The 115,343-nt window shown below is 58.8% G+C and carries 96 protein-coding genes and 1 tRNA gene (2 of these 97 cut by a window edge); 39 read left to right on the top strand and 58 right to left on the bottom strand.

The annotated features are described in order from the left end of the window. On the top strand, window positions 1-951 hold the 3' portion of the coding sequence (locus GTU67_RS03475) for an NAD(P)/FAD-dependent oxidoreductase (protein ID WP_172684665.1). 264 nt of this gene lie to the left of the window's left edge; 951 of the gene's 1,215 nt are visible here — the last part of the coding sequence; its start codon lies off the left edge, out of view; the stop codon is at window positions 949-951. Here the strand turns inward: GTU67_RS03475 and GTU67_RS03470 are convergent. Beyond that, window positions 929-2,158, bottom strand: a complete 1,230-nt coding sequence (locus GTU67_RS03470) for a CynX/NimT family MFS transporter (protein ID WP_185778785.1) — start codon at window positions 2,156-2,158, stop codon at window positions 929-931. The genes GTU67_RS03475 and GTU67_RS03470 overlap by 23 nt on opposite strands. 172 nt (window positions 2,159-2,330) lie before the next feature. Here GTU67_RS03470 and GTU67_RS03465 point away from each other — a divergent pair, with 172 nt between their 5' ends. Beyond that, a complete protein-coding gene (locus GTU67_RS03465) occupies window positions 2,331-3,566 on the top strand; it encodes an MFS transporter (RefSeq protein ID WP_185778784.1) in 1,236 nt (411 codons plus the stop codon). Here the strand turns inward: GTU67_RS03465 and GTU67_RS03460 are convergent. Beyond that, on the bottom strand, window positions 3,563-4,447 hold the full coding sequence (locus GTU67_RS03460) for a DMT family transporter (protein ID WP_185778783.1): 885 nt from the start codon (window positions 4,445-4,447) through the stop codon (window positions 3,563-3,565). The genes GTU67_RS03465 and GTU67_RS03460 overlap by 4 nt on opposite strands. A 71-nt stretch (window positions 4,448-4,518) precedes the next feature. On the opposite strand from GTU67_RS03460, the gene rfbC reads away from it, so the two are divergent. Next, window positions 4,519-5,070, top strand: coding sequence for a dTDP-4-dehydrorhamnose 3,5-epimerase (rfbC, locus tag GTU67_RS03455; RefSeq protein WP_185778782.1), 552 nt, complete (start codon window positions 4,519-4,521; stop codon window positions 5,068-5,070). Continuing rightward, window positions 5,067-5,960, top strand: coding sequence for a dTDP-4-dehydrorhamnose reductase (gene rfbD / locus GTU67_RS03450; protein WP_185778781.1), 894 nt, complete (start codon window positions 5,067-5,069; stop codon window positions 5,958-5,960). Before rfbC ends, rfbD begins: the two co-directional genes overlap by 4 nt. Here rfbD and GTU67_RS03445 read toward each other — a convergent pair. The 9 genes from GTU67_RS03445 to GTU67_RS03405 all read right to left on the bottom strand — a co-directional run bounded on the left by GTU67_RS03445 (window position 5,901) and on the right by GTU67_RS03405 (window position 15,056). Further along, complete coding sequence (locus GTU67_RS03445; RefSeq protein WP_185778780.1) at window positions 5,901-6,503, bottom strand: TetR/AcrR family transcriptional regulator; 603 nt, start codon at window positions 6,501-6,503, stop codon at window positions 5,901-5,903. The genes rfbD and GTU67_RS03445 overlap by 60 nt on opposite strands. Before the next feature lie 12 nt (window positions 6,504-6,515). Next, window positions 6,516-7,184, bottom strand: coding sequence for a glutathione S-transferase family protein (locus tag GTU67_RS03440; protein ID WP_185778779.1), 669 nt, complete (start codon window positions 7,182-7,184; stop codon window positions 6,516-6,518). A 20-nt stretch (window positions 7,185-7,204) separates the two neighbouring features. Continuing rightward, window positions 7,205-9,103, bottom strand: a complete 1,899-nt coding sequence (locus tag GTU67_RS03435) for an AMP-binding protein (RefSeq protein ID WP_185778778.1) — start codon at window positions 9,101-9,103, stop codon at window positions 7,205-7,207. Window positions 9,104-9,119: 16 nt separating this feature from the next. Beyond that, on the bottom strand, window positions 9,120-10,118 hold the full coding sequence (locus tag GTU67_RS03430; protein ID WP_185778777.1) for an NADPH:quinone oxidoreductase family protein: 999 nt from the start codon (window positions 10,116-10,118) through the stop codon (window positions 9,120-9,122). Window positions 10,119-10,224: 106 nt separating this feature from the next. Further along, window positions 10,225-11,370, bottom strand: coding sequence for an ABC transporter substrate-binding protein (locus GTU67_RS03425; RefSeq protein WP_185778776.1), 1,146 nt, complete (start codon window positions 11,368-11,370; stop codon window positions 10,225-10,227). Window positions 11,371-11,463: 93 nt separating this feature from the next. Beyond that, a complete protein-coding gene (locus GTU67_RS03420) occupies window positions 11,464-11,949 on the bottom strand; it encodes a flavin reductase family protein (RefSeq protein WP_185778775.1) in 486 nt (161 codons plus the stop codon). Next, window positions 11,939-13,201, bottom strand: a complete 1,263-nt coding sequence (locus GTU67_RS03415) for an acyl-CoA dehydrogenase family protein (protein WP_185778774.1) — start codon at window positions 13,199-13,201, stop codon at window positions 11,939-11,941. Before GTU67_RS03415 ends, GTU67_RS03420 begins: the two co-directional genes overlap by 11 nt. Window positions 13,202-13,242: 41 nt before the next feature. Further along, a complete protein-coding gene (locus GTU67_RS03410) occupies window positions 13,243-14,019 on the bottom strand; it encodes an alpha/beta fold hydrolase (protein WP_185778773.1) in 777 nt (258 codons plus the stop codon). Beyond that, window positions 14,016-15,056: a 2,5-dihydroxypyridine 5,6-dioxygenase NicX family protein gene (locus GTU67_RS03405; RefSeq protein ID WP_185778772.1), complete on the bottom strand. Its 1,041-nt coding sequence runs from the start codon at window positions 15,054-15,056 to the stop codon at window positions 14,016-14,018. The genes GTU67_RS03410 and GTU67_RS03405 overlap by 4 nt, the downstream gene beginning before the upstream one ends. Window positions 15,057-15,350: 294 nt before the next feature. Between GTU67_RS03405 and GTU67_RS03400 the strand changes: the two genes are divergently transcribed. Further along, on the top strand, window positions 15,351-16,115 hold the full coding sequence (locus GTU67_RS03400) for a thioesterase II family protein (RefSeq protein WP_185778771.1): 765 nt from the start codon (window positions 15,351-15,353) through the stop codon (window positions 16,113-16,115). Further along, the gene (locus tag GTU67_RS03395; RefSeq protein WP_185778770.1) at window positions 16,091-16,831 is read left to right on the top strand and encodes a 4'-phosphopantetheinyl transferase family protein; all 741 of its coding nucleotides are present in this window, start codon (window positions 16,091-16,093) and stop codon (window positions 16,829-16,831) included. The genes GTU67_RS03400 and GTU67_RS03395 overlap by 25 nt, the downstream gene beginning before the upstream one ends. On the opposite strand, the gene GTU67_RS03390 is transcribed toward GTU67_RS03395, so the two are convergent. The 7 genes from GTU67_RS03390 to GTU67_RS03360 are packed head-to-tail and all read right to left on the bottom strand — an operon-like array spanning window position 16,818 to window position 42,695. Continuing rightward, window positions 16,818-28,814: a non-ribosomal peptide synthetase/type I polyketide synthase gene (locus GTU67_RS03390; protein WP_185778769.1), complete on the bottom strand. Its 11,997-nt coding sequence runs from the start codon at window positions 28,812-28,814 to the stop codon at window positions 16,818-16,820. The genes GTU67_RS03395 and GTU67_RS03390 overlap by 14 nt on opposite strands. Beyond that, window positions 28,811-35,224, bottom strand: a complete 6,414-nt coding sequence (locus GTU67_RS03385) for an AMP-binding protein (protein ID WP_185778768.1) — start codon at window positions 35,222-35,224, stop codon at window positions 28,811-28,813. Before GTU67_RS03385 ends, GTU67_RS03390 begins: the two co-directional genes overlap by 4 nt. Then, window positions 35,221-39,114 (bottom strand): SDR family NAD(P)-dependent oxidoreductase, encoded by a 3,894-nt coding sequence (locus GTU67_RS03380; RefSeq protein WP_185778767.1) that lies wholly within the window; start codon window positions 39,112-39,114, stop codon window positions 35,221-35,223. Before GTU67_RS03380 ends, GTU67_RS03385 begins: the two co-directional genes overlap by 4 nt. A gap of 17 nt (window positions 39,115-39,131) precedes the next feature. After that, entirely contained in the window at window positions 39,132-40,256 is a 1,125-nt protein-coding gene (locus GTU67_RS03375; RefSeq protein ID WP_185778766.1) for a prohibitin family protein, read from the bottom strand. Next, entirely contained in the window at window positions 40,253-41,968 is a 1,716-nt protein-coding gene (locus tag GTU67_RS03370; protein ID WP_185778765.1) for a cyclic peptide export ABC transporter, read from the bottom strand. Before GTU67_RS03370 ends, GTU67_RS03375 begins: the two co-directional genes overlap by 4 nt. 30 nt (window positions 41,969-41,998) lie before the next feature. After that, window positions 41,999-42,163: a hypothetical protein gene (locus GTU67_RS03365; protein WP_185778764.1), complete on the bottom strand. Its 165-nt coding sequence runs from the start codon at window positions 42,161-42,163 to the stop codon at window positions 41,999-42,001. A 7-nt stretch (window positions 42,164-42,170) separates the two neighbouring features. Further along, complete coding sequence (locus GTU67_RS03360; RefSeq protein WP_185778763.1) at window positions 42,171-42,695, bottom strand: YcjF family protein; 525 nt, start codon at window positions 42,693-42,695, stop codon at window positions 42,171-42,173. Between the two features lie 271 nt (window positions 42,696-42,966). Here GTU67_RS03360 and GTU67_RS03355 point away from each other — a divergent pair, with 271 nt between their 5' ends. The 4 genes from GTU67_RS03355 to GTU67_RS03340 are packed head-to-tail and all read left to right on the top strand — an operon-like array spanning window position 42,967 to window position 47,486. Further along, window positions 42,967-43,977 (top strand): glycosyltransferase family 2 protein, encoded by a 1,011-nt coding sequence (locus GTU67_RS03355; RefSeq protein ID WP_249417533.1) that lies wholly within the window; start codon window positions 42,967-42,969, stop codon window positions 43,975-43,977. Continuing rightward, window positions 43,967-45,457 (top strand): ArnT family glycosyltransferase, encoded by a 1,491-nt coding sequence (locus GTU67_RS03350; protein WP_185778761.1) that lies wholly within the window; start codon window positions 43,967-43,969, stop codon window positions 45,455-45,457. The genes GTU67_RS03355 and GTU67_RS03350 overlap by 11 nt, the downstream gene beginning before the upstream one ends. After that, complete coding sequence (locus GTU67_RS03345; RefSeq protein ID WP_185778760.1) at window positions 45,454-46,161, top strand: response regulator transcription factor; 708 nt, start codon at window positions 45,454-45,456, stop codon at window positions 46,159-46,161. Before GTU67_RS03350 ends, GTU67_RS03345 begins: the two co-directional genes overlap by 4 nt. Beyond that, on the top strand, window positions 46,158-47,486 hold the full coding sequence (locus tag GTU67_RS03340; RefSeq protein WP_185778759.1) for a HAMP domain-containing sensor histidine kinase: 1,329 nt from the start codon (window positions 46,158-46,160) through the stop codon (window positions 47,484-47,486). The genes GTU67_RS03345 and GTU67_RS03340 overlap by 4 nt, the downstream gene beginning before the upstream one ends. On the opposite strand, the gene GTU67_RS03335 is transcribed toward GTU67_RS03340, so the two are convergent. Both GTU67_RS03335 and GTU67_RS03330 read right to left on the bottom strand, forming a co-directional pair. Beyond that, a complete protein-coding gene (locus GTU67_RS03335) occupies window positions 47,427-47,675 on the bottom strand; it encodes a GlsB/YeaQ/YmgE family stress response membrane protein (protein ID WP_185778758.1) in 249 nt (82 codons plus the stop codon). The genes GTU67_RS03340 and GTU67_RS03335 overlap by 60 nt on opposite strands. A gap of 80 nt (window positions 47,676-47,755) precedes the next feature. Then, window positions 47,756-48,094, bottom strand: coding sequence for a PepSY domain-containing protein (locus GTU67_RS03330; RefSeq protein ID WP_185778757.1), 339 nt, complete (start codon window positions 48,092-48,094; stop codon window positions 47,756-47,758). Window positions 48,095-48,272: 178 nt separating this feature from the next. On the opposite strand from GTU67_RS03330, the gene GTU67_RS03325 reads away from it, so the two are divergent. From GTU67_RS03325 to GTU67_RS03315, 3 genes are read left to right on the top strand one after another with little or no spacing between them, the layout of a single operon-like run. Next, window positions 48,273-48,659 (top strand): PepSY domain-containing protein, encoded by a 387-nt coding sequence (locus GTU67_RS03325; protein WP_185778756.1) that lies wholly within the window; start codon window positions 48,273-48,275, stop codon window positions 48,657-48,659. Next, a complete protein-coding gene (locus tag GTU67_RS03320) occupies window positions 48,659-49,321 on the top strand; it encodes a response regulator transcription factor (protein ID WP_185778755.1) in 663 nt (220 codons plus the stop codon). Before GTU67_RS03325 ends, GTU67_RS03320 begins: the two co-directional genes overlap by 1 nt. Further along, window positions 49,321-50,739 (top strand): ATP-binding protein, encoded by a 1,419-nt coding sequence (locus GTU67_RS03315; protein WP_249417525.1) that lies wholly within the window; start codon window positions 49,321-49,323, stop codon window positions 50,737-50,739. Before GTU67_RS03320 ends, GTU67_RS03315 begins: the two co-directional genes overlap by 1 nt. Window positions 50,740-50,743: 4 nt before the next feature. Here GTU67_RS03315 and GTU67_RS03310 read toward each other — a convergent pair whose 3' ends face one another. The 19 genes from GTU67_RS03310 to GTU67_RS03220 form a co-directional block, all read right to left on the bottom strand. Next, entirely contained in the window at window positions 50,744-51,751 is a 1,008-nt protein-coding gene (locus GTU67_RS03310; protein WP_185778754.1) for a branched-chain amino acid ABC transporter permease, read from the bottom strand. Window positions 51,752-51,775: 24 nt separating this feature from the next. Then, window positions 51,776-52,654 (bottom strand): branched-chain amino acid ABC transporter permease, encoded by an 879-nt coding sequence (locus GTU67_RS03305; protein ID WP_185778753.1) that lies wholly within the window; start codon window positions 52,652-52,654, stop codon window positions 51,776-51,778. Between the two features lie 14 nt (window positions 52,655-52,668). Beyond that, a complete protein-coding gene (locus GTU67_RS03300) occupies window positions 52,669-53,370 on the bottom strand; it encodes an ABC transporter ATP-binding protein (RefSeq protein ID WP_185778752.1) in 702 nt (233 codons plus the stop codon). Then, window positions 53,367-54,089, bottom strand: coding sequence for an ABC transporter ATP-binding protein (locus tag GTU67_RS03295; RefSeq protein ID WP_185778751.1), 723 nt, complete (start codon window positions 54,087-54,089; stop codon window positions 53,367-53,369). The genes GTU67_RS03300 and GTU67_RS03295 overlap by 4 nt, the downstream gene beginning before the upstream one ends. A gap of 48 nt (window positions 54,090-54,137) precedes the next feature. Next, complete coding sequence (locus GTU67_RS03290) at window positions 54,138-55,403, bottom strand: ABC transporter substrate-binding protein (protein WP_185778750.1); 1,266 nt, start codon at window positions 55,401-55,403, stop codon at window positions 54,138-54,140. A 102-nt stretch (window positions 55,404-55,505) separates the two neighbouring features. Continuing rightward, window positions 55,506-56,969, bottom strand: a complete 1,464-nt coding sequence (locus tag GTU67_RS03285; protein WP_185778749.1) for an aldehyde dehydrogenase family protein — start codon at window positions 56,967-56,969, stop codon at window positions 55,506-55,508. A gap of 88 nt (window positions 56,970-57,057) precedes the next feature. Beyond that, the gene (locus GTU67_RS03280) at window positions 57,058-58,062 is read right to left on the bottom strand and encodes a hydroxyquinol 1,2-dioxygenase (RefSeq protein WP_185778748.1); all 1,005 of its coding nucleotides are present in this window, start codon (window positions 58,060-58,062) and stop codon (window positions 57,058-57,060) included. A gap of 20 nt (window positions 58,063-58,082) precedes the next feature. Beyond that, window positions 58,083-58,583, bottom strand: coding sequence for a cupin domain-containing protein (locus GTU67_RS03275; protein WP_185778747.1), 501 nt, complete (start codon window positions 58,581-58,583; stop codon window positions 58,083-58,085). A gap of 168 nt (window positions 58,584-58,751) precedes the next feature. Then, complete coding sequence (locus GTU67_RS03270; protein WP_185778746.1) at window positions 58,752-59,696, bottom strand: LysR family transcriptional regulator; 945 nt, start codon at window positions 59,694-59,696, stop codon at window positions 58,752-58,754. 449 nt (window positions 59,697-60,145) lie between these two features. After that, complete coding sequence (locus GTU67_RS03265) at window positions 60,146-60,394, bottom strand: hypothetical protein (RefSeq protein WP_185778745.1); 249 nt, start codon at window positions 60,392-60,394, stop codon at window positions 60,146-60,148. A 16-nt stretch (window positions 60,395-60,410) separates the two neighbouring features. Continuing rightward, the gene (locus tag GTU67_RS03260; RefSeq protein ID WP_185778744.1) at window positions 60,411-61,619 is read right to left on the bottom strand and encodes an XRE family transcriptional regulator; all 1,209 of its coding nucleotides are present in this window, start codon (window positions 61,617-61,619) and stop codon (window positions 60,411-60,413) included. Next, on the bottom strand, window positions 61,616-62,344 hold the full coding sequence (locus GTU67_RS03255) for an alpha/beta hydrolase (RefSeq protein ID WP_249417521.1): 729 nt from the start codon (window positions 62,342-62,344) through the stop codon (window positions 61,616-61,618). The genes GTU67_RS03260 and GTU67_RS03255 overlap by 4 nt, the downstream gene beginning before the upstream one ends. A 35-nt stretch (window positions 62,345-62,379) precedes the next feature. Further along, on the bottom strand, window positions 62,380-63,942 hold the full coding sequence (locus GTU67_RS03250; RefSeq protein ID WP_185778743.1) for an RNA/DNA-binding domain-containing protein: 1,563 nt from the start codon (window positions 63,940-63,942) through the stop codon (window positions 62,380-62,382). A 1-nt stretch (window position 63,943) separates the two neighbouring features. After that, window positions 63,944-64,777, bottom strand: a complete 834-nt coding sequence (locus GTU67_RS03245) for a hypothetical protein (RefSeq protein ID WP_221893254.1) — start codon at window positions 64,775-64,777, stop codon at window positions 63,944-63,946. Then, a complete protein-coding gene (locus GTU67_RS03240; protein ID WP_185778741.1) occupies window positions 64,774-66,567 on the bottom strand; it encodes an ATP-dependent nuclease in 1,794 nt (597 codons plus the stop codon). Before GTU67_RS03240 ends, GTU67_RS03245 begins: the two co-directional genes overlap by 4 nt. Next, window positions 66,564-68,177: a restriction endonuclease subunit S gene (locus GTU67_RS03235; RefSeq protein WP_221893253.1), complete on the bottom strand. Its 1,614-nt coding sequence runs from the start codon at window positions 68,175-68,177 to the stop codon at window positions 66,564-66,566. The genes GTU67_RS03240 and GTU67_RS03235 overlap by 4 nt, the downstream gene beginning before the upstream one ends. Continuing rightward, a complete protein-coding gene (locus tag GTU67_RS03230; RefSeq protein WP_185778740.1) occupies window positions 68,177-69,955 on the bottom strand; it encodes a class I SAM-dependent DNA methyltransferase in 1,779 nt (592 codons plus the stop codon). The genes GTU67_RS03235 and GTU67_RS03230 overlap by 1 nt, the downstream gene beginning before the upstream one ends. Before the next feature lie 35 nt (window positions 69,956-69,990). Then, a complete protein-coding gene (hsdR, locus tag GTU67_RS03225) occupies window positions 69,991-72,432 on the bottom strand; it encodes an EcoAI/FtnUII family type I restriction enzme subunit R (protein WP_185778739.1) in 2,442 nt (813 codons plus the stop codon). Further along, the gene (locus GTU67_RS03220; protein WP_185778738.1) at window positions 72,433-72,660 is read right to left on the bottom strand and encodes a helix-turn-helix domain-containing protein; all 228 of its coding nucleotides are present in this window, start codon (window positions 72,658-72,660) and stop codon (window positions 72,433-72,435) included. It lies immediately after the preceding gene. Window positions 72,661-73,405: 745 nt separating this feature from the next. On the opposite strand from GTU67_RS03220, the gene GTU67_RS03215 reads away from it, so the two are divergent. Together GTU67_RS03215 and GTU67_RS03210 are read left to right on the top strand one after the other, a co-directional pair. Beyond that, the gene (locus tag GTU67_RS03215) at window positions 73,406-74,215 is read left to right on the top strand and encodes a hypothetical protein (RefSeq protein WP_185778737.1); all 810 of its coding nucleotides are present in this window, start codon (window positions 73,406-73,408) and stop codon (window positions 74,213-74,215) included. Further along, window positions 74,158-74,838, top strand: coding sequence for a transposase (locus tag GTU67_RS03210; protein WP_346726965.1), 681 nt, complete (start codon window positions 74,158-74,160; stop codon window positions 74,836-74,838). Before GTU67_RS03215 ends, GTU67_RS03210 begins: the two co-directional genes overlap by 58 nt. Before the next feature lie 69 nt (window positions 74,839-74,907). Here GTU67_RS03210 and GTU67_RS03205 read toward each other — a convergent pair. After that, window positions 74,908-74,983, bottom strand: a tRNA-Thr gene (locus GTU67_RS03205). Window positions 74,984-75,218: 235 nt separating this feature from the next. Here GTU67_RS03205 and cysP point away from each other — a divergent pair. Genes cysP through cysW form a run of 3 tightly spaced genes read left to right on the top strand, consistent with a single transcriptional unit; the run spans window position 75,219 to window position 77,961 of the window. Next, a complete protein-coding gene (gene cysP / locus GTU67_RS03200; RefSeq protein ID WP_283245240.1) occupies window positions 75,219-76,232 on the top strand; it encodes a thiosulfate ABC transporter substrate-binding protein CysP in 1,014 nt (337 codons plus the stop codon). A 2-nt stretch (window positions 76,233-76,234) separates the two neighbouring features. After that, a complete protein-coding gene (gene cysT / locus GTU67_RS03195; RefSeq protein WP_185778734.1) occupies window positions 76,235-77,107 on the top strand; it encodes a sulfate ABC transporter permease subunit CysT in 873 nt (290 codons plus the stop codon). Next, on the top strand, window positions 77,107-77,961 hold the full coding sequence (gene cysW, locus GTU67_RS03190) for a sulfate ABC transporter permease subunit CysW (RefSeq protein WP_185778733.1): 855 nt from the start codon (window positions 77,107-77,109) through the stop codon (window positions 77,959-77,961). The genes cysT and cysW overlap by 1 nt, the downstream gene beginning before the upstream one ends. 109 nt (window positions 77,962-78,070) lie before the next feature. Here the strand turns inward: cysW and GTU67_RS03185 are convergent, their stop codons facing one another. From GTU67_RS03185 to petA, 6 genes are all read right to left on the bottom strand, one after another. Continuing rightward, window positions 78,071-78,685, bottom strand: coding sequence for a nuclear transport factor 2 family protein (locus GTU67_RS03185; protein WP_185778732.1), 615 nt, complete (start codon window positions 78,683-78,685; stop codon window positions 78,071-78,073). 10 nt (window positions 78,686-78,695) lie between these two features. After that, window positions 78,696-79,139 (bottom strand): ClpXP protease specificity-enhancing factor, encoded by a 444-nt coding sequence (locus GTU67_RS03180; protein ID WP_185778731.1) that lies wholly within the window; start codon window positions 79,137-79,139, stop codon window positions 78,696-78,698. A gap of 5 nt (window positions 79,140-79,144) precedes the next feature. Then, the gene (locus tag GTU67_RS03175) at window positions 79,145-79,753 is read right to left on the bottom strand and encodes a glutathione S-transferase N-terminal domain-containing protein (protein WP_093970934.1); all 609 of its coding nucleotides are present in this window, start codon (window positions 79,751-79,753) and stop codon (window positions 79,145-79,147) included. Between the two features lie 140 nt (window positions 79,754-79,893). Beyond that, window positions 79,894-80,739, bottom strand: a complete 846-nt coding sequence (locus GTU67_RS03170; protein WP_185778730.1) for a cytochrome c1 — start codon at window positions 80,737-80,739, stop codon at window positions 79,894-79,896. A gap of 21 nt (window positions 80,740-80,760) precedes the next feature. Beyond that, window positions 80,761-82,149, bottom strand: coding sequence for a cytochrome b (locus tag GTU67_RS03165; protein WP_185778729.1), 1,389 nt, complete (start codon window positions 82,147-82,149; stop codon window positions 80,761-80,763). Between the two features lie 52 nt (window positions 82,150-82,201). Continuing rightward, window positions 82,202-82,846, bottom strand: coding sequence for a ubiquinol-cytochrome c reductase iron-sulfur subunit (petA, locus tag GTU67_RS03160; RefSeq protein ID WP_185778728.1), 645 nt, complete (start codon window positions 82,844-82,846; stop codon window positions 82,202-82,204). A gap of 126 nt (window positions 82,847-82,972) precedes the next feature. Between petA and mscL the strand changes: the two genes are divergently transcribed. Then, window positions 82,973-83,431 carry a large conductance mechanosensitive channel protein MscL gene (gene mscL, locus GTU67_RS03155; RefSeq protein ID WP_185778727.1) on the top strand — a complete coding sequence of 153 codons (459 nt, stop codon included), beginning with the start codon at window positions 82,973-82,975 and terminating at the stop codon, window positions 83,429-83,431. Between the two features lie 78 nt (window positions 83,432-83,509). Here mscL and GTU67_RS03150 read toward each other — a convergent pair whose 3' ends face one another. After that, window positions 83,510-84,286, bottom strand: coding sequence for a Nif3-like dinuclear metal center hexameric protein (locus GTU67_RS03150; RefSeq protein ID WP_185778726.1), 777 nt, complete (start codon window positions 84,284-84,286; stop codon window positions 83,510-83,512). Between the two features lie 14 nt (window positions 84,287-84,300). On the opposite strand from GTU67_RS03150, the gene GTU67_RS03145 reads away from it, so the two are divergent. Next, on the top strand, window positions 84,301-85,455 hold the full coding sequence (locus GTU67_RS03145) for a S1C family serine protease (protein ID WP_185778725.1): 1,155 nt from the start codon (window positions 84,301-84,303) through the stop codon (window positions 85,453-85,455). A gap of 36 nt (window positions 85,456-85,491) precedes the next feature. On the opposite strand, the gene GTU67_RS03140 is transcribed toward GTU67_RS03145, so the two are convergent. Next, window positions 85,492-87,174, bottom strand: a complete 1,683-nt coding sequence (locus tag GTU67_RS03140; RefSeq protein ID WP_185778724.1) for a sensor domain-containing diguanylate cyclase — start codon at window positions 87,172-87,174, stop codon at window positions 85,492-85,494. 188 nt (window positions 87,175-87,362) lie between these two features. Here GTU67_RS03140 and GTU67_RS03135 point away from each other — a divergent pair, with 188 nt between their 5' ends. Next, window positions 87,363-88,853 carry a mannitol dehydrogenase family protein gene (locus GTU67_RS03135; RefSeq protein ID WP_185778723.1) on the top strand — a complete coding sequence of 497 codons (1,491 nt, stop codon included), beginning with the start codon at window positions 87,363-87,365 and terminating at the stop codon, window positions 88,851-88,853. On the opposite strand, the gene galE is transcribed toward GTU67_RS03135, so the two are convergent. Then, the gene (gene galE / locus GTU67_RS03130; protein ID WP_185778722.1) at window positions 88,786-89,811 is read right to left on the bottom strand and encodes a UDP-glucose 4-epimerase GalE; all 1,026 of its coding nucleotides are present in this window, start codon (window positions 89,809-89,811) and stop codon (window positions 88,786-88,788) included. The genes GTU67_RS03135 and galE overlap by 68 nt on opposite strands. A gap of 74 nt (window positions 89,812-89,885) precedes the next feature. Here galE and waaC point away from each other — a divergent pair, with 74 nt between their 5' ends. Both waaC and GTU67_RS03120 read left to right on the top strand, forming a co-directional pair. Continuing rightward, window positions 89,886-90,848 carry a lipopolysaccharide heptosyltransferase I gene (gene waaC, locus GTU67_RS03125; protein ID WP_185778721.1) on the top strand — a complete coding sequence of 321 codons (963 nt, stop codon included), beginning with the start codon at window positions 89,886-89,888 and terminating at the stop codon, window positions 90,846-90,848. Next, window positions 90,845-92,200, top strand: a complete 1,356-nt coding sequence (locus tag GTU67_RS03120) for a 3-deoxy-D-manno-octulosonic acid transferase (protein ID WP_185778720.1) — start codon at window positions 90,845-90,847, stop codon at window positions 92,198-92,200. The genes waaC and GTU67_RS03120 overlap by 4 nt, the downstream gene beginning before the upstream one ends. On the opposite strand, the gene galU is transcribed toward GTU67_RS03120, so the two are convergent. From galU to GTU67_RS03105, 3 genes are read right to left on the bottom strand one after another with little or no spacing between them, the layout of a single operon-like run. After that, entirely contained in the window at window positions 92,163-92,996 is an 834-nt protein-coding gene (galU, locus tag GTU67_RS03115; protein ID WP_185778719.1) for a UTP--glucose-1-phosphate uridylyltransferase GalU, read from the bottom strand. The genes GTU67_RS03120 and galU overlap by 38 nt on opposite strands. 25 nt (window positions 92,997-93,021) lie before the next feature. Then, window positions 93,022-93,891, bottom strand: coding sequence for a type III pantothenate kinase (locus tag GTU67_RS03110; RefSeq protein ID WP_185778718.1), 870 nt, complete (start codon window positions 93,889-93,891; stop codon window positions 93,022-93,024). A gap of 14 nt (window positions 93,892-93,905) precedes the next feature. Next, window positions 93,906-94,796 (bottom strand): biotin--[acetyl-CoA-carboxylase] ligase, encoded by an 891-nt coding sequence (locus GTU67_RS03105; RefSeq protein WP_185778717.1) that lies wholly within the window; start codon window positions 94,794-94,796, stop codon window positions 93,906-93,908. Between the two features lie 125 nt (window positions 94,797-94,921). Between GTU67_RS03105 and GTU67_RS03100 the strand changes: the two genes are divergently transcribed. The 6 genes from GTU67_RS03100 (at window position 94,922) to lipA (ending at window position 99,854) form a co-directional block, all read left to right on the top strand. Next, window positions 94,922-95,560 (top strand): alpha/beta hydrolase, encoded by a 639-nt coding sequence (locus GTU67_RS03100; protein WP_185778716.1) that lies wholly within the window; start codon window positions 94,922-94,924, stop codon window positions 95,558-95,560. Window positions 95,561-95,686: 126 nt separating this feature from the next. After that, window positions 95,687-96,883: a D-alanyl-D-alanine carboxypeptidase family protein gene (locus GTU67_RS03095; protein ID WP_249417519.1), complete on the top strand. Its 1,197-nt coding sequence runs from the start codon at window positions 95,687-95,689 to the stop codon at window positions 96,881-96,883. 41 nt (window positions 96,884-96,924) lie between these two features. After that, a complete protein-coding gene (locus GTU67_RS03090) occupies window positions 96,925-97,806 on the top strand; it encodes a D-amino acid aminotransferase (protein WP_185778714.1) in 882 nt (293 codons plus the stop codon). A 5-nt stretch (window positions 97,807-97,811) separates the two neighbouring features. Continuing rightward, a complete protein-coding gene (locus GTU67_RS03085) occupies window positions 97,812-98,087 on the top strand; it encodes a DUF493 family protein (RefSeq protein WP_185778713.1) in 276 nt (91 codons plus the stop codon). Next, window positions 98,084-98,767, top strand: coding sequence for a lipoyl(octanoyl) transferase LipB (gene lipB, locus GTU67_RS03080; RefSeq protein WP_185778712.1), 684 nt, complete (start codon window positions 98,084-98,086; stop codon window positions 98,765-98,767). The genes GTU67_RS03085 and lipB overlap by 4 nt, the downstream gene beginning before the upstream one ends. 103 nt (window positions 98,768-98,870) lie before the next feature. After that, entirely contained in the window at window positions 98,871-99,854 is a 984-nt protein-coding gene (gene lipA / locus GTU67_RS03075) for a lipoyl synthase (RefSeq protein WP_185778711.1), read from the top strand. 125 nt (window positions 99,855-99,979) lie between these two features. Here the strand turns inward: lipA and GTU67_RS03070 are convergent, their stop codons facing one another. After that, window positions 99,980-100,879 (bottom strand): LysR substrate-binding domain-containing protein, encoded by a 900-nt coding sequence (locus tag GTU67_RS03070; RefSeq protein ID WP_185778710.1) that lies wholly within the window; start codon window positions 100,877-100,879, stop codon window positions 99,980-99,982. A 286-nt stretch (window positions 100,880-101,165) separates the two neighbouring features. On the opposite strand from GTU67_RS03070, the gene GTU67_RS03065 reads away from it, so the two are divergent. The 5 genes from GTU67_RS03065 to GTU67_RS03045 all read left to right on the top strand — a co-directional run bounded on the left by GTU67_RS03065 (window position 101,166) and on the right by GTU67_RS03045 (window position 105,768). Continuing rightward, window positions 101,166-102,434 (top strand): amino acid ABC transporter substrate-binding protein, encoded by a 1,269-nt coding sequence (locus tag GTU67_RS03065; RefSeq protein ID WP_185778709.1) that lies wholly within the window; start codon window positions 101,166-101,168, stop codon window positions 102,432-102,434. A 74-nt stretch (window positions 102,435-102,508) separates the two neighbouring features. After that, window positions 102,509-103,390 (top strand): branched-chain amino acid ABC transporter permease, encoded by an 882-nt coding sequence (locus tag GTU67_RS03060; protein WP_185778708.1) that lies wholly within the window; start codon window positions 102,509-102,511, stop codon window positions 103,388-103,390. Further along, window positions 103,387-104,334 (top strand): branched-chain amino acid ABC transporter permease, encoded by a 948-nt coding sequence (locus tag GTU67_RS03055; protein ID WP_185778707.1) that lies wholly within the window; start codon window positions 103,387-103,389, stop codon window positions 104,332-104,334. Before GTU67_RS03060 ends, GTU67_RS03055 begins: the two co-directional genes overlap by 4 nt. Next, on the top strand, window positions 104,331-105,056 hold the full coding sequence (locus GTU67_RS03050; RefSeq protein ID WP_185778706.1) for an ABC transporter ATP-binding protein: 726 nt from the start codon (window positions 104,331-104,333) through the stop codon (window positions 105,054-105,056). Before GTU67_RS03055 ends, GTU67_RS03050 begins: the two co-directional genes overlap by 4 nt. Further along, complete coding sequence (locus GTU67_RS03045; RefSeq protein ID WP_185778705.1) at window positions 105,037-105,768, top strand: ATP-binding cassette domain-containing protein; 732 nt, start codon at window positions 105,037-105,039, stop codon at window positions 105,766-105,768. The genes GTU67_RS03050 and GTU67_RS03045 overlap by 20 nt, the downstream gene beginning before the upstream one ends. Before the next feature lie 219 nt (window positions 105,769-105,987). Here the strand turns inward: GTU67_RS03045 and GTU67_RS03040 are convergent, their stop codons facing one another. The 4 genes from GTU67_RS03040 to GTU67_RS03025 all read right to left on the bottom strand — a co-directional run bounded on the left by GTU67_RS03040 (window position 105,988) and on the right by GTU67_RS03025 (window position 109,744). Then, window positions 105,988-107,166 carry a CaiB/BaiF CoA transferase family protein gene (locus GTU67_RS03040; RefSeq protein WP_185778704.1) on the bottom strand — a complete coding sequence of 393 codons (1,179 nt, stop codon included), beginning with the start codon at window positions 107,164-107,166 and terminating at the stop codon, window positions 105,988-105,990. A 112-nt stretch (window positions 107,167-107,278) separates the two neighbouring features. Beyond that, window positions 107,279-108,091 carry a citryl-CoA lyase gene (locus tag GTU67_RS03035; RefSeq protein WP_185778703.1) on the bottom strand — a complete coding sequence of 271 codons (813 nt, stop codon included), beginning with the start codon at window positions 108,089-108,091 and terminating at the stop codon, window positions 107,279-107,281. A gap of 30 nt (window positions 108,092-108,121) precedes the next feature. After that, window positions 108,122-109,000 carry a dioxygenase gene (locus GTU67_RS03030; protein WP_185778702.1) on the bottom strand — a complete coding sequence of 293 codons (879 nt, stop codon included), beginning with the start codon at window positions 108,998-109,000 and terminating at the stop codon, window positions 108,122-108,124. A gap of 204 nt (window positions 109,001-109,204) precedes the next feature. Beyond that, on the bottom strand, window positions 109,205-109,744 hold the full coding sequence (locus GTU67_RS03025; RefSeq protein ID WP_185778701.1) for a cob(I)yrinic acid a,c-diamide adenosyltransferase: 540 nt from the start codon (window positions 109,742-109,744) through the stop codon (window positions 109,205-109,207). Window positions 109,745-109,800: 56 nt separating this feature from the next. Between GTU67_RS03025 and GTU67_RS03020 the strand changes: the two genes are divergently transcribed. After that, window positions 109,801-110,106, top strand: a complete 306-nt coding sequence (locus GTU67_RS03020; protein WP_185778700.1) for a copper-binding protein — start codon at window positions 109,801-109,803, stop codon at window positions 110,104-110,106. A gap of 5 nt (window positions 110,107-110,111) precedes the next feature. Here the strand turns inward: GTU67_RS03020 and GTU67_RS03015 are convergent, their stop codons facing one another. Next, entirely contained in the window at window positions 110,112-111,038 is a 927-nt protein-coding gene (locus GTU67_RS03015) for a LysR family transcriptional regulator (protein WP_185778699.1), read from the bottom strand. A gap of 108 nt (window positions 111,039-111,146) precedes the next feature. Between GTU67_RS03015 and GTU67_RS03010 the strand changes: the two genes are divergently transcribed. The 4 genes from GTU67_RS03010 to GTU67_RS02995 form a co-directional block, all read left to right on the top strand. Beyond that, window positions 111,147-112,307 (top strand): FAD-dependent monooxygenase, encoded by a 1,161-nt coding sequence (locus GTU67_RS03010; RefSeq protein ID WP_185778698.1) that lies wholly within the window; start codon window positions 111,147-111,149, stop codon window positions 112,305-112,307. Between the two features lie 72 nt (window positions 112,308-112,379). Next, the gene (locus tag GTU67_RS03005) at window positions 112,380-113,342 is read left to right on the top strand and encodes a 3-hydroxyacyl-CoA dehydrogenase NAD-binding domain-containing protein (protein WP_185778697.1); all 963 of its coding nucleotides are present in this window, start codon (window positions 112,380-112,382) and stop codon (window positions 113,340-113,342) included. A gap of 78 nt (window positions 113,343-113,420) precedes the next feature. Then, a complete protein-coding gene (locus GTU67_RS03000) occupies window positions 113,421-114,233 on the top strand; it encodes a crotonase/enoyl-CoA hydratase family protein (protein ID WP_185778696.1) in 813 nt (270 codons plus the stop codon). Between the two features lie 53 nt (window positions 114,234-114,286). After that, on the top strand, window positions 114,287-115,343 hold the 5' portion of the coding sequence (locus tag GTU67_RS02995; RefSeq protein ID WP_185778695.1) for an acyl-CoA dehydrogenase family protein. Its footprint extends 122 nt past the window's final position; only the first 1,057 of its 1,179 coding nucleotides appear in the window; the start codon lies at window positions 114,287-114,289; its stop codon lies off the right edge, out of view.

The following is a 115,343-nucleotide window of genomic DNA, read 5'->3' as shown; positions in this document are numbered from 1 at the left end:
GTCACGGTCAATTCGGGCGATACGTTCCCGTATGATGTTCTGGTGTTGGCCACGGGTACGCGTGCACGGATGCTGCCCCTGTTCGAGGGCGAATTCAGTAATGTCTTCACCTTACGCACCATCGACGACGCACAGCGACTGCGCGACCAGATTGGAGCGGCCAATAACGTGCTGGTGTTTGGTGGCGGGTTTATCGGGCTCGAGCTGGCCGCTACTGCGTCGGCGTTGGGCAAGCAGGTAACCGTGCTTGAAGCGGCCGATCGTTTGCTGGGCCGCTCTGCCTCACCTGAAATTTCCGATTATCTGTTGCGTACCCATCGTGCCAATGGCATTGCCATCGAGCTGGAGTGTCGGGCTGACCGCCTTGAAACAGCCGACGGCGTGGTCAAGGGCGCCTGGGTCGGCGATCGCTTTTTTGCGGCCGATGTTGTTGTGGTTGGTGTGGGTGCCGTGCCTAATGTTGAACTTGCCCAAGACGCCGGGCTCGATTGCGACAACGGCATTGTGGTCAACGAATTCATGCAAACCAGCGACCCTGCGGTATACGCGATTGGCGACTGCACCGTGTTTCCGTCGGCCATGCTGGGGCGTCGGGTGCGTCTGGAGTCTGTCCAAAATGCCAACGATCAGGCGCGCTGCGCTGCGCGCAGTATTTTGGGTGACCCGTCGGCGTATTCGGCCATGCCGTGGTTCTGGTCAGACCAGGGGGCAACGCGTATCCAGATCGCGGGTGTACCCGATGCGCATCACGAACGCGCGGTGCGCGGCAACCCGGCCGATGGCAAGTTTTCGGTACTGTATTTTGATGGCGACCGCCTGACCTGCGCCGAATCGATCAATTCGCCGGCAGATCACCTGGCCTCGCGTCGCCTGATTGCCGACAAGGTGGTGGTTGATCGGGCTCAGGCTTTGGATACCTCGGTGGCGCTCAAGACTTTGGGTCTGGCTTGATATAAAGATTGCGCCCGGCACCCATGCCAAATGTGAACGAACCCGTCGCCAGTACAAGGTAGAACACGGCAACTGCGTGCCAGTTGCCGGTGAGCTCGTGCAGCACACCCACAATAATGGGGCCGGTTGCGGCTACGGTGTAGCCTACCCCCTGGGCCATGCCCGATAGCGATGCGGCTACTTGAGGACTGGGGGCGCGCAACACCAGCAGGGCCAACGCCATACTAAAGACCCCGCCTAACCCCAAGCCTAAAATGGTTGACCATAGCCACATGGTTTCAAGCGGGGCGTATATGGTGGTCATCAGTCCCACAACCGAGAGCGCCAGCATGAGCGCGATCGTGCTGCGCTGGTCTTTGCTTCGGGTGGCCATCCAGGGCGCCGATAACGATGTAATGACCTGAACGCCCATACAAATAGACAACATGAAGCCGGCGGCCAGGGGGGTAAGGCCGCGATCGACCAAAATTACGGGCAACCAGCCAAATACGCAATAGGCAATGGACGATTGGATGCCCATGAACAAAGACACCTGCCAGGCCAGTGCGTTGTGACGCAATTTTGGTAGCTTGGCTGTGGCCGCGAGCGGATTGGCTTTACCGGCCTTTGAATAAGGTAGCCACAACGCAATGGCAATAAACAGGGGCAGGTTCCAGAATGCCAGGGCCCAGCGCCAATCGCTGCCGGGAATGGATTCGACCGGCACCGTAAACGCCGCAGCTACTGTAGCCCCCAGGCACAGCGCGGTTGAATAAAGCCCCATCATGGCGCCGGCCTGTGTGGCAAAGTTCTTTTTGATTAAGCTGGGTAGCATGACCATGACGACGCTTATGGCCGCACCGGAGACCAGCGTACCCGCAAACAACCCGAAGGTGCCGAACAGGCTTCGTAGTGCGACGCCCACACACAGCACGAGCAGCGCCAGCGTGACCAGTTGTTCGGGGGAGCGATAGCGTTGCAGCCGCGGCGCAAAGGGAGCGAAGGCGCCAAAGCACAGAATGGGTAATGTCAGGAGCAACCCCACCATGGTGCCGGACAGCGACAGGTTTTGCCGTATGGATTCGACCACGGGGCCGACGCTGATGAGCGCGGAACGCAGGTTGATGGAGATGAAGCAGATGGCAAATACAAGCAGCAACTTCGAGCGGATGGTGCCTTCGGTTTGCGTGGTTGAAGGCGGTTGTGCAGCATCTGGGTGTGTTGACATGGCAACCTGAAATACAAAGCCTGTTGGTGCAGTACAAGCGGTTAGCGGGCGTGTTTAAAGGCAGTGTGCCACAATATTTGTAGCGGTGGCATACCATAGCATTGATGTGCTTACAGTGTGCTTTAATGCGGTCACTTAACGCTTGTCTTTTCAAATTCGCGGGTTGTTTTTTATGTCTTCAGTCGCTTCCCGGGGGCCGGTCACCTCTAATACTTTTGCCTACATTGTGTTTGTAGCCGGGGTGTGTGCGGCACTGCACGTCTGGAAGTTGCCGCCGGCCCTGCCCGAGCTTCAGCGTCAGTTGGGCATGACGCTGGTCGAGTCGGGCTTTCTGCTGTCGCTGGTGCAAATGGGCGGCATGAGCCTGGGGTTGATGATCGGGCTGGTGGCCGAAAAAGTTGGTTTGCGCCGATGTATTTTGCTGGGCCTGTCGTTGCTGACGGCCAGCTCCGCGCTGGGCCCTTTGTTCGAAAGCAAAACGGCCCTGTTGTTGTTCCGGGCCCTCGAGGGCCTTGGGTTCCTCATGGTGGTCATGCCTGCGCCTGGGCTAATACGGCGCCTGGTCGAACCGGCCTATTTAAGTCGCCTGCTTGGGCTTTGGGGCTGTTATGTACCCTTTGCCACCATTATTGTCTTGATCTTTGGCTCGTGGTTGCTCAGCTTCTCGCATTGGCAGGTGTTGTGGTGGGTGCTGGCAGTGCTTACCGGCGCCATCTGGTGGCTGGTGTTGTCACGGGTGCCCTCCGATGCGGTGTACCGTAGCGCAGCGGCAACCGACGCGGCTGCCGCTGCGCCGCCGCGTGCCTGGAGTATTGTCTGCCAAACGCTGTCTTCCCGAAATGTCTGGCTGGTGGCGTTAAGCTTTTTGGCGTACTCGTCGCAATGGATGGCTGTGGTCGGTTTTTTGCCGTCTATCTACGTTGTCGAGGGCTTCTCCGGCACAACAGCCGGCTTCATGACAGCCATTGTGGGCGGCAGCAATGCGTTGGGTAATTTTTGGGGCGGCCGTTTGTTGCACAAAGGCTGGCAGCCGCAAACGCTTATTGCCACAGGCTTCATCACCATGGGGTTGTGCTCGTTTGTGGCATTTGCGTTAAATATTTCAACCCCGGTCCAACTGGTCATGGTGTTTTTGTTCTCGGCCGTTGGCGGGCTGATTCCGGCGACGCTGTTTTACCTGGTGATTCAGTTGGCGCCGTCGCGCCAGACAACCTCTACATCAGTAGGCTGGATGCAGCAATGCACCGCGTTGGGCCAGTTTATCGGCCCGCCCATTGTGGCCTGGGTGGCCACATTGGCCGGTGGCTGGCAAATGACATGGGTGGTGACGGGGCTGTTTTCGTTGGCCGGCATTACCATGGCCTGGATGCTGGGCAAAGCGCTGCAGGCGCGCGGCACGCCGGTTTAGTTTTTTGGGGTGCGGCGAAACCGTACGCCGGTTGCCAAAAAAGTGCCCGCCAGCACCACGCAAGCGCCCACCACAATGGCGGGCGTTAGTGGCTCACCTAAAAATATCACACCCCACATTACGCCCATGGGCGGCACCAAAAAGGTGACGGTAATGGTTTTGGTTGGGCCGACACTGGCCAACAGCCTGAATAGCAGCACGTAAGCCAGGCCGGTACACAGCACACCCAGGGCAATCGCAGCCGACCAGGCCGTTACCGACACCTGGGCCGAATCGGGCCAGGTAAGCAGGGCGAGCGGCATGAAAATTATGGCCGTGGTGCCAACGCTGCCCGCGGCACTGGCCATTGGGTCGACGGTTTTAAGATACAGCCCCGAATAGCAAGCGGCAATGGCGTAGCACAACGGGGCGCCCAGGCCGGCAATAACCGGCAGCAAATGGGTGGCGCCGGAGCTGGACTGCAGGTCGTCTGACACCAGGATAAGAATGCCCGCGAAGCCCAGTACAAGCCCCCCGATGCGAGGCGCGGTCATGCGTTCTTTTAGCCAAACCCTGGCGATCAGCCCGCCAAAAAGGGGTGTCATGGCATTAAGAATAGCCAGCAGGCCCGATGTGAGGTGTTGTGCGGCATAAGCCAGCATTAAAAACGGGAAGGCCGAATTGAACAGCCCCGCCACGCTGATGACGCGCCAATTCTGGATAAGGCTGGGCATTTTGCCTAGTGCGATCACCAGCGCCATCAGGAACACCCCGCCCGCAAAAGCGCGGATCTCGATGAGGGGCATGGGCCCGACTTCGTGAATGGACAGCAACATGAACAGAAATGATCCGCTCCAGATGATGCTGAGAATAATGAGATTGCGCAGATCTTTTAAAGGCATGTGCGTGAGTGCAGGCAAAATTTGATGGTAGATTGTAGGAGCAATTGCATAACGATGGGGGCCGCAGGCCAATGAAGGTTACCGACACCGCACTTCAAGACGTCAAGCTCATGACGCTTGATGTGCATCGCGATAATCGGGGGTATTTTCTCGAAACCTTCCAGGCGCGCCGCTATGAAGCGCAGTTGCCGGGGTACCAGCCGTTTGTGCAAGATAACTGCAGCTACTCTGCGCGAAATGTGGTGCGCGGTTTGCACTATCAGCTCAAGCACCCGCAGGGTAAGCTGGTGCGTGTGGCGCGGGGCGAAATCATCGACGTCACCGTTGACGTACGGCGCGACTCCCCGCAGTTCGGCCAGGCGCAAATGGTGGCGATGTCGGCACAACACTTTACGCAACTATGGGTGCCGCCCGGCTATGCGCACGGTTTTGTCGTGGTGTCAGATGACGCCTTGGTCGAATACAAATGTACTGATTTTTATCAGCCTGGCGATGAAGTCTGTCTGCGTTGGGATGATCCTGCACTGGGTATTGATTGGCCGGTATCCGAGCCGGTAGTTTCCGAGAAAGACAGGCAAGGTTTGTCGTTGTCTGCGCTGTGCGAGTTACGGAGCGTTTTTTGAAAGTATTGATTTTCGGTGGTGCCGGGCAATTGGGCCGGTGTTTGCAGGATCGTGCGCCGGCGTCTTGGCAGGTGCATGCGCCCACGTCGGCACAGGTCGATATTACGCAGCCCGCCCAGGTTGCCGGTGCGGTGGCTTCGTTTGTACCAGATGTGCTGATCAATGCCTCGTCGTATAACGCTGTAGACGCCGCCGAGTCTGACATTGATCGTGCGTATGCCGTTAACGCCCACGGCCCCGAGCATATGGCGCGGGCGGCTCGTGGTTGCGGCGCCCGCTTCTTTCATGTTTCGACAGACTATGTGTTCGACGGCACGCGTCAGTCGCCTTATACCGAAGACGACACGCCTGCTCCCCTGAGCGTGTATGGGCAGTCGAAGCGGGCAGGTGAACTGGCGGTGCTTGCCGCCAACCCCGACGCGATCGTGGCGCGAACCGCCTGGCTGTTCAGCGAGTATGGCAAGAATTTCGTCAAGACCATCTTGGCGTTGGCAGCACAAAACAAACTACTCACGGTGGTTAACGACCAGGTGGGGTCTCCCACCTATGCCGGCGATCTGGCCGATGTCCTTATTGGGCTCGCCGGTCGCGATGCGATAACTGGCGGCATTTACCACTTTGCCGGTCGCGAGGTGGTGACGTGGTTTGAATTTGCCGGCGCTATTTTGGCGGGCGTGCCGCACCAGTTGCAGCCCATTACCACCGACGACTACCCGGCGCGGGCGCGGCGTCCGCAGTACTCGGCCCTGGCGTGCCGGAAGTTGCAGGCGCTGGGCTTTAAGCCGCACGCGCTGTCTGAGAATCTGGACTATGTCCGCAGCAGGCTGGCTTTAATCGATGGCAAGCTGGCGCACGCCGTTCAGGAAGGTGTCGGCAATCATCGCAGATAAGTCGGCGGGCTTGATGGAGCCGGACGGTTTGTACCAGACAGGGATCCAGTTGGTCATGCCGAAATACAGCATGGCCATGGCAGTGACTTTTTTGCGGGTGATCTCAACGTCGGGCCGCAGCGACTGTATCAGCAGCACCGCCCGGTTGATGATGCGTTCTTGAATGACAATGACCGACCGCATGGCGGTCTTGTTCAAGTAGCGCATCTGGGTGATGAGTACCGTCATTTCTTCGGGGACCCGAATGTACTCGTTGACCAGCGTTGTGGTCAGGGCCCGAAACTTCGCCTCGGGGGTGTGTTCGGCCTCGATGGCCGCGTCGACTTTCCAGGCCAGGTCTTCGATTTTCCAGGTAATCAGGCCATACAAAATGGCGTGCTTCGAGCGGTGGTAATGGTAAAGCGAAGACTTTTTCACGCCGCATTGGGTGGCAATGTCTTCAAGCAGGGTTTCGCTGTAGCCTTGGCGGGCGAACAAAACTGCCGCTGCCTTAAGGATATCTTTTTTTCGGTCTTCGTAATCCAGTGCGCGTGTGCGTGCCATGTTGGTGTCCGTTCAAGCGGGTGAGGCTTTGCCAAATCGTTGGCGAAATTCTACCCGCAGGTCGGCTTGCGTGCGCTGTATGCTGGGCCGCGTGACCAGCTTTTCAAGGTAGCCGGCCAGTGGTGGCAGCGCGTCGTGCAACAGGCTGGCCGCGCCGACAAACTGCAGGGCGCGTTGCATGGTGGCAAAGTGCGCCCAGGCGGCGGCATCGGCGTGGGTAAAGTCATTGCCGCACAGCCATGGCAAAAAGTCGGCCCGGCGAGCCAAAAAAACAAGCCCGTGTGATACATCGGCGATGACTTCTTCGGCCAGGCCCGGGGCCAGTTTTGCACCCCAGAAGGCGGCGCCATAAAGCCTTCTTGCGGGCAACTCAAGGTAGAGCTCAAGGTAGCTGGTCAGTTCGCGACAGCGCGCCCGCTCGATAGTGTTGACGGGGTACAGGCTTGGGGCTTGTTCACGTGTTTCTTCGAGGTATTCGACGATGGCTTGCGATTCGAAAACCAGGTGCCCGTCCGGCGTTTCCAGATAGGGGACTTTGCCGGTGGGGCTGCCGTCGGGCCAGCGGTCGGCGGGCCGGATAAGGACTTCTTCAAAAGGCCGGTTTTGCTCCAGCAGGGCAATTTTGACCTTGTTGTAGTAGTTGCTTAAAGGTGTGCCGTAAAGGCGAATCGGTTGGGTCATAAGGGCTTCGTGCGGGGTTGTCAGGTGTCGATGATCAGGCAATCGCTGTCTAAAGTCTGGCCATCGTACAGGCGTTTAACCGCCTCGGCGCGCCTCTTGAGGACGCCGGACTGGTTGATATAGCCTTTATCGGTGATTTCGTTGTCGTCGATGCTGGGCGGGCTGTCCAGCAGCAGGGCGCGCGCAATTCGGGTGCTGCTGCCAGGAAAGTTGCGGTTATGGCGTTCTATTCCCTCACGAATGATGTCTTGCAGCGGTGCAAATTGCGTCAGGGCGGCATCATCCAGGTCGGCGGCTCCGGCAAGGCGCTTGCGAATTTGTGAGGTGTTCAGAAAGAACAGTGCGCCCAATTCGTTGCGGTCGTGACCGGTAAGAACGGCATCGGTGACAAACGGGTGCAACTGGGGCAAAAGGTTGCCGCGCACCGTGGCAACAGATACCCAGGTGCCGGTAGCCAGCTTGAAGTTTTCAGACAGGCGCCCGGCATAAAAAAGCCCTTCTTCCGGGTGTTCATCGTCGGCAAAAACCACGGCATCGCCTGTCAACATAAAGCCTTCTTCGTCGTAGCTTTTCTGGTTGGCGGCATCATCGTTGTAGTAGCCCCGTGTAATGTTGGGGCCGCGAAACCGGATTTCGTACCGGTCTCCCAAGGGGACGAGCTTTGCCTCGACGCCGGGCGCAGGCAAACCCAGTGTGCCCAGTACTTTGGGTGGCCACCAGATCAGGGTGGCGGGCATGGTAGTTTCGGTTGAACCCAGCGATGACGAGATAGGGATGCGCCGCCCGGTAGCCTGGGCGCTCAGCTGCTCGAGCTTGAGCAGTGTATTTGGCGCCAGCGACGCGCCACCATAAACAATAGCGTTCAGGCGGGCGAAGATGTCTTTGGCGATAGCCGGGTCGTCTTCCATGGCGGCGACCAGCATATCCAGGCCGCGGGGCACATTGGTCATGACATTGGGTTTGATGTCGCGCAGGTGTTGTACTGTGCGGCCAATCAAATGTGGCACGGGCTTGCCATCGTCAAGGTAAAGCGTGCCGCCGTGGCGCAGCACCATGGCCAACGCACCATGGGCGCCCGCCGTGTGGTTCCAAGGCAGCCAGTCGACCATGACCAGCGGCTCTTTGGCCAGAAAAGGCCAGACCTGATCCCACAGCACACCCGAGGCAATGATGTTGCGTTGGGTCATGATGACGGCTTTGGGGCTGCCGGTGGAGCCGGACGTAAGGAGCAGGCGGGCAATGGTGTCGTGCCCCACGCGCCCGAAGGCCTCTTCAACAGCATGGGTCGGGGAGGTTGCTGCCGCGCGGTCAAAGGGTATCGCGTCAGCATTTACGTTGTCGTCGCAAAGCCAGAGCGCGTCGGGGCTGTGGGCTCGTGCCACAGCCAGGGCTTTGGCAAACCGCCGGCTATTGCCGGCATAGATTAGCGCGGGCAAGAATCGTTGTGACAGGTCGGCAATTTTCCCGCAGGCCTCTGACATGAGACTGTAGGCGGGCGAAACCGGCATGACTGGCACGCCGATTTGCATGGCGGCAAATTGCAGTAGGGCCTGGTTAATGCTGTTTTCGCTCAGAATCAATACAGGTCGCCCGGCGGGCAATTGCTGGTCAAGCAGCCACTGTGACACCGCGTTGGCTTTGGTCAGGGCCTGGGCGTAGGTCAGGCGTTGCCATTGGCCGTCCGCTCCTGGTTCGGCCAGAAAGGTCTGGTGGGGACGTTGGGCGGCATGATGACGCAGATACTCGCCAATTTGCGTCACGGGCAGTGCAGCCAGGGGTTGACGGTTCGACAAAATCAGCGATCCGTCTGGCTGCGGTGTCAGCAGAACGTCGACCGGCGCAAAGTCCACTTCTCGAAAGGGGGCGTCGGGTCGCAGTGGCTCGATGGCCTGGATAGTTTCTGGAATATGACGGCTCATGCTGCAGTATCCGTAATCAGGGGGTGTTGAATCCCAGTAAAACTTTGGTGCCGCGTGGTGCGGAAGAAAAGCGTTCCCAGATGTCGGTAAACGATTGGGCCGGCCAGGTTTCGTGGGGTGATGGTGTAAGTGTGCCTTGAGCCATGAGCCCGAACATTTGCGCCATTTGCTGCGTAAATGCCGATGTTTCCTGGACAAGCAGCCCGCCGCAATAAACACCGACGACCGATGCGCCCTTGAGCAGCAGCAAATTGGTGGGCACTTTTGGGATGTCGCCGGCAGCAAAGCCGATGACCAGCAGGCGGCCGCGCCAAGCCAGGTTACGCACGCCGGCCTCGGTGTAAAAGTCGCCAACCGGGTCTACCACAATGTCTGCGCCTGCCTTGTCCAGCAGCTCGCGCAGTCCTTCTTTTAGCGTGTCTGGCGTGACGGTGATTTGCCTTTGACGGGTGGTGTCTTCCAACTGCAGGCCATCGGCGACGCGCATCACGGTATAGACCTGGGCGCCGGCGTGATGGGCAATTTGCACGCACGCTTTGCCGACCGCGCCGTTGGCGCCAAACACGACCACGCGGTCGCCGGCGGTCAGGCTGGCGCGGTCGATCAGGCCATGGTAGGCCGTAAGATGGGAATTGATGGAGGCGACGGCATCGGCGGGCGCCAGGCCGGCCGGGATATGAACCAGACGATGGGCTGGGGCGACCAGGCGTGCCGCCCAGGCCCCTACAACGCCGCTGGAAACCACCGCGTCGCCGGGTTTGAAACCGCGAACTTCGCTGCCGATTTCGATGATTTTGCCGGCGGCATCCAGACCGGGAGTAAAGGGCAGGTCGGGTTTGTCTTGGTAGCGCCCCTGCACCAGCAAATGATCGGTAAAGTTGAACGCCGCGCAGTCGACGGCAATACGTACGTCGGTTGGGCCCAACGGTGGGTTCTTTGCAGCAACCATGCCGATGGCGGGCGGGTTGCCGTAGGCGGTGCAATGCAAGGCAAAGTCTGAGGTGGTTTGGGTCATTCTGAAACCTGCAAGATACGACCAGCCCCGGTCGGCCATGGGTTGGCCGACCGATAAGCTGAAAGCTAAAGGAAGGGCGGGCGACCGAACAGTCGCCCGTAAGGCCTTATTTGGCCAGTGCCCAGGTGCCGTCTTTGACCGTCACCAGCTCGACGCCGCGATGGTCAAAGCCGCTGTGGTCCTGGGGCGTCATGTTGTAAATGCCCTGGGTGCCGGGAACTTCTTTGATGTTTTCAAGGGCATCGCGCAGGGCGACCCGGAAGGCCTCGGTACCGGGTTTTGCAGTTTTTAGGGCTTCGGGTACGGCTTTTTCCAGCAAAATGCCGGCATCCATCATGTTCCCGCCAAATGTGGCAGGTTCGTTACCGTGCATGGCTTTGTAGGCATTGATGTAGTCAAGGGCCACTTTCTTGGCGGGGTTGCTGTCGGGCACGTCGTTGGGGACAAGCATGACGCTGCCGCCCAGGATGGTGCCTTCGATTTTTTTACCCCCCAGCTTGATGAATTCGTTCAGTGCCGCGCCGTGGGTTTGGTAGAACTGCCCTTTGTAGTTCATGTCGGTGAGTGTGACTTGGGGCAGTACGGCTGGCCCGCCCGGGGCTGCGACCAGCACGGCGTCGGGCTTGGCCGACAAAATACGTAATGCTTGGCCGGTGACCGAGGTGTCGGGCCGCTTGAAGCGCTCGTTGGCAATGATTTCGATGCCGCGCGCCTTGGCCGCATCTGAGGCCACCTTGAACCAGGTTTCGCCGAACGTATCGCCGGTGCCAATGAAGCCGATTGTTTTCACGCCGTTGGCTTTCATGTGGTCGAACAGTTTGTCGGCGACCAGGCCGTCGTTTTGTGTGGTTTTAAATACCCAGCGGCGCTTGTCGTCCATGGGCAGGACGATGGCGATGGTGCCGACGGGGGCCAGTGTGGGCAGTTTGGCTTCGGCGACGAAGTCAAGAATGGCCATGGCATTGGGTGAGCTAGATGGCCCGACCAGCACATCGATTTTCTCTTCCGAGATCAGCTTCTTGACCACCGTGACGGTGTTGGATGGGTCGCTGCCATCATCGAACGTGATGTATTCGACTTTCTGGCCGGCGATTTCTTTGGGCATTAGGGGGACGGTGTTCTTTTGCGGAATACCGATGAGGGATACCGGGCCGGTGGCCGACGAAACGACGCCGACTTTAAGTTGGGCATGCGCCGATGCGGCAAACGCCAGACCGGCAATCAGGGCAAACAGTGTCTTCTTAAGTTGCATGAGGTGTCTCCGGGTTGTTGTACTACGTTGATCGGGTTGAATCAGCGCCAGACGTCTGTGGTCTGTCAGGATGTGGTGGGTGAGCCTGTTGTCTTATTGTTCGTGCATGGCGGTGGCGTATCGCCCTTGCCAGTACACCAGCGGCGGGCCGTCGCGGTGACTGAAGTGCTCGACAAGGCCCAGAATAATGTCGTGGTCGCCGGCCTGGACCAACGTGTGGGTGTCGCACTCGAAAGTCGCCAGTGCGCCGTCAATGACAGGGAGGCCATATGCCGACGGTGTGAACGCAATGCCCTGGAAGCGCCCTTCGATGGGGCCCGTCATTTGCTGGGCCACATGACGCTGGTCGCGCGCCAGAATGTTCACGACGAAGCGGCCCTGGCGGCTGATGACCTGGTGTGCCGTTGTGCCGCGTACAACGTTCCAGCTGATCATTGGCGGCGACATCGACACACTCGAGAATGAATTGATTGTCAGGCCATAGGGCTGGCCGTCTTCAGCCAGCATCGTAATGACCGCGATGCCGGTGGCAAACCGGCCAAATGCCTGACGCAGTTCTGGTTTCTGGTTAGTCGTCATCACGTTCGCCTTCCTTGTATAAAAGTCCGTAGCCCAGGCGGTCAATACAGATTTCAGCCGTCCATGGGAGCATAAGCGCCCCACACCGGCTGTCGCGGTACAAGCGTTCCAGCGGGAATGTCTTCAGCATGGCCTGGCCGCCACAAACGCGGACGGCCATGGCGCATATCTCGGCACAGTATTCCATAACTGTGTACTGGCAGGCATAGGCGCGTGAGCGTTCTTCGCGGCTGGGTCGGCGCTTGAATTCCGACGTGACACGATGGAACAAGGCCCAGGCCTGTTGCAGCTTGATATACATCTCGGCGATGGCGTGTTGTTTGGTGGGATACATGCGGCGTTTGACGTTGACGCCGGCGACATCGCCCCGCAGATAGGCCACAGAAAAGTCGAAAGCGGCCTGAGCAACACCCATATAAGTGGGGGTGAGCGTCATGAACATGTGCGGATACTGCGATGCCGCTTTGATGTAGATGCCTCGGGGCATCAGTTGGGCTGTGTCGGGTACATGCACATCTTTGAAAATAAGCGTGCGCGAGACAGTGCCTCGCATGCCCAGAGGATCCCAGTCGCCGACCACCGAAACACCAGGCGCATCGGCCGGGATGGCGATGAACAGCGTGTCGGCCAAGGTGGCATTGGGCACGTCTTCGGTACACAAGACGCCGTAGTAATTGGCATGGCCCGACAATGACGCGAAAATTTTCTTGCCGTTGAGCACCCAGCCGCTGTCGCTGCGGGTGGCCGTAGTGCCAAAGGGGTGCTTGCCGGCGGCGGCGCCACTGCCTTCTGAAAATGGTTGCGAATAGATGCTGCCATTGATCATGTTGCCGTAATGAATCGCCCGATTGTGTTCGTGCGATTCGCGCTCGGCATCGGTCAGGTCCATGGCGTCGATCATGTCGGCCGTCCAGAGGGCGTTGGCATTATGCATATTGAAGGTGTTGGCTGTATTGCCGCAGTAATAGGCAATACGGCTGGCCACCAGCGTGTAGGTGCGATAGTCGGCGCCCAGGCCGCCCAGGCGTTTGGGTACGCACAACCCCAAAAAGCCCATGGCTTTCAGGTCTTCGTAGTTTTCTGTGGGGAAACTGGCTTCACGGTCGTGTTTAAACGCACGTTCGGCCCATGTGACACCGTATTCGTCGACTTTAGCGATAAGGTGCTTTTGCTCGTCAGTCAGGGGCAGGCCATGAAAGTGGGCATTGCTGTCGGCAGAGTGAGCGTATTCGGCGAGGTAGCTGCTATCCATGATCGTATCCAGTAATTGCTTTAGGTATGTGTGGTGTGGGCTTAGGCGAATTGCGCCAGGAAGGCCTCGATGGCCTGATTGAACTGTGCCGGGTTCTCGAGGTTGGCCATGTGTTTGGTGCCGGGCAGGGTTTCAAGGCGGGCGCCCGGGATGGCGTCGGCCATGCGTTGCATGCCTTTCGGGGGCGCCTGGGTGTCGAGCTCGCCCGCCAGCAACAGCGTGGGCACGGCAATGTGGGGCAGGCGGTCTTTATGGTCGAACGTGACCAGCAGGCGCATGTAGTCGATGTAGCGGCTTTTTTCGATGTTGGCCGCGCTGATTTCGGCCAGCTCTCGCATCTGGGTAGAGATGCCGGGCCCCATGAAGCCGGCCAGCATATCGGGGGCGGCCTGCGCAAAGCTGTCGTAGCGTGCCATGGGTTCGGTACGTTGGCGCAGGAAGTCTTCTTTCCATTGCGGGTCGGTACTGCCAAACCCGGCGCTGGTCGCCGACAAAATCAGCCCGGCAACCCGCTGGGGGTGTTGGTGATAAAACGCCTGCGCGACCATGCCGCCGATTGAGTGGCCCAGCACCACGGCCTTTGGAATACGCAACGTGTCAAGCATTTGGGCCAGCGCATTGGCCAGTTCGTGCCAACCCATTGCGGGCAGGGCCGGCGACGGTCCGTAGCCGGGGGCCGTCCAGGCAATGGTGTGACGTTGGCGGCCGAAGTGATTGAGTTGGGGCAGCCAGACCTCGGCGGTTGAGCCCATACCGTGCAACAGCACCAGCGGCGTGTTGCCGTGGCCTGCGGCCAACCAGGAAGGCGTTGTGTTCATTGGAATACGTCGCTGCAGAGTTTGCCCTGCTCGACCACGGTGATGCCATCCAGAGAAACGGTGCAGTGGCGCATGGGCAGGTCGAAGTGGCCCAGCGTGTGACGGCCAGCGACATCGTTTGCCCCCGTCGAATACAGGAAATTGCCTGCAAATGCCCGAAGTTCTGTGCCGTTGGTGTCGGCTTTGTCGAACATTTGCAGGGCGTCCCAGCGGGCTTGCGGGTTCATGCCCCACCCGACATGACTGACGGCGTAGGCGTCGCGATCTTGCCAGGCGTCCATATAGCTGCGCATTAGTTCGGCATCGAGGTTTTTGCCCTCGATGCGCGTGACATAGTCGTTTTCAATGTGCAGCGTGACAGGTTGTTCGAGGTAGCGCTTGAAGGTCAGGTTGACGTCGCCGATGTCCATGACCAGCGTGCCGTTGACGGCGTTAGCCGCCGGGAAAGCCAGGCAGATGCCGCCGGGCCAGTGCTGTACCAGCCCGGGGCGGTCGGCGCCGCCCCAGACCCCACCGACCTTAGCGTTGTTCAGATCGATGGTTAAGTGCGTACCGGCTGCCGATGTGACTGTCATGACCTTGGCGTTGGCCAGCATCTTGACCCCTTTCTTGACAGCAGCAGTCAGGTCCTGGTCGGTGGTCAGGCGCTCGAGTGTTTCGGGGTGCTCGTTACTGACCATGAGTACGCGTGCGCCTGAGCCCAGAATGCCGGGCAGCTCGGGGGAGTGCAACAGGCCCTCGACCGTGAGGTCGACAACAAGACCGGGGCCCGAAAGAGCGTTGATGACGGGGGCCATGTTTTGAATGACATGTGATGCGCCTGTGGAGCGCACCGGCACCGGCGTATTGATGGCCAATGACGGGACGGTGATTCGCACGGGGATCGCACCCATGCGCGCCAGGGCCAGCTCGGCCAACTGGACGTTGATGCTGCGGCTTTCGGTTTCAGTTAGCAGACGGACGATCTCGCCGGTTTCGACCTTGCATTTACGAAACATGGTTTCGAATGCGCGAATCCATTTTTCTTGAATTTTCATCGTGGCGTACTCCGGCGGGTTTCTATTAATAGTCTTGTTGGTCGAATAATAGCGATTATCTGTTTCCGAGGTCAATAGCTAATTATGCAAATAAAGATTGGGGTTTTTCCTAATAAAACGACTGATTGGACTATTATTGATATCCAAAAGAGTGTTTCATCCTCTGCGTTTTCGCGCATCTCGTGACGCCGCGTTGCATGACGTGGATGGTCGAGGCTGAGCACGGCGCGGCGGCGATAAAAAGGCCTTCTAATGCGGCAGTAATGGCGGTTCATAGTATGCTCAGAGGCTTTCATGAAACCCTTGCTTGTCATGCCTGAAGACCTGTGCCGTCGCGATTTACCGTTGCTGATTGTGTTGCCGCATGCCGGTGGTGCTGCTTATCAGTACGCACCGCTGGCGGCAGCGCTTAAAACATATTGCGGCGTGCATTGTCTGGAGCTGCCTGGCCGGGGAAAGCGTGCACGCGAACCCTTTGCCGAAAATTTTGCGGCTGCCGTGACGGACATCAACCGGCAAGTGGGGGTGTTTGACGGGCAACCCTGGATGCTGTTGGGGCATAGCCTGGGCGCACACCTGGGCATGGCGTTGTTGCGGCATCGCAGGCATGGCGGCCAGTCGTTGCCGTCGTTGTTTTTCGCATCGGGTGCTGTAGCGCCATCCGCTTACCGGGTCAGGAATGTGGCGGCGCTATCCAGTGAAGCCTTCTGGGAAGAGGTGCGCGGTTACGGTGGAGTGCCCGAAATGCTGATTCAGGACGCAGAGTACCGGGCCTACTTCGAGACCATCTTGCGTCAGGATATGCGCTTGTTGGAGCACGCTCCGCATTACACGCTTTCGCCCGAACAGCGCGAAATGGATGCTCCGATCCCCGTACCGGTTGTTGCGTTCAGGGGGCACGCTGACCCAGCCTGTCACGCCATGTCCAGTTGGCAAAACGAAACCGCTTTTCCGTTGCAGCAACGGACGTTTGCCGGCGGGCATTTTTATCTGTTCGATGATTGGCCTGCTGTGGCCGCAGCAGTTCGAGACGCATGCGTTGCGCGCATGCCTGGGTAAATATGGTGACGGTGTATGTGGCGCCGGTGCCCGCCCAGATAGCGCCCGAATGGCTGTTGCGACTTTCTGATGCCGAGCTGGCGCGGGCCGACCGGTTTGTGCGCTTGCCTGACCGCCTGTCGTATCTGATGGCGCATGTGTTACTGCAGTTCGCGCTGGATGCCTATTGTGCCGGACAGGCATGCTGGCGCTACGACGCTGATCGCTACGGAAAGCCCTATCTGGTCTCTCCCCGTAAAGACATCCACTTTAATCTTAGCCATACCACTGGGTATGTTGCGGTTGCGCTGTCACGGCGTGGGCCTGTCGGTGTTGATGTTGAATCGGATGCCCGCGCAGAGGCGCTGCGTGACATGGATGCGGCATGGCTGTCGCCCCAAGAAATTGCGGCCCTGGCGGCGCTGCCGCCAAAGGATCAGGATACGCAGAGGGTGGCGTGGTGGGTGGCAAAAGAGGCCTTGATCAAAGCGGTCGGGCTTGGTCTGCGTATTTCGCTGCCGTCGGTTGTGCTGGGTGCCAACCCAGTACAGCCTGCCCACTTGCCCGACGCGTTTACGCAACCGCATGACGCTTGGCAAGTAAGTGTTAAAGCCCTTGCAGGCTACCGGATTGGGGTGGCCGCCCCGTTTGGCGTAAGCAGCGCCCGGGCGGTGACGTGGTTAAGCACTGATCTAAGCCCGGGCAGTACGCCAATACTCATGTTTACCCAACAGTAGGTTTTCCCGCTCTTGCGGCAATCACTTGGGCCAAATCGGATGCTGATGATGAGGCGAACAAATCCATCAACGTTACTTCGTGCCCGGTCGATTCCCGAATTCTGCTGATCAGTTGCATGGCCAGCAGCGAGTGTCCCCCCAAATCGAAAAAGTTGTCTTGGGCCGTGCAGTCGGGTGTGTTCAGCACTTCACGGAAAAACTGCAAGATGGCCTGCTCCAGCGACGAACCGGGTGTTGCCGAGGCGGCGTGTTCAACCGGGCTTTGCTGTGGTTGGGCCCCGAGGGCTGTACCAGGGGCGGCCAGGTCGTCGCGCAGCCAGGTGCGGGTTTGTGTCATCAGTGCCGGTAGGTCGTTGACGGCAATTGCCACGCGGGTAAGACGGGTCTGGAGAACGCGGCGAAGTGCTGCCGGGCCTTCTTCGGCCAGCAAGCCGTGGTCCGGAGGCAAGGGCGGCAGCCCGGCCTGGCGACGCGCGGCTTCGGTCATGCCGGCACCCACCCAGTCGTCCCAGTTAATGGTCACAACATGCCATGGCTGGCGTGCCGCCAGGGCGTTGGCCGAAGCATCTAAATATGCATTGGCTGCGCTGTAAGCGATCTGACCAAACTTTGCGGCGGGCAGAAATGAACCCAGCGTTGAGCACAGCACCACAAATGCCAGTGGCTGGCCTGCCAACGCACGCGCTATACCGTGCAGCCCGGCAATTTTGGGTGAAAGCACCGTGTCGATTGAAGCCTGGTCGCGGCGCGCCATCACGCCGCCGTAGTCTGCCACACCGGCCGCATGAACGACGCCGTGGATGGGCCCTGAATGCTTCTGCCAGTTGTGCAGGGCTTGGGCGAAAGCCATTTCATCAGCCACGTCAACCGACAGATGACTGACGCGCGCGCCAAGCTGCTCGAGCGAGGTGCGCAGGTCTTGCGGCAAGTTGGATTGGCGCGTGATCAACAGCAAATGAGGTTGTTTAATCAACCGGGCCATGTCTTTGGCAAAAGCCTGCCCTACGCCGCCAGTTGCTCCTGTAATCAGTAGGGTGGCGTTGGGGGGTACGGGCCATGCGCCCTCGTTGGGGACATTGATACGCGTTACCTGCTCTGCCCAATATTTCCCCTGACGCTGTGCAACGAACCGCCCGGCTCGCTCTGTCAGCAGCCACGCATGGATGTCTCTTGCCAACGACATGCTCGGGGTTGCGGGCAGGTCGAGCCCGGCAAAGTGGTGTTCGGGGAACTCGTGCGCCAGTACCTGAAAAGCTGCGATCAGTGCAGCATGGGTTGGGTTGGCGATTTCACCCGTGTGCGTCGTGGCCCCGGCATAAGTGACCAGATCGATATGCATTGTGGCGGGGTGACGGTGGCGCAGGGTGTCACGCACAAGCAGCAGTACGTCACCAATACGCTGTTGGACATGGGCGGCGCTGTCGTCTGGAGCGGGCGGCGCCAGGACAAGCAGGTGCGCGCAGTCATCGCTGATGATGCCTGAGCGTGCGGCCGGGGTCGTGGCGAGCGTGACGCGGTGACCCCTGGAGCGCAGAACATCGGCCACCGCCTGGGCCGGCTCGTTGAATTCGCAGTACACCAGCAGCGGCTCTGCGCGAGTATTGTCGATTGCCGGCAAGGGGCACTGTACCCATTGCGGTGCATAAAACCAGTCGTCTGGCGGCGGTTTGGACGATGTGGGTGTTGCAGACAGCGATAACGTATGACCCCCGACAGGCGAGGGTCTGAAGGTCTGATGCGCCCACGGGTAAGGCGGCAGGGCGATGCGTCGACCGGGCGATGTATTGAAAGCTATCCAGTCGATATCGACACCGGTTTCCCACAATTGCGCTGTACTGTGCAGGTAAGTCGGCGCCTCGGAAGAAGGCGCCGTGTTGGCGGCCGACGCACTGTCTAGTGTAGGCAAGCTGACAAGCCCCTGGCCTCGCGCCAGTAATGACAGCACTTGCCCGGGCCCTGCCTCGATGGCCAGCGCTGCGCCTTTGTCTTGTAACGTACGCAGTCCTTGCATGAATTGGACGGGCGCCAGCATATGTTGCACCCAATAGTCTGCAGTAACGGCCTGTTCAGGCGAGATCCAGGTGCCGGTCAGGTTGGATACGAATTTGCGGGTTGGACGGTTTAGTGTGCGCGTGCGCAAGAATGCGCCCAGCCCCTCAGCGGCAGCAGTCATGGCGCGAGAATGAAACGCGTGGGAGGTACGCAGGCGTTGAACGGGGACGCCTTGAGCCGAAAGTTGCCCGGCCACTGCACTGACGACGTCGTGCGGGCCTGAGACGACGGCCTGCCGTGGGCCATTGATGGCCGCCAGATCCAGCATGGGGTGTTGAGTCAATAGCTGCTTGACGGACGGCTCATCCAGCGCAATGGCAAGCATCGCGCCGGTCGGCATGGCCGCCATCAGGCGGGCACGCTCGGCGACAGTCTCAAGGGCATCGTCTACCGAGAAAACGCCGGCCAGGCAGGCCGCAGTGTACTCGCCCAGCGAGTGACCCAGCATGGCGTCAGTTTTGACGCCGATGGAAGACCACCACTGAGCGCAGGCCAGACTCACCGCAAAAATAGCAGGTTGGGCGATACGTGTATCTTGCCATTGTTCGGGGTCGAGATGGCCGCTGTACAGGGCGTCTTTTAATGAGAGCGACAACAGCGGCCGTAGTCGGTCGGATAAGTCTTCGAGGTGTTCACGAAAGCCTGCATGCTGATGGAACAAGGCATGACCCATGCCAGGATGCTGTGCGCCTTGCCCCGGAAGCAGCAGCGCGATTTTTGATGGCTTGCGCGTTGACGCCGGTGGAGGGTCGACGTTTTCCAGCATCTGACGCAGCGCGGGGCAAGCGTTGGTCACAAAGGCTTTGCGCACCTTGAGTCTGGCGCGGCCGCGTTGCAGCGATGTTGCAACATCAGACAAGCTTTCGTCCGGGGCGAGTGATGCCAGTCGCTGTGCCAGGCCGCGTGCCACGAGAGGGAGTTGTGTGCTCGTGGCGGCAGAAAGGGGGACCAGTTGCCAGGCGGCTTCCGACGGGGCTGGCCGGGGTGGCCCCTCGTGGCTTTGTTCAATAATGACATGGGCGTTGGTGCCGCCGATGCCGAATGCGCTGATGCCCGCTCTTAAAGGGCGTCCTGGGGCGATGAGCGCGCGTCCTTTAGTGACAATCTCGAACCAGCGATCCGGGCCGGGGTCGAGCTTGGGGTTTGGGGTTGCGGCGTGCAGGCTGGCCGGCATGAAGCCGTGATGCAGACTGAGCGCGGCCTTGATGAACCCGGCGATACCGGCTGCGGCGTCGGCGTGGCCGATATTGCTTTTGACGGCACCGATCAGCAAAGGCGTGTTGCGTTTGCCGTAAACCCGGCCCAGCGCGGTAATTTCAACGGGGTCGCCCAGCGCGGTACCCGTGCCATGAGCTTCAATAAGGTCGATATCGTTGCCGTTAAGTTTTGCCGCCGACAGCGCTGCCTGAATGGCCTTGACCTGGCCGTCGATGCCCGGCGCGGCGAAGCTCATTTTGCGCGCCCCGTCGTTGCTGACGCCAGTGCCTTTGATCACGGCATAAATTCGATTACCGTCGCGTTTGGCGTGCGATAGCGGCTTAAGCAAAACCACGCCCATACCGGCACCCGGTACAGTGCCCGCGGCATCGGCCGCGAAGGGGCGGCAGTGGCCGTCGGGTGACAGAATCATCCCTGACTCATACAGGTAGCCATGCTCTGGGTAGCTGACGGCAACGCCGCCGGCCAGCGCCATGTCGCAGCGTCCGCTGCGCAGGGCATCGACCGCCTGAGACACCGCGATCAGAGATGTTGAACAGGCCGACTGGACAGTGACGGCCGGCCCGGTCAGGTCCAGTCGATAAGCTACCTGGGTGGCCAGAAAGTCTTTGTCGTTGGCGGTGATGGCATGAAAGCCTGCAGAGCCTTCAAGGTTCTCCCCGGCCGGCGCCAGCACTTCTTTCAGCCAGGTGTTGTGACCGCAGCCTGCAAATACGCCAACGTGGCCGCCGGGGATTTCGCCGGCATCTTCGAAAGCATTCCAGACCCCTTCGAGAAACAGCCGGTGTTGCGGGTCGAGTAGCAGGGCGTCGCGCGGGCCGATGCCGAAAAACTCGGCGTCGAACTGGTCGCTGTGGTTGATGATGCCGCGTCGAGGAACGTAATTTTCATGTGTCAGGACATGCGTCGGCACGCCAGCGGCGGTCAGGCTGGCCGGGTCGAAGGTATGGATGCCTTCGCGTTCTTCGTGCAGCATCTGCCAAAAGGCATCTACCGAATCGGCGCCTGGAAAGCGGCACGCCATGCCGATGACGGCGATGTCGCCATTGTCGGTAAAGTCGTTGGCCTCGCCGGTGGTGGCGGCCGTTTCCACGGCGTAAACGCCCTTGGGCCGGGCGGCTGGCACCGCCTGTATCGCACCCGCGTGCCCGGATGGGGGGCGCGCGGTATGTGCGTCAATAACGGGTGGTTGGGCCGCCAGCCACTTGGCCAACCCATGAATGGTGGCGTGTTCGAACAGTATTTTTGTGGGAACGTTGACGTTGAACGTGTCGCGCAAAATGGGCTGCATTTTGACGAGCAGCAGTGATTGCCCGCCCAGGTCGAAGAAGTTGCGGTGTCTGTCAATGCGGGCCTGGCCTAGCAGTCTGGTCCATATGGGCTCAAGTGTTTGAGCCACGGCATCGACCAGATTGGCGGGCGTGCTGGTTGCGGGTGCGTGCGTATCAGCGACTTTGGGCGTAGTTGTGGCGTCGCCGCCGGCGTCTGGCGCAGGCAGGGCAGACCAGTTTATTTTGCCGTTGGCGGTTAGCGGAATGTGGTCAATGACCTGGAACCGGGTGGGTACAAGGTGTGCCGGGAGGCGGTGGGCCAGGCCTTGACGCAATGTTGCAAGGTCTACCGAGGCGTCGGCTGCGGGTAGCAACCAGGCGCATAAAACGGCTTCGTCGGCAGCTGCTGTAACCCCCACCAGCGCCTTGTCGATGGGGGCCAGATGCTCGATGGTGCGCTCTATTTCGCCAGGTTCGACCCGGTAGCCGCGCACTTTTACCTGGCGGTCGATGCGTCCGATGAAGGCCAGGACGCCGTCGGCGTCGATACTGACCTTGTCACCCGAATGATAGATTCGGGCGGTGCCATTGGGCTGCCATGGGTCGAGGCGGAAACGTTCGGCCGTCAGGCTTGGGCGGTTCAAGTAACCGGGGCCGACACCTTCGCCGCCAATGACCAGTTCACCTTCGCCGCCTGGCGGCACCAGTGCGCCATCCAGGTCAACCACGTAGGCGCGCATGTGCGCGACCGGTTGGCCGATCGGAACCCGGTCGCTGGCGGCTGATACGGGGTGCAACGTGGCACATACGGACGTTTCGCTGGGGCCGTAGCCATTAAAAAAACGTCGCCCGTTGGCCCATTTGGGGATCAGTGTCGCAGGGCAAGCCTCACCCGCAACGATGAGCGTGGTTAACGCGGGCAGGGGAGGTGAGGGCAGTGCTATCAGTAAAGACGGTGGCAGTGTGGCGATGGTAATAGCCTGACGTGCCAGGTCGTCGAGCAGCTCTTCACCAAAGCCAACGGTGTCGGGGTCGGGGATATACAAGGTGGCGCCGGCCCCCAGCGCCATGAAAATTTCCCAAATCGAGGCGTCGAATGCCAGCGAGGCAAACTGCAGCACCCGATCGGCAGGGTGGGGGCCGATGTGATGTTGCTGGACCCTCAGCATGTTGGCCAGTCCCTGATGCCGGGTGATGGCGCCTTTGGGCTTTCCGGTAGAGCCCGAGGTGTATATCAGATAGGCCGGCCAATCGGGCGCGACGAGGGCCGGCGCGGCCTTTGCATCCAGACCCCGCGAGGTCTCGTTCGGCAATGAGTCGTAAATGATAGGTTGGGCACTGCGCCCGACAAAGCCTGCCCGGTCAGTCAGTCCGGATTCTGTGATCCGCCATTTGGCCTGGCTGTCCTCAAGAATCGTTGCAACCCGGTCGTCTGGGTAACTAGCATCGATGGGTACAGCCATGGCGCCGGCTTTCATGATGGCAAGCAGGGCAACGATCGCACGCGTGCCTCGGGGCAGATGCAACGCGACCGCGTCTGTGGGGCGAACGCCTTGGGCGAGCAGTTCGGCGCACAGGGCATTGGTGGCTTGCCGTAAGGCCGCATACGACAACGTCCCGTTGTGTGCGCTTATGGCAGGGTGCTCGGGGATGATGTCTGCCCACTGGTCGACCTGTTGAGGCGCCATGGGGGCTGGCCGCGTCGTTTCGGGGCCTTGGGCCAGGGCCAGCCGGGCAGCAAGCGCGCTGGCATCGTATATCGACAGCTCGCGCAGGCGTGCTTCGGGCTGCGTGATCATGCCTCGCAGCAGTTGATGCCAGTGCTGAAGCATAGCCCGGCCCACGCGATCTGGAAGGCGTGCCGCGTCCCAGGCCAGCGTGAGGCCGGCGTCGTCGCCCGTCGTCATGATGGCGGTAACGGCAAAATTGGTTTGCTCGAGTACGGCGCTGACCGAAACATCAAGCTCTCCGGCGGTCAGGCTCTCGGGACGAGGGTAGTTCTGTACCAGCAGCAGCGTATCGAACAAGGGGCTTGCAGTTGTGCAGCCTGCCGATTGCAGGATATCTTCAAGCCCGATGAATGCATGGTCTGCGCGGTCAAACGACTGCTGCCGCAAGGCATCAAGCAGTGTTGGCAGCCGCATGTCCGGATCCATGTCGGCCCAGACGGGGACTGTATTGATGGTCATGCCGACCAGGGCGTCGGCATTCGGGGTTGCGGGTGGCCGGTGGGCGAATGTAATCCCGAACGTGACGGCGTTACTGTACTGATAGCGGCGCAAAAGCATGGCCCACGCCGCCTGTACCAATACCCCCAGCGGTACACCATGTTGTCGGCACAAGGCGCCCAGCGCATCGCGCATGGCGGGGTCAAGCGTTACGTGGCTATGGTGTTGTGCTTTGACAGAGGTATTTGTGCCGGTTTGCCGCCGGCCAATCAGGGTGGGTGTTGCGTCAGCTAACTGTCGGGACCACCATTGGCGTGCCGTTGTGGCATCGAGCGCGTCCCAATGTCTGACGAAATCGGCCCAGTCGGGCGCTTCGGGCAAGCGTGCGGCTTGCCCTGTTGACATGTACCGGTACAGGGTCAGCCACTCTTGCATCAATATCGATACCGACCAGCCGTCGACGATAAGGTGGTGGCAACTCCAGATCCAGTCGTAATGCTGCTCGTCGCGTTGGATCAGGTGCATGCGCATGAGCGGCGGCTTGTGCAGGTCAAAGCCTTTGCGCCGGTCGGCTTGCATCAAGGCGTCAAGATAACGTTGTGCAACGGCTGGCTCAATACTGCGCCAGTCGTAGTCATGCCAGGGCAGCTCCGCGCTAGCGGCAATACATTGAAAAGGCTGTTCATCCTGGTCGAAGTCGAAACCGCAGCGCAGGGCGCCATGCCGGGCCAGCAGTTCAGCCCAGGCCTTCTTCAGGGTGGCGGTGTCCAGCGGGCCGGTCAGGCGGAAGTGAATCTGGTCGAAATAGGTGTCGGCGTCGTGCAGGCTGTGAAGCAAAATGGCGTGCTGCAGCGGCGTTACCGGTAGCTGCGCCGCAGTGTCATCGGTGGTTGCATTGTCACCCGTATTCTCACGATAACCGCAGGCTTGAGCCAGCCGGGCAAGGGCTGTCGCCAAGGCTTCCATAAGCGTTGCAGCGGCGGCTTCGCTTTCCGGCCCTGCCGCATAATTGACGGCCAGTCGCAATCGGCCCGCCACGACGCCCGCGTTCAGCTCAATACGATGACTACGTGCCAGGTTGGCCGCAATGGTCGGCCCGGTATCGGCGTCTACGGGTTGGAAAGCGGCCTGTGTCCAGCCGTCGAGTACGCCGACGTAATTGACCAGCACATCGGCAGGCGGCAATGCGGCCAGCGCCGCGGTAGCTGCCGGGTTGTCGCCATAGCGCAGCAAGCCGTAACTGAGGCCGTCGTGAGGGCACTGCGCCAAGGCTGACTTGACCTGTTGCGCCATTGTGGCGGGATCGGTCTGGGCAGGCAGTGCCAGGGGGATGACCGACGTAAACCAGCCCACTGTCTCTGTGATGTCGAGGTCGTCGATGGGCATGCCCCGGCCATTGCGTTCAAGATCGACTCGCAGCAGGCGCCCGTCGTGACTGGCGTGCGCCATTGCCAGGGCGGCAAGCAGGGTTTCATCCATGCGCAACCCCAGTGTTGCTGGCACTTTGCGCAACAGATGTTGCGTCAGGGTCAGAGGCAGTTCGTGTAGATGACTGCGCGCCTCGGCTTCGATGCCAGGGTGGGCCGGCAATGCCGGCGCCAGGCGGTCGGGTGCCGGTGACAGCACATTTACCCAGAAAGGCAGTGCGCTCTGGACATCGGGGCGTTGGCTGTAAGCCGCCAGTGTTGTCGCCCAGCGCCGGTACGGTACCCCATGGCGACGCAAGGTTGCCGGGTAACCCTGTGCCAGCGACTCGTAGGCGTTTTGCAGGTCGCGCAGCACAACCTGCCACGACAATACGTCGATGCACAGGTGATGCACCGTCAGCATGAGTTGCTGATCGGTGGGGAATACGACGGCGGCAACGTTCAAACCCAACGCAGGGTTCAGTCCGGTTTGTGCACGGTTCAGTGCTTGACGGCGCTGTTCCGCCCAGTCGTCATCCGCCATATTTGCCGGGCGCGTGAGCACCTCAAAACCAGGCGCGGGCCGGCGTTCGGGGGTGGTGTACTGTGCGGTCGGGCCTGGGGTTCCTGTGACTTGCAGTCCAAAGATTTCGTGGCACTCGACGACCGCCTCAAAGGCCGCATGCAGCGCTTCCAGGTCGACGGGTTCGGGCAGCGCAATAACAACGGCCTGATTAAACTGTTGCCAGTCGCCGCTCATCTCGCCTTTAAACCAGGCCAGGATTGGCGTGGACCAAACAAGTCCGGTGGCATCGTCGTTTTCAACGACACGCGCTTGTGCTATTGCATGTCTGGCAATGGCACGTACTGTCTGGTGTTCGAAAATGGTTTTGGCTGACAAGTCCAGGCCCGCACGTCGGGCGCGTGAAATGACTTGAAGGCTGCTGATCGAATCGCCGCCAAGATCAAAGAAATTGTCGTCAGGCCCAATGGCAGTGCGCTGCAGGACTTCGCCGAACAGTCTGGCCAGCAGTCGTTCTTCGTGACTGTCCAGGGTGCCAGACCCATGGGCGTCGGAGGCCTGTGCGACCTGCGCGGCCAAGGCCCGGTAGTCGGTTTTGCCCTGAACGGTAAGCGGCAGCGTGGGCAGGGTGATGATCTGGTCGGGGATCAGTACGTCGGGCAGCCGATTCTTCAGCAGGTCTTTCAGGCCCACGGCCGGGCGCCCGCAGACAAATGCATAAAGGCCGTTGCGTTGGCCGGTGCGATGCACCAGGGCGGCCGCTTCGGTAATGCCGTCAATGTGCAGCAGCGCGTTTTCCAGCGTGGCCGGTGCGACACGAATACCGCGGATCTTGACTTGCCGGTCGCATCGACCCAAACACCACAGATGTCCGTCCAGGCTCATGCGGCCCAGGTCGCCGGTGCGCAGCGCGCCCAGTGCGGTCAGGTTGCCTTCTGCGTCGGGATGACGCATTAGCGCTTTGCCGCGTATGCGGATTTCGCCCAGGCACAGCGGCGGTACGGGCAGGTCGTCGGGGCCGACGATGTCTATTTCTACATTATTGATGGGTACGCCCAACGGCAGGGTGGACCATTCGGCTGGTACCCGGGTGACCTCGAAAAAACTTGCCGATACCGTCGTTTCGGTCAAACCGTAGCCGCAAAGCAGTGCGCAATGTGGCGCGCGCGCCAGCCAGGTGCGGGCGGCCTCTGCCTGCACAGCTTCGCTACCGGTGACCAGTAAACGCAAGGTGGAGGGTACGTGACCGCCGCCAGCCAGCAGTTCGTGAACCCAGGTATGCCAGTAGGCGGCGGGCAGGTTGGCCACACTGATAGCTTGCGCTTGCAAGGCCTGCGTAAAGGCTTCGAGATCGCGAGTATGCGCCGGGCCCAGTTGTACCAGCGTAGCGCCGGCCAGCAGGCTGGGGACGACTTCTTCAATCAATACGTCAAACGAAGGCGCAGCAAATTGCAGCACCCGATCTGCAGGGTGCAGGCCGAAGCGCTGGCGGATATCGAGGGCGTGATTCAGCAGGCTTTCGTGTGTGATGAAAACGGGTTTGGGCTGCCCGGTAGACCCCGAGGTAAAGCAGACATAGGCGGTCTGATCAAGGGCGTTCGAAGCCAGGGGGGCTTTGGGTGCAGGCTGACCCGCGGGCGCGGCCGGCTGTATAGACGTGATACTGACGCAGGGCAGGTTATCTGTGCTGATGGCGGCGAGGTCGAGGCTGTCGGTGCCGGTCAGGATCAGGTCGATGCTGATGCTGCGTACCCGTTCGGCGATGGCCTCAACCGGGCCCGTCGTTGGTAAAAATACGGCATGGGCGCCAATGCGCCAGATGGCCAGCAGCGCCGGAACGAGTTCTGTCAGGCGCGAGACGCAGAGTCCGATGCCCGACCGATACCCAAGTCCCCTGGCGGAAAGCGCCTGGACGATCTGGTGTGTTCGTGCCAGAGTTTCTGCTGTCGACAGGCGCGCGCTGGTGTCTTCAATCATGCAGCGATCGGGGGCCTGGGCCTGAAGGTTCTGATGGATCAGGGCGTCGATGGATTGGTTTGGCAGCGCTGTGAAGGTGCCCTTCCAGTGGGCCGCACGGGCCGGTTCGGAGCGGGGTGAGCCGGCGGTCTGACAGCATAAATCGACGTATTGCCGCAAAAATTCGGCAATGGTTTCCGGCTCGAAAAGATCAGGGTCGTATTCCAGGTGAGCCACATACGGAAACGCCGGGTCCGTCGTGCGTTCGATGCTCAGGTTCAGGTCGACCTCGGGGGCCAGCGGCGTCGAAGGCAGAACGGCAATGTCGATGCCCGGCAGTTGGGGGATATCCAGCGCCTGTGCCTGCAAGACAAACATGGCCTGGAACAGCGGGTTGCGGTTAAGGTGCCGGCGCGGATTGAGCGCGCTGACGATCTGGTCCAGCGAAACCGGCGGGCGCGCCAGCGCGGTCAGGAGTGTGTGCTTGATTGCGTTGACGCGGGCGGGCAGTGTGTCGTCCGGTTCGAACTGCAGCCGCAGCGGCAGCGTTCGAACCATAAACCCCACCATGTCTTGCTCTTGACTTGTCTGGCGCGTAGACACCGGACAGCCAATGACCATGTCGCTGTCACCACCCCAGCGTTGTAACAGCTCGGCATAGGTCGCCAGGTACACCATGAAGGGCGTAACGCCCATTGATCGGGCGACCTGGGTCAGGTCGGCGGGCGCCGGCAGTGGCTGACTGATCATGGCGCCGCGGGTACCGCGCTCGACGGGTCGTGGGTGATCCAGCGGCAGGCTGATTTCGGCGGGGGCGTCCTCGAGCGCTTTGCACCAGTCGGCCAATGCCTGGGCATCGGCGGCAGCCGGGGCAGGCTCGCGCAGCCGGTCGGCAAATTGTGGCGCTGTGCCAATGGCCTGGCTTCGCAACACGGCAAAGCAGTCGTTGATGACAATGGCCATAGAGGCCCTGTCGGCGATGATGTGATGAATTAAAAAGGTAAGTTGATGGTGCCCGCCCAGGGGTTGAAGCATGACGCGAAACAGCCGGCCGGTGGGTAAACGCCGTGGCGTGTCTGCGCTACAGCGCTCCAGCGCCGGCGGCGTTGGCCCCAGCGTCAGCCAGGGGGTGTTGTCTTCTTCAATCAGTTGCGCCGACAAAATGACATGTTTGTCGACAACCGCGTCAACGGCGCGGCTCAATGCCTCGGCGTCAGTCTGGCCGCGCAGCTCGAACGAGGCATGAAGCACGAAACCCTGAGCATTTTGGCTGAGTTTGTCCAGAAACCACAGTCGTACTTGCTCGGGACTCAGCCTGAGCTTTGTTGTGGCCTGGGGGGCGGTAACGTGTTTCCCGGGCGGTGTGCCCTCGGGCTGCGACTGCATCATGATGCTCCGTATGTGGCGTTACGCCGCTCGTGCAGGTAAGCCGCCATTTCGTCTATGGTGGGGTGCCCAAAGATTTCGCCAATGGGCAGGGTCAGGCCAAACGCGGCTTCAAGGCGTTCGTGCAGCTTTACGGTCAGCATCGAATGCCCGCCATAGTCAAAGAAACTGCGGTCGCGTTCGATGTCGTCACGTTCAAGCAGCGCTTGCCAGCACGCTTCCAGAAAATCGCCAATATCACTTTCGTCGTCCAAAGCGTACTGAGGAGGCGGGGTGTTGGCGCTGGTTTCAGGGGCCGGGTCTTTTTGTTCGCTTGTTGCAAATACTGGCGCTTCAGCGTTGGCTATTGTTTGCGAAGCATCGAGGGTCGGGTCTGGTAAGGCTGACCAGTCGGTTTTGCCGTTGGCATTGAGCGGCAACGCATCCAGAAAGACCCAGCGTCCGGGCAAGTAAGCAGCGGGAAGTCGCTGTTGCAACCACCGTCGCAGGCCGTCTTCGGTGACGTTATGTGTGTGTCGGACGACCCATGCCACAACTTGCTTGTCGTTGTGGCTGTCTTGGCGCGCTGCGACCGCTGCCTGCGAAATGGCGGGATGGGCGTGCAGGCTGATTTCGATCTCTTCAGGGTCAATGCGTTGCCCGCGGATCTTGATCTGGCGATCTTTGCGACCCAGGATCCATACCTGTCCGTCATGATCCATCCAGGCCTGGTCACCCGTGCGGTAGGCCCGGCAGTCAGTGCCAAAAACCGATGTTTTTTGAAACGTTGCGGATAGCGCCTGGGCGTGTCCATGGTAGCCGTCGGTAACCTGGGGACCAGCAATCAAGAGTTCGCCGGGCATGCCGAACAGTAAAGGTCGGCCTGCGTCATCGACAATAGCCAGCCGGTTTCCGGCAAGGGCCGTGCCCAGTGCGCCCGGCCGCATACCCGGACGGTAGCGGGCCAAAGTAGCCGTTACGGTGGCTTCGGTGGGGCCGTAGGCAATGTCGACTTGTCGGTGCTTTGCCCAGGCCAACAGGGTGGGTTCCGGGCAGATTTCGCCACCGACAATTACGCGTTCCAGGGAAGGGTGCGGCAGTGCCGGCGTGGCGTGCAGCACCGCTGCCGGTATTTGCATGTGTGTGATGGCATGGCGCTCGATGGCCTGGTTCAATGAGCTGCCCGGCATAACATCGTGCTGCGGCAACACTGCCAAATGGGCGCCGCTGGCCCAGGCCATGGCGATATCTGACAGCGCCACATCGAACGCAGGCGCCACGACTTGCAGTATGCGGCTACCCGGCGCCAGGCCGTAGTGGGCGGCAAGACTTTGCCCCAGACGTACCAGGGCGTCGTGACGCACCGGCACGCCTTTGGGCTTTCCGGTCGAACCCGAGGTGTACACCATCGCGGCGACAGGGTTGGCGGGTGCGGTTGTATCCGAGGCGTCCGGGAAGGCAGGGTTTTGTCGAGCTGCAACGCCTTCTGTGAAGGGGGGGTGGGCGCTCAGGGTTTCCAGGGTCGCATCGTCGAGCCATAGCGTTACCCCGGCGTCGTTGACGATGAAATCGACACGCTCTGCCGGCCATAGCGGGTCGCAAATGACGACGGTGGCGTCCGACTTCCAGAGTGCCAGGAGCGTTGTCAGCCAACGGGTTGAGCGCGTGGCGCACAGCCCGACGACAGCAGGCGTGCCATAGGCATGGCGAATCGCCTCGGCCATTTGATCGGCCTGAGTATTCAATTGTGCTGCAGTCAACTGGCCCAAGGCGTCACTGGCGACGGTCAGGTCCGGACGGGATTGTGCCAGGGTCGTGATGAGGTCATTGAGTTGCTGCGGTGTTACCGGCATGGCATCTGCCCTACCGGATAGCGCCAGATGTTGGCGCAGGCCCCCACCCCAAAGCGATGCGTTCGCGTCATCGTGTTCAGCGCGTGTTGCCGTGGCGGGTTCGGTCAGCAAGTGCGCAAGAAGATCGGCCAGGGTCCGTGCAAATGCGTCCGGGATCCGTCTGCTGTCATACTCGATGTCGAAAGTGGTCCTGTTGTCGCCGTCGGTCCTGATGATCAGCGCAATGTCGACACGGGCCTGGGTGGCCCGGGCTTGCCCCAGGCACTCGACCTTCAGGCCGGGAATGTTCAGTGCCCAGTCAAAATCCTGTTCGGGGACGATCATGACCTGCAGCTCGTCGCCGTCATCGTCAAGCCCCTTCCAACCTTGGTCTTGAAGCCAGAAGGTGGGGACGTCCTGAAACGCCAGTGCCTGCAGAAACTGATGGCGTATGGTGTCCAGCGTTTGTGCCTGCGACGCTGCCTGCGCTGTCGCGTCGAAACGCCCCAGCACCGTATTCGCCAAAAATCCGACAGTGTTTTCCCATTCTGGACGATGCCGCCCGGCCTCGGGAAAGCCGATGATCACGGGGCCGTTTTGCGTGTTAAACCGTTGTAGCGCCACGGTAAGCGCATGAAGGCCGGCGATAAAGGGCGTTGTGTGTTGGGCGGGCGACGCGTGGTGCGTGCCCGATAGACGGGCAACTGTCAGTCGTGCCAATGGGCCGCCACGTGTTGCACCGCGAGCAACGGGTGGGCAGCGCGGGCAGGCGGCCGCAGCAAGGTAATCGCGATAGTCTGCCAGCTTTGAGGAAATTTGCGGCATCAGCGCCAGTTGTTCGCGGGCCACATCATCAATGCCTGCCGGTGTGCCTTCAGGCGGGTTGTCGTGATTTGCCAGCGTCAGGTATATCTCGGCCAGGTCGCGTGTCAGTCGTTCGCTGGACCAGCCGTCTACCATGGCGTGGTGAGCGACCATAAACAGATAAAGCGTATTGTTGGCGGCCGTGCAAATTTCGACCCGGATCAAGGGCTCGTCGGGCAGGGAAAAGGCGGTTTGCGCCAATTGATCGCGATACGTCCGCGCCGCCGTGTCATTCATGGCCGGGTCGTGGCGTACGGCAACGGGCAGACCGGTTCCCGCTGGCAGGGTTACTTGCGACCACTGCCCAAGTTCTAGTACCAGTCGCGTGCGCAGGGCGGCATGGCGGTCGGATAGCTTCTGTAATGTCCCCATTAACACGTCCACGTCGGGGACGTCGTCTAAACGGTGCGCAATCGCAAGGTTGTAGGCGGTGCGCCCCGGGTTGGCCACGTATTCCCGAACCAGCCATTGCTGGTTGAAGGTCAGCGGCGCGCGCTGCGGCGCGCTTGCTGGCTGCGGCTGCGGCTGCGGCTGCGGCAGGGCTTTTGCTTGTGTGGGGGCGTTGAAACCCGGTTGGTGTGGCAGGCCTAGCTGGTGCAGACGTTCGGCAATACCAGAAAGGGTAGGCGTTTCGAACAGCCACCGGGCTTGCGCTGCCACACCTGTCACACGCTGTAGGGCGTTCATGGCCATAATGGCCTTTAAAGATGTCCCCCCCTGGTCGAAGAAGTGAGCGTGACGGTGAGCGATTGTGTGCCCCAGTACGTTTGACCATTGCTGGGCCAGCATGCGTTCGATGTCGTCTTGCGGCGCTTCGTGTGAAGCCTCGCCCTCGGTGGGCTGAGCTTCGAGGGCTAGCCTGGCGATATGCGCATCGTCGGTTTTACCGGTTGGGCCGGCCGGCAGTGTGTCCAGCCACATGAACCGTGTCGGGATTGCGGCGCGCGGCAACCGGCTTTGCAGCCATACGCGAAGTTGCGCCTGATCAAGCGGCGCAGGCCCAACGAGGGCGGCCGCCAGCCAGGGCCGGTCGGCCGTGTCGATGAGTACGACACGGCAGGTGTCGACCCCGGGGTGTGCGTTCAAGGCGGTTTCGATTTCCAGTGCGTCGATACGCACGCCCTCGAGTTTGAACTGGCGGTCTTGGCGGCCAAGCAGCACGGTGGGGCCTTGCGGTATTTTTATGGCCGAGTCGCCGCTTAAAAAAGCACGTTGCCCACCGAAGGCTGGCAAGGCGAAAAAGCGTTGCCGAGTCAGTTCGGGAGCATTGAGATAGCCTTCAGCAAGGCCGGTGCCACTAATGGCCAGCTCGCCAGGGAAACCGTCGGGGACGGCATGGCCGGTGCTGTCAACGATGGCCATTGCCATGCCGGGCAAGGGTTCGCCAATATCGCAACGGGCGCCCACCGGCTGACGGATTTCGGCCCAACTGGCGTCGGCCGTGACTTCGGATGACCCGTAGATATTGATCAGGCGGCAGTCTGGCAGTCGGTCGAGCAACTGGCTTGCCAGCGTTGGATGCAATGATTCGCCGCTACTTGTGCAAAGCCGCAAGTGCCTTAGTTTGATGTCGATATTCTCGACATGATCCAGCATTGCTCGTAGCAGGGTGGGTACGGCCACCAGACGCGTCACCCGGTGTTGATCAATCAGGCTTGCCAGCGCAACCGGGTCGGTGGCGACGTCATCGGAGGCGATCGCCAGCGGTATGCCGGCGCACAGCGCGCCGAGCATTTCGGCAAATACGTCGACAAAGCCGGGAGATGTCTTCAAGCAGGCGATGTCGTGTGGCTTTGCAGGAAATGTTTGCCTGTACCAGACCAGGCGGTTAAGCAGGGCGCTTTGCGTGCAGACAACGCCTTTGGGTGTACCCGTTGAGCCCGACGTAAAGGCAATGAAAGCCGTGGGTACTACGGTAGCGGCCCTGGACGGCGCGGCGACGGGCCCTGGTGCTGCCGACGGCGTCGATGGGTGAATTATTGCGACGTCTGTGGCAGGCGGGAGATTGTCTGGGGTAGCGATAATGAGCGCCGGTCGGGCGACAGACAAAATGTGTTGTTGCCGATGCGCAGGGTGTGCAGGGTCGAGCAAGATCATGATGCCGCCGACTTTCAGGCACGCCAGCACCGCAGTGACCAGGTCGCTTGAGCGGGGCAGCCACAAGGCCACTTTGCAGCCGCTGTAAAACGAAGGGTGGTTGGCCATGTGCATTGCCAACGCATCAACTTGGCTAACCAGCCCGGCATAGTCAATGGTGCGTTCGCCATCGATCAGTGCAGTTTGGGCGGGTTTTGCAACGGCCTGTTGCATGAAGTCGTCGAAGACGGTTGCTGCGGTATTGTTTGATAACGCCCAGGCTGCGGTGTGCTGCTTTGTTATCAGTGCGCAAGTGTCGACTGGCGCCTTTTGGTGCTGGGGCTGAAGGGCCCAATGCACCAGGGTCGACCAGGCTTGTGCAAGTATTTGAGCAAAGCCTGCAGGAAACTGTCCTGAGCGGCATTCAAACACTGCATCAAAGCCGTCATTTTCAATAATTTCAATGACAAGGTCGGTGCGTGCCGCCGCCATTGGCAGTGGCGACGCCTGGGCCAGGGTAACGTCGAGCCGGGGCAGAACGTTGAACATGATTTGCGCCAGCGGCGGTTTGCCCGGCTGGCGCTCGGGTTTGACTGTTTCAACAATGTGCGCAAAACCCAGGCTTGCGTGAGCGAGGTCTTGCGCCACCTGTTGTTGCAGGGCGTGCAAGGCGTCGGGGAACGTCAAATGAGGGTCTGGGTTGCATCGCAGGGGCACCAGATCGCTCAGGCAACCGACAACGCTATCTGCACCCGGTCGGTTTCTATTGGTCAGCGTGGTTGCAATAACAACTTCGGGTTGGCGTGACAGGCGTAACAACACGCAAGCCAGTGCCGTCAGAAAGAAAAAATAAGGCGTGGTCTTGAACTGATGGCAAGTGCTACGCAACTGGTTAGCTTGTTCCGCATTCAGCGTGGCCCGAAAGGCATCGTACGGTGTTTCGCCGGTGTGCCCGAATAGCGTAACCGGCGCTTGAAAGTAGGCTGGTGCCTCTTGCAGCCGTTCGCGCCAATAGGCTTGCAATGCTTGTGTCTCTTCTGCCTTGGCGGGCCTAGCCGCCGGGCTGAAGTCGCGCGGTTGTAAAGGCGGCTGCGTTGCGGAAGAGATTCCCTGCACCTGTTGCATGAGCTCGTTGGCCAGCGTTTGAATACCGAACCAGTCGCAAATGGCATGGTGCATCAGCCAAACCAGGCCGTGACACTGCTCGCCCTCGAGAATCGGCAAAATGCGCCAGTTGTCATTCAGATCGATGGACAGGCCTTGTGATGACATGATGCCGCGCAGTTCAGAGGGTGAAGGCGCAAGCAGCGGCGGGCCGAGTTCAAAAGTGACTTGGGCAGGGGTGATAACCTGCGCATAGATGACGCCGTTTCGAGGCTCGTGTCGGGTACGCAGCGCCTCGTGGCGCAAGACCATGGCCTGCACGGCGTTATGTAATTGCGCTACGGTGCAAGGCTGCGAAAATCTTAAATGCAGGCCCAGGCAGTTAACCAGGGGATTGCCCTCCAGAGACTCTTGCAGCCACATGCGCTGCACCGGGTCGGCGGCGACCCATGGCGTTGCGCCGTCTGGCCTGGCCTGCGTGTCGGCCTGTTTAATCAGGCCCTTTTTTTGCAGCAAGGCCTGCAGTGCCTGATGGTTTTGTGATGAAAGCTGCTTCATGGGGCCAACGTGTCGGGCGGCGGGTCGACGCCGTCCATCACTTGGCTTAAATGGGCGATGACGGTGTCAAAGAGTTCGGGGTCGGCGGTCTGGTTGCGCACATATTGGGCTAATGCGCTTGGGGTTGGATGCTGAAATATGGCCGCGACCGGAATATCGGTGAAGAACCATTCGGAAAGCTGGGCCGCCAACTGGGTAGCCTTGACGGAGTCGCCGCCGACCAGAAAGAAGTCGTCGTTGACGTCGGGTGTGCTGATGTCGACCGTGGCAGCAATAAAGCCCGCAATGCATGGCGCTGCCGGGTCGTTGACCGAGGCCTGGGCTTGCGTTGCAGACCGGCCCAGACGCGCAACGTCTAGTGCGCCCGCGGGGGTGCGAGGCGCCGCTTTTGTGCTGTAAACCGGCATCCAGCGGGCGGTGCCGCGAGCGTCGGGTATGCAGACTGCTCCGGCATGGGGCGCCCAGGCCGACGGTTCGAGCATTGGTGTTGCCGGGCGGATAGCGCGCCAGGCATTTTGAGGGTGTTGATCGTCGAGACCGACGCAAATGACGCCCTCGGCGGTAGACAAAGCCCATTGGATAATGGCGCGCCCGGCTGTCGGGCTGATGGGAAGCAAGCCGTCGTTGGCCAATAGCGCCGCGTTGGTACGGGCCCGGCTCAGGCCGGTGTCGTCCCAGGCCGAAAAAGCCACAACGCCTGGGGCGGGCTCAGCGCTTTGCCAGGCCTGGGCCTGGGCAATTAGCGCCGCTTGTTGCGCGGCGTAGCTTTGTATGCGCGCACCGTTGACGCCGGCCACCGAGCTGACGACCAGCAACTTCACATTGGCTTTGTCGCGTGCCAGGGTTTGCAGCGCTTTGAGGGTACCCGTTGTGGCATCCAGCCCGGTCTGGAACTGCGCATCGTCCCAGTGTTCGTTACCCAACAGGTCGACCCCGGCAACATGCACAAGGCCGCGCAATACTGCACCGCCAAGACGCTCGGCCTTGTTGACCTCGATGCTTAGTGCCTGGGTATCTGAGGCGTTGGAGTACTGGACCCACCCGTTTTGGGCAAGCTGATCAAGTCGTTGCTGTTTTTCGGCCGACAGCTGTGCTGCGGGCGTTGTCCCTGTGACGATAAGGCTTGCGCCCAGGGCTTGAAGCGCCTGGCAGCATTGTTCTCCGACGCCGCCCAACCCTCCCGCAACCAGCCATAGCCCTGATTCTGACGTGGCATGCTTGGGTGTCAGGTTGGTGATTGGGTCGAATCGTGGCGCCAGAAACTTCCCCTGGCGCCAGGCCAGCAGCGGTTCGAAATTTAAAGGCGCGCAGAGCGCTGTTTCGGCCGGGGCGGCGGCGGGCAGGTCGACCAGCGACCAGCGAGCCGGGCCTTTGGCAAGGTTGAAGCTGCCGATGAGGCCCGAAAGTGCTGCGGCTTCGGTGTTGACAGGGTCGTTGGGTTGGGCAAAAAGACTTTGGGTGACAATGATACGAATGTGCCCGGGACCGCTGCTGTTTCGTGTGTCGTCCTCTCGCATGGCGTGATCGAGGGCCTGCAAAAGATCGTATGTCGACCCTTTAAGCAATGTGCCGTCTTGCAACCGCAGACGCAGGTCGATGACCAGAAGCTTTTGACTGGCGCAGGCAAGGACGTCCAGCAGATATTGCAGCGGGTTGTTTTGTGTCGGGTCAGGCGCAACGGTAACGTAGGCTGCGGTCGGCAGTGTATTGGGCTGGCTGGGTAACGGCTCCCAGGTTTGACGATGAAGTGCAACGCGGTGCGTTTGTGCCGCCTCGTGGGCTTGTAAATGAGCCAGTGTCGTATTGAAGCGACCGGCCTCGAATTGTTCGCGCAGCTCCCGTTTTACGATTTTGCCGATGGGCGTCCGTGGAAAATCGGCCGATTTTAAAGGGACAAAATGGTCGGCCGAGATCGCGTGCGTTAAACGCAATGCGTCGCGCATGGCCCCGATAACGGCCGATACAACACGGGGGGTATCCAGCCCCGATTCGGGGTAGGTCGAGAAAAACACAGCAATTTCTTCGGTGCTTGCCCCCGACGGCCTTACCGGCACGACCGACAGGCAGGTCGGGTCGACGCCTGAAATTTTGGCCAGCGTGTTCTCCAGCTCGTGAGCGAAAACGGTTACGCCCCGGACGTTCAGGGTGTCTTTTAAACGCCCTGTCAGGTATAGCTGGCCGTCGGCAATAAAACCCGCATCGCCGCAATCAAACCATTCGGATGCATTTACGCGCACGCTATCGGGAGGCAAACCAAAATAGCGCGTCAGAAGCTGGGGTGAGCAGATCTGGATTTGGCCGATCTCGCCTTCGGTAAGCACCTGGTTGTTGTCGTCTACGATGCGGATTTTGGCGCCGGGAACCGCTGGCCCGAGGCTGCTGAAGGCGCCGATGGTGTTGCCTAAATGCCCGTAAGAAATAGCGGCGCAGGTTTCTGACATGCCGAAGGCGGGGATCATGGAGCTGGCTTGCAGGCCATGTCTTGCCAGTTCGTTCACGCATTTAAGCAGGGCCATCTCATTAACGGCTTCGCCGCCGTTGAAGATGTGTCGCAAACTGCTTAAATCGTAAGTGCGCGAGGAAGCGCGCGCAGCACGCGCCAGAAGCTCGTACACAAAATTGGGCGACCAAGTGATGCTGACCCTGCAGTCATCGACGAGGGCGAGCCAGCGTTCGGGTTTTCCCAGGATGTAGCCGATGTCGGCATGAACCTGGTGCGCGCACAGAGCTGTTGCGCCCAAAATCACGAAAGCCAGCCCGCCGATATGATCGCGAGGCATCCAGTTCAGGAGTACGTCGTTGGGTGTGGCGGCACAGCGCTGGCGCTGCACGCCGGCCACCATGCTTAACAACGCGCGATGACTTTGCATGACACCCTTGGGCACGCCGGTGCTGCCGGATGTCATGATGATCAGGGCGATGTCGTCGGGTCGGGCGGTGTGAATACGTGCCTGCGTGGCCGGCGCCTTTGACAAGGTTTCGATGGTGACGACGCCTTGTGCGCTGAAGGCAGGGATGTGCGCACGTTGTTCAGCGGAGGCTGCATCGATGAGCAGTATGGGGTTGTTTAGAACCTGGCTTACGGCCTGCAGCCGCTGGTAGGCGGTGTGGTCGGCTTGCGCGTCGGGCAGTTCGATGGCGCTGGCATGAAAGCCGCCCAAAATAGCGGCCCACAGGCCGGTAATGAGCACTTCGGCGTCGTTGCTGGCAAGCAGCAGCGTGTCGGCGGGCTTCAGCCCCGCGTGTTGCAGCCCGGCAAGCACACATAGGGCCTGCTGAAACAGCTGGGGGTAGCCAATACGTTTGACCTGGCCGTCGGGCGGGTAAATGATAACTTCGCCGGCCGATGTCGCGGCACGCTGGATGGCCTCGGTACAAGTAACAGGCAGGTCATTGGGCCAGACAAGTGGCCCGCCGTCGCTGATGGCCGGTTGGTTGCCGCGGGACTGGCCAATGACGGAAGGGACCGGTGTATGTTCGTCAGGCGTGTCGAGTACGTGGCTGGAAGAGACGGGCCCTAACGCAACCCGGGTGCCGATGGGCCGGGTGAGCGTGATGGCCACGTCTTGGGTACCGCCTTGTTGTGCAAGGGCTTCGCGGGCTTGGCTGAGCGCGCTCGGCGTCCAGAGCGGCATTGCGCCGGGCTCGGCACCCGATGGCGTTTGTGTGGCGGCCAGCAGGTGCCCGCCGGGGCCGACCCATTCTGGCGGGTTCTGCGCAACGTCGAGGCAGGCGGGCCCGCTAAGCCAGTAAATGTGTTGTTTGCCGTCATCCAGCACAATCGGCTCGACAGCAACATGATGGATGCCGGGCAACTGGTTAAGTCGTTGCGCGATATCAAGTGCATCAGCATCGGTCGGGTCGCGATCGAAAGCGTGTGGCGCAGACATGGGGATGACCTCGGGAGTTATCGTGATCGGGCGACAGGGTTGCGGTGATTGGGGCCGTCGTCTTTGTAACCGCGCATGGCTTCTGGGGTGGGCGGCATGCCTTCGGCAAGGTTCGGGTAAGCCGCCGGATCGCCCTTGGCTGCAGCTGTGTCGGCGGTTTTTTCGGCCCCTGCGGCGGGGGTAAGCTTTTTAGCGGCCTTGGCAGGCGGCGATTCGGACTTGGACGACGTGTCGATCGTTATGGGCGATTGGCCCTTGTCGGTGGCATCGAAAATAACAGGCAGGCCGCTTTCGCTGTTGCCGAAAATCACGATTTTGCTATTGGGAGACTTGGCCAGTTCGAGGCTGGCCTCGATGCCACGCCACTTCAGGTAGCTGTCTGAAATAGCCGGGGCGATGGTCTCCTGGAATTTGCGAATGCCCTCAGCCTCGATTTCTTTGCGTTGCGACTCAAGCACTTCGCGTTGAACAATGAACCGATATTCTTCGACGATCTGGGCCTGCTCGAGTTTGTTTTCGATGGCGCGCTTGATTTGCGCCGGCAGCTCGACATTGCGGATGAGAACATCGGTAAGCTCGACGACGTCTTCATCGTCACGCATGTCGGGGGATTCGCCTGCAATACCGTTTTTGGGTGAGCCCTCGGTGATGAGTTTGTACAGGAGCTCTTGAACTTCGGTGCGCTTGTCGGTGAACAGGGCCTCGGCCGAATAGTTGGCCACGACCCGGCGTGCCGCCCAGCCGACCTTGGGCACCAGCAGCTTGTCGACGTAGTTGGGGCCCATGGTCTGGTTCAGGAGCACCAGGTTGTGCCGGATGATACGCCAGCGAATAGTGAGCGAAATATTGAAATGCAAACCGTCTTTGGACACGACCTGGAAGTCTTGGTCTTTGGTTTGCAGACGCAAGTCGTAAGTGTAGAAGCGGTCCCAGGGTTGAATGATGTGCATGCCTTCGCGTAGCGGCCCAACCGAGCTTTGACCCCCAACGGGGAAACGATGCCAAAGCACACTGGCATGCCCGACCGGTGTGGTCTGGATCACGGCATCCCACAAGATAATGATGAGAAAAACGGCGACCAGAAGTAAAAATATCAAGGTCGATGCCAGGCGGCGCAGAAGGTGTCGGAGCTTTACATTCATGGGGCATCTACCTGGGTCATTTTCCCTTCAGACATGTGGAAGCGCCGGTCGGCGCAATTAAAGTAGTTGTCGTCGTGGGTGATGCAGATAATGGTTTTACCCTGCGCTTTTAATTCGGGCAGAATTTTGGTGTAGAACAGTTTGCGCGTTGCGGGGTCTTGGTCGGCCGCCCATTCGTCGAGCACCAGCACAGGGCGTTGTTCGGCCAGGGCCAGCGCAAGCGCCAGGCGCTTGCGCTGGCCGGTAGACAGTGCATCTGCGTCGATCTGGTCGGCGGGCCAGGGCACCTTGTCGTTAATGGCCAGGCGTTCGAGCCATTGGGCCAGTATGCTGCGCCCGGTGTCGTCGAGCCCGTAGGGCCGGGTGAACACATGGTAGTCGGCGAAGACGCCGGCAAACAGATTGCGATACCACTGAGGCGGGTTTAAGGGGATGTCGGTACCTTGAGAAGCCATTGTGCCGGTGTCGCGCGGATAAAGCCCCGTGAGCACACGCAATACGGTGGTTTTGCCGGAGCCATTGCCGCCGGTGATGAACAGGATTTCCCCAGGTTTGACGTCGAGGCTGATGTTAGTGACCCGGAACCCCGAACCGGCGCCTTCGGGGACGCGGTGCTCGTAGCTGACTTTTTTCAGTGACAAGCCGGTGAACTCGCCCGCGCCAGCGTCGTGGTCGGCTGTGGCAGCCGGGTGGCAACTGTCGATCTGGCTTTCGAAGCGGTTGATGTTGCCCATGGCAAAGCGGGCAATGGCATAGTGCTGGATGCTATTGGCCAAAGAACCCACCGGGCCGATCAGGAACAAGACCGCCATGACAATACGGGAAATGTCTTCGCCGGGGATGTCGGCCAGCAGGGGCAATAAAAAGACGACGCTACCTGCCAACAGGTAGGACACCGAGGTGCCGGTGGTGAGGATCTGAGCCAAAATGTGCGCGCTGGTCGAGCGGCTGGACGCCAGCGCCGCAGAGGTGTCGACCATGTCCTGTTCCAGTCCGGCGCGTCGGGTCGGGTTCAGGCGTAGTTCTTTGCTGCCCTGTACCACGGCGTTTGCGTAGTCGCGAAACCGCTGGCTGTCTTCTTCGGTTTCTTTCAGGGTGCTGTCGAGGTGCTTGTTAAGCGCCAGATACCCCAAAACCGACAGACCGGCGACTACGGCCGTAAGCAACCCAGCGGCCGGCGACAACACCAGCAGGTAGGCATACATGAAGACCAGCATGACCAGGCCTTCGACACCGGCAACCAGAGGCACGACTGCTTGCGAAAGCGATTCGTATGACGCGGAAATGCCATTGATGACCCGGTTGCCGCCCAGGTTTTCGAGATCGCGCAGCGACAAATTAAGGGTTTTGCCCAGAATGCGCTGCCGTTTTGCGTGCAGCGCCTGTTCGATTTGGGCGGCGGTTTTTGCAACCAGCAGGCGTTGCGAGAAGCGGTACACCAACAGCAGAACAATGAAGAAAACGGCAAGTAGTGTGGAGTAGCCTTGCTGCTCGAGCAGTTGTGACTCGGTGTTGAGTAATACCAGAATGCCCGTGCCTGCTGCCGCCGACAAAATGGCGTAGGCCAGCAAGAACCCCCGCGCGCCATTTTGTGTGCCGGCCTTAATGAACGACAGCAAAGAAAAAGGGGCTTGGCTGCCCCTTTGTTTTGAGCGGCCCAGCAGCCCTAGAAGGAATTCCCCGGTGCTTTGGGTATCAGGAGACTTGGCCATTGACGGTGCCGGAAGATGTGAAGGGCAAGGTCATGTTTTGCGCGGTTCGGCGATAAGGTAAGCCAACCCCATGACAACCGGCGTGAGCAGGAGCGAAAGCACGAATGCACCCGCAAAGCCCACGCGGCTGTTGCGCCCGATGAAGCCCACCAATAAAGAGAGCAACACATAGGCCAGGATGGAAAACGGCAGCATGGCGGGGTTACTCGGCGCGGGCTTTTTTGTATTCGGCTTTCAGGCGGCCGGTGGCGGCGCTGGCGCTGAAGTTTTCGAGGGTGCCACCCGAGGCGAAATGCGAGGAAAACACGCGGCCCAGGGCATAGGTGGCTGCCGAGCCAAAGGCCGCAAAACCAATGCTGCCCAGAATGGTGCCTGTGACGGGTACGATTTTGGCCGAAGAGCCCACCAGGCCGCCGCTGATGCCAGCGGCGCCGAGCGTACCCAGCAACGATGCCACAACGGGCTTGAGCGAGCTTTCGTTGGCAGTTGCGCCGTAGCACTGTGCAATGTTTTTGATCATTTTGACCTGAACGGTGGCCAAGGCGGCCAGATCGAGTACCGGGACCGGCACGATGGCGGCCGCTGCAGCCCATTTGACGTAACGTTTGATGACTTGTTCGGCTTGTGTGTTGGCCGCGTCGAGGTCGACACTGGGTGACGACACCTGAAGGGCTTGCGCTTCGTCGGTGCTAGCGGATTCTGTGGCTTCGTTATGAGAGTTGGTCATGGCGGTATCCTGCGATAAGGGTGGAGCGGGTTCCGGCGCCGAAGAATCTCGTCCGGCTCGATATTCAGCCTTAGAAGCATAATGCAATCATCTGATGCAAACAAGCACATTCAGGGGCGTGTGCCTGTATTCGGGGCCTTTCTGGTTGCCACACCCGGGTAATTACCGATTTTGACGTTTTCTTGACTTTTCTTTGACGGTTTATTGTCGCGTCGACGCTTAATGTGGGGGCTCTTCTGATGTTTCAGTGAGTCCTGACATGAATGCTTCAATGCAACTGCGTTTCAAGCCGGCGGCGCAACCGCTTTTGTCGGTTGTGGTGCCTGTATATAACGAACGTGCGGTGTTGCCGTTGCTCCATGCGCGCCTGACGGCGGTCTTGTCGGGGTTGCCGCTTCGGTACGAAATTGTGCTGGTTGACGATGGCAGCCGCGACGGCAGCGATATTGACATGGCGGACCTCGCCGCACGGGTGCTGCATGTACGTGCGGTCCGGCTCAGCCGCAATTTTGGCAAGGAGGCGGCCCTGACTGCGGGTATAGCCCACGCCAAAGGCGATGCGGTTGTCGTGCTGGATGCCGATTTGCAAGACCCGCCCGAGCTTATCCCGCAAATGATCGAGGCCTGGCAAGCGGGCGCAGACGTGGTGGCCATGAGGCGCCGGACGCGTGCCGGCGAAACAGCGACAAAGAAGCTGAGTGCGCATCTGTTCTATCGTTTGCTCAATCGGGTCAGTGCGGTTGATATTCCTGAAGACACCGGCGATTTTCGTCTGATGAGTCGCAAGGCTGTTGATGCCCTGGGCCAGTTACCAGAGCGAAATCGCTACATGAAAGGGTTGTTTGCCTGGATTGGTTTGCCGACGACGGTATTGTTATACGACCGCGCGCCGCGGGCTGCGGGGCACACCAAGTGGGATTACCTCGGCTTGTTGCGACTGGCCTTCGAGGGGATCACGTCGTTCTCGGTGGCCCCGCTGCGCATTGCCATGGTGCTTGGCTTGCTGACGGCCCTGACCGGTGTGTTGTTCGGGGGCTGGATCATTGCCAAAACGCTGGTGTTGGGCGAGGTCGTGCAAGGCTATCCCTCACTGATTGCGATCATGACTTTGCTTGGCGGCGTTCAATTGGTGTCGGTAGGCTTGCTGGGCGAGTACGTGGGTAAAACATACTTCGAAGCCAAGCAGCGCCCGCTTTATCTGGTCAGAGACATCGTCGAGCGTCGTCAGACAAGTCGGTCTGTCGGGGTTCGCATGGTCGAGGAGCGCGGTCATGCGGCCTGATCGTCGCTATATCGTATTGTTGCTGGCGGTGTTGATGCTGCCGCTGATCGGGATGTGCCTGTTACCGCTCGCCGACACCTCCGAGCCACGCTATGCCGAGATTGCCCGCTTAATGGCCGAATCGGGCGACTGGATTACGCCCTGGTTCGAGCCGGGGGTGCCGTTCTGGGGCAAGCCTCCCCTTTCTTTCTGGGCCCAGGCCGCGTCTTTTCGCCTGTTCGGCGTCACAGACTTTGCCGCGCGGTTGCCTTCATGGTGTGCGACCCTGGCAGCGCTGGGCGCTTTGTACGCTTGCGTTCGGCAGGTCTACGACACGTCAACGGCACGACTGTCTGTGCTGATTTACGCTTCTTGCGCGCTGGTGTTTATTGCCTCGGGCGCGGTGCTGACTGACCCCTTTCTGGCCTTGGGCACGGTGCTGTGCATGACGGGTGCCCTGATGGCGTCACACGCTTCCGGGGTGTTCTGGCGGTATGCATTCTTTATTGGGCTTGCGGTGGGCTTGCTGGCCAAAGGGCCGCTGGCCGTCGTTCTGGTGGGCGGCGCCGTTGCGCCTGCATTTTTGCTCGACCGATCTTTCCGCGCCTCGCTCAAAGGTTTGCCATGGGTGACGGGCTTGGCAGTGTTGCTGGTGCTGGTGGTGCCATGGTATGTGCTGGCCGAGATTAAAACGCCCGGGTTCCTGGATTATTTTCTGGTTGGTGAACATGTGCGCCGGTTTCTTGACCCGGGTTGGGCGGGCGACTTGTATGGCACAGCGCATCGCGCACCACGCGGCACCATTTGGGTGTATTGGCTGCAGGCGTCTTTCCCTTGGGGCATTCTGGCCCTGGCCTTGCTGCTGTGGTTATCGGTGTCGGCGCGTGGGCGTGCCTTACTTGTCGCCGGTTGCCATGACCGTCGTACGCTTTATTTTTTGGGCTGGGCCCTATTCACACCGATGTTTTTCACCTTCTCGGGCAATATCCTCTGGACATATCTTTTGCCGGCGCTGGGCGGGTTTAGCGTGTTGCTAGCCCGGGGGTTGGTGTGTTTGCACAGGCAGCGGCCCGTGGCCTGGGTGATGCTTGCCCCCTATGCGGCAGCGGCGGCGCCACTGGCGTTAGCCGTATTTGTAAGCGTCATGGTGATGAATCCCTCCCTGTTAAAAACCGAGAAGTATCTGGTGTCGTATGCGCAACATCATGGCAAGTTGTCAGCGCCTTTGCTTTACGTCGATGACCTGCCGTTTTCGGCGCGCTTTTATTCCCGCAACACCGCGCGGCGCGTATCGCGTGACGTATTGCTGGCCCGACTGGCCACTGGCGAGGGCTTGTGGTTTGCCATCCAGAAAGAAAACGCGGCAACGCTGGGCGATGTGGGGGCAATACCGGTACTCGAGAGCCGGCGGTTCGTCCTCATGTATCATCAAAGCCATGCTGACAACCAGATTGCCTCGGGGCCGCGTTCTGCAGGCCACGCCGAGCCGCTGATCAAATGAACGATACGCCCCTGCGGTTGCTAATTGTCGAAGATAACCGGCCCTTGGCCGAGAATCTGTTCGAGTATTTTGGCCATGATCGGCGTTATGTGCTGGATTTTGCGCCCGACGGTTTAACCGCTTTGCATCTGGTGGCCACGCAGTCGTATGACGTAATTGTGCTTGACGTCATGTTGCCGGGTGTTTCGGGCTTTGATATTTGCCGGCGTCTGCGCGAAGACCTGGGCTGTCAGACGCCTGTTATTTTCATGACTGCCAAAGACCAGTTGCCCGACAAAGAAGCGGGTTTTGGCGCCGGCGCCGACGACTATCTGGTCAAGCCTTTCAATCTTAAAGAGTTGAAGCTGCGGGTCGATGCGTTGGGGCGGCGCCGCTTGCCGTCGCGCACAGGCGTCGTTCATATGCCTGGCATTGGTTTTGACCCGGGGCGTTTAGTGGTTTCGGTAGCGGGGCATCCGGATCTGGCGTTGTCGGGCATCGGGGCGCGTCTTTTCGAAATGTTGATCCGCGCCTACCCTGATTTTGTCTCGTATGACCGTATTGTTGATACCGTCTGGGGGGAACGCGAAGTTGACCGCCACACCGTGCGTACACATGTGTACGCGTTGCGCAAGGCGTTGCAAGACCATACCGGCCAGACCCTGATCAAAACCCTGCATGGCCGGGGCTATCGGTTGCTATCGCCCGAAGAGGTGCAGGCATGAGGTCTATCTCGTACCGGATATACCGTGTGATTGCCGTGGTCGGCCTTATCTCCCTGTTGGCCATGTTTGTGAGCACGACGCTCGTCAACGAAGACCTGGAGGACACCATGCTGCGCGTTGAACTTGCGCAAGAGCGTGAGTTTTTCGTGGCTCAGGGGTTCGATCCGGCAAAGGCCCTGGTTCTGCAGGGGCCGGGCATAACGCGGGTTTATTATCCGGCCGGGCAGGGCGCAACCAACCCCGCCAACGCGCTGCCCGCTGTATTCGCCGGGCTATCGCCTGGCTTCATGGGCGAAGTCTATCGCGACGAGCAAACCTATCTCGTCAGCATTTCGAATGTTTCCGGGGGGACGTTATACCTGGCCCGGGACATCACGCACTTCGAAGAACGCGAATGGTTGTTTCGCATGGCCATTCTTGTCGTGGGTCTGTTGGTAGGGCTGCTGGTTATTGTGCTGTCTGTGGTGGGTGCGCGCCGTGTCGTCCAGCCACTGCGTGAACTGGCCGAGCGAATTCAGCGCTTGCCCGTCGGGCCCGCCATCGACCGGTTGCCCGGCCATTGGCAAGACGCCGAACTGCAAACGATTGCCGGGGCGTTCAACGATTTTGTGACTGAGCTGGAGGCGTATGTCCGGCGCGAGAAGTCATTGCTTTCGCTGGCCAGTCACGAACTCAGAACGCCTATTGCGATTATTACCGGTGCGCTTGATATTCTTGAGCAGCGTGGGGGGCTGAGTGCCGCCGACCAGGCGACACTGGCGCGCATCCGGCGGGCAGCCGACGAGATGCAGTCTAATGTACGTGTGTTGTTGGCTTTGGCACGCAAAAACAAGTCGGCCGACAGCCTCCCGGCGTCTGTATCGCTGGCCACCGAAATTCATGTCGTACTTGAAGGCCTCGCGGCGGACTTCCCGATTGCGTCTCGCGTGTCATTTAATGCTTTTGGCCCCGGGCAAGTCTGTGCCGACCCGGTTGTCGTGCGCATGTTACTGCGCAACCTGATTCAAAACGCATTGCAGCATACGACACGCCGAATTTACATTGCCTTGCATGAAGATGTTGTAGAGGTGCGCGATGAAGGGCCGGGGCTGGATCCCGTGGCGCAAGATATTTTGCAAGGCACACTAGACCTGGCGTCGGATAATGGCCCGGTCAGCGGTTTGGGTTTGTATTTGGTGACCCTGATGGTTGAGCGTTTGGGGTGGCGCCTGGATTTGGCACAAACCACCTCCAGTGGCACAACCATCAGGGTGGGTCCGCGCGACTCAGCCTTTTTTAGTGACCAGGCCGTAAACGAACAGCACAATAATGGCGCCAATAATTGAGCCGATCCAGCCGCCCCCTTCGCCCGCCGAGTAAAAGCCCAGTGCGGCGCCCAAATAGCCGGCGACAATTGACCCGGCAATACCCAGAATGATAGTCATGATAATGCCCAGCTTTTGATCGCCGGGCATGATGGCGCGGGCGATAAGGCCCACAATGAAACCGACCACAATCATGGTGATGATACCCATGTCTATCCTCCGAAAGTTGTAGGTAGACATAGCGTAATGGCGTGCGCCGGATTAGTCCAGCGCCGCCGGAAGCCATGTGGTCAGTCGTCGTTGCGTTTGTCGCGGGTACGCTGATTGATAACGTCGCCGGAGCGGGGGTCGATATACAGTTTGACCTGTCGGCCTTCCTTGTCCAGTGCCTTGGCTTCGTAGCCGCCGCGCTCGCGTTCTATTTCACGAATGTCGGTATAACCGGCGGAAACCAGTTTTTCGTGGACTTGCCCGATGTTCAGCCACTGGGCTTGTGCAGGGCTGGTTGCACTGGTGGCCGCTGCCGGTGTGGCCGGGGCGTTTTGTGCGTGTGCAGGGATGGCGCTGGCCACGAGGGCGGCACTGCTCAGTGCGATAATGAAGGCAGACTGGCGAATGGTTTTTTGCATGATGAGCTCCTGGAAAGGGGGTTGCACCCGAGGTATTTGCAGATGCATGGCTGCATTGTGCGCGCCGGCGTATGAACGTTACATGAAGGGTTTGTTCATGTTCTGTTCATGTTTCGCGCGTTAAAACAACACGGCAGAGGCGGGCGCGTTGCCTGCCCTTTCCCCTCAGCAGGGCGATATGAAACTTCAGAGATTGCATGCCTTGGGCCCATTGAAAGCGGTGCGTCATCGGTGGCGTGCTGTCGTGCTGTCCGGCCTGTTGTGCGGGTTGCTGGCTTTTTCGTTGGTGCCTTCTGTTGGGCGTGCCGACGACGATCAAGATCGCGCCCGGCAAGCGTTGCTTGCGGGCAAAGTGCTGCCATTGCGTGTTGTGCTCGACAAAGTAGAAAGTCAGTATCCCGGCGACCCGGTCGATATCGAGTTTGAAGAGGACGATGGCCTCTACCTGTACGAAATCAAGTTGCTGCAGTCGGCCGGCAACATCATTAAATTAAAAGTTGATGCCCAATCGGGCGAAATTATCCGGGTTAAAGGTCGCAGCATCGAGCGCCGGGAGGCCAACTGATGCGTGCGTTGGTCGTAGAAGACGATCCCGTTTTGTTGGGGCAGTTGCAGCAGGCGCTGGCTGCGGCGGGCTATGTGGTGGACACTGCGGCCGATGGCGCCCAGGCGCATTACCAGGGCGATGTCGAGCGCTACGATGTGGTTGTGCTCGATCTTGGCCTGCCGATCATGGACGGGCTGACGGTGTTGCGTCAGTGGCGGGCTTCCGGGCGTCTGATGCCGGTACTTATCCTTACCGCGCGCGGTAACTGGGACGAAAAAGTCAGCGGTATCGACGCCGGCGCCGACGATTACCTGACCAAGCCGTTTCATATGGAAGAATTGCTGGCGCGCTTGCGCGCGCTGATTCGGCGTAGCGGTAACCACGCCACGGCACGCTGGACATGCGGCGCCATTACGCTCGACACCCGCGCGGCACGTGTCACCGTAAACGGCCAGCCCTTAACCCTGACGGCGCACGAATACAAAGTGCTGACCATCTTGATGCAACACGCCGGCCAGGTGGTTTCCCGCTCATCGCTGGTCGAACACATCTACGCGCAAGACTTCGACCGCGACTCCAACACGATCGATGTCTTTATTGGCAGATTGCGTAAGAAACTGCCCGAAGGCGCGATAGAAACAGTTCGCGGGCTGGGCTATCGTATGCGGGATTCGGCCTGATGCGTCAGATGCTGCGCGGTTTGCGCCATTCTTTGCGTACCCGCTTGCTGGCGGGCACGCTGGTCTGGGTGATGGTTTCGGTGCTGGTGGCGGGGTGGGTGCTGTCCGATCTGTTTCGTCAGCATGCGGCGCGTCAGTTAGCGTCCGAGCTGGCCGTTCACATGAATCAGCTGGTGGCCGGGTTGTCGGTGAACGAGCAGGGCGATGCAGCGCTGACTTTCGAGCCTACCGACCCCCGTTTGCTGCAACCTTTATCGGGCTTGTACTGGCAGGTCGACCGATTGACCTTGGCTCAATCCCCAGCGGCCTCGGCCTTGCCGTCAGACATTGCGGTATTCAACTCCCGTTCACTTTGGGATCAAACCCTGCAGGTGCCGGCGCGTCTGTCCATCGACCCGTCCAGCGGTCTGGCAGCGTTTGATGGCGGCGCGGATATGGGCGACATGCTGGCTCTGGTCCGTGTTGTTGCGCCGCCTGAGGGCGATGCGCGCTATCGGCTTATTGTGGCCGTTGACCAGGCCGTGCTCGACCAACCGCTTCGGCAGTTTCGTATCATGCTGGCCGTATCGTTAGGCGTGCTGGCGTTGGGTCTGGCCATGGCCGCAGTCATGCAGGTCGTGGTGGGCTTGCGCCCGTTGGCCATGTTGCGCGGCCGTCTTCGTGCGGTGCGAGATGGCGCCAAAACGCAAATCGACGGTGACTTCCCCTCTGAAGTGCAGCCGTTGGTCGACAGCTTTAACCAGGTGCTGCAAAACAATCATCAAATTGTGCAGCGCGCACGAACACAGGCCGGCAACCTGGCGCATGCGCTTAAGACGCCTTTGTCGGTGCTGGCCAATGCGTCGGCACACGAGTCTTCCGATTTTGGCCGTCTGGTTGCCGATCAGGTGGGCGTCGCGCGCCGCCATGTCGACCATCATCTTGCACGCGCCCGCGCCGCTGCCGCAGTGCGTACGCCCGGGCTGCGTACCGAAGTCTTGCCGGTGGCGCAGGGGCTGACGCGGGTGTTGTCCAAGCTTTATGCCGAGCGCGGTGTGCAAATCAACCTTGACGGCCTGACGCCGGGCGCCGCGTTTCGTGGCGAATCACAAGATTTGCAAGAGATGTTGGGCAACATTATGGATAACGCCTGCAAGTGGGCCAGTCGCAATATTCGTGTGACAGCGCGGCTTGCTCAGCAGGGCGCCGACACGATGTTGTTGCTGTGCGTTGAAGACGATGGCCCGGGCCTGCCGGAGGCCCGGCGCGAAGCGGCGTTCGAACGCGGCGTTCGCCTGGATGAGCGCGTGCCGGGCAGCGGCCTTGGGTTGTCGATTGTGCGCGATATGGCCACTGCCTATGGCGGTGCTGTTGAAGCCTATGCGTCGAACCTGGGCGGGCTGGGAGTGCGGCTGACGGTACCCGGGGTGGCAGGTTAGGGGTTTATTCGCGCGGTATCAGCCGGCGTTGCACCGGAAACAGTCGAATGTCGTAGCGCTGCTGGATATACCCCCAGAGCCCTTGTTTGAAGACAACGGTGACCGCAATGGCCAATAACCCCAATCCCACCAAGTACCATGTGCCATAGTCGGCAAAATAACGGTTTAGGGCCCAAAAAATGATGGCGCCCAAGATGGGGCCTTCAATCGTGCCCAGGCCACGGATCATGATCATGAAAATTGCAAATGCCGTCCAGTTGACCGAAAACGCTGCATCGGGTGAGATGCGCAGGTTACCCAGGAAATAAAGCGCGCCGGCCAGCCCGGCGCCAAAGGCGGCAACGACATACACCAGAAGCTTGGTCCGTTTGACATCGATACCCTGAGACTCACTGGCTGTTTCTGAGTCGCGGATAGCCAGTAGGGCCAGCCCTTGGCGGCTGCGCAAGAACCAGTACGTTAGCCCTATAGTGGCGACCACAGCAGCAAGGGTCATCCAGAAGGTCACGGATTCTCGTGTTGCACGCGGGATGCCGCGCAGTGCCGTCAGGCTCATGCCCGAGCCGCCGCCAATAGAGGAAATATTGGCAAAGGTTAATCGGAAGACTTCTGCAATAACCCAGGTGCCAATGGCGAAGTATCCGCCTTGCAGACGGAAGGCCAGTTTTGACAGCGGCAGAGCAATGACGGCAGACAGCAGGGCGGCGATGGGCACGGCGACAAAGGGGTTCACGCCTAACGAATTAGCCATGATGATCATCAGGTAACCGCTGAACCCCAGGAAAGCTTGCTGGCCGATTGAAACCATGCCGCCGTAACCGGCCAACAGGTTCCACATGCTGGCAAAAATAAAGTAGCAGGCAATCTGGTTGAATTCACGCAGCCAGCTTGAGCCTGCCCACCACGGCATCGTGGCCGCGCCAATAACCAATACGATGGCAACCACCATACCCACCTGGCTGGCTTTTGTTTTGCGCTCGATGGTGAACAAGGGCATTTGAGTATTTTGCATGGGGAAGAAACTCGTGCTTGATGCTTAGCGTGTTTTAGGAAAAAGCCCTTCTGGGCGAACCAGCAACATAATCAGAAACACAACATGGCCGGCCCAGATCCCCCAACCGGGGTCGATGCGAAAAGCAAGGCTTTGCGTTACCCCCAGAATCAGTGCGCCGGCAAAAGTGCCCCAGAACGACCCCATGCCGCCAATAATCACTGCCTCGAAAGCGAAGATCAGCAAGGCAGGCCCATCGGACGGCGACACGGTCGTTCGCATGCCTTGCAGTACGCCGGCCACCGCGATCAGCACAAATGCTGTAGCGGTTGCCAGTCCGTAAATGTGTCGGTGATCGAGACCCATCAGTTCGGCGGCATCTTTGTCGTCGGAGGTGGCCCGGAAAGCCCGGCCGATAGCAGTACGGTTGAATAGCCATTGCATGAGAAAGGCCATAAGGACGGCGATTAGGAAAATAGTGAGCGGTAAGGCGCCAACGGCCAGGTCGCCGCCCAGGCTCAGGCTTGACGTGTTGAAGCCGCCACTTCCGATAGACCGAGGGTCGGCACTGAAGATTTCGACCAAAGCGTTCTGGATAACGATGGATAAGCCGAAGGTAACGACCAGAGAGGGCAGCGGATCTTTGCCCAGCGTGCCGTTAAGCATGAGACGTTGCATGCCGTAGCCGACGATAAATGCCGCTGGCAACAGGATGGCCATACTGATCAGTGCCGGGCCCGCTTCATGCATGCCGGAAGACGCCAGCAGGGCAAACGCGGCAAAGGCGGCAAGAATAATAAAGTCACCGTGTGCAATATTGGTCAGGCGCATGACGCCAAACATTAAAGACAGCCCCATGGCAAATAATGCATAAAGTCCGCCAAGCATCAGGCCCTGTAAAACCGTAGATATCCAACTGAGCATTAACGGGTACTCCTTCAAATGCCGAAATAGGCTTTAGAGATATCATCCAGACTGAGCGCGCTTGACGCGCCCTGCAACGACACCCTGCCTTCCTGGAAACAGTAAAGTCGGTTCGATACCTGGCGTGCGGTCGAGACATCTTGTTCGACCACGATAATGCTTAATCCGTCTTCCCTGATTTGTTCTAGCGTGTTGTAGATTTCTTTGACGATGATGGGCGCCAGGCCCAACGATATTTCGTCGCAAATCAGCAGGGCGGGGTTGCTCATCAGGGCGCGCCCTATGGCAACCATTTGCTGTTGGCCGCCAGATAATGCCGTACCCGGGTTGTGGCGTCGTTCGCGCAAAATCGGGAACAGCTCGTAGATGGTTTCCAGGGTCCAGCGGCCGGGGCGGCGCGTATAGCCACCCATGAGCAGGTTTTCTTCGACGGTCAGGCTAGGAAAAAGTCGCCGGCCTTCGGGGACCATGGCAACCCCCATAGACACGATTTTCCCCGGCGCAATGCCACCAATGCCCTTGCCCTGAAAGCGTATGGCGTCTGATGGGCCCTTTATCAGCCCGGTGATTGTTTTAAGAAATGTTGATTTGCCGGCGCCATTTGCACCGATGACGGCGACGGTTTCGCCTTGTCGAATTTCGAAATCGATGCCGAACAAGGCCTGGAAGTCGCCGTAGTAGGCATCAAGCGCCTGAGTTTGCAGTAGTACGGTCATGCGTCCAGCCCCATGTAAACACGCTTGACCTCAGGGTCGTTCATCACGTCCGTTGGGGCGCCCTCTGCCAGTCGGGCGCCAAAGTTAAGCACGAAGAGTCGGTCGGCGACGGCCAGCAAGGCATGCACAACATGCTCAATCCAGATCATGGTGACGCCTCGCGCCTTGATCGCTTTGATTTCGTCGACCAGGGCTTTGGCCTCGTGTTCGGTCAGGCCGCCGGCAATTTCGTCGAGCAGCAGCAGCTTGGGGCGTGTGCAGAGCGCGCGCGCCAGTTCGAGCCGCTTGCGGTTAAGTAACGTAAGACTGCCGGCGAGTTGATTGGCTTTGTTCAGCAAGCCGGTCGACTGCAAAACGTCGTGACAAACCACGTAAGCCTCTTCTTCGGGCAGTTGCGCCCCGGCTGTTGCCGCAACCAGGCAGTTTTCAAACACAGTCAGGCCCGAATAGGGTTGCGGCACTTGATAAGAACGGCCCACACCCAGGCGACAACGTTTGTGGGCCGGCAGACCCGAGATATCGGTGCCGCCGAACGTGATGGACCCCTGGTCGGGTTGAATATCGCCCGATATCAGGTTGAATAGTGTGGTTTTGCCGGCGCCGTTGGGGCCAAGGATACCCAGCGTTTCGCCTTGGTTGACGGACAGGCTGATGCCGTCGGTAACCTTAAGGGCGCCGAAGCTTTTATGAACATCGTTCAGAGCAAGAAGCATGGTCATGAGCAGGAGGGCCGCCCGTTTCGAGCGGCCCATGTAGAGTTGAACGTGTTAACCAATGAGTTTCATCTCGCCGTTTACCGGGATTTGCGGGTTGGCCTGGTTATTGACAATGCTGAGTTCGTATTTGTACTTTTTGCCGGGGTTCCATTGCCCGAATACCAGCGGTGTTTTCGAGACATTCTTGAACGGGCCCTGACCGCCCCATTTCACAGGCCCCACAATGGTGTCGAGCTGAGTAGCGGCGACAGCGTCGCGAATGGCGGCCTTTTCGGTAGACTTGGCGCGCGAGAGCGCGTTAATGGCAACCTCGAAAAGAGCATGGGCAAAGCCTATGGGTTGCGTCCATTGACGTTGTGCTTGCGTTTCGTATGCCGCGCACACGGCCTGGGCGTTTTGCCCTGTCAGCGATGAACTGAACGGGTGCCATGGCGACCACCATACTTCGGTCGTCAGTCCTGCGCCCAAGTCGCCCAATGCCTCGATGGCGCCGGGGAAAAGCAAGGCTTTACCCAAGGTAATAACTTTCGGGTTAAAGCCTTGCTGACGGGCTTGCGTCAAGAATGTTTTGGCGTCTGGCGGGATAACGACACCGGTCACAATTTCGACTTGGCCTTGCTTGAACGCGGCGATTTGTGCGGAAAAGTCCTGGTTCATGTTCTGGAAGCGGCCCGGGTCGGTAAGGGTGTAACCCTGCGCTGCAAGTGGCTTGGGAAAGCCCAGCTCGGGGTCGCCCCACGCGTTGCCGTCGCCGTCGTTAGGGAACAGGCCGCCCACTTTTTTGTTGGTCTGCACCGAGTTCCAGCCATTCAGGAAGTTGCCAATAACGTCCTCAAGGCCCCAGAACATGTGGTACGTCCATTCGAAGCCAGTGTCTGGCTTTCCGCCGCGACCAAAGAACCACGGTTGCCAGGGAGCAACGGTTGAAATACACGGAACTTCGTTCAGTTCGCAGGCGTCAGAAACCGGGTTGACCGTTTCAGGTGTCGATGACACCAGCATCAAGTCGATGTCGTCTTGCAGGATAAGGTCGTTCGCTACCTCGCCGGCCCGGTTGGGTGACGACTGGCTGTCTTTGAGCAAGATTTTGATGGGCATTTTTTTGCCCTCAAGGGTGACGCCTTCGTTAAAGCGTTTTTCGAGGCTGGCAATGACCCATTTGTCAGCCTCACCGAAAGCCGCCAGCGGGCCGGTTTGGGGGGAAACATAACCGATACGGATTTCGCGATTGGCAGCAAACGCGGGGAAAACGGTGAGTGCTGTGGCTGCACCCATACCTTGAAGAACACGACGGCGTGACAGATTGAAGCGGTTCATGGGACTCCTCCTTGGTGTTTGCGCCTGTGGCGCTTCTTTTAATGCAACATGAAACTGCGTGTTTTATGGGCTGATGTGGCCTGTGTGCTGCTTGACGGGGGCTTAGCGCGGGTAAAAGGGTTTAAGGTTGGCGTCGACATTGACCCAGACGGATTTGACCTGGGTGTATTCGCGCATTACTTCGAAGCCCATTTCTCGCCCGTAGCCCGATTTGCCAAAGCCGCCAAAGGGTGACCCTGGGTTAACGCGTTTGTAGCAATTGATCCAGACCATGCCCGAACGCATCTTGCCGGCAAACTGATGGGCGCGTTGCAGGTTGTTTGTCCAGAGCCCGCCACCCAGGCCGTATTCGGTCCCGTTGGCAATGGCCAGCGCTTCTTCGTCAGTTTCGAATGTTGTTACCGACACGAAGGGCCCAAACACCTCTTCCTGGCTGACGCGGTCGGTCGGTTTGGCACGAACGATGGTGGGTTCGATATAGCAGCCCGCCGCAAGGCTTGGGTCAGACGGCACCTTGCCGCCCAGCAATACTTCGCCGCCTTGTTCGCGCGCAATATCGACATAAGACAACACGCGGTCGCGATGATGCAACGAGGTTACCGGCCCCATTTCGGTCGACATATCGAGGGGGTTGCCGATTTTGATAGAGGCAGCCAGCGCAATGAATTTTTCGAGGAATTCGTCTGCGATGGATTTATGCAGTACCAGACGAGACCCTGCAATGCAGGCCTGGCCCTGGTTATGAAAGATGGCAAACGCCGCCCCGTTGACGGCAGCCTGCAAATTAGCGTCACCAAAAACAATGTTGGCGCCTTTCCCGCCCAGTTCGAGCTGAACTTTTTTGAGATTGTCGGCCGAGGCGCGCACGATGCGCTTGCCTGTTTCGGTAGACCCGGTAAAGGCAATTTTGGCAATGTCGTTGTGCTCGGCAATATATTGGCCGGCAACTTGCCCCAACCCGGGCAGAATGTTGACCACGCCATCCGGAAAGCCAACTTCAGCCATCAGTTCGGCGATGCGCAGTGTTGATAGCGGCGTCAGTTCGGCGGGCTTCATGACGATGCAGTTACCCGCGGCCAAGGCAGGCGCCATTTTCCAGCTGGTAAACATAAGCGGGAAGTTCCATGGGACGACCTGACCCACAATACCCACCGGTTCGCGCAGCATGTAGTTCAGAAACCCCTCTTCGACCGGGATGACGCTGCCTTCAAATTTGTCGGCCATGCCGCCAAAGTACCGGAAGGTAACGGCGGTTCTGGGCACATCGAGGAATTTCGTGTCGCGCAATGGGTGGCCCGTGTCGATAGACTCAAGGCGGGCAAGTTCGTCGGCATTGGCTTCGATGGCATCTGCCAACTTCAATAACAGGCGGCCGCGGTCCATGGCGGCCATGCGCGACCAGGCGGGCAGTGCGGCTTTCGCCGCCTTAATGGCCAGTTCAATGTCGGCTGGCCCTGCCATTGAAACATCGGCAATGACGCTGTTGTCATGGGGGTTCAAGGTGGCCAGCGTCGCGCCGTCGGCGGCGGGGCAAAAGCGGCCATTGATGAAAAGCTGTGTGTTCATCCTGTCTCCGGGACGTAGGCGAAGGGCGAAATTGCCCGCCGCCGTTACGTGATGCGGCGGGCCTTAAAAAAACGAAGGGGCGTTGGCGTCAGAATGAAACCGGGTTGACCGGGGCCCGGCCTTCCTGGATGTCGTACACCACCTGGGGTGAGCCGTTCTCCCAAACCAGCAGCATGGAGCGCTTGGGCGAGAAACCCTGGTGTCGGCAGTCGGCTGGCATGGCTGCCATGTCACCGGCTTTCATGATGACGCGAGCCCGGGGTTCTGCCGTGTTCTTGTCGGCGCACACCCACGAAATCTCATCGGACATCTGAAAGAACCATTCGACGCGATCGTTGCCGTGCACAACAGGCAAGATATGCTCTTCGGTGGTGGGGCACATATAACTGTGCTTGACGACAGTCGTGAATGAAGGGTTCCAGGTAACGTCGGAGCGCGACAAATACGCAAACAAGTTAAAGGCGTGAACCTCGTTCTCGAAGCCTGGCTCGGGATGCAGTTCGGGCGCATCTTGGGGGACGTCGGCAAATCCGCGATTGACCGGGTAGCCGTTTTCGTCGGTACGCATGGCCAGGTCGCCCTTCAGGCCCACGCAACGGTCGGCCAGTTGTCGTACGCGACGGACGGCTTTAAGGTTGTTGCCGTTTTTGCGCCCGTACGGCGACCCCGTCTCTTGGGGGGCGGCATAGGGGTCAAAGCCCGCATTGGTCCAGTCTTCGAGCATGTCGACAAAAGTGACGCGTACTTGTTCGGACGGAAAGTTTTGCAGCAGGTCGGCGTTGGCGTCTTTAAAGTCTTTGTTGTAGGTGCCGGCAAAGACGTCAACCGTGGTGTAGTGGTTGGTTGTGCCGAAAACGCTGTCGAAGTTTACCCAGCCGTAAAAGAACCCCCAGCCGACATCACGCATCAGGGCACGCAGGAAGTTGCCGATGTCGATGGTATGCGACATTGGTTTGCCCTTGACGGTGGTCCATTTGATGTGCGCAAAGTACTCGTCGCGCTCGAACGAAAAATCGCCCAGTGAATAGGCCTTGTAGCCGTAGACGGGGTGGGGCTCAGTGGCGATGGCGTCAAATTTGGTAGCGGTGTCCATGAAGATGTCTCCTGTTGAGCTTAAGCGGCTTGGCAGATGTCTGCCCACTTTTGAACCGAAAGGTCGCCCATGCAGGTTTGCAGGACGATGACCGATGGTTGTGCCGCCCTGAACTGATAGGCGGTGTTGGCCGGCAACATGGCTTGATGACCGCGGCGTAGACGAATCCAGCCCATTTTTGGCCCTTTGGGGTCTCCTTCGACCAGGACCGAGCCATTTTTTTCAGTGTCTTTTACGTGCTGTGATGGATCGAGCTTGATAAGGTGAACGTCGACGTCTTTGTCCATGCACAGGGCAAACTCGTCGTGTGCGCAGGTATACCAGGGTGAAGTGCCCTCGGCTCTCAGGGTTTCAAGGACGTAAATCTGGTTGACGCCAAATACGACCTTTTCGTAGGGTTTTGATGTGTTGGCGATTTCGAAGCAGTTAGAAAATGCGTAGTTTTTTGCGTTGTCATTGATGACTTGCACGCCCCCTTTTTCGTAATGCTCCAGCGATCCGAACTTTGTCGTGTATTGCATGTTTGTCTCCACAATTGTTTGTGATTGGGCAACTTATTTTTAGACGTTGTATGAAAAGTCTAGGCGTAAGTTGTTGATCCTGAAAGCACATGTGGGCGACAAGACTGTTTGCAATATGCAAACAATAGTGGGCAAGATGACGTCGCACACGGGCGTAACGCCTGGTGTTTACTCTATGAGGCTTTGCGAAATAAAGCCGGCCCGGATCAGGTCTTCGTCCCACGGCGGCTCGGTCGAAAAGCGAGACAAAATATGTTCGATGAACAGTTTCAGCTTCAGCCCGCCCCTGTGGGTATGCGGGTAGACGACCCAGAGCCAGAACGAGGTCAGTTGCCAGTCGGTAAGGATGGGCGTGAGGCGGCCGGACATAATGGGGGCCGACGCGACCAGCGTCGGGATACAGACAATGCCTGCGTGCGCGGCTGCATACTCTTCAAGCAGGTGCACGCTGTTGGTCCGCAGTGCAGGGCGTAAATCCATCGACACCGTTTCACGTTTCCCGTAAAAAAGCCACCGGTCTCGGGTCGGATAATTTGAATACAAGCCCAGGCGGTGTTCGTACAAATTTCGCGGCCCTTTCGGCGTGCCGTGTTTCTCCAGATACTCGGGCGAGGCGCAGAACACGCGCCTGACCGGGAAGAGAGGACGCCCTATCAGCTCATTTGATGCGGGCTTGAAAATTTGTAATGTGCAGTCGACGCCAGCCTTGACGGGGTCGACAACCGTGTCGTTAACGCTAAGGTCGAGCTCTACGCCGGGGTACTGATCTTGAAATTCGCGCAGATAAGTCGCCAGATGACCAAGAACAAGCCCTGGCAAGGCGTGCACGCGCAGCCGCCCGGTAATGGTGGCCTTGGCTTGTCGCATCTGGTCGACCAGGTCTGTTGTTCGCGCCAGCAGGTCGGCGCACTCGGTTAAAAATGCCTCACCGACTTCTGATAACTGGATGTTGCGGGTGTTGCGGTGAAACAGGGGGGCACCGACGTAGTTTTCTAGCTGTTGTATACGCGTGGTGACAACAGACTTCGACACATTCAGCCGGCGCGCGGCTTCTGAAAAGTTTTGCGTTTCTGCAGCCGTGACAAAAGCTTCGATAGACAGATATCGGTCCAAAGTTGTCTCCTGGGGCACGTGATGACTGTGTTTGTGTGTAGTGCCTGGCCTTACCCCTTATTGTTTTGCGCTAAAGCGTGTCGGGTTTGCCGTTATGCCCTGCAGTGTATTACGCCCACGTCGGCGTCGGAAATGTGTGGCGATGTTACGTTGGGCGAAGTATTGCGACATTGGATTGAGGTGGCGTCGCGGGCCGTGTTAGGGTGACCTTAACGTGTGCAAGCCCGCCTGGTGGAACTTAGCCAGTAATTACGCCTGCGGCTTAAACGCAAAAACGCCAGCCTTTTGGGCTGGCGTTTTTGTTTAGTTATGGTGCTGTATGGCTGACCCGCTCAATCACTATGAATTTAACCAGTTATTGATGCGGGGTAAATCGAAGTAATCAGTAGGAGCAATTCCTAACTTACTTGACCATGCCACCGCTTGGTGAACGACTCGACTCCCCTGGCTTAGCGCTGCTTGTTAGCTTGGGACAGGACCGAAGCCGCCAGTTCTTTCGTCTCTTTTGCGGATCGGTCGTTGGCCAAAACGCGTGCGGCCTTATCTTCCATCTTGGCACCGGTTTGTTTGTCGCCGCTGCGCTGAGACAGTGCCGAAGCGGCCAAACTCTTTGCTACTTGCGACGAACTGCTGTTTTTCAGTGTTTCCGACGCCAGCCGACCAATTCGTGAGGACGTCTGCTTTGTGTTTTTGGACATCGCTGCTCCTTTCACATCAGGATTTGGAGACGGGCCGGAACGGCACCACCTTGTTGCCCTGGACTGGTTGGTCATCAACCTGCTTCTGGGTTGCTTTCAGTCGCGCAAACTCCACGACATTGGTTTTGCCCTGGAAGTAACCTTTTGGCAGTCCGGCGAGTGCTTCAACGTCGCCCGCGGCAAGTCCGATATGCCTCGGGATGGCATCTAAGGGCATGACCTTCTCTTCGACCAACAGATCAATGGTGCGACGAAGCAGGCGAGGTTGTTCGGGGCGACGGTCTTCGTCACCAGGTTCTGACTTTCCACCCCACCGAGCAGAGCGCCGCTTGTGAAGAATCAAAGCACCATCGTCATCCAGCAGTTCAAGAGCCGTGAGCCGCATGATGATCGCTGCCGCAGATACGCCCCAACGGTGCTTTAGCAACAGCAAGTCATCCAGAGTCGGAGGCACACGAACGTCGCTAGCGAACGTTTCGGCGGGGAGCAAAAAGGCTCCAGCAAATCGGTGTGCCTGCGCCTCCATCAGTTTATGGCGCGCGTTATCGGTCGTGCGCTGAATGTGACGATGCAGCACAAGGTGCCCAACTTCGTGGGCGAGATCAAAACGACTCCGGTATCCGTTGTTCTTGTCGGCAGACAGAAGAATCAGCGGTCGCCCCAAGACCTCGCTCCAAGCCGATAGTCCTTCGATCTGAGCGATGCCGGTTTCTTCACGGACAACGATCACTCCTGCGCCTTCCACGGCCAGTGCCAAGTCTTGAGTCGCCGAGCGGCCCAGCCGCCACAGATCCCGGCATTCGCAGGCAGCCTTCTCGATGTCCTCGTTAGTGATCTGCTCCGGCTCCGTGTAATCACGAGAGGGCAAATTGACATCGGGGTAGTCAACGTACTCCATCAGGGCAGCCGCCACGTCTTGGGCCCACTCAAGGCGGGCCTCCAGCATGGCGCGTGCAGCGACGTGCGCTGACGCGTTGCTGCGAAAAAGCGGCAACGACAACTTCGCCCCGGGCGCACGCGTAAACCATTCCGGCGTGACGTTGACCACGCCAGCAAGGCGTTCAAGCGCGTCACGCTCGGGCGCTTGCGTTCCGGCGCGCCACTTACTGACGGTCGCCGGAGACACATCGACCATTGAGGCCAGTTGGACTTGAGTCAGACGACGGGCCGCAAGAATTTGGCTAAGTCGATCTTTCTGAAATCCTTGTACACCGCCCCTGCTCATGATCCTGTTCCGTCTTTGTCTTGTTGTTTGCCGATGTTCTTCTTCAGCTTCGGCACAGCCAAATCATCCTGGCCTGCTGTCGACTGCTGGTCGTAGCGCTTGATGAATGCGTCAATGGGTTCCCGGAAAAGCCAGCCTTGCATATGGCGATCTGGGACTGCGATTTCGATGGAGACGGGAGTGTCGGGTTGGCTGTGCAGCGATCCGGCAAAGCAGGCCACAACGAATACAACCGCTTGGGATGGCTCCACGTAGCCTGAAAAGAGCCCGGGTTGAACCAGAGGCTCGATGGCCGCGTTTGCCAGCGACATCTGTTTTCGGGTTTCGCTACGCCGCCCGCTGTTCCAGACCCCATACTTCGTATTAAACCGTGCCAAGGTGAAGATCCCAGACCGGCCCGTGACGATCTGATTGCCACGCAGCGGTGAAGGAGATGCGTCCGCGACGGCGAGTGCGCGATGGAACGACTCATTCATATGGAAGTGTCGCAACTGACCGACCACGCTGGGCAAGTGCCCGTCATCCATCCCGCGCGCTGCGGCATAGGCACGTTGAGCGCCGACCAGCTTGGCTTCCTCGAGGCCCATGACAAGCTCTCGCGGAATGTTCCGCACGAGCAAGTCATAGACAGTTTCTTGATTCGTCTGAGCCATCGGCAACCTCATAGTTGAATTTCCCATAAATGGATTATACATTGATTTTATTTCGTTTAAAGAGAATTTCATAAAATATCTACGTGCCATCGATGACCTACCCTGATTCAGGGTAGGTCGTTTCCCGGTTGCGCCGCCAACCAACGCTGCCCAAGGGCAGTCAGGCGGTACCGCTGACTGCGACTGTTGGGTTTATCGGGCAAAGTCATTTCAATGACGCCCTGCTCTAAAGCTGGTGCCAAATAGGTCTTGCGAAAGTGTTCACGGTCGGCAAGCCCCAGAGCATCCTGAATGGCCTGCCGGGTCATTTCACTTTCTATCCGCGACAGCAGCATTCCTACTTGCGGGGTGACTTGCGGGGTGACTTGCGGGGTGACTTGCGGGGTGACTTGCGGGGAACCCTCTGGAGGCACAAGCGCCAACGGATGCCGAGGCAAGCGGATCACGAATGAAAGACGGTCATCGTCTGTCTCAAATAGCGGCGCGGGTGACCCGTTGGCCGCCATTTCCTTCAGAATTTTCGGGATTCCGGTGGAGCGCCCTTCAGTCATCTCCAGTTCTTTCAGGAACTCCCCAATCCGTCGGTTGCGGTAGCGACGGCTGACCGCACGTCCGGCCTGAAAGTCCTCCAGCCGGATCGACCGATCCGGGCCAGGGAAGCTCAAGATGACCAGTTCTTCGTTGCTGATGCGCACCTCGATGGGCTCGCGCTCCTCGTAGGACCGGTGATAGACCGCGTTGACCAAGGCCTCCTCAATGGCGGCGTAAGGGAAGTTCCAAACCCGCGTGGCCTCGGCGCGGTCCGGGTGCTTGATGACGGTCTCGCGCAAGAAGTTGCGCTGGATGTAGCTCAAGGCCTCGCGCGTCATCCGTGCCAGCGGCCCCTTAAAAATCTTTTCCTCAAAGCGATCACCGCCCGCGCCTTCGGGGAACCAGACCACATCGATCTGCACGCCGGGGAAGAAGCGCTCTGGTGTTTCATTGAAAAACAGCAGGCCCACGTTCTTGGGCCACGGTGATTCGGTGGGTCCGCCCGCCACGTTCATCTGCCGGGCCAAGGCCTCGACCGACAGCCCGGGCGCATCCTGTGCCAGCGTGCTGCCCACCTCCTGCAAAAAGGCCTGCATCAACGGCTTGGACAGATCATCGATCCGTGCCGACTGGTTGTATCGATCATCGAACGGCACCCTGGCCGCCAGGCTCAGTAACTCCTGCTCGGTCTCGCCCTTGGCCTCGACAGTGCTGCTGTAGCGCCGGATGTAATAACGCCACGTCTTCTTGTTGGCGGTGACAGCTTCTGGTGCCTTGTAGGGACGGTTCTGACCACCGGGCGCCCAGAGCACGATCAGCTTGCGACCCTCGACTTCCTCGATGCTCAACACCGGGAAGTACAGCGGCTGGATCAACTGGCAGGCGGCCAGCAGTTCCTGTTGAATTTTGTCGAGCTGGTTGTCGGCCAGCCCCACGGGTGGAAACACCGACTGGCCGTTGGCGTCGCAATCCTGTCCGATCACCACATAACCACCGCCGAGGTTTTCGAAGTCGTTGGCAAAAGCGCAAAGGGTGCGGATGATCGCGTCCGGATTCCACCCGGTCTTGTATTCGATGCGCTCGCCCTCGACGGTGCGTTGGCGTAGCAGGTCATTGAGGTTGATGGGGAGTTTGCTCATATCAGGGCCACATCCGCTTTCGCATCACGTACTGCCTGTCCGCCCAGGCAAACTGAAAGAACTCCTTCATATCTGGTACGTCAGGCATACCCGACCGGCCAGCAGGACTGGCTTTCCAAGCACTGTCACACAGCGAGTCGATCACTTCGCGCAGTGCAGCGATCAATGTCACCAGTGCGTAGACAGCGTGCTTGGCGGCCGTATCGAGTTCGGAGGCGCGAACGTGCAACGATGCCACACCCATCAACTGCTGGTTGAGGTCACTGATCAGGCTAGCCGCCGCATTACCGAATGCGACATTTGCCATTTGCCCATTCAATTCAGCACGTTTGCGCTCACGGGGTGTAACGTGCCCGCCCATGATCCGATTGGCAATTTCGCCCCACTGCACGATGGGGTCGGCCATCGACTGATGTTTGTGGCCTGTCAACTTGTTGATGTTGGAATAGCGTCCGCCCGGATGTGCGAAATCATCCAAAAATCCCAAGATGGCGATTGGCAATGAATCCGACTGAAATGCATCCAGCGCGGTCACGCCACGCGTGGTGCAAATTGCCTTGGTGCTGTCGAAGAGTGCGCGGAGTTTGTGGCCGTAATCCTCAACGGTCTTGCTGTCGGGTGGAGTGAGTTGGTTTCGCGCCATGTGGTCGAGGATCAAGACCAGTTTCAGCGTCCTCTCGAAACCAATCGACAGCTCGAAGAATGCCGAATAGAAAAGCCCCTTCTTGTCGCCCAGGTTGGCGCGCCGCAGGGCAGTCAGGCCATTGCACAGGCAGGCCTGAGCCAGTAGACCCTCTTGCTCCAAAAGAAACCAAGTAGCGCTGAAGACCATCAAACTGCCCTCCCTGGATTCAGGAAAGCGGGAAGCGGGCTGCCGAGCGGCGCATCGGGAGCACCAGTCTTGTTGGCGAGCGCCAACGCCTCGCAGAACTTGGCCTTCAGCGCTGTGAGTTTGTCGGCCGCCAGACCACCTGATTCAAGCTCACGGAGGACCTGCACTGGCTTTTGGTCATTGCGCCCCGGCAATGCCTTGCCAAGGAAGGACTCCATATGCGTCGGGATGAACACGGATGGCGCAAGGCGATGCTGCCCAGTCTGATTGCGCAGCATTTCGTTGACCGCCTTGTGGTGCTGCTTGTCCTGATCGTCGTCAAGCATCAGACCGTAGGGAATGCCGAACTGCTCCAGCAGCGCCGTGTAGCGGTGGAAGTTGAACTTGCCCATCACATCGACCACGGCGATGCGGTATCGGGTCAGTTCATGCCAGTCCCGCGCCAGCAGCCAACCGAACAGCGCTTTTTCCGTGGCCCCTTCGACCAGCAGCACGCGATCGGCAAAGAACATCGAGGCGCGTTCGGAATCCAGCCACAACTGATACCGGAAGCGTTCTTCCTGTGTGGCGATTTCCTCGTCGGGTTGCGCTGCTTTCAGGAGACCCCGGGCATCCTTCTTCTGCTCGTCATGAATTGCAGTGTCATTCACAAAGCCTTCCAAGCACTTCCGAAACGCCAGCCCTTCTGCAAAGACGTCCTTGGCGACCGCCCTACCGATCTGCCCCAAGGCCGTGATTCCGCCTTCGCGCCGCGCTCGGACGATCTGGCAAAGATCATCGGCCACCTTGCCCACAAAAATGGGCGAGTGACTGGTGATGACAACCTGCTGCCCAGATCCCGCGCCCAGGCGACGCAGGTGAAAAGCCATGTTCTCCTGTTGGGCCGGATGCAGAAAGGCCTCGGGCTCCTCAAACAGAATCAGCGTGAAGTCCGGATCAAATTCCTTTTTTTCGCTCGTTTTGGTGTCGGCAAACGAGGGGGCGAGCTTGATCAACTCATACAAAAATGAGCGTTGGAATCCGTGCCCATAGCGGTCCAGTGCAAACGCAGCGTCACCCAACATGGCATCGGCAAACGCGTGCTTGACCAGGTTTTTGGTGATGTCGTCGGGCGACACCGTATTGACCGACATATCAAAGCGCACGCCCCAGTGGCCGATAGCGTCATTGATCGGCTTGGCGATCTTGGCGAGGAAACCATCGTCGCCACGGGCTTCAACATTGAGTTTTCCAAACGCTTCCTCTACGGCTTTGTAGGCAGCGCTTTCCGACACCACGCGTTTGAGCATGAAATTAAGCATGTCGCGCAGTGGTGACGGGCCGGAGGTTTTCATCTGGTCGGCGGCCGTCGTCTGCGCGGGGATGTAGATGACGCGCCCCACCTTGGCGGTGCCGATGTTCTTGGCACCGTAAAAAAGGGCGTCCTCTGGCTCACCCTTGACCAAACCGTAGATGTTGCTCTGATTGGTTTTGACGCGATCCTTGGAGACAAAGTAGCGGCGTACCGTCAGGGTCTGGTCGGCCACGCCCTCTTTGTACTTGTCCGCCAGGCTGCTCCATTCCGCATCGGTCAGCACAAATGCCAACTCGACCCATGTCTCGTCGGAACTCTTGCCCACTTTAGGCACGTCTTCGGCGGACCATTTCACGTCTTCGTAAAACGCCCGCAGCGCCGCCAGCACATTGCTTTTGCCCGCGTTGTTGGCACCGACAATCATGGTGTAGTCGTGCACCTCGATTTCGGCATCAATGATCGAGCGGAAATTGTGAATGCGCAGGCGGCGGAGTTTCATTCGCTAATTTCCTCCAGCTCAATGTTTTGATCGGTATTCGCCAAGGCATCATCTTGTTGTTCAACATTGATGCCGGTAAAGCCGGAAACAACGGTAGTGGCAAGAAGTGCTGACAGTGCCTGCTTGCGCTCCAACTGACGACGCCATTCGTTACAGTGAGCAGTCAGTTTGGACAGCGCAGACAGAATACGATGCTGTTCGTCCAATGGGGGAATGGGCAGCGCAAAGCTGCGAAGCTGCGTCATGTTGATCGACGCAAGGTTTGTCGTCTGCTTAGACGCACCCGCAAAATAGTTTCGTCCGACGCCCGAGTTGAAAACCAATTCAACCCATTCACTGAGCAGTTGCTTGCTGGGGACCCGGGCCTTGAATACGTGATTTTGATGAAGGCAGTTTGCTACACCGTCACGCCAAATTGCGGTGCGCCCAACTTTATCCCAATCGCCGCCCTCTGTGATTAGAAGATCGCCTTCGCGAACTTGGTATTTCGCCAGCTCGTCAGCGGAAATCTCAATCGACTTCAATCCTTCGAGTTTGAAATGCCCGCGCTGAACGTTGGCCACAGCCAGATATGGGCAGACAATCACCTGCTTGCCACGAAGGTCGCGCCCTTTGGTCACGCCACCAATAACGACCGCCACTTCATCGAAAGCTGTGACCGCCCAATGATCGGGATAGCTCTCCTCGCACTCAGCCATGCCGACCAACTTCTGGCGACGCATCAAGCCGTCTGCAATGTACTGCGCACGTAATTGCGAGCAATCCGCTTTGATGGCAGCAAGGTCTGGCGAGGTTGCTGACGCTTCCGCAAGCAGGCCGCGAACTGCAAGATTTTTCAGCTCAGCGGCAACGTCATCCACATCCGCCGGCGCATGAAACAGTCGTCCAAAGTTGTCAGCCAGGCGAGCCCAGGTGGTTTGCAGCTCGTGCGGGCTGGTAGCGCTGGCGACGGCTTGCAGGGTGAACTGGCGCAGGGCGTTTTGAAGTTTGCGGCGGTCTTGCTGCTGCGCCTCCAGCTTGTCGCACAAGGCCATCAGCTCATCGACTTTGGCGATGATGCGGGATTGTTCTTCGTCGCTCGGAACTCGCAACTTAACCGCCGAAAGCTCGGCCTTGCCTATGACGCCTTGAGCCGATCCACGTGAATCACTGCGAAGTCGCAAGGTGAAGGGCATCAACATGAAGTACAAATATTTGGTGGTCAGGCCGGCACGAGGGCGAATCGCCGCTACGCTTCGGCCAATTGCACAGTCAATTGCAAGGTTCAGCTTGCCAACCGTTGCCCCAACAACGCAAATCAGTACGTCACCGTCCTTCGCCATCTTTAATGGCTTGGTTGTCCATTCACGAACGACTGGATGAAGATCCCCGAATTCGCCTGTTTTGACGAAGACAGTTCCATTGCCCGTTGTGTTGCACTCATTGCCAGGGGGCGCTTGCCCCATCACGAAGTCGGCAACTTCGTCGAGGTGGGTAGACTCTAGTTGCTCGCAGTCAGCAAGCAATTTCCCTTCTGATGCAAGCGAGAAGACCAACTGCCGCATCCGCGCCACGCCCCCTGGCGCATTCGCAATATGCCCAAACTCGGCTAAAAACTGCTGCGCATCCATTACGCATCCTCACCATCAAAGTGATGGGCCAGCGCGGCGGCCAGTTCGCTTTTGAGCTGGTTTTCGGTTTCTTCAATTTCGCCCAGTAGCTTTTTGTACTTCTCCAGCAGCAGGTCCGGGTCGTGGGTTTCTTCTTCCGTCGCGGTGGGGTTTTTGAGGTCGAGGTTGAAGATGGGCCAGTAGAGGCGGTCGCCCGCCGCTTGCGCATCCCGCGCCTGCAGTCGCAGGGGTTCGGCTTGGGCGCGTAACTCGGCAATCTGCGTTTCAATTTGTTCGCGGCATGCGGCATCGGTACTGCCCACCAGGCTGGCTCGCAGGTCGCGAGCCTCGGCCTCCAGCGCAGCGGCTTGGTTGTTGAGCTCTTCAGCACGTTGCCAGTGGGGTTGTGCGGCGGCTTCAGCCTGTTCGCGTTTGGTTTTGAAATCCACCTTCCAGGCGAATTCGTTTTCCACGCGGTCGGCAAAGTCGTTGGCCTCAGATCCCCACCAGTCTTGCTCGAGCTTGAATTCCTCCAGCCGGATGGGCTTGGTTTTGGAATAGCTCTTGTAGCCCACTGGGTAGGGGTGCTCGTAGAACCAGATGGTGTCGGTGTGGAAGTGCTCGGTGCCGTCATCCACTGTGCTGCCCTTGGTAAAGAACAGCAGATTGGTTTTGATGGTGGTGTACGGCGCGAACACGCCTTTGGGCAGGCGGATGATGGTATGCAGTTTGCAGTCGCGTAGCAGCAGCTTTTTCAAGGCGCCTTTGATGCCATCGCCAAACAGAAAGCCATCTGGCAGCACCACGGCGGCGCGGCCGTTTTCTTTCAGCAGCTTCTTGATGATGAGCGCCATGAACATGTCGGCGGTTTCGCGGGTGCGCAGGTCGGCCGGATAGTCATTGCCGACGCCATCATCTTCATAGCCGCCAAACGGGGGGTTGGTGATGATGCAATCTACCTTGTCGTTGGCACTCCATTCGTTCCAGCCAATGCCCAGCGTGTTTTTGTGCTCGATCTGACTGGGCACGTCAATGCCGTGCAACAGCATGTTGGTGGTGCACAGCAGGTGGGGCAGCTGCTTTTTCTCGATTCCGTGGATCAGGTCTTCAATCGCGCGTTTGTCTTCGGCGCTGGATTTGGTGGTGAGCTGATTACGAAAATGGTCGATGGCGGCGGTCAAGAAGCCGCCGGTGCCACATGCTGGGTCCATCACGGTTTCGCGGTTGTCCAGGCTCGGGTTGACGCGGTCGGCCATGAAGGCGGTGATGGCACGCGGGGTATAGAACTCGCCCGCATTGCCCGCGCCGCGCAGGTCGTTGAGCATCTGTTCGTAGACATCGCCCAGGCTGGCGCGGGTTTTGAAGTCGTGGAAGTTGACGGCGTCTTCCAGCTTTTCGATCACGGCCAGCATCTGCGGGCCGGACTTCATGTAGTTGTTGGCATCACGAAAGACTTCGCGAATGACTTTGTGCTGGGGGCTGCGGTCGGCGTCGATCTGGTCTTTCAGCGCCGGGAACAATTCGTTGTTGACGAAGCCAACGATTTCGGTGGGAGTCTTTTGTGGGGCTTTTTTACCATCCGCGCCAGCGACCTGAGCCGCCCAATTGCGCCAGCGGAAGCGCTCCGGCAGCGGCGACTGATAAGCGACGTTGTCGTCTTCCCATTCTTCTTCGCGCTGGTCGAATACCTTGAGGAAGAGCATCCAGGTCAGTTGGCCCAGGCGCTGGGCGTCGCCGTCGACGCCGTCGTCCTTGCGCATGATGTCCTGGATGGACTTGATAGTGCTGCTGAGATTCATCTTGTTGCTCTCGATTCATGAAGCCTGATTCGAAATCAGGCCTGTTTCAGTTCGTTCTGCTCGTAGAGCGCTTGTTCAAGCTCTTGCACGGCCTGGGTGTATTGCTCGACGCTGCCGAAAATGCCGCGCCGGATCTGAGTTTTGCTGCCGAACTGGTCAAAGGGCGGCAGCTCCAGCACCTTGGCGTCTTCGATGTCTTGCACGCCGTGGTCGGCGAATTTTTCCAAAAAGGCTTCAAGCACGGCCCGGGCCTGCTCGCCGTATTTGCCAAACACGTTGCGTTTCTTGACGTTGTTGGCACGCTCGCGGCGGGTGAGTGGCTTTTGGTCGAAGGCGACGTGGGCGACCAGATCGAACACATCAAGCTCGCTGCCGTTCGCCACGGCCTGCTGCAGGATTTCGAGCGGCACCCCGTAATCGGCCAGTTCTGCTAGTACAGCTTGCTTGCGCTCTGCACTTTTCCAGCGGCGCAGGAAGTCGGTCATGCTGCCGAATTCGGCACGCAGCGTTTTCTTGATGTCGTCCTTCAGCAGTACGCGGTAATCCTCGGTGATGAGCTTGCCGTCAGCATCCAGGTACTGGGATCGCTCGACCGCCACGCGCACATTGACATCGTCGATCACGTATTTGACGCGTCCTTCGCCACTGCCGCCGCCACCTCCCGTATCGCCGCCGGGTGGCGTGTCATCACCACCGGTGGGGCTAGGTCCATAAGGCGGCGGTTCGGGTTCGCCGGTGCCTGGCACTTCAGTGATCTCCGGCGGTACTACCGGGTCGTCTGGCTTGGGTTCGTAGATCACTACAGGTTCGCCGTCAAAATCCGGATCGGCGAAGAGGCGCGTGGCGCCTTTGAAATCCATGATGGTGAAGTACAGCTTCTGGTAGTCCTCGCGCAGACGGGTGCCACGGCCAATGATCTGCTTGAACTCGGTCATCGAGTTGATGTTCTGGTCCAGCACGATGAGCTTGCAGGTTTTTGCGTCCACGCCGGTAGTGAGCAACTTGGAGGTGGTGGCAATGACCGGGTATGGCTCATCGTTATCGATGAAGTAGGAGAGCTGCGCCTTGCCTTCGTTGTCGTCGCCGGTGATGCGCATGACGTAACGGCGGTTGCTGGCGGCGGCCGGAATGAGCTTGACCAACTCTTGCCGCATGCGTTCGGCGTGATCCTGGTCATCGCAGAAAACGATGGATTTGGACATCGGGTCGGTGGCTTTGAGGTATTCCCAGACCTTGCTGGCGACGAGCTTGGTGCGTTTTTCCAGCACCAGATTGCGGTCGAAATCCTTGGTGTTGTATTGGCGCTGCTCGACCGCTTGGCCCAACTTGTCGACCTTGCCCTTCTCTGGGGTGTATCCCACTGCATCGACATCGGTGGCGATGCGGATCACCTTGTAGGGTGCGAGGAAGCCGTCTTCAATGCCTTGCTTCAGTGAGTAGGTGTAGACCGGGTCGCCAAAGTAGGTGATGTTGCTAACGTCCTTGGTTTCCTTCGGTGTGGCGGTCAGGCCCAAGTGGGTGGCACTGGTGAAATAGTCGAGTACATCGCGCCAGGCCGAATCATCGGGGGCACTGCCACGGTGGCATTCGTCGATCACCACCAAGTCGAAAAAGTCCACAGGGAACTGGCGGTAGATCTGCTTCCATTCCTCACGCCCCGTCACGGCCTGATAGAGCGCCAGATAGATTTCGTAGTTCTTTTTGACCTCGCGGTTGATGACCTTGTGCATCACCTCCCCGAACGGCGCGAAATCCTGCTGCATGGTCTGATCAACGAGGATGTTGCGGTCTGCTAGGAAAAGGATGCGTTTTTTGGCCTTGGCCTTCCAAAGCCGCCAGATGATCTGGAAGGCGGTGTAGGTCTTACCTGTACCGGTAGCCATCACCAGCAGCACGCGCTGCTGCCCTTTGGCGATTGCTTCTATGGCACGGTTGATGGCGACGCGCTGGTAATAACGCGGCTCTTTGCCACTGCCATCGGAATAGAACGGCTGTTCAACCAGTTTGACGGCAGAGGCTTCGGCCAAGCCTTTCCACTGCTGGTAAAGCAGCCATAGGTCATGCAGCGAAGGGAACTGGGTGAGCGATAGCTCTCGCTCAATCGGCTGGGTCAGACCGGTGCGGTCGTGCAGCAGAAAGCCATCGCCATTGCTGCTGATGGCGAATGGGGCATCGAGCATTTCGGCGTAGGCCAGTGCTTGCTGCATTCCGTGGCCGACAGAAAACTTGGCCTGTTTGGCTTCTACAACGGCAATGGGAACGTTGGGGCGGCCGTAAAGAACGAAGTCAGCCCGCTTGGGACCACCCTTGGCATCGGGGTTCTTGATACGAGACGCCAGCTTGCCGCGCACGATCACACGGCCATCGGTGAGGTTCACCTCTTCACGAAACTGATGCTGTTGCCACCCAGCATGCTGAATTGCCGGTGTGATGAACTTGGTGCAGATGTCGCGCTCACTGAGTTGGTACTTATCCATTCATCCTCCTGAGCCATGACGTCTGGAATCCAGTTCATCTGGAGCAGCGTTCTCGTCTGCACCACCTGCACGTACCCATTTATCAACTTCGGAAAGTTGAAATTTCCACAGCCGACCGATCTTGTGCGCAGGCAAGCCTTTGCGTTCGCGCCAGCGGTACAAGGTGTCCTTCACCACGCCCAGATGCCGGGCGACATCGATCGCAGTAACCCAAGGTTCAGAACTCATGGCAGTGGCGCTCAACATAAATCATTTAAATCGTCTTAAATCGTTATCAGTCTAACAGAGGAGGATTATCATCAACTGGGGATCTGGTCAGCAAATCACGACGGATTTCTGCGACTTCCACATGCCACCACGGGTGCGAACCCGGTGCAAACCGCAAACCCGAATTTCAGGGCTACCAGTAGCGAAATCTCGGGCTCTTGCCCCCCGCATAGGACTTTGGCCGGGAAGGACCCAAAAATCCGCGTAATGGTGCCCCGGCACGGGTGTGTGTGCGTTTCCAGCACCCTAAACAATAGGAATCAACCATCACGACTGTCGCCACCGTCACAACACATCGTTTTCGGTGATGGTTGTGACGGTGGTGACGGTTTTTCTCCATTGTTTAACCTTGCCAAGACGACGATATACCCCACAGCCTTCATCGTCACACCCCGACACTTAACACCGCTGAGAACGTTCAAACATCCATGACTGCATGCGTGAGACACGCGATGTGTCCCGGCGTGATGATCCTGCGCCATGGCGTATATGTGTGCGCCGAAGGTTTAACAATAGAAATCCATCGTCACGACCATCACAACCGTCACAGGCGGCCTGGTCGTGGTGGGTGGGTTTAAGCGTGAAGTGGCGCGGATACAGGTAAGTCGGAGAAATGGCGGGTAAAGCGTGGTTTGTCGCCCTCATTTCCCGTTGATATTCTCAAAAAACCAACCCCGGTTTATGACATCCAAACTCGTCGCCATTCATGCCTTACTTCCGCCAATTCAATCAATTTCACCCATTCACTGGCACAGTGCCATTGGTTCCGTTTTTTGCGCTGAGGGACATTGCAGAGCGCGCTCGCACATTGCTGCATGGAGCATCCATCGAACAAATCATTCAGTTGGCAGAGTCCATTGAGTGGATGATCAACAGTGGATTGAGCAGAGCCCACGAGGATGCACTGAGCGAGGGCGAATCACCAGTTACGCGCGGCATGCACAGCGATGCGAAATGGTTGAGCGAATTCATCTCTGCCTACGATGTTCAGCCACCTACAGGTAAGGCATTTCCAAACCAACACCACGCGATTGCAGTGCTGGCCTTGTGGCAGGTCGTAGACGCTTTGTTGTCGATTCAGCCAGACCTTGATGTGATCGGCCATCACGTCAAAGATGTTTCTGAATCAGCATCCGTCGAGCGCCAATTAATGTACGCAGGCAAATACGTCATTGATGCCATGGAAGCCATCTGCGTGGCCGAAAAATTGTTCGAGCAGCACAACAACAACCGCCTGTCGGTGATCCTGATTCCCAGCGCGGAAGATGAACTCAAAACTGCCGTTAAGACGCGTATCTCATTGCAAGCACAAGCCGCTGCCATCGAAAAACACAAAACCAACCATGCCGCTCGAGTGCGTGCCATCGAGCTCTACACCTCTCGAAACTATTCGAGCGTCGAAGCTGCAGCACAAGCCATCGCCGCACAAGTTTTCATGGCCCCACGCACCGTGGCCAAGTGGATTTACGACGAGCGAAAGGGACGCACGACCTCATTGACCGCAATGCCAGCATAGCGTGGCACACCTGTGCGCGCAGGGGGAGCAGCCTGCGCGTTATTGTGATGGGTCTGTCTGAGACGTATCGCCGAATCGCCCAGCAGTACTTTCCCAATGCCATGATTGTGGCCGACCGCTTCCATGTCGTGCGCCTGGTCAATCAGCACTTTCTGAAGCTGTGGCAGCAGTACGATCCGGAAGGTCGCAAGAACCGTGGGCTGCTAAGTCTGATGCGCCGTCATCACTGGAAGCTGAGTGCGGTACAGAAGGAGAATTTGCGCCAGTATTTGGCTCAAGAGCCGGTACTTAAAGCGCTGTACTTTGCCAAGCAGCAACTGAATGGGTTCCTGGTGATGAAAAGCCTGACCAGAAAGCGGGCTCAGAAAATGATGCCTCAGCTCCTGAGCCTGATTGAGCAATTTGAACAGAGCCCGGCGCGAGCATTGGCCCAAACGCTCAGGGCGTGGCTCGAGCCGATCGTGAGAATGTGGCGCTTTACCAAATCCAACGGCATCACCGAGGGCTTCCACAATAAAATGGAGATGCTCTCACGCCGTGCGTATGGATTCAGGAACTTTGAAAATTACCGTATGCGGGTCTTGGCCCAGTGCGGTTGGAACGGTGTGATTAACCGTATCTAGTGAGTGCGTATCCCCCGATAATGGGGAAGAGCCAAGAAAAAGACCTGAGCAAGTCAGGTCTTTTAATGTTGGTGCCGGTTAACGGATTCGAACTGTTGACCTTCGCATTACAAGTGCGCTGCTCTACCAACTGAGCTAAACCGGCAAGACTGCTATTCTACTACGAAAATAAAATTTGTTTTGCAAACGGCCTGCTTTTTGTGTTGCTCAAGCCACGTCGCGGCCGGGGCGTTGCGCAGCCGGGGGCGCCCGCCTAATAAGTATTGCCTATTAAGGCATTCAGAAAAATTCGTTCTGTATATTTTGCCGGCCCCACATAATCAATCCCATCAGTCAGGGGCCCGCCTTTTGCGGGTGCCGTAGGAAACAGGATGAAGATTATGTGGAAGAAGTCCGGGATGGTAGTGTTGGCGCTGGCCGGTGTGTTGGCGGGCGCGGGGTCGGTGTCGGCGCAAACGACATTGCTGAATGCATCGTTTGACGTTGCCCGTGAAACCTTTGCGGCGGTTAACCCCAAGTTTGTGGCGTACTGGCAGCAGAAGACCGGCCAGGCCGTCAAAATCGACCAATCTTTTGCCGGTACCTCGCGTCAGGCGCAAGATATTTATCAGGGCAAGCAGGCCGATACGGTAACGTTCAATCAGGTCACCGATATCGACTTTCTGGCCGAGCGCGGCCTGGTCAATAAAGACTGGCGCAAGGCTTTTCCCAACGACAGCTCGCCTTATCACAGCACCATTGCGTTTCTGGTTCGTGCCGGTAATCCCAAGAACATCAAAGACTGGTCCGACCTGGTTCGCGACGACGTAAAAGTCGTGTTTCCCAACCCCAAGACCTCGGGTAACGCCCGCTATACCTATTTGGGCGCCTGGTTGTATGCCCACGAAAAGTTCAACGGTAACGACGAGCAGGTTCGGGGTTTTGTGCGCAAGCTGTTGCATAACGTCGCCAGTTTTCCTACCGGCGGCCGCGGCGCCACGGTTGCCTTTGCGCAAAATGGTCAGGGCGATGTCCTCCTGACGTTCGAGTCCGAGGTGATCAACATTGCCAATGGCGAAGACTTCAAAGCGCAGGGGTTCGAAGTCGTTGTGCCGCCGGTAAGCGTGCTGGCCGAGTTCCCCGTTGCGGTGGTGGATCGGGTTGTTGATGCCAAAGGCACGCGAGACCTTGCGCGCGAGTATCTGGCGTTTCAGTACACCACAGACATTCAGCGTTTGCTGACAACGTTTAATTATCGTGTCAACGACCCGGTAGTGGTAAAAGAAACGGCCTCGCAGTTTGCCAAGGTGCGGCTGATCAACCCGGTTGACGTGCTCGGGTCATGGTCGTCTATTCAAGACACCCATTTCAAGGCAAACGGCGTGCTTGATGTCTTGCTGAGCCAGCGAGACTGATCGTGAGCAGTACCACCCTTTTTGCCGGGCGGCCCTGGTCGTCCGGGTTCTTCTTAAGCCATCCGGCTTTGCCGGGCTTCGGCCTGAGCTTCGGCTTCAGTGTCTTTTATTTGTCGTTGGTCATACTGCTGCCGCTGTCGGCATTGCTGGTTTACGTCAGCGATATGACCTGGGCGCAGTACTGGCAGGCCATCTCCGACCCGCGTGTTGTGGCCAGTTATCGCGTGACACTGAGCAGCGCCCTGTTGTCAACGGTGGTGGCTTCGTTGATCGGGCTGCTGATTGCCTGGGTTGTGACACGGTACGAGTTTCCGGGGCGCCGCCTTGTAGATGCCCTGGTCGATTTGCCCTTTGCTTTGCCGACATCGGTGGCCGGGCTGACGCTTGCCACATTGTTGGCGCCCGGTGGCTGGCTGGGGCAGTGGTTGGCACCGCTGGGCTGGCAGGTGGCTTACGCCTATCCGGGCATTGTCATTGCCATGATTTTTACCAGCTTGCCCTTTGTGGTGCGCGTCGTGCAACCTGTATTGGCCGATCTGGGGGCAGACTACGAAGAGGCTGCCCGTACGCTGGGTGCAAACCGTCTGGCCACGTTGTTTCGGGTGGTGTTCCCGGTGCTTGCGCCGGCCATGCTTACCGGGGCATCGCAGGCCTTTGTGCGCAGCCTGGGCGAGTTTGGCGCTGTCATTATGATTGCCGGCAACATGCCGTTCGAAACCGAGGTGGCGTCATTGATGATTTTCATTCGGTTGCAAGAGTTCAATTACGGCGCCGCAGCGGCGATTGCGTCGGTCATTCTGCTGGCGTCACTGGCGTTTCTGTTTGGGCTGCAATACCTGCAGCGGCGTGTGTTTCCGTGGCAAGGGGGGCGATGATGAGTCGCAAGTTAAAGGGCACGGCCCAGAATGCCTTGGTGGCGGCAACCTGGCTGGTGGTGTTTGTACTGCTGGTGCTGCCTTTGCTGCTGATTTTTATTCAGGCGTTGGGGGGCGGGTGGCAGTTGCTTAAAGCCAATATGTCTGAAGACTTCATGCAGCATGCCATTGGTCTGACTGCACTGGTGGCGTTGCTTACCATTCCGCTTAACGTGGTCTTTGGTGTGCTTTTGGCCTGGTGCGTGACGCGTTTCGATTTTCGTGGGCGCAAAGTCTTGCTGACGCTTATCGACATTCCTTACGCCGTATCGCCCGTCGTGGCTGGTTTGTGCTACCTGGTGGTTTACGGGGTCGAGTCGGCCATTGGCAGCTGGTTCACGGCCCAAGGCGTGCGCCTTATGTTTGCCTGGCCTGGCATTGTCATGGTCACGGTGTTTGTGACGTCGCCTTATGTTGCCCGCACCTTGATTCCGCTTATGCAGGCGCAAGGCAAAGACGAAGAACTGGCCGCGCTGATGCTGGGGGCAAATGGCTGGCAAATCTTTACGCGTGTGACCTTGCCCAAGATCAAATGGGGGCTGCTATATGGTGTTGTACTGACGAATGCGCGCGCCATTGGCGAGTTTGGCGCGGTGTCGGTGGTTTCGGGCACCATCATGAACCAGACGCTGACGCTGGCCTTACTGGTAGAGCAACTGAACAACGATTACAAAACAGCTGCGGCATTTACCGCTGCCGCGTTGCTTGCTTTAATGGCGTTGGTAACCCTGCTGCTTAAAACCTTTATGGAATGGCGCGTCAAGTCGCAGCTTGGCCATGCAGAAAGCCTGCTGGCTGAAGGGCGCCCTGCCTGAGGCGTAATGCCGGTGCCGGGCTTATACGCAACGCCGGTGCATAAAGTCGGTGCATAAAAAAAGCGCGGTGGGTTAAAACCACCACGCTTTTTATTTGGCCAGGGCCGAATCAGAACTTGGGAAATTCGCCGTCGCCACCTGCCAGCCAGTTGGCTCCGCGGCGGTACAGGTTGTCGACCTCAGGGCCGGTCAGCATGGGCATGTCCATTTTGACGTTGTAGCCGATACGGGTTTGAATGTACGCCAGGTGACGGTACCCTGCCGGCATAGCGGCCAGCGCGGTGTGGTCGAGCGAAAGCGACGCCGCCGGGTCGACCGGGTCGATGCGGTCTTTTTCGTAGATAGGCTGGCGGTGCAATACTTTCCATTCGCCGTCGTGGCGCACCATGAAGTCGTAAAAACGACCGGTGCAGACGACATCGCACAACACGCCTTCAACGTCGCCGCGCTGTGAAATCGTCATTTTGGTTTGCGCAATGGCACGGTCGCCATTGATGTCGACCGCCGAGCCGCCCAAAAAGTGCAAAATGCTGACGCCTTTTTTCCAGCCCTCTTGGGTGACCCGGATAAAGTCTTTGTGATGGCCTTGAAACCAGGTGGCCATCATGACGCCGTCGGGGTGCCACACGGTTTCGAAACGATCCCAGTCGCCCGCATCGCGCCATACGGCCCAGCGTTCGATAGTTTGGCGGATATACAGTTCGTCTAGAAGTTTGGCGTCCATGGGGTCTCCGTTATTTGACAATTTTTAGATGGGGGCGCTTGGGGTCGTCGTCGGGGGGCGGGTCTTCGGCGGTGGCCAGCTGCGCCGGTGATGGGTCGGCCGCGGCAGGTGCGGCGTACTCGCCACCGGGGTAGGGCAGCGAGGGCTCGACCTCGAAACCCATGCCCGCCCCGGTTTCGCGGGCGTAAATGGCCGAAACGGCAGCCACCGGTACGAAGATGTCTTCGCTGACGCCGCCAAACCGCGCCTGGAATTCGATGTAGTCATTACCCAGGACCAGCCCGTTGGTAGCCAGCCAGGCCACATTAAGGGTAATTTGCCCGTCGTGGATGTGGGCCCGGGGAACCATCGTATTTTGATCTACCGTCACGACAATATGCGGGGTGTAGCCGTTATCGGTACACCATTCGTGAAGCGCGCGAATAAGGTAAGGCTTGGTCGGGGTCTCTGACATAACGATTAGCGTCGCATGACTTTTTCAGACGGCGTGAGCGCTTCGATGTAGGCCGGGCGCGAGAAAATGCGCTCGGCGTACTTCTGGATGGGCGCTGCGTTTTTGGGCAGCTCAATGCCGTAGTGGTCGAGGCGCCACAACAAAGGTGCAACGGCGACGTCGAGCATCGAGAATTCTTCGCCCAGCATGAACTTGTTCTTGATCAGCAGGGGGGCCAGTTGCGACAGGCGTTCGCGAATGTTCTGGCGTGCGTTTTCGAGCACTTTCTCGTCGGTTTCTGCGCGGTTCTCGAGGGCGGAAACGTGGATGAAAAGTTCTTTCTCGAAGTTGAACAGGAACAGACGGGTACGGGCGCGCATGACCGGGTCGGCAGGCATAAGCTGCGGGTGCGGGAAGCGTTCGTCGATGTATTCGTTGATGATGTTGGATTCGTACAGAACCAGGTCGCGTTCGACCAGAATGGGTACCTGACCGTACGGGTTCATGACTGAAATGTCTTCAGGCTTGTTGTACAGGTCGATGTCACGGATTTCGAAGTCCATCCCTTTTTCGAAGAGCACAAAGCGGCAGCGTTGGGAAAAAGGGCAGGTAGTTCCGGAGTAGAGCACCATCATGGCGAGGGATCCTCTGAAAGAAAACGGGAGCGAGAGAAAACGTTGCTCAGAAAAGGGAAATAGGCGTAAGAACTTTTACGCCTATTTTCCGGGAGGGTAACGGCCAGGTGCCGTTACCTTGAATGCGATAAAGCTGGCGCTTATTTGACGTGCTTCCAGTAGGCGGCATTCAGGCGCCAAGCGACGACCAGGAAGAGCCCCAGGAACAGCAGGACCCACACACCGATCTTCTTGCGAAGCAGTTGGTCGGGTTCAGCCATCCAGCCCAGGAAGTTGGCCAGGTCGGCAACGTTGTTGTCGAACTGGGTTTGCTGGGCATTGCTGGTGTACTGGAACCGGGCTTCTGTTTTTTCGGAACCGCGGTAGTTCTGTACTGCTTCGGTTTTCGATTCGGAGAAACCTTGGGCGTCGTATGTGGTGACGACACGTTCCCACTGAACCTTGCCGTCTTTGTCGACGGGGTGAGTGAGTGTGTTGGTGTACGTTACCGGGCCTTGCAATTGCCAGAGGACGTTAGGCATGGCCACGCTGGGGAATACGGCATTGTTCCAGCCCGACAGTTTGGATGTGTCGCGGTAGAACGTGCGCAGGAAGGTGTAGACATAGTCGACACCTGAAGGACCCAGGTTGGTTGACTTGGCGCGTGCAATGACGGACAGGTCGGGTGGCGCGGTGCCAAACCATGCGGCGCCATCGGCGCGTCGCATGGCGATGTTCATCAGGTCGCCGACCTTGTCTGACGTGAAGAGGAGATTCTTTTTGATTTCTTCTTCGGTCAGGCCGATGTCGGTAAGACGGTTGTACCGCATGGACGACGCGCTATGGCAGTTCAGGCAGTAATTGACGAACAGTTTGGCGCCGTTTTGCAGCGATGCCATGTTGTTGATTCGGTCGGGTGCGGTGTCGAGCTCGTAGTTGCTGGCCGCCGCGAAAGCGACCGAGCAAGTCAGAGAAAGCGCCAGAGCACCAAGCAGCTTTTTAATCATAATCTTTCCGTGTCGTAAGGCCTAGTGAGCGTTGAACGTGATGCGGTCTGGGACTGGCTTGAAGGTGCCGATACGGCTCCAGACAGGCATCAGCAGGAAGAAGCCCAGGTAGATCAGCGTGCCGATCTGGCTCATGAGGTTGAATACCGGGCTGGGCGGCTGCGTGCCCAAGTAGCCCAACACCAGGAAGGTGACAATGAAAATGCCGTACAGGTACTTGTGCCATGTAGGACGGTAGCGGATGGAGCGTACCGGCGAGTGGTCGAGCCATGGCAGGAAGAACAGGATGACGACCGAACCGCCCATGGCCACAACACCCCAGAACTTGGCGTCGATGGTGCGAAGCAGAACAGCGACGACAATGAGGATGACCGGGACGATGATGCGCCACAGGCCGCGCAGGTTGCCCTTGATGAACAGGGCAATGGCGCCCAGCACAGAAGCGGCAGCCAGAACCCATGTGAAGTCATCGGTGATGGCGCGAAGCATGGAGTAGAACGGCGTGAAGTACCAGACCGGCGCAATGTGTGCAGGGGTCTTCAGTGGGTCGGCCGGAATGAAGTTGTTGTACTCGAGGAAGTACCCGCCCATTTCAGGGGCAAAGAACACAATGGCGGCAAACACAATAAGGAAACCGGCCACACCCATGATGTCGTGCACCGAGTAGTAGGGGTGGAACGGAATGCCATCGACCGGACGGCCCTTGCTGTCTTTCGGGCCTTCTTTGATGTCGACGCCGTCGGGGTTGTTGGAGCCCACTTCGTGCAGTGCAATGATGTGTGCAACCACCAGGCCGATAAGCACCAGCGGAATGGCGATGACGTGGAAGGCAAAGAAGCGGTTCAGGGTGGCGTCGGAAACAACGTAGTCACCACGGATCCAGAGGGAGAGCTCGGGGCCGATGAAAGGAATGGCCGAGAACAGGTTGACGATAACCTGTGCACCCCAGTAGGACATTTGACCCCAGGGCAGCAAGTAGCCCATGAAGGCTTCGCCCATAAGACAGAGGAAAATAGCCATGCCGAAGATCCAGACCAGTTCGCGAGGTTTGCGATACGAGCCGTAGAACAAGCCGCGCAGCATGTGCAGGTAGACGACCACGAAGAACATGGACGCACCGGTGGAGTGCATGTAGCGGATCAGCCAACCCCAGGGTACTTCGCGCATGATGTACTCGACGGAATTGAACGCGAGGTTCCCGTCGGGTTTGTAGTTCATGACCAGGAAGATACCCGTGACAATCTGGATGACCAGCACGAGCAGTGCCAGCGAACCAAAGAAGTACCAGAAGTTGAAGTTTTTGGGAGCGTAGTATTCCGACATGTGCTCTTTGAACAATCGAGTCAGCGGGAAGCGCTTGTCGATCCATCCTAAGAGGCCTGTCGTTTCGACGGTTTTGTCACCAGCCATGGAAACGGTTCCTTTCTATCTGTGGCGTCTATATGAATTAAGTTTGAATGGCTTACGCCTGGTTCTCGTCGTCGACACCGATGATGACTCGGGATCCGTCGGCCGAAAACTGATAGGGCGGCACTTCGAGGTTGTCGGGTGCGGGTTTGTTTTTGTAAACCCGACCGGCGAGGTCGAAGGCAGAGCCATGGCAAGGGCAGAAGAAACCGCCTTCCCAGTCGGCGGGGAGGCCGGGCCCAGGGCCGGCGGCCAGTTCGGGCGTGGGCGAGCAGCCCAGGTGGGTGCAAATACCTACCGCAACGAGGTACTCGGGCTTGCGTGAGCGGTATTCGTTTTTGGCGTATGCCGGCGTGTAGCCAGGGCGGTCGGAGTTGGGGTCGGCCAGTTCGCCGTCGAGCCCTTTGAGGGTTTCGAGCTGTGCGGGCGTGCGGTGCAACACCCAAACCGGCTTGCCGCGCCATTCGACGGTGCGCATTTCGCCGGGCGGGATCGAGGCAACGTCGAGTTCGACAGGAGCGCCAGCGGCTTTTGCCTTTTCTGACGGAGCAAAGCTGCCGACGAACGGAACTGCGGTGGCTACCCCGGCGACACCCCCAACGGCACAGGCGGTGGTAACCCAAAGACGGCGCGACGGATCGGGTGGGAGGTTGTTCAGATCAACCGCACCAGCGTCGTGCTGTGACTTATCCTGACTCATTCTTGTATCCTTAATTCATGCCCCTTAAAGGGCATTGCATTCAACGTTTTTACCGTATTGAATATTCTACCAACCGCGTATTATAGCGTTAGCCCGACGTTGGGTGAATTCACGGGAGATAAAAACATGAGCAAAGGTAAGGGCTTCATTGCCGAATTTCAGGCATTTGCAGTGCGGGGGAACATGATCGACCTGGCCGTGGGGGTGATTATCGGGGCGGCTTTTGGCAAGATCATCGATTCGCTGGTCAAAGACGTGATCATGCCGGTCATCAGCTTTATTTTGGGCGGGCAGGTCGATTTCCGCAATTTGTTCTGGGTGTTGAAGGCGCCCGAGGGGTATACCGGCCCTCAAACCTACGACGAGCTGGTCAAGGCAGGCGCCAACGTGTTTGCCTGGGGTAATTTCATCACCATCCTTATCAATTTCATTCTGTTGGCTTTTGTGGTCTTTCTGATGGTCAAGGCGGTTAACTCGGCCCGCACGCGCCTTGAAAAGCAGAAAGAACAAGCACCCGCGGCGCCGGCACCTACGCCCGAAGACGTGGCTTTGTTGCGCGAAATCCGCGATTTACTTAAGAAGTAACGGCCCGGCCCCGACCTTGTTGGGCCGGGGCCGCCCAGGTGCCGGGTTAAAAGGTTGGCCTGGCGCCTGGCCGTGTTGCTAAATCGGGTTGTCCAGGTCGACAAAATCGACCCGGATGCCAAACTGTTTTGCGACGGCCTGACCCAAGGCCTGTATGCCGTAGCGTTCGGTGGCGTGGTGGCCGGCGGCAATAAACGCAACGCCTGTTTCGCGGGCCAGGTGGTAGTTTTGCTCCGACGCCTCGCCGGTAATATAGGCTTGTGCGCCCGCCTCAATGGCCGCTTCTACAAAGTTTTGTGCGCCGCCTGTGCACCAGGCAATGGTGCCGGGGCGTTGCCCGGGGTCGCCAATAACTAGTGGGGTGCGGCCCAGCGCGGTTTCGATGTCGTCAGCCAGGTTTTGCAAAGTGTGGTTTGGCGCGCACGTGCCCAGCCACACCAGGCTGTCTGGGCCACAGGTGCGCGGCTTGCCGTTTTCGTCGCGTAACGGCGTCAGCCCCAGCTTTTGGCCCAGCTGCGCGTTGTTGCCCCATTCGGGGTGGGCGTCTAGCGGCAAATGAAAGCCAAAAACATTCAGGTCGTGTTGCAGGGCCAGTTGCAGGCGGCGGCGCTTGGGGCCTTTTACCCGGGGGTCTTCATTTTTCCAGAACCAACCATGGTGCACCATGACGGCATCGGCCTTTCGGTCGATCGCGGTTTGTAGCAGTGCCTCCGAAGCGGTAACTCCGGCGATAATATGCGCAATCTGGTCTTTGCCTTCAACTTGCAGGCCGTTGGGGCAGTAGTCCCGAAACTGTGAAACCTGCAGGGCGGTGTCCAGCCAGGCAGCCAGATCTTTTGTCGCTACTGTTTTCATCTGTGCGTATTCCTATGCGTCGACTTTGGTTGTTGTTTGCGCAAACCGTGACGGTTTGTCTGGGTATTTTATTCATCGTCAGCACATTGCGTCCCGACTGGCTGCCTTTGCGGCCCGCGCCGGGGCAATCGCCGGCTGCCGTTGTTGCCCCGTCGGGCCTCAGTGCCGCCCAGGGCGGGGCGTCGTATTCGGCGGCGGTGGCCAGCGCAGCGCCGGCGGTCGTCAATATCTATACGACCAAGCAGGTCGTCGAACCCATCTTGCCCTTATTAAACGACCCCGATCTGGCGCGCCTGTTCAATCAGTTGCCGGGGTTCTCGCGCAGCCGCAAAACAACCGCGCTCGGGTCGGGCGTGGTTGTTGACAGCGCGGGTTATATCCTGACCAACTACCATGTTGTTGAAGCGGCCGATGAAATTGAGATTGCCCTGAATGACGGGCGGCAGGCCAAGGCGCGTCTTATTGGCGCAGACCCGGAAACCGATCTGGCGGTGCTCAAGACCGACCTGAAAGACGTGCCGGCCATTGGTGTTGACGACCAGCAGCGTTTGGCCGTTGGCGATGTGGTGCTGGCCATTGGTAACCCCTTTGGTGTAGGGCAAACCACCACCCTGGGTATTGTCTCGGCGCTGGGGCGCAACCGCCTTGGCATCAATATGTACGAAAACTTCATCCAGACCGACGCGGCGATCAACCCGGGCAATTCGGGCGGTGCGCTTATCGATACGTCGGGGCGGCTGGTGGGTATTAATACGGCTATTTACTCTGAAACCGGCGGGTCGCTGGGGATTGGATTTGCCATCCCGGCTGGCGTTGCCCTGAATGTAAAGAATCAGATTATCAGGCAGGGGTACGTGACCCGGGGCTGGATCGGTGTCGAACCGCAAGACATTACGCCAGACCTGGCCCGCGCTTTTGGCCTGCCCGACCTCGACGGCGTCATTATTGCCGGTGTTTTACGGCAGGGGCCGGGGGCTCGCTCGGGGTTGACGGTGGGCGACATTGTGGTGGCGATCAACGACGAGCGCGTGCGCGACACCCTTGATTTTTTGGGTAAGGTGGCGCGTCTTGCGCCCGGCAAAAGTGCTTCGTTTAAAGTCGTGCGGGGCGGCAAGTCGTTAATGCTGGATGTTCGGGTTGCCCAGCGGCCGCAAGGGCGTCGGGGCTGATATCAGGCAATCAGGGTACCGACTGCGCAGTAGGGCTTAGTCAATCAGGGCGTCGTTTGCTGTGTAGGTTTCAACGCGGTTACGGCCGTTGGCTTTTGCCCTGTAAAGCGCCTGGTCGGCATCGTGCACAATGGCCATATCGTCTTTGTCTAGGTGGGCCGGGCGTGCGCAGGCGACCCCAACACTAATCGTCAGGGCATCAACACCGGCGGGCGGCGTCTGGCTGATCGCCAGGCATATCTTGACCGCAACTTCGTGGGCGCTCAGCAGGCTGGTGTCCGGCAAAATCACAATGAACTCTTCGCCGCCAAAGCGCGCAATGAAATCGCTTTCGCGAAGGTTGGCGGACAATACGGCCGCACAGCCTTGCAGTGCGCGGTCGCCCGCATGGTGGCCGTACGTGTCGTTGATGCGTTTGAAGTGGTCGATATCCAGCATGAGCACGGCGTAAGGTGTGCTGTTGCGCTTGTAGCGCAAAAACTCGTCTTTAAGTCGCTCTGTGGCCGCCAGCCGGTTAAGCAGTCCGGTCAGGCTGTCCCGTCGCGCCAGTTGCTCAAGGTGTTCGTTGGCGCCGCGCAGCTGTGCCGTACGTTCGTTAATGGTTTGTTCCAGCGACGCATTGACCGCTTCCAGTTGTGTTTTGCGTTGCAGCAGGTTAAGCGTCATGTCGTGGAACGCGCGATAAAGCTCGCGAATTTCGAACGGGCCTTTGAATTGCCGGGGCTCTGGCGGGGCCTCGGCGCCCGCCAGAACATCGCGGGCCACGCGGTGCAGGCGTTCGATGGGCCGGCTGGTTCGACGCGCCAGAATGTAGGCTACCAACATGGCAATAGCCACGACCAGCAAGCCGAACAGGGCTAGTCGTTTGCGCAACTGTTCGACTGGCGCCAGCGCCAGCTCGACAGGCTGGCGAACGACGACTTTCCAGCCTAATTGTGTGCTTGTATTCGGGGAGACGGCACTGGTGCTGGTTAAAAACAGCCCGCCATCGGCCCAGACCACAGGCGTTTGGCCGGCGCCTGACAGATCGGGCACCGTTAGCTTGCCGATTTTGGCGTACGGGTAGAGGATTTCGTTTTGCGAGTTGATGACGAACACTTCGATGCCATCGGACAACGAACCGGTGCTGACCGTGCTTTCTATCAGGCTGGTGACCCAGCTCCATTGAGCATGCGTGGCCAAGACGCCCAGTGTATTGCCGTTGTTGTCGATGATGGGGGCCGCAAAGTCGACAAACCGTAAAGGTTCGTTTGAGTGATTGGGCAACATCTGGGCCAGTAAGACGGCCTCGTGCAGGTCCCCAAGGTGGGGGCCTTTGATGCCTTCGATGAACCAGGGGCGGTTGGCTACGCTTTTGCCCTCGAGCATGTCGTTGGCAGCGCTGCGAACGGTACCTTTGGCGTCGGCCACGCCTACCCAGGCGTAGTCGGGGTAGGCGTCTTGCAGGTCTTCCAGCAGCCCCTGTATGGCGTCGTCGTCAAGCGATTTTTCAAGTAGTGAAGGCGCCTGACTGAGAACAACAATGGCGCGCTTGCGCTCGGTGATGCTGGTGGCCAGTGTTTGGGCAATGGCATCAGACACGCTGGCCAGACGGTTTTTGCTGGCCGTGGCCAGTTGTTCGGACGAGGCCTGATCAACATAGACGATCAGCCCGACGCTGACAATAAGCGCCAGGCCACCCAGGGCAAGCATAAGTTGTGCGCGAAACGAAGAAAACATATCGTTTATTTTGTGGGGGCCCTGGCGGTTGGCCAGCGTCTGTTGGAGCAGCTATAAGGCCGGGCATCCGGGCGGGTTCTGGCTGTGGTTCGGCGTGGCGGCTTGTGGCGATTGCCCTGTGTTCGTGTTGAATTGCCAAAAGTAATGCACACGTTGAATAATGGCAAATTCTACACAGGTAAATCGTCATGAACAGATTAAGCGAAAAAACGTTGGTTGAGTTGCCCTCTGCTGTGGTCCAACCCGGCTACGATCGCGCAGATGCAGTCGCCCGGATGGTGCATCTGGGGGCGGGGGCGTTTTTTCGCAGTCATTTGGCGGTTTATGCCGACGACCTGCTCGAGCAGGGTGAGGCCGAATGGGGCGTGTGTGCGGTTAGCCTGAAGAGCCCGGGGGTTGACCAGGCGCTGGCGCCGCAAGATGGTTTGTATACCTTGCTGGTTGACGACGGTCGTAAAACGCGCGCCCGTGTTATTGGCAGCCTGAAGCCGGTGCTTAACCTCGTCCAGCAGGGCGAACAGGTTATTGCTGCGTTGCTGCACCCTGATACGGCCGTGGTTTCGCTGACGATTACGCATCGTGGCTATTGCTACGATCCGGCCGGCGACTGTCTGGATCAGGCTTTGCCTGAAATCAATGCCGACTTGCGCACGCCTGAACAGCCCCGATCGGCTATAGGTGTGCTGGTCTGGGCCATTGCGCAGCGGCAGGCCCGGGGGCTGAAGCCGTTTACCTTGTTAAGTTGCGACAACATGCCGGCCAACGGCAAGGTGTTGCAGCGTGTGCTGGCGCATTACATCGAGCAGGTCGAGCCGCAACTGGGGGTGCCTGGCTTGTTAAGGCAGTTCATGGAGCAATATGCTTGCCCATGCACCTTGGTAGATCGCATGACGCCACAAGTCCAAGAGGCCGACCTTGAACGAACCGCCGGTATTCTGGGGCTGCACGACGCCGCGCCGGTCATTACCGAGCCTTACGCCCTGTTTGTGATTCAAGACTGGTTTTGCAACGATCGCCCGCCCTTCGAAAATGCGGGCGCCATTCTGACGCCGCATGTCGGGCCCTACGAAGAACTACGCTACCGCTTGCTTGACGCGGGCTATTTAACGCTGGGTTTGCTGGGTAGCCTGGCGGGTTGCCAAACCCTTTATCAGGCCATGCAAAAGCCCGAAATCACTTTGTTTATGGTCGGGCTGATGGCCGATGCAGGCGCCACGCTCGAAAAGCACACCGGTATTGTCTGGGAAGACTATCAGCAGCAATGGTTGATGCGTTTTGCCAATCCGTCGTTGCGGGTGTCAACGCGGCAATTGGTTGCCGAAGTCAGCCAGGTGATGCCATACGCTGTGTTGCCGGTGGTTGCCGATCGCTTGCGCCAGGGGCTTTCCGTCGACCGTCACGCGCGTGTCGTGGCCGCCTGGCTTCGCCATTTAATGCAAGTCAGCGCATCGCAGGCGGTGTCAGACGACAAGGCTGCCGGGCCGTTGGTTGCGCAAGTTCGGGCATTGGGCGGCGAGGCGGCCGACCCTTACGAGCTGACCGAAACCGTGCTGGCGTTGGCCGAGGTGTTCGGGCCGACGTTGTCGGAAGACCTTGAGTTCCGGCGTTGCGTTACGACCCAGTTGCTTGATTTGCTTGACCAGTTTCCCAGCGCCACGCATCTGCGCACATCTGGTTGATGCCTAGCGTGGCTTTCCAGCCAATCAGCGCTTCGGCCCGTTGGGTGTCGGCCCAGCAGGCCGCGATATCGCCCGGTCGGCGCGGTACAAGGTCGTAGGGTATGGCGCGGCCGCTGGCGGCTTCGAAGGCACGCACCATATCCAGTACCGAGAACCCGTTTCCGGTGCCCAGGTTCACGCTTAGCAAGGTACTGTCTTTGGTTTGGCAGTGTTGCAGTGCCGCCAGGTGGCCTTGCGCCAGGTCCATGACATGAATGTAGTCGCGCACGCCGGTGCCGTCGGGTGTGTTGTAGTCGCTGCCAAAAACCTGAAGCCGTTCGCGACGCCCGGCAGCGACTTGAGCCACATAAGGCATAAGGTTATTGGGAGTGCCTTGCGGCGCTTCGCCAATTAAGCCACTGGGATGGGCGCCCACCGGGTTGAAGTAGCGTAAACGCGCAATACGCCAACCCGGTTCGGCGTTGTAAAGGTTTTCAAGAATGTCTTCGATGACCAGCTTGGTATGACCGTAAGGGTTGGTGGCCGATCGCGGGTGGTCTTCGGTGATGGGCAGGCTGATGGGGTCGCCGTATACGGTGGCCGATGATGAAAACACAATGGTTTTAACGCCGGCTTTTTGCGCGGCCAGCAACAGGCAGACGGTGCCGTTGACGTTGTTGTCGTAGTACTGCAGCGGCAACCGGGTTGATTCGCCTACGGCCTTGAGTCCGGCAAAATGCATGATGCCTGCAATGTTGTTGTTTTTGAACAGCGTGTCGAGCAGGGCGGGATCGCGGATATCGCCCTGGATGAAGTCGGGGCGTGTGCCGCTGATTTGGGCGATGCGGTCAATGACATTGGCGCTGCTGTTGCACAGATTGTCTAGCACCAGGGTCCGATAGCCGGCCTGTTGCAGAAGCACGGTGGTGTGGCTGCCAATAAAGCCGGTGCCGCCGGTAACAAGTATGGTCGAAGTCATGGTCGATATTGTAGCGTTTTGTGCCGTTTCACCTGCCGGGGTTTTTCTGGTTTCCGAGTCTTTATAATCGCGCCATGACGAAAAAAATACTTATCGTGCGCACCTCGTCGCTGGGTGACCTGGTGCATATGCTGCCAGCAATTTCCGATATTGCCCGCCATGTGCCCGGCGCCCAGATCGATTGGCTGGCTGAAGAGGCTTTTGCAGAAATTCCTGGGTGGCATCCAGCGGTTCATGAAGTGATCAAGGTGGCGCATCGCCGCTGGCGTAAAAGCTGGTGGTCCTCGCAAACGCGGGCCGAGCGCGCTGCCCTGAAAAAAAATCTCCAGGCGCGGCACTACGATATCGTCCTCGATATGCAAGCGCTGATGAAGTCGATTTGGTTGGTGCGTCAAACGCAGGGTGTTCGTCACGGGTTAGACCGCAAATCGGCACGCGAACCTTTGGCATCGCTCTTTTACGCTGTCAAGCATCGGGTGGAGTTCTGGCAGCCGGCGGTTCCGCGGCAACGGCAGTTGGCCGGGTTGGCATTTGGTTATACCCCCGAGGGCGAGCCCGATTTCGGCTTGCAGGCGTTTACCAAGGGGCAGGCTATCGAACCCTATGCAGTCATCATGCCGTCAGCCAGCCGCGACGATAAGCTCTGGCCAGAGCAAGACTGGCACGCAGTGTTCGAGCGATTGGCGCAAGCGGGTTTGTCGCTGAAGTTGTTGGCAGGCAATGCGGCCGAAACGGCACGTGCGCAGGCCTTGCTAGCAGGTGTGCCTAATGCACAGGTGATGCCTCGCATGAGCCTGACCGATATTGCGCGGCTGTTGGCGCGCGCCCGGCTGATGGTGGGCCTTGACAGTGGTCTGACGCATTTGTCGGCGGGCCTGGGGCGCCCCACTATTGGTATTTATAAGGCGTCGACACCCGTACGCACGCCCTTGCAAGGGTCAGGCTATACCGCCAGTCTGGGCGAGCGGGGTCACGCACCTTCTGCGCAAACGGTGATCAGCGCCATTGACCAGGGCCTGGCCTCGGAGGCGTTTTGAACAGGTTTTTCTATAACGTCAGCATCCGTATGCTTTCGCCGTTGCTGATGGCCTGGATGGGACTGCGCGCGCGGCGTGCCGGTGGTCGTTGGGAGGTCTTGTCGGGGGCCCGGTTTGGGCGCTACAGGCAACCGGCCACCCAGTCGTCGCCGGTGTGGGTGCATGCCGTCAGCCTGGGTGAGGTTCGCGCTGCACAGCCTTTTATTCAGGCGCTGCTCGATCAGGGCGATCAGGTCTTATTAACCCACATGACGGTGACGGGTCGTGAAGAGGCAGCCCGCGCCTTCGCTCACGCTATTGCCGATGGTCAGTTGGTGCAGCAATGGATGCCATACGATTTCCCAGGTAGTGCCCGCCGGTTTCTCGAACATTATCAGCCCTCGCTGGCAGTGCTCATCGAGCGCGAAGTTTGGCCGAACATCATTGCCGAGGCGCACGCACTGAATATTCCCCTTGTGTTGGCCAGTGCACGTTTCTCCGACCAGTCATTGCGTCAAAGCCTGCGGGCTGGCGCGGTTATGCGCGAGGCCTACCAAAGCTTTCAGGCCGTGTATGCGCAAACCTTGCAAGATGCCCAGCGCCTTGAACAGGCCGGGGTGCAGGGGGTTCGCGTGTCGGGTAATTTCAAGTTCGATGTGTCGTTGCCGCAAGAACACGTGCAGCGCGGGCGCGCTTTTGCCGAGGCCCTGCCGCGCAGCATGATCACCATTGCCAGTACGCGCGAAGGCGAAGACGAGCTTTTTATCAAAGCGATTCTCAAGCAGGTAGCGCGCGCTCGCGATCAGGGCGTGAATCTGGCCGACCGTGTGCTGTTTTGTATTGTGCCCCGCCATCCGCAGCGCTTCGACGATGTCGCACAATTACTGGCCGATGCAGGCATTTCGTTTTTGCGTCGATCCGAATTTGTGCAGTCGGGCGAAACCGGGGCCGCCAATGCCCGAATTTGCAGTCGTAACCAGCAACTGGTGTTGCTGGGCGACAGCCTGGGCGAAATGCCGCGTTATTACGCGGCCAGCAAGGTGGCCATTGTCGCGGGCAGTTTTTTGCCCTTCGGCGGACAAAACCTGATCGAAGCTTGCGCTATTGGCACCCCTGTTCTGGTCGGCCCGCACACCGATAACTTCGAGCAGGCGGTATTTGACGCCATCCAAGAGGGCGCTGCTTTGCGCGCCCCGAATGCCGAAGCGGCGTTGCAGCAGGCGTTGCAGTTACTCGACGAACCGCAACGCCTGCATCGTATTGGCGAGGCTGGCACGCATTGGGTTCAGAAGCATGCCGGTGCGGTGGCGCGCGTGGTGTCGGGTATCAACGAGCTCAGGAGAGCCCGTGGTATTTACGTCCCAGCGCCATAGTGGCTTTATAAAACCCGGCTTTGCTGCCGCAGTCGTAGCGGGTGCCTTCGTATTCCAGCCCAAACACCTGGCGCTCTTGCAGCAGGCTGGCAATGCCGTCGGTCAGCTGAATTTCGCCGCCCACACCGGCTTGCGTGCGTCGTAAGTGCTCGAAAATTTCGGGCTCAAGTACGTAGCGCCCCACAACCGCCAGTGTTGACGGCGCTTCGGCGGGCGCTGGCTTTTCGACGATTGCGCTGACTTTAACAGTGCGGTCGTTGACGGCGTGGCCCGAAATAATGCCGTACTTATTGGTGTCGGCGCGGTCGACGTGGTGTGTAGCAAGCACGCTGCCATTGTGCTGGTGCGCGGCTTCAATCAGTTGGTGCGTGACCGGCATGTCGGCGTCGATCAGGTCGTCGGCCAGTAACACGACAAAGGGTTCGTTGCCCACAATGGGCGCGGCGCAAAGCACAGCGTGGCCCAAACCCAGTGGCGCGGGTTGCCGGGTGTAGATGCAATTGACGTACGACGGCAAAACATTGCGCACGGTGTCCAGCAGTGCCTGTTTGTTCTTGGCGGCCAGGTCGGCTTCAAGCTCGGGGGCGCTGTCAAAGTGGTCTTCAATGGCGCGCTTGTTTCGGCCGGTAATAAAGATCAAATCGGTAATCCCCGCCGCAACGGCTTCTTCAACCGCATACTGAATCAACGGTTTGTCGACGATGGGCAGCATTTCTTTGGGCATGGCTTTGGTCGCCGGAAGAAAGCGTGTGCCCATACCGGCCACGGGGAAAACGGCCTTGCGAATTGGTTTCATAGGTATCTGGATAAAGAGTCGACGGCTAAGTGCACGTAGCGGAAGATTGTAACGCCAGCGCGCTCAGGCCATCGAGCACGGGCGTGCCCAGCCATTCGATGGGGGTTGGGGGCTGGCCCAGTTGTTGCTGGGTAAAGTGCAGCAGGCGCCGGGTTTCTTCTTGCACCATAGGCCAGGCGCCGCCGGCGCTGTATACCAGCGGGCCGTGCCCGTAGTATTCCAGCCCAATTAACCATTGTCGCAAAACCGCGCCGGCCTGCGCGGCCGCAACGCCGGTACTGATGGCCTGGTGTGTATGCGTTGGGTAGGCGGTTGGCTCGCTGTGGGCCTCGGGCAAGTTGGCGGTCCCTTCGGCCAGCGATGTTTTCATGAGTGCGGGGCCGGGCAAAATTGTGCCGCCCTTGAAGGTGTACCGGATGCTGTTGGGGGCGCTGCGGGCGACATCGACCACCAGGGTGTCGATGGTGGTCGCCGTACCAAAACTGGCCAAAATAATGGGCGGGAAAACGCCCTGGGCAATTTCGCCGACGTTTTCACTTATTTGCGGGTGCGGGCGGTGGGCAAGCCCCAGCATCGACAGCCAGCGGTCGGGGCCAAGCTGCACGGGGTTGTCGTAGGTGTTGGTGACGTTAAGTGCTTCTTCTTGGCCCTTTACCCATTCAATCGGGCAGTCGTGCAAATGGAATACATCTTCTATGGCTGCGGCGACAACGTCGCCGGCGACATTGACGCCCAAGGCTTTAACAGGTGTTGCGGGCAGTTTGCCCAGCCAGTGGCTGAGTTGGTCGAGGTTGTCGTGCGTCAGGGCAATGGGGTCGGTTTCCCGTTCGCCGGTGCGGGCGTTGACCCAGCCTGCTTTAACACGGGTGTTTCCGGCGTCGATCAAAACAATCATGGATGCCTCCGTAGTCAGGCCCGGGGCGCCAGGTGGCCCGGTGTGCGTGTGCGCACAGAAACTTCACCAACCGATACAGCGGTTTCGCCTTCGGGGCTGCGCACCAGCAACTGGCCGGTGGTGTTGACCCCGCAGGCAATACCGGCCCGTATCAGCCGGCCGTCGTCAACAATGTGAACATGTTGCCCCAGCAAGCCGTCGACGGCATGATAGCGTTCGGGGAAATGTTCAAAACCATCGCGCGTGGCTTCATTAAATACCCGGTACCAGGCTTTGGCAATAGTCTGCACCAGGTCGGTCGCGGTGGCGGCGCCCGCCTCGGCCGGGTCTGCCGCGGCAATTTCAGACCAGTCGGCCACAGAACGGTCGAGTGACTGGCTAAGGGCGCGGGCGTCGTCAATGTTCAGGCCCATGCCCACAATAATGACGTGGTGGTCGTTTGATTGCCGTGCCGTACCTGCGCGCGTGCTTTCAACCAGAATTCCGGCCAGCTTGGCATTGTCCCAAAGGATGTCGTTGGGCCATTTCATGATCAGGCGGCTACGGTGCGCCGGGCTGATGAACGCCCGGAGCGCTTCGCAGGTGGCCACGCCGGTCAGCGGTGACAGCACGGGCAAGTGCCGGGCCGGCACAAAAATATCAAAGGCACACGAGAACATCAGGTTTGCCCCGCGACGATTTTGCCAGGTGCGCCCGGCCCGGCCACGGCCGTGTTGTTGCAAGTGTGCGCCTTCAAGCCACGGGCGGGCGTACACCTCGCCCGGTTCACGGGCCAGGGCGACCAGGTCGGCATTGGTTGAGCCGGTTTCCTCGAGCCAGCGCACATACCGAAACGCCGGCAATGCCTGGGCAAGCAGGGATTGAAACGCAACAGGTTCGGGGATTTCGGGGGATGAGCTCGACATGAAGGTCTGGCCGTGCGACGGCGGTGGGTTGCCGATTCGCGTTAAGCTTTATGGTTGACGCTGTGTGTAATGTGCAGCAAATAGCGGTAGTGTAAATCTTTAACAGAACGGTTTATTCGTACTTTATGGCAGAACGCAAAGAAACTTGGGTGGCGCAAGGGCAGGCCGGCGCCGTCGATTGTGTGGTCGAGTGGCCCGAGGGGCCGGTTCAGGGCTGGGCGCTGGTGCTGCACCCGCACCCCTTGCATGGCGGCGCGCGCGACAACAAGGTTGTCACCACCATTTCCCGTACGTGCCTGGCGCATGGTCTGGTGGCGGTGCGCCCCAATTTCCGCGGGGTAGGCGCCTCTGAAGGCAGTTTCGATCACGCCCGTGGCGAAACGGCCGATATGCTTCAACTGGTCGAACAATTCCAGGCCGCTTACCCGCAGGCGTGCGCCGGGCACTGGGTGTTGGCGGGGTTCTCGTTTGGTACGTCGGTGGCTGCCCAGTTGTATTCGTCGTTGCAAGGGGCGCGTCAGCCCGACGCGGTCCTTCTGGCCGGGCCGGCTGTCGAGCGTTTCCGGTTTCGCGATATCGCCTTGCCCGAGCACACTGTGCTTATTCATGGCGAGGCCGACGAAGTTGTGCCGCTGGCCGAGGCCATGGATTTCGGGCGGGCGCACGACTTGCCCGTAACGGTGATCCCCGATGCCTCGCATTTCTTTCATGGCAAGTTGCTCACGTTGAAAACATTGGTGCAATTGCGTTTGCGTGCTTTGTAGCAAATGTTTGCGATTTGATCCGTACCGTTGCGTGGGTGGCGGCTGTAGGCGACTTGGCCACTGCCTATAATGAACCTTTTACCGTACAGGTGTTCCAAACGCCTGTTTTCAATCGATGGGTGTTTTATGTCTCTGATTTCCAGGTTGTATCGAAACGCGTTGCGTTTGGGTGGTTGCGCTTTTCTGGGGGCGGCGTTGGCCGTGTCTCCGGTGGCGGGTGCCCAGCAGGCGTCAGACGCCATGGTGGCCGACTTCTCCTCGATTCCAATGCCCGAGCTGGCCGCCAAGGCCTGGCTGACGCTCGACGCCAATAGCGGCCAGGTTATTGCGGCCGCCAACATTAACGAAAAAGTCGAGCCCGCATCGCTGACCAAAATTATGGCGGCCTATGTTGTGTTCGATGCGATTGCCGAAGGGCGGTTGTCGCTCGACCAGAAAGTACCCGTGTCCGAAGCGGCCTGGAAGACCGAGGGTTCGCGCATGTTTATCAACGTGAACTCGCAGGTGTCGGTGGGCGAATTGCTTCAGGGCATGATCGTGCAGTCGGGCAACGACGCCACCGTTGCGTTGGCCGAGGCTGTTGCGGGCAGCGAAAGCGCTTTTGTCGCCCTGATGAACCAAGAGGCCCAGCGTCAGGGCTTGACCGGCACCTATTTCACGAACTCCCCCGGCTTGCCGCACCCCGAGCACATCACCACTGTGCGCGACCTGGGCATTCTGGCGCGCAATCTGGTGGTCGACTTTCCCCAGTATTTGCACTACTACAGTCAAAAAGAATATACCTACAACGACATCAAACAGCGTAACCGCAACCGCTTGTTGTGGGTCGATGAAACCGTCGATGGCCTGAAGACAGGGCATACATCTTCGGCAGGGTATTGCCTGGTCACCACGGCGTTACGCGATGGCCGCCGTGTTATTACCGTGCTGGTGGGGGCCTCCAGCGATGCCGCGCGCGCCGAGAACAGCCTCAAACTGCTGAACTGGAGCTTCCAGAACTTTGATACGGTCAAGCTGTTCGGCGAAGACAAACCTGCGGTTCAGGCTCGCGTCTGGCAAGGTCAGGCCGAAACCGTGGCGCTCAGCCAGCCCAAACCGATGTGGGTGACGGTACCGCGCGGCAAGGCCGGCGACCTGACACCCGTTGCCGAATACACCCAGCCCCTTATTGCCCCCCTGACAGCCGGCACGCAAGTGGGTACGGTGTCGTTATCGCTCGACGGCGTGGTGTTGCGCCAGGCCCCGTTGCTGGTCATGTCCGACGTCCCCGAGGCGGGTTTCGTGGCACGCATGGTCGACAAAATCAAGCTCATGCTCGAGTAAGGCAACAGGCTAAAATAGGCGTTTTTGCCTGCAGGTGCCTCATGATCCCCGACGTCGACAACGACAGCATTGTTTACCTTAACGGTCAGTACGTTCGGCTTGGCGATGCCAAAGTGTCGGTACTCGACCGGGGGTTTGTTTTTGGCGATGGCATCTACGAAGTTGTGCCGGTTTACGCAGGCAAGCCATTTCGCATGGCGCATCATATTGCCCGTCTGCAGCGCAGCCTCAAGGCAATCAGTATCCAGGTCGGGTTTACCGACGATCAATGGGCCGACCTGTTCCTCGACATGGTCGCCCGTACCGCGCCGGCCATGGCCGGCGTGTCCGAAAACGTCATGATTTACCTGCAGGTGACGCGTGGTGTTGCTAAACGCGACCACGCCTTCCCCGCGCACGCCACGCCCACCGTCTTTTGCATGGTGTCGCCCTTCAAACGTCCGGGTGCCGGGCAGCGCGAAAAGGGCCTGTCCACTATTTCCATCCCCGACGTCCGTTGGCTGCATTGCCACATCAAGTCGGTATCGCTGCTGGGCAATGTGCTGGCCAAGCAGGCGGCTGTCGAGGCTGGCGTCGACGAAGTCGTGCAGTTCCGGGACGGTTATTTGTCCGAGGGCGCGTCCACCAATATCTGGGTGGTGCGTAACGGCATGCTGCTTGCCCCCGAGCCCAATCACCTGATTCTTGAAGGTGTGCGGTACCGGTTTATCGAAGGCCTGGCGCAAAAAGCCGGTATCCCGTTCGAGGCGCGTCCTGTGTCGCGCACCGAAGTCGACACCGCCGACGAGCTCATGTTGTCGTCGGCGACCAAAGAAGTCTTGCCTATTGTCCTGCACGATGGTCGCCCGGTAGGCAGCGGCCGGCCCGGCCCGGTTTACGCGGCCTTGCGTGCCGCCTACGATCACGTCCTCGAGGCACTCTAATGTCCATGCCTGAAATCCCCCCAGAACGTTCGCTGATCGAATACCCCAGTCAGTTTCCTATCAAGGTCATGGGTAAGTCTCATCCGGACTTCGCCCAAACCCTGACAGCGATTGTGCTCGAGTTCGACCCTTCGTTCGACCCTGCTACCGTCGAAATGCGACCCAGTCGCAGTGGTAACTATATTGGCCTTACCTTCACGGTAACAGCCACATCTCGCGAGCAACTCGACGGCTTGTATCGTGCCTTGCACGGGCATGCCATGGTGTCGGTCGTGCTGTGATCGTCGTCAAGTGGTGGCCGCGCCGTCCGGTTCCTTATCAAGAAACCTTCGAGGCCATGAAAGCGTTCACGCAGTCGCGTGACGCCTATACCCCCGATGAGATCTGGCTGGTTGAGCATGACCCCGTCTATACGCTGGGTCAGGCGGGCAAGCCGGAGCATGTCCTGAATCCGGGCGATATTCCCCTGGTCAAAAGCGACCGCGGCGGCCAGGTTACCTATCACGGCCCCGGCCAGGTGGTGGCCTATTGTCTGGTCGATCTGCGTCGGCTGGGTATTTTTGTCAAAGAATATGTCGAGCTACTCGAGGCCGTTGTCATGGGCGTGCTGGCCGATTACGGCCTTGCGCAAGCCTGTCGCAAACCGGGGGCGCCGGGGGTGTATGTGCCTTGGCCTGCGGTGTCGGCTCCGTCCGCGTCGGGGTCTGATGTCGAGCTGGCCAAAATTGCAGCGTTGGGTGTCAAGATCAGCCGGGGGTGCAGTTACCATGGCCTTGCACTTAACGTCGACATGAACCTGGCGCCGTTTTTGGGGATCAACCCTTGCGGCTATGCCGGGTTACGTACGGTAGACATGGCAGCGTGTGGCGTGTCTGCAACGGTGTACAACGTGGGCGAAGCCTTGGCCGCGCGTTTGGTCGCAACGCTTCAGGCGTTGCCCGCGCCAACGCCAAAGCCCTGACGCAGCCGGGGAGATTAGGCCTTCGAGGGGCTCAGGCGCTAAAATAGGGTTTTTACCAATTCATGATGTCGCAGCCTTTGCGGGTTGCGGCCCAGGAAGGTGTATGTCTACTCCAGATCAGGCCGTAGGTCGTACCGATACGGTTTACGATGCGACCCAAAAGCAAAAGTCCGAAGCTAAAACGTCGCGCATTCCCATCAAAATTGTTCCGGCCGAGCGCCTGAAAAAGCCTGACTGGATTCGCGTCAAGGCGGCGGCACCAAGCTCCCGCTTTCACGACATCAAGCGTATTTTGCGCGAGCACAACCTGCATACCGTTTGCGAAGAGGCGTCCTGTCCAAACATTGGCGAGTGCTTTGGCAAAGGCACCGCCACCTTCATGATTATGGGCGACAAATGCACACGTCGTTGCCCGTTTTGCGACGTTGGTCATGGTCGCCCTGATCCGCTCGATGTCAACGAGCCCGAAAACCTGGCACGCACTATTGCGGCGCTAAAACTGTCTTATGTTGTGATTACGTCGGTCGACCGCGACGACCTGCGCGATGGCGGCGCGGCCCATTTTGTCGAATGCATCCGCAAGGTTCGCGAGCTTTCACCGTCTACACGCATCGAAATTCTGGTGCCCGATTTCCGCGCCCGCCTTGACCGCGCGCTGGGCATTCTCGACCAGGGCCCACCCGACGTGATGAACCATAACCTCGAAACCGTGCCCCGCCTGTACAAACAGGCCCGGCCGGGTTCCGACTATCATCATTCGCTCAAGCTGCTGTCCGAATTCAAGGCGCGGCATCCCGGCGTACCCACCAAGTCGGGCCTGATGCTTGGTCTGGGCGAAACCGACGAAGAAATTTTGCAGGTCATGCGCGACATGCGCGAGCACAATGTCGACATGATCACCATTGGCCAGTACCTGCAGCCGTCCGAGCATCACTTGCCCGTATTGCGCTACGTACACCCCGACACCTTCGCCATGTTCGAGCGCGAGGCCTACGCCATGGGCTTCAGTCATGCGGCCGTTGGCGCCATGGTGCGCTCGTCCTATCATGCCGACGAACAAGCGCACGCGGCGGGTGTGGCCAGTTAATTTAATTGCACGCAAGAAAGCCCGGCGCTGAACTGAACCCCAAAAGCTGGAGACCCACTTTTGGGGTTTTTTCATGCTTGTCGCGAAACGTCGGTTCTTTGCGGCGGTTATCCCGACGGGCGTTTTTACTTTAAGCGACGTTTTGGGTTGAACTCGTTCACCCGGTCTCTGATGATAGTGGCAAACTGCCGAACGGCGGGGCTGCGTGGGGCGTCGCGCAGCCATAGCAGGCCAGGGGTGCGAACGGGGGTGGGGCTCTGAAGCGGAAGTACCGCCACCTCATCGCCCCATAGCCCGTATTCCGAAATAATCGCGGCCGCGTCGGTCATGGTCACAAATTCCAGCATCGGCACCACGGCGTTCATTTCGGCCACCACCACCGGCTGCGCGTTGGCCATCTTGAAGCAGTCTTCCAGTAAGGCGCGCGTTGAAAAAGACTGCGGCAACAGCACCATTTTTTGCTTGTGCAGTTCGGCCATGCGCACGAAGCGGCGCTTGGCAAACATGTGGTGTTTGCCCACCACCAGGCGCATCTCTTCGTTGTACAGAGGCTCGAACTGTAATTGGGCGGTGTTATCGGGTTTGTACGTAATTCCGAAATCAAGGTTGCCGGCCAGCAGCTCGCGGGCCACGATGTCGCCGGGCAGCTCGGTTACCTGCACTGACACCGATGGGTGCTGCGCCACAAACATCGACACGCTGCGCGGAATAATCCGCATATTGAATGTGTGTGTTGTCCCCACCCTAACCACGCCGCTGAGTTCGTTCGAGGTGTCGCGAACGGTTTTCATCCCTTCTTCAACTTCGCGCAGGGCGCGCTGGGCGTGTTCCAGGAAGGCCTCGCCGCGTTCTGTCATGACGACACGCTTGCCGATGCGCGAGAAAAGCAGGCAGGACAATTCCTCTTCCAGTTGCTTGATCTGGTGTGATAGTGTTGATTGCGTAACGTGAACTTTCTCGGCGGCTTGCGTAAAACTAAGTTGTTCGGCCAAGGCGACAAAGTAGCGCAGGTGTCTGAGTTCCATGAAAAGCCTTGCAGTGGGGTAAGTTTTCTATCGATGCTGTCGATCGTTTTTTAATGGAAAACTTCATTTTCATTCATGCAAAGCACAAAGTAAACTCATTTCACTGTGCCGAAATGACGCTGCAAAAGCCCATGGCACCCCATCCCGGAGGAACACCACCCAGCACGACCCAACCTGCAACCAATTGCACGTCTTGCACACTTTAAAAAATTCAAGGTCACAGGCAGTAAATAGCGAAGCGGTACAAACCGCCTCAGGTATTCAATGACATTGGGAGGAGACCCAAATGACCACACGACGTCAGTTCAACAAGTTAGCCGCCATGGCCGCCGCCGGCCTGGCTGCGCCTGCAATCATTTCGCGCAAGGCTTATGCCAGCGACAAGCCCATTCGTATCGGGGCCAGCGTTTCGTTAACAGGGCCGTTGGCCAGTACACGCGCCGGCCAGATTGGTTACGAACTTTGGCGCGACGACGTTAACGCCGCCGGCGGCCTGCTGGGCCGCAAGGTCGAATTCGTTATCTACGACGACCAAAGCAGCGCATCCAACGTCCCCGCCATTTACTCAAAAATGGTCGATGTCGATAAGGTCGACGTCCTGATTTCGCCTTACGGGGCGAACCTGTCGGCGCCGCTCATGCCGTTTATTCGTCAGCGCAACCAGTTTATGGTGGGTATGTTTGCCCTGGCCGGCAACGACCGCGCGCGCCACGACAAATACTTCCACGCCTGCCCCTGGGGCCCCAACTCCATGTTGGGCTGGGCGCGCGGATTCTTCGACCTGGCCAAGTCCATCAACGCCAAAAAAATTGCCATCATTAATTCCGACCTCGAATTCTCGGCCAGCGCGGCCCAGGGCGGGGCCCAGGTGGCCAAAGAGTACGGGATGGAAGTGGTCATGAACCAAAGCTATCCGCCTAACACCAGCGACTTCTCGACCATTTTGCGCAACATCAATGCGGCCAACCCCGACGCCGTTTTTGTTTGCTCTTACCCTGCCGACAGCGCGGCCATCATCCGCGGCGTCAAAGAAATCGGTATTTCCGATTCGGTACAAATTTTTGGCGGCTCCATGATCGGCCCGCAGTATGGTTCGTTGCTGGGTTCGTTGGGCCAAGACCTCAATGGTCTGGTCAACATTACTACCTTCGTTCCCGAGCCCACGCTTAAAACGCCGGCCATCGACAACTTCTTCAGCCGCTACGTGCCCAAGGCCCAGGCCGAAAATCTCGACCCCCTCGGTTTCTATATCCCGCCGTTCTACTACGTGGCCGGGCAAATCGTCGAAGCCGGTATCAAGGGTTCGCAGTCGGTTGATCACGCCAAGATGGCGCAGTACCTGCATGCCAACCCAATCGACACTCTGGTAGGCAAGGTAGCCTTCAACGAACTGGGCGACTGGACAGAACGACGCACCCTCATGATTCAGGTTCAGGGCGTTAAGGGCAACGACATCAATCAGTTCCGCGAGCCCGGCCGTCAGGTCATTCTCGATCCGTCATCGCTCAAGTCGGGCGAGCTGATCACGCCTTATAACAAGGCACGCCAGGGCTAATTCGGCCCTCTGCCATTCTTTAACCTTCACGTACGACCGGCCCCTTGCGGGGCCGGCCGGTGGGGCATTGCAGCATGACGTCAACCTTAGACATCTTTTTTAACGCCATTTCAACCGGGGTGTTGCTGGGCAGCATTTATGCCGCCGTCGCCCTGGGGCTGGCCATTACCTTTGGCATTTTGCACATTCCCAACGTGGCGCATCCCACGCTGGTAATTGTCGGCGCCTACTTTGTGGTTTGGCTGGGCCAGTGGGGGGTCGACCCTTTGCTTGCCGCGCTTATCGGGCTTCCCGTTTTCTATGTGTTCGGGATGCTTTTATATACGTTTTACTCGCAAGCCTTCGAGCGACGAGGGCAGGTCAACATTTTGCAAAGCCTGACACTGTTCTTCGGGCTGTCGCTGGTCATTGAAATTGCCATTGCCTTGTTGTTCGGCTCCGAGCTCAAGTCCGTCAGTGCGCCATACATTGGCACCAGCCTTAATTTGGGCGTTTTTACGCTGCCCTATCGCCTGCTGATTCCCGCGTTGCTGGCGCCAATCATGATTGCGCTGCTCTGGATGTATTTCACCAAAACAAATTCCGGTACGGCCATTCGCGCAGTGGCGCACGATGATCGCGCCTTGTCTATTGCGGGTATCGACCCGGCCTGGATCAAACGCCATGCTTTTGGTATTGCCACGGCTACAGCCGTGGTGGGCGGGGTTGCCCTGGTCATGATGGGGCCTGTTGATCCGTTCAGCGGTCGTTTCCAAATCGGCCGGGTATTTGCCATTGTGGTCCTGGCCGGCATGGGGTCCATTCCCGGCACCTTGGTCGTGGCCATCATGATCGGCATTGCCGAGTCGTTTGTCTCAGCCTACCTTACGCCGTCGTGGTCTCCTGGCGTCGCCTTCGCGATTTTGCTGTTAGCCCTGGCGTTTCGTCCCCAAGGTTTATTCGGAGCTTCACGATGAAACGCAACAATCTTGTTTTCACGATTGCCGCTTTGGCTGTTATTGCGGCCGGTTTTCTGGCCCCGTCCATCGTGACCAATCCGTTTTACTTTTTTGCCGGCTACGTCATTGTTCAGTACGTCGCCATATCCACGGGCTGGAATGTACTGGGGGGGTATGCAGGCTATATCAACTTCGGGGCTGCGGCTTTCTTTGGCCTTGGGGTGTATATCTCGGCATTCTTGTTCAATGTGTTCGAAATCCCCCTGTGGCTGGGTATTTTGTGTGCTGCGGGCGCAGGCGCATTGCTGGGGCTGGGCATGGGGTACCTTACGCTGCAAATCCAGGGGGTATATTTCGCTATTGCCACGCTGGGCCTGGTTATTGTGCTTGAAACCATTATTCACAATATCCCCGGTATGGGCGGGGCCCGCGGCATGGCCGTGTACGGCCCGCCGCCACCCGACTGGTCTGGCGGCCCGGTGCAATATATCTTTTTGGTCATGCTCATTGTGGCGGTCATCAGCGTCGCGCTGGCCCGCTGGATAGAACTTTCCTGGGTGGGGCGTGGGCTACGGGCTGTGCGTGCCAGCGAAGACGCCGCCGAGTGCTCGGGGGTACCCACGTTACGTCTGAAGTTACTGGCATGTACCGTGAGTGGCGCCATATTGGGGGCGGCAGGTGCGCCGTTCCCGTTCTACACCTCGTTTGTCGAACCGGTCACTGCATTCAGCTTGCTTATTGGCCTTAACGCAATTGCCATGCCGCTTATTGGCGGCACCCGCAGCTGGCTTGGGCCGGTCATTGGTGCCATTTTGCTGGCCTCTGTGCAGCAAATTGCCACGGTCACCATTTCATCCGAACTTAATATTTTGTTTGTCGGTCTGGTCCTTATTGCCTTCGTTGCGCTGGCGCCCAACGGTATTCTCGGCCTGGCCAAACGCAAATCCGGAGGTGCACGATGACGTCACCCGCCCTTTCTTTACGTGGCATAGAAAAATCTTTTGGCGTGTTCAAGGCCCTTGGGCCGGTCGACCTCGACCTGATGCAAGGTGAGCGTCTGGGTATCATTGGCCCTAATGGCGCGGGTAAAACAACCCTCATCAACTGCATTACAGGCGTGTTACGTCCAGACCAGGGGTCGGTTCAGTTCATGGGCAAAGATATCAGCAACGTGCCGCCGTTCGAGCGTGCCCGTATGGGGATATCGCGCAGTTTCCAGATTCCCCGCCCTTTTATTGGCATGAGCGTCCTCGAGAACCTGCTGGTGCCGCTCGATTACAAGCCTGCGGTTCACAACAAAGAGGCGCGCGCCTTGCAGTTGCTCGAGTCCGTTAATTTGCATCAAAGGGCGTACGACCCATCGGGTGATTTATCTCAGCTCGAACTGCGCAAACTTGAATTGGCACGCGCCCTGGCCAGCGACCCGAAAGTGCTGATCGCAGACGAGGCCATGGCTGGCTTGTCGGATACCGAAATCGATGAAGTGCTCGACATCCTCATGCGCCTGAATGCGTCCGGCGTGGCCATCATTATGATCGAGCACATTATGCATGCGGTCATGCGCTTCTCGCAGCGCGTGGTCTGCTTCGACACTGGTTTGCTGATTGCGGCCGGTACGGCAGACGAAATCGCCAACAATACAACCGTTCAAAAGGTGTACTTCGGTGAACAGACTCATCATTGAAAACCTCAGCGCCGGTTACGGTGCCGTGCCGGTGTTGCACGACGTTTCGCTCGAGGTCAACGAGGCCGAGCTGGTGGCTCTGCTGGGCACCAATGGCAATGGCAAAAGCACGCTGCTTAATTGCGTGATGGGGTTTGTAAAGCCCAGTAAAGGGCGCATTTTGCTCGAATGGGATGGCGTCACGACCAACCTTACCGACTTGCCCCCGCACGAAATCGTGCGCAAGGGGTTGTCGATTGTGCCCGAGGGCCGCCGCTTGGTACCGACGCTGTCGGTAGAAGACAATTTGCGCCTGGCCGGCAGCAACCCCATGGTGCGCGACCAGCTCGAAAAAAACCTGGCGTTCTGCTATGAAACCTTCCCGATCTTGCAAGAGCGCCGGCGCCAGTTGGCGGGCAGCATGAGCGGCGGCCAGCAGCAATTACTGGCTATTGCCCGTTGCCTTATGACAGCACCGAAAGTCATTGTCATTGATGAGCCCTCTGTTGGGCTGGCGCCCATTATTGTGGGGCAGGTCATTGATACCATCAAAGCACTGCAACAAAGCACCAATCTAACCATTCTGATGGCAGAACAAAGCTTCTTTCAGGCTATTAGCGTTGCGTCACGGGCCTATGTGTTGGCCCATGGCCGGATCACACGCCACTTTAACGACGCTGCGGCTATCGACCACGATGAGCTGCGTCGGGCAATGCTGGGGGCGGGACATTAAGTCTTGCTCTCTGGCTGTGTGATGTTTGAACGAGACGATTGTTGACGGCGCTCAGTCCGTTCAGGGCATAGCTGTCTGTTGGTCGGGCCACTGCCCGTCTCATCCGTTCGGTTACTACCCACTCGGTTGTACAAGCCTGAACTTTTCTGCGTAATAAAAAAAGCCCGGCCTTAGTAATCATAAGGCCGGGCATTTTTTTCAAGCGAGATAGGGCGGTGATTATGCGTCAGACTCAGGCCCGGTGGGCGGTGATTTCTGGCCAAGCGTGGCTCGAATCGGGCCAAGAATGTCGTCGTTGTGTTCGCCGAGTACGGGCGGGGGCACGACCGATTTGGCGTGCTCGCCGTCGAAGTTGACCGGCGGGCGCACCGTACGAAACAACCCCATCTCAGGGTGTTGCCCCGACACCAGAATCTCGAGGTGTTTGGCTTGCGGGTCTTCAAGGGCTTCGCTGGGGTCGTACATCGGGGCGTGCGGTACGTCTTGGGCCAGCAAACGTTCGCACCAGGCGTTGCGGTCTTTGGTGATAAAAATTTCCGACAGTACCTTGATCAGGGTTTCCTGGTGCTGGATGCGCGCATTACGGTCGCAGAAACGGGGGTCTTCGAACAGGTTGGGGCGTTCGATGGCGTTGGCCAGGCCCTGCCAGAATTTTTCGGGTGACGACATGTGCAACGCCAGCCACTTGCCGTCTTTGCATTTCATGACGTACGACTGCGATACGCTGGGGCGGCTGTAGGGGCCCATGACTTCGCCGACGGAATAAAAGTGTGTGAAGGCATCGAGGTTGAAGTGGCACATGGCTTCGAGCATGGACACTTCGACGGTGCTGCCTTCGCCGGTACGGCTGCGGTCGAACAGGGCACCCAGAATGCCGTAGGCCGCATAAAACCCGGTAATGGCATCGGCCAACGCAGGGCCGACAACGCGCGGGTTTTCGGGGTTTATTAACAGGCCCAGAAAACCACTGGCGGCCTGTGCCACCGAGTCGTAGGCCGGACGGGAGGCCGAGGGCCCTGTCTGGCCGAAACCGCTGATCGAGCAATACACCAGGCGCGGGTTGATGTCGCGCAGGCGCTTTTCGCCGACGCCCAGTCTGTCGGCGGCGCCCGGGCGGAAATTCTGGATGTAAACGTCTGCGCTGCGAACGAGTTCGTCCATGACCGCCAGATCGTCTTTGTCTTTTGTGTTCAGCGTCACGCTGCGTTTGTTGCGGTTGTAAGTTTGGTAATGCGGACTGTAAAGGCCGCCTTTGAAGGCCCGGAACGGGTCGCCGCTGCCGGGTTGTTCAACTTTGATGACATCTGCGCCCAGGTCAGCCAGCAACATGCCGGCTGCCGGTCCGGTAATGAAGGTCCCCTGGTCCAGTACACGAATGCCTTCCAGAACTTTTTTCATGGTCTTTGCTCCGGGCAAAAAGAGGCCCTGGGCGTGCCAGGACGCCCAAACGGGTTATGTTTCGATGAGAAGTCTTTAGATAGAGTGTCTTGAGTCGATAAGCAGCAAATGCTTAGTCGCCGGGAACAAAACCGGGCGGGGCTTCGCCGGTGTATTCGACCTGTCGGGTCGCCTGGTACGACAGCGCAAACCCGATGGGGTGCTGATTGGCCTCTTCGACCAGGTGACCAATAAGGCCGGCCGTTCGGGCCAGAATAGGCACACCCTTCAGCCCGGCCAACGGGAACCCGATGCCCAGCAATACCGCGGGGATGGCCGCAGACACATTCAGCATGAGCGACTTGCCCACGATGTCGGGGATGACCTTTTCGACGGCTTCGGCAAGGTTGACGTAGGTCATGTCGGCGCCGGCTTCGGCGGCTACCCTGAACAGTGCGCTGACGCGGGGGTCGCGGCTTTTGTGCAAGGGGTGACCGTAACCGGGAATGGCGCGACGCGCCTGACGCAGTTCGGTCACGGCCTCGCGTGCTGCCGATTCGAATTGATCGGGGTTGCCGTTGGCGCGTGTGCGGATGTCTTCCAGAAATTGGCCGCAGCTTTCGGAAGCGCCCAAAATGACCGAGCCGCAGCCCAGAATGCCTGCAGCAACAGCGCCTTGCAGCGCATCGGGGGCTGCCGCAAGCGTCATGCGACTGGCCTGCACGCTGGGTACCAGCCCGTGTTCGGCAATGGCCACCAGCGTGGCATTAAGCACGGCCGACTGCGTGGCATTGGGCATTTTGCCGGTAACCAGCAAATGGAAGTAGTCGCCGAACGATGCTTTGCCAATAAGCTCTTCGGCCAGGTCTTTGCCCCGGACAATAATGGTGTCCGGGTTTGAGGTGCAAATTGCCGTGCGAGGAACAGTTTCTTTACCAATTTTCATGGGTAACCTTTGTTGTTTCGTGCCTGCGGTTTACGCACTCTTCAGCTTTTCGACGTCGGACACGGGCGCCAGCTGGAAGTCGTAGTGACAGGTGTGATAGGGCACGGTTTTGGTATCGCCGGTGGGGGTTGTGCCGGGTTCGTGACGGATGTAGTCAACGATTAGGCCATCTTTAACGCCGAACACCGTGTCGGTGTCGAGATAGGGCGAGTCGGACGGGAAGATGTGCGTCACGATGGTTTTGTGGCCCGGGGCGCGCAAAATAAAGTGCATATGGCCGGGGCGGTTGGGGTGGCGCCCCATGGCGTCGAGCATGGCGCCAACAGGGCCATCGGACGGTACCGGGTAAAAAGAGGGCTTGACCGACCAGAACCAGAATTTGCCGTCCTTTCCGGTCGTTAACACCGCGCGGGCGCGCATTTCGTCGCTGCCCAGTTGCATGTCGTAGTTGCCTTCGCCATCGCCCGACCAGATGTCGAGCGTGGCGCCTTCGATGGGCTTGCCGTCGAGCGAGGTGACAATGCCCGAGTACAGGCAGGGTTCGCCCACAATGCCTTCGGCAATATTTGCGCCCATGGGTTTGTGAGGGGCGCCTTCCCAGTAGTAGGGGCCCAGCACGGTTTGTTCGGTTGCGCCTTCGGGCAGGCGGTTATTGATGGCGTCAACCAGAATCGACACGCCCAGCGTGTCGGACAACAAAATGAATTCCTGGCGTTTGTCGGTGCAGGTCTGGCCGGCTTTGGTCAGAAACTGGATGGCGGTCATCCATTCTTCTTCGGTGAGCTGAACGTCGCGAATGAAGTCGTGCAGGTGGCGGATCAAAGAAGTCATCACCTGGCCAAAACGTTCGTCTTTAGGCGTCATGCGGTCGATGGCTTCTTGGGTGATCGTGAATTCTCTGGATGTCATGCGGTGTCTCCCGTGGTGCCGGGCTGTGGTCCAGCCGGTCTGTTGATAAGTTACGGAAGAGTGTACCGTCGGGTCTCCATGAATGAAAATGAAGTTTTTATCTACAAATCAATCGATGCTGTCGATGATTTGGCCCAAAAAAACGGTCGCGGTGCGTGCGTGACCCGTTAGCCTGAGCAGGGAAATGTGGCCGGCGTGTTTGGCTTACGACGTCGCGTCGCGGTTCCAGAGGGTGTCTTGCCGGTTAAGTGTGCGTGCCAGCACAAAGCACAGGTCGGATAGCCGGTTAAGGTATTGGCGCAGCGGGGCGTTAATAGCCTCGTTTTTGTGCAGGGTGATGACGGCGCGCTCTGCGCGGCGTGATACGGTGCGCGCCAGATGCGCCAGCGCGGCGGGCCGGTTTCCGCCGGGCAAAATAAATTCTTTTAATGGGGGTAACTGCGCGTTGTAATGCTTCAGGGCCTCGTCGAGCGCCAGCACGTGCTCTGCGCCGATGGCGGTGTGCCCCGGGATGCAAAGTTCGGCCCCCATATCAAACAAGTGGTTCTGGATGCTGGCCAGCAGGGCGTCTACTGACTCGGGCAGCGGCTCGCAGCGCCATAAGCCGATAACGCTGTTTAGTTCGTCGACGTCGCCCAAGGCGGCAACACGTGGCGCGTCTTTTTCGATGCGGCTGCCATCGCCAAGGCTGGTGGTGCCGTCGTCGCCGGTGCGGGTCGCAATTACAGATAAGCGGTGGGTCATGATGTTTTTGGGGTGAACAAGGTTGGTACTATAACGTTTTACAACGGAGGAAACCGATGAGCCATTGCAATCGTAGCGTGTCAGCCGGTGTACTGGCAGCCCTGGCGCTGTCCGTGGCGGCTTACGTAGCGCCGGTAGCCGCCCAAGAGGCCAGCGCATCGGGTGAGGTGCGCAAGATCGACGCGGCCGAGGGCAAAATCATGATCAAACATGGGGCCATTGCCGACCTGAACCTTCCGGCCATGACGCTGGCTTACCGCATAGACCCGGCTTTGCTGGCGGGCATTGCGCCGGGCGACAAGGTGTCGTTTACGGCCCGTCGCCAAGACGGCCAATACATTATTGTAAAAATCAGCAAGTAGTCGGGTTAGTGGGGCGTACCGATTTGCTCGGCGCCAAACCAGATTCCTTTCGTCAGCTGCAACTTCAGGGTTTCAATAAACAGTCGCCGGCCTTCTTGTACCGCCGGCGAGTGCGAACGGGCTTCGTTTTCGAACAAGGCCCAGGTCAGGTAAAGCCCTTTCAGCGGGGCCCAGCAGATGTCGTCGCCCGGTGGCCGGGCATACACCGCGCAAGCCGGAACTACGGTCAGCCCTGCGCCTTGGCGGGCCAGCTCCATGCAAAGCCTCAGGGTATCGGTTTCGATGGCAATGGTGTTTTTAATGCCTTTGCGGGCCAGGGTGTTTTCAAGATAGTTGCGCAGGGCATTGGGCCGCCCCGGCATGACCAGTTTTTGCTGGTCGAGTGCCTGAACGGACACCGGTGTTGCCGCCGTAAAGCCCTTGTTGGCGGGGCCCACCACCACCAAAGGCTCTCGTAGCAGTACCGTTTGGCGATAGCCGCTGGGCGGTGCTTGCTCGAAGGGAACGGCCGCCAGGTCGATAGCGCCCGCCAGCAACTGGTCGCGCAAGATATGGCTGACGTTTTCGTACACCTTGAGCGATACATTGGGGCAGTCGTGCAGCAGCGTAGACAAGTAGCTGGATGTGAATACGCTGTGCCACGACGGCGGGATACCCACCGCAAGCTGGCCGGCGGCGCGATCGCCGACTTGCGCCTTGATAATGGCAAACTGCCGCAACAGGGGGCGGACGCGATCGGACAACAGCTTGCCCGCGTCGGTAAGCTTGACGCCGCCTTGCGAGCGGATAAACAGCTGGACCTGCATTTCGTGTTCCAGGGCGGCGATTTGCCGTGACAATGCGGGCTGCGACAAGTGCAGATCAACGGCAGCGCGGTTGATGCTGCCCAGTTCGGCGACCCTTAAAAAGCACTCAAGTACGCGGGAATCCATCAACGCCCCATTATGCAAATAACGATTAACAATTATAGGTTATCTGCATTATTCAGATAATTGCGCTGTCTCTACACTGTGTTTAACAAGAATGCTCAGGAGACAGGTGTGAAGATTCGAATTGTGGGCGGTGGCCCGGCCGGGCTGTTTTATGCCTACCTCATGAAACGCGACGACCCGGCGCACGACATTGTTGTGTACGAGCGCGATCCGCAAGACGCCACCTATGGCTGGGGTGTTGTGTTTTCTGACGTGGCGCTGTCGTTTGTCAAAGATATTGCGCCCGAGCTCTACGATTCGATCACCGAAAACCAGGAAGTCTTCGACGAAATGGCGGTGGTGCACCAGAACGTGCTTGTGCCGTTGGCGCACAATACCTTTCATCGCACCAGTCGCATCGACTTGCTCAAGGCATTGCACAAGCATTGCCTGTCGGTGGGCGTCGATATCCAGTTCAACCAAAAATTCGATGACATCACCGCGTTTGCTGATGCCGATTTAGTGGTGGCGGCCGACGGCGCCAACAGCGCCATTCGTACGCGTTACGCAGAACATTTCCAGCCCGAACTCGACGTTCGCCCCAACTACCTGGCCTGGTATGGCACAACCCAGTTGTTCGATGCGCTGTCGCTTATTTTCCGTCAGTGCAACGATGGTTTGCTGATTGCCCATACGTATCGGTACAGCCGTACCCTAAGCACTTTTCTGGTCGAGTGCGACCCCGAAACCTTTCACAAGGCCGGGCTCGACACCCTGTCAGAAGCCGAGAGCCTGGCGTACTGCGAAAAAGTGTTTGCCCCCGACCTTGCCGGCCACAAGTTGTTGTCGAACAAGTCGCAGTGGTTTCGTTACACCATCGTTAAAAACAAAAACTGGTTCTATAAAAATATCGTTTTAATCGGCGATGCCTTGCGCACGGGCCATCCCTCGGTGGGTTCGGGTACGCGCTTGGCCATGCAAGACGCCATTGCCCTGTTCGAGGCCTACAAAGCCTGTGGCGCTAACGTGCCGGCCATGCTCGAAGATTTCGTGCGGCGTCGAAAACCCAGCGCCGACGCGCTTCAGCGCGCCGCCATCAAAAGTACCGAGTGGTACGAGAACCTGGGCCCGAAGTTGTCGCTCGACCCGATTTCTTTTGCCTACGACTACGTCACCCGCAGTGGCCGGGTGTCACACGACGATGTTCGCCAGCGCGACCCCGACCTGGCGGCCAAATACGAGGCGCTGCACCCCGACTGGGCCGACAAGGCGGCACGTCGTGACAGCTAAGGCCGCCTGCAGCGCCGGCCGGCACGACTGGGTCGCATTTGCTTTTTACTTATTCAATTTGCCAAGGACACCATGAGTAACGTGATTTATACCCCGCCAGACCAGGTCCGCTCGGTTGCCGTTCTCGGTACCGGATCTGTCGGTGCCAGCTGGATCGCCCTGTTTCTGGCGCACGGTCTTGAGGTTATTGCCTTCGACCCTTCCACACAGGCGGCCGAACGCGTCAAGGCCTTTGTGGCCGATGCCTGGCCAGCCTTGCGCGAGCTGGGGAGAACCGAGCTTGCAAGCCCGCCGCTCGAGCGCTTGAGTTTCGCCACGACACCGGCCGAGGCGGCCCGGCAGGCCGACGTCATCCAGGAGAACTGCCCCGAGCACCTCGACGTGAAGCTGGCCTTATTGGCCGAGGTCGATGCCGCCGCCGACCCAGGCAAAATCATTTTGTCGAGCACGGGTGGCATTCCTCCCACGGCCATGCAGCAAGCCTGCACGCACCCCGAGCGTCTGGTGGTGTTGCATCCGTTCAACCCCACGCACCTGATCCCTCTGGTCGAGGTTGTGGGCGGCGAAAAAACCTCGCAAGCCGTGCTGGATTGGGCGATGGATTTTGCCCGGCTGTTGCACAAGCAACCTATTTTGCTGCATGCCGAGGCGAGCGGGCACATGACCAATCGTTTGCAGTTTGCGCTGGTGCGCGAAGCGGTGGCGTGCCTGGTCGAAGGCATAGCCAGCGCCAAAGATATCGACGCTGCGGTGCGCTATGGCTTGGGGCCACGCTGGGCCCTGATGGGCAGCCTTTTAACCTTGCATCTGGCCGGCGGCCCTGGCGGTATGCAGGGCATCCTCGACCACACCGCCAAAGCCATCCAAGACTGGTGGACCCCAAAGACAACGCCGGTGCTGACTCCCGAGGTCATTGCAAAGTTGGTCGAGGCCGCGCAAGAGGTGTCACGCGGCGAGCCGGTGCAAGACTGGGTGAACTGGCGCGACCGTGGTTTGGTCGATGTGCTCAAGCTCCAAGAAAAGCTTGGTGCTTAAGCAACGTGTTTTGGTGCGGCGCGGGCTTTGGGCTTGCGTCGCCAATTAAATCAACTAAACAGCAGTAGCAGGAACATAATGAACGACCCCATAACGTGGCCCATGCCACTACCCGAATGCCTGTCGGTCACCCTTGACGGCACCATTGCCATACTGACCCTGAATCGCGCCCACAAACGTAATGCCTTGTGCGACGAGCTGGTGCTGGGCATGCAAACGTTCTTTTCCAGTATCCCCAAGTCGGTTCAGGGCGTGGTGGTGCACGGGGCCGGAGACGACTTCTGTGCGGGCCTCGACCTGAACGAGCTTAAAGAGACCTCGGTGGCCGAAAGTTTCGACACATCCATTATCGGCCAGCGGCTTAACGACACCGTCCAGTTTTGCAAGGTGCCGGTCATTTCGGTGTTGCACGGGGCGGTCATTGGGGGCGGTCTCGAATTCGCAGCCTCAACGCATATCCGGGTTGCCGAAAAAAATGCGTATTACGCCTTACCAGAAGGCACCCGTGGCATCTTTTTGGGTTCGGGCGGCTCGGTGCGCCTGCCCCGGCTGGTTGGCGCGGCCACCGTCATCGACATGATGTTGTCGGGACGCGTTTACGAAGCCGAAGAGGCCCACCATATTTTGCGGCTGTCGCAATACCTGGTCGAGCCCGGCGAGGGCCTGAAGAAGGCGATAGAACTGGCCAAACGTATTGCCAAGAACGCGCCGCTGGCCAATTTCGCCATTATTCAGTCCATCCCGCGTATTTCCGAGCAAGACCCGCAAACAGGGTTGTTTACCGAAATGCTGATGGTGGGGATTGCACAGGGCGACGACGAAGCCAAACAACGGTTGCGCGACTTTCTCGAGCGTAAGGCCAACAAGGTGCAGCGGGCCGCTCAGCCCTAGCGCGGGTTAGCTGCCCAACCCGTATCAAAACATACCAACACAGAGACAAAACTATGGGTACTACTGCATTAAGAGCCGATTTCAGCCGCGACGAACTCGAGGCCGAGGCTGCCGAGTTTCGTTCATATATTGCCCGGTGGGTCGATGAGCGTTTGGTGCCGCAGGCCGAAGCTATTGATCACGAGGCTGATTTTTCTCATGCTTTGTTTAAAGAGCTGGGCGAACTGGGGTATTACGGGGTGATGTACCCCGAATCGGTGGGCGGTAGCGGTCTAAAGTACCCCTACACTTGTTTCACTATTTTGTGCGAAGAGCTGGCGCGCGGGTCGATGAGTTTTGCGGCAGGCGCCTGCATGCAAGGCTCTACCGCTACCCACACTATTTTTCAGTGGGGTAACGAAAGCCTGCACGACAAGTATCTGAAGCCTGCGTTGCGGGGTGAAAAGGTAGCCGCATTTGCTATTACCGAACCTAACTCAGGGTCTGACGCGGCTTCTTTGCGTACGCGCGCCACCCGGGTCGATGGCGGGTATATCTTGAACGGTACCAAAATGTTTACCAGTAACGGTACCGTGGCCGACTTCATTACGGTGGTGGCCACCACCGACCCGACCAAAGGGCTTAAAGGCCTTGATCTCTTTCTGGTCGATACCACCAGCCCCGGCTTCTCGGTCGGACGCAAGCTCGACAAGTTTTCGGTACGCAGTTCCGACACCGGCGAACTGGTCTTTGAAAACGTCTTCGTGCCCGACGACCATTATTTGAATAACGGTTCGGGCAGCAGCTTTTTAAATGCTTACAAGTCACTGACGGTCGACCGGATCTTTACGGCCGCCCTGGCGCTGGGCGGCGGGCAGGCAGCCTACAACGCCGCGTTGCAATATGCCAAAGAGCGCGAGCAGTTCGGGCAACCCATTGGCAAATTCCAGGCGGTTCAGTTCAGGCTGGTCGATATGCTGGCCAAACTTGAACAGGCCCGCTTGTACACCTACCATGCGGCGGCCTTGGCCGACCAGAATGCATCAATAACCACCGAGGCGGCCATTGCAAAAATTGTCGCTGCCGAGGGTTGTCACGAAGTGTGCGAAATGGCCATGTCGGTATATGGTG

This window comes from Pusillimonas minor (assembly GCF_014237865.1).
In the GTDB taxonomy this organism is placed as follows: Bacteria; Pseudomonadota; Gammaproteobacteria; order Burkholderiales; family Burkholderiaceae_B; genus Neopusillimonas; species Neopusillimonas minor.
This window is presented reverse-complemented; position numbering and strand designations above follow the sequence as displayed.

What these genes read in the sequence shown, in the direction of transcription:
- GTU67_RS03180 (WP_185778731.1), bottom strand. Translation starts at nt 79,139, where the DNA reads ATGTCAGAGACCCCGACCAAGCCTTACCTTATTCGCGCGCTTCACGAA.
- GTU67_RS03400 (WP_185778771.1), top strand. Translation starts at nt 15,351, where the DNA reads ATGAAACCCTTGCTTGTCATGCCTGAAGACCTGTGCCGTCGCGATTTA.
- GTU67_RS03105 (WP_185778717.1), bottom strand. Translation starts at nt 94,796, where the DNA reads ATGTCGAGCTCATCCCCCGAAATCCCCGAACCTGTTGCGTTTCAATCC.
- GTU67_RS03415 (WP_185778774.1), bottom strand. Translation starts at nt 13,201, where the DNA reads ATGGATAGCAGCTACCTCGCCGAATACGCTCACTCTGCCGACAGCAAT.
- GTU67_RS03055 (WP_185778707.1), top strand. Translation starts at nt 103,387, where the DNA reads ATGAAACGCAACAATCTTGTTTTCACGATTGCCGCTTTGGCTGTTATT.
- lipA (WP_185778711.1), top strand. Translation starts at nt 98,871, where the DNA reads ATGTCTACTCCAGATCAGGCCGTAGGTCGTACCGATACGGTTTACGAT.
- GTU67_RS03370 (WP_185778765.1), bottom strand. Translation starts at nt 41,968, where the DNA reads ATGGCCAAGTCTCCTGATACCCAAAGCACCGGGGAATTCCTTCTAGGG.
- GTU67_RS03445 (WP_185778780.1), bottom strand. Translation starts at nt 6,503, where the DNA reads ATGGCACGCACACGCGCACTGGATTACGAAGACCGAAAAAAAGATATC.
- GTU67_RS03300 (WP_185778752.1), bottom strand. Translation starts at nt 53,370, where the DNA reads ATGACCGTACTACTGCAAACTCAGGCGCTTGATGCCTACTACGGCGAC.
- GTU67_RS03295 (WP_185778751.1), bottom strand. Translation starts at nt 54,089, where the DNA reads ATGACCATGCTTCTTGCTCTGAACGATGTTCATAAAAGCTTCGGCGCC.
- GTU67_RS03435 (WP_185778778.1), bottom strand. Translation starts at nt 9,103, where the DNA reads ATGAGCCGTCATATTCCAGAAACTATCCAGGCCATCGAGCCACTGCGA.
- GTU67_RS03240 (WP_185778741.1), bottom strand. Translation starts at nt 66,567, where the DNA reads ATGAAACTCCGCCGCCTGCGCATTCACAATTTCCGCTCGATCATTGAT.
- GTU67_RS03255 (WP_249417521.1), bottom strand. Translation starts at nt 62,344, where the DNA reads ATGAAATTCTCTTTAAACGAAATAAAATCAATGTATAATCCATTTATG.
- cysP (WP_283245240.1), top strand. Translation starts at nt 75,219, where the DNA reads ATGTGGAAGAAGTCCGGGATGGTAGTGTTGGCGCTGGCCGGTGTGTTG.
- GTU67_RS03405 (WP_185778772.1), bottom strand. Translation starts at nt 15,056, where the DNA reads ATGAAAATTCAAGAAAAATGGATTCGCGCATTCGAAACCATGTTTCGT.
- petA (WP_185778728.1), bottom strand. Translation starts at nt 82,846, where the DNA reads ATGAGTCAGGATAAGTCACAGCACGACGCTGGTGCGGTTGATCTGAAC.
- GTU67_RS03085 (WP_185778713.1), top strand. Translation starts at nt 97,812, where the DNA reads ATGCCTGAAATCCCCCCAGAACGTTCGCTGATCGAATACCCCAGTCAG.
- GTU67_RS03145 (WP_185778725.1), top strand. Translation starts at nt 84,301, where the DNA reads ATGCGTCGACTTTGGTTGTTGTTTGCGCAAACCGTGACGGTTTGTCTG.
- GTU67_RS03235 (WP_221893253.1), bottom strand. Translation starts at nt 68,177, where the DNA reads ATGGATGCGCAGCAGTTTTTAGCCGAGTTTGGGCATATTGCGAATGCG.
- GTU67_RS03050 (WP_185778706.1), top strand. Translation starts at nt 104,331, where the DNA reads ATGACGTCACCCGCCCTTTCTTTACGTGGCATAGAAAAATCTTTTGGC.
- GTU67_RS03285 (WP_185778749.1), bottom strand. Translation starts at nt 56,969, where the DNA reads ATGAACACACAGCTTTTCATCAATGGCCGCTTTTGCCCCGCCGCCGAC.
- GTU67_RS03065 (WP_185778709.1), top strand. Translation starts at nt 101,166, where the DNA reads ATGACCACACGACGTCAGTTCAACAAGTTAGCCGCCATGGCCGCCGCC.
- galE (WP_185778722.1), bottom strand. Translation starts at nt 89,811, where the DNA reads ATGACTTCGACCATACTTGTTACCGGCGGCACCGGCTTTATTGGCAGC.
- GTU67_RS03385 (WP_185778768.1), bottom strand. Translation starts at nt 35,224, where the DNA reads ATGAAGCAGCTTTCATCACAAAACCATCAGGCACTGCAGGCCTTGCTG.
- rfbC (WP_185778782.1), top strand. Translation starts at nt 4,519, where the DNA reads ATGAAGGTTACCGACACCGCACTTCAAGACGTCAAGCTCATGACGCTT.
- GTU67_RS03170 (WP_185778730.1), bottom strand. Translation starts at nt 80,739, where the DNA reads ATGATTAAAAAGCTGCTTGGTGCTCTGGCGCTTTCTCTGACTTGCTCG.
- GTU67_RS03015 (WP_185778699.1), bottom strand. Translation starts at nt 111,038, where the DNA reads ATGGATTCCCGCGTACTTGAGTGCTTTTTAAGGGTCGCCGAACTGGGC.
- GTU67_RS03260 (WP_185778744.1), bottom strand. Translation starts at nt 61,619, where the DNA reads ATGAGCAGGGGCGGTGTACAAGGATTTCAGAAAGATCGACTTAGCCAA.
- mscL (WP_185778727.1), top strand. Translation starts at nt 82,973, where the DNA reads ATGAGCAAAGGTAAGGGCTTCATTGCCGAATTTCAGGCATTTGCAGTG.
- GTU67_RS03095 (WP_249417519.1), top strand. Translation starts at nt 95,687, where the DNA reads ATGTCTCTGATTTCCAGGTTGTATCGAAACGCGTTGCGTTTGGGTGGT.
- GTU67_RS03395 (WP_185778770.1), top strand. Translation starts at nt 16,091, where the DNA reads ATGCGTTGCGCGCATGCCTGGGTAAATATGGTGACGGTGTATGTGGCG.
- GTU67_RS03135 (WP_185778723.1), top strand. Translation starts at nt 87,363, where the DNA reads ATGAACAGATTAAGCGAAAAAACGTTGGTTGAGTTGCCCTCTGCTGTG.
- GTU67_RS03290 (WP_185778750.1), bottom strand. Translation starts at nt 55,403, where the DNA reads ATGAACCGCTTCAATCTGTCACGCCGTCGTGTTCTTCAAGGTATGGGT.
- GTU67_RS03425 (WP_185778776.1), bottom strand. Translation starts at nt 11,370, where the DNA reads ATGCAACTTAAGAAGACACTGTTTGCCCTGATTGCCGGTCTGGCGTTT.
- hsdR (WP_185778739.1), bottom strand. Translation starts at nt 72,432, where the DNA reads ATGGATAAGTACCAACTCAGTGAGCGCGACATCTGCACCAAGTTCATC.
- GTU67_RS03185 (WP_185778732.1), bottom strand. Translation starts at nt 78,685, where the DNA reads ATGGACGCCAAACTTCTAGACGAACTGTATATCCGCCAAACTATCGAA.
- GTU67_RS03110 (WP_185778718.1), bottom strand. Translation starts at nt 93,891, where the DNA reads ATGATTGTTTTGATCGACGCCGGAAACACCCGTGTTAAAGCAGGCTGG.
- GTU67_RS03165 (WP_185778729.1), bottom strand. Translation starts at nt 82,149, where the DNA reads ATGGCTGGTGACAAAACCGTCGAAACGACAGGCCTCTTAGGATGGATC.
- GTU67_RS03355 (WP_249417533.1), top strand. Translation starts at nt 42,967, where the DNA reads ATGCAACTGCGTTTCAAGCCGGCGGCGCAACCGCTTTTGTCGGTTGTG.
- GTU67_RS03215 (WP_185778737.1), top strand. Translation starts at nt 73,406, where the DNA reads ATGCCTTACTTCCGCCAATTCAATCAATTTCACCCATTCACTGGCACA.
- GTU67_RS03320 (WP_185778755.1), top strand. Translation starts at nt 48,659, where the DNA reads ATGCGTGCGTTGGTCGTAGAAGACGATCCCGTTTTGTTGGGGCAGTTG.
- GTU67_RS03365 (WP_185778764.1), bottom strand. Translation starts at nt 42,163, where the DNA reads ATGCTGCCGTTTTCCATCCTGGCCTATGTGTTGCTCTCTTTATTGGTG.
- GTU67_RS03410 (WP_185778773.1), bottom strand. Translation starts at nt 14,019, where the DNA reads ATGAACACAACGCCTTCCTGGTTGGCCGCAGGCCACGGCAACACGCCG.
- GTU67_RS03335 (WP_185778758.1), bottom strand. Translation starts at nt 47,675, where the DNA reads ATGGGTATCATCACCATGATTGTGGTCGGTTTCATTGTGGGCCTTATC.
- GTU67_RS03310 (WP_185778754.1), bottom strand. Translation starts at nt 51,751, where the DNA reads ATGCAAAATACTCAAATGCCCTTGTTCACCATCGAGCGCAAAACAAAA.
- GTU67_RS03280 (WP_185778748.1), bottom strand. Translation starts at nt 58,062, where the DNA reads ATGGACACCGCTACCAAATTTGACGCCATCGCCACTGAGCCCCACCCC.
- GTU67_RS03350 (WP_185778761.1), top strand. Translation starts at nt 43,967, where the DNA reads ATGCGGCCTGATCGTCGCTATATCGTATTGTTGCTGGCGGTGTTGATG.
- GTU67_RS03380 (WP_185778767.1), bottom strand. Translation starts at nt 39,114, where the DNA reads ATGTCTGCGCCACACGCTTTCGATCGCGACCCGACCGATGCTGATGCA.
- GTU67_RS03275 (WP_185778747.1), bottom strand. Translation starts at nt 58,583, where the DNA reads ATGCAATACACGACAAAGTTCGGATCGCTGGAGCATTACGAAAAAGGG.
- GTU67_RS03305 (WP_185778753.1), bottom strand. Translation starts at nt 52,654, where the DNA reads ATGCTCAGTTGGATATCTACGGTTTTACAGGGCCTGATGCTTGGCGGA.
- GTU67_RS03375 (WP_185778766.1), bottom strand. Translation starts at nt 40,256, where the DNA reads ATGAATGTAAAGCTCCGACACCTTCTGCGCCGCCTGGCATCGACCTTG.
- GTU67_RS03030 (WP_185778702.1), bottom strand. Translation starts at nt 109,000, where the DNA reads ATGACATCCAGAGAATTCACGATCACCCAAGAAGCCATCGACCGCATG.
- GTU67_RS03265 (WP_185778745.1), bottom strand. Translation starts at nt 60,394, where the DNA reads ATGTCCAAAAACACAAAGCAGACGTCCTCACGAATTGGTCGGCTGGCG.
- GTU67_RS03230 (WP_185778740.1), bottom strand. Translation starts at nt 69,955, where the DNA reads ATGAATCTCAGCAGCACTATCAAGTCCATCCAGGACATCATGCGCAAG.
- GTU67_RS03005 (WP_185778697.1), top strand. Translation starts at nt 112,380, where the DNA reads ATGAGTAACGTGATTTATACCCCGCCAGACCAGGTCCGCTCGGTTGCC.
- galU (WP_185778719.1), bottom strand. Translation starts at nt 92,996, where the DNA reads ATGAAACCAATTCGCAAGGCCGTTTTCCCCGTGGCCGGTATGGGCACA.
- GTU67_RS03315 (WP_249417525.1), top strand. Translation starts at nt 49,321, where the DNA reads ATGCGTCAGATGCTGCGCGGTTTGCGCCATTCTTTGCGTACCCGCTTG.
- waaC (WP_185778721.1), top strand. Translation starts at nt 89,886, where the DNA reads ATGACGAAAAAAATACTTATCGTGCGCACCTCGTCGCTGGGTGACCTG.
- GTU67_RS03150 (WP_185778726.1), bottom strand. Translation starts at nt 84,286, where the DNA reads ATGAAAACAGTAGCGACAAAAGATCTGGCTGCCTGGCTGGACACCGCC.
- GTU67_RS03325 (WP_185778756.1), top strand. Translation starts at nt 48,273, where the DNA reads ATGAAACTTCAGAGATTGCATGCCTTGGGCCCATTGAAAGCGGTGCGT.
- GTU67_RS03390 (WP_185778769.1), bottom strand. Translation starts at nt 28,814, where the DNA reads ATGATGCAGTCGCAGCCCGAGGGCACACCGCCCGGGAAACACGTTACC.
- GTU67_RS03470 (WP_185778785.1), bottom strand. Translation starts at nt 2,158, where the DNA reads ATGTCAACACACCCAGATGCTGCACAACCGCCTTCAACCACGCAAACC.
- GTU67_RS03460 (WP_185778783.1), bottom strand. Translation starts at nt 4,447, where the DNA reads ATGCCTTTAAAAGATCTGCGCAATCTCATTATTCTCAGCATCATCTGG.
- GTU67_RS03100 (WP_185778716.1), top strand. Translation starts at nt 94,922, where the DNA reads ATGGCAGAACGCAAAGAAACTTGGGTGGCGCAAGGGCAGGCCGGCGCC.
- GTU67_RS03465 (WP_185778784.1), top strand. Translation starts at nt 2,331, where the DNA reads ATGTCTTCAGTCGCTTCCCGGGGGCCGGTCACCTCTAATACTTTTGCC.
- GTU67_RS03330 (WP_185778757.1), bottom strand. Translation starts at nt 48,094, where the DNA reads ATGCAAAAAACCATTCGCCAGTCTGCCTTCATTATCGCACTGAGCAGT.
- GTU67_RS03040 (WP_185778704.1), bottom strand. Translation starts at nt 107,166, where the DNA reads ATGAAAAAAGTTCTGGAAGGCATTCGTGTACTGGACCAGGGGACCTTC.
- GTU67_RS03070 (WP_185778710.1), bottom strand. Translation starts at nt 100,879, where the DNA reads ATGGAACTCAGACACCTGCGCTACTTTGTCGCCTTGGCCGAACAACTT.
- GTU67_RS03090 (WP_185778714.1), top strand. Translation starts at nt 96,925, where the DNA reads ATGATCCCCGACGTCGACAACGACAGCATTGTTTACCTTAACGGTCAG.
- GTU67_RS03025 (WP_185778701.1), bottom strand. Translation starts at nt 109,744, where the DNA reads ATGACCCACCGCTTATCTGTAATTGCGACCCGCACCGGCGACGACGGC.
- GTU67_RS03345 (WP_185778760.1), top strand. Translation starts at nt 45,454, where the DNA reads ATGAACGATACGCCCCTGCGGTTGCTAATTGTCGAAGATAACCGGCCC.
- GTU67_RS03250 (WP_185778743.1), bottom strand. Translation starts at nt 63,942, where the DNA reads ATGAGCAAACTCCCCATCAACCTCAATGACCTGCTACGCCAACGCACC.
- GTU67_RS03340 (WP_185778759.1), top strand. Translation starts at nt 46,158, where the DNA reads ATGAGGTCTATCTCGTACCGGATATACCGTGTGATTGCCGTGGTCGGC.
- GTU67_RS03175 (WP_093970934.1), bottom strand. Translation starts at nt 79,753, where the DNA reads ATGATGGTGCTCTACTCCGGAACTACCTGCCCTTTTTCCCAACGCTGC.
- GTU67_RS03035 (WP_185778703.1), bottom strand. Translation starts at nt 108,091, where the DNA reads ATGAAAATTGGTAAAGAAACTGTTCCTCGCACGGCAATTTGCACCTCA.
- GTU67_RS03360 (WP_185778763.1), bottom strand. Translation starts at nt 42,695, where the DNA reads ATGACCAACTCTCATAACGAAGCCACAGAATCCGCTAGCACCGACGAA.
- GTU67_RS03440 (WP_185778779.1), bottom strand. Translation starts at nt 7,184, where the DNA reads ATGACCCAACCGATTCGCCTTTACGGCACACCTTTAAGCAACTACTAC.
- GTU67_RS03020 (WP_185778700.1), top strand. Translation starts at nt 109,801, where the DNA reads ATGAGCCATTGCAATCGTAGCGTGTCAGCCGGTGTACTGGCAGCCCTG.
- GTU67_RS03220 (WP_185778738.1), bottom strand. Translation starts at nt 72,660, where the DNA reads ATGAGTTCTGAACCTTGGGTTACTGCGATCGATGTCGCCCGGCATCTG.
- GTU67_RS03420 (WP_185778775.1), bottom strand. Translation starts at nt 11,949, where the DNA reads ATGACGACTAACCAGAAACCAGAACTGCGTCAGGCATTTGGCCGGTTT.
- GTU67_RS03140 (WP_185778724.1), bottom strand. Translation starts at nt 87,174, where the DNA reads ATGTTTTCTTCGTTTCGCGCACAACTTATGCTTGCCCTGGGTGGCCTG.
- GTU67_RS03430 (WP_185778777.1), bottom strand. Translation starts at nt 10,118, where the DNA reads ATGACCCAAACCACCTCAGACTTTGCCTTGCATTGCACCGCCTACGGC.
- cysW (WP_185778733.1), top strand. Translation starts at nt 77,107, where the DNA reads ATGAGTCGCAAGTTAAAGGGCACGGCCCAGAATGCCTTGGTGGCGGCA.
- GTU67_RS03060 (WP_185778708.1), top strand. Translation starts at nt 102,509, where the DNA reads ATGACGTCAACCTTAGACATCTTTTTTAACGCCATTTCAACCGGGGTG.
- GTU67_RS03000 (WP_185778696.1), top strand. Translation starts at nt 113,421, where the DNA reads ATGAACGACCCCATAACGTGGCCCATGCCACTACCCGAATGCCTGTCG.